This window comes from Nocardioides epinepheli, from assembly GCF_037936805.1.
Lineage (GTDB): Bacteria > Actinomycetota > Actinomycetes > Propionibacteriales > Nocardioidaceae > Nocardioides.
This window is the reverse complement of record NZ_JBBMMC010000012.1, coordinates 1-113,347: the sequence shown is the minus strand read 5'-3', so window position 1 is coordinate 113,347 and position 113,347 is coordinate 1. Positions and strand designations below refer to the sequence as shown.

The following is a 113,347-nucleotide window of genomic DNA, read 5'->3' as shown; positions in this document are numbered from 1 at the left end:
CAATGACCAATGGCGAATCTGTTTCGTGTGGAAGGACGGAGGTGCTGAAGATGTCCAGGTCGTCGACTATCACTGACAAGCTCGAGCCGATCCACCCCGGGGAGGTCCTGATGCAGGACTTCATCGAGGGGTTCGGCATCACTCAGAACAAGCTGGCGGTCTCGATCGGTGTACCGCCGCGGCGCATCAACGAGATCGTCCACGGCAAGCGCGCGATCACGGCCGACACGGCGCTGCGCCTGGGCAAGTACTTCGGCACGTCCGCGCACTTCTGGCTGAACCTGCAGGATCGCTACGACCTTGACGTCCAGATGGACCGGATCGAGGTCGAGCTCGAAGCGATCTCGCCGCTCAAGTCCGCCTGAGCGAGATCTCAAGGCTGCTCGGAACGCTCCGGCGACTCAGCCTGGATCCACCGATTCTCGCCTGCGATGCGCCACCATATGGGCACGCTGGCGGCGTTGCGGCCGCTCGGCGGTCAGAACGCCCTTCGCGACCGCGCCTTGCCATCGCACCCATCTGGTGACGCTCGCCAAGCCGACGATCGGTGGATCCAGCCTCAGGAGAGACCGCGATCCAGCCGTAGGCCGTTCTCCTCGTCGGCGCGGAAGGCTCCGGCGTCCAGCCGTTGCGCGAGCGCGGTGAGCCACGCGCCGAACGACGCGAAGTCCGGAACGGGGGTGGGCCCGTCGATCGGCAACTGGATGACCTGGCCAGCCTCCCCGGCCGGGAGCGGGTCGAGGTCGAGGGCGTAGCCATCGCCCTCGGAGTCGGTGAACTGCAGCCACCCGCGACAGTGGGGGATCGTGCGTACCTTGTCCGGGGTCATCCAGTCGTAGTCGGTGCAGTTCGGATCCGTGCCGAGCGCGCCGGCGCGCATCTCGGCGGCGGCGACCATCGCCTCGGCGCTGAGCAGGGTGTGGTGGTCGAACAGGTCCAGCAGGCGGGTCGGGTTGTCCTGCCCGTCGTGGCGTCGCAGGCTCGCCACGAAGTCCGCGGGTAGGTCGCTCCCCGCGGTCCGGGCCAGCGCGGCGAGGTCGTCGTCGTGTGCTGGACCCCGCAGGGTTGCCGCGACGTCCGGCAGAACGTCTCGCAGGGTGGCTTCGATGATGTCCCAGGCGGCGTCGACGTCCATGACCCGAGTGTCTCGTGTCGAGATTCTGTTGAGCGCATGGATCCACTTCGTCAACCTGACATCTGGCACACGACTACTGTGACGGCTTCTTCTTGAGGAGTGCGTCACGCAGCCCGCAGGGCAGGGCCACGCATCTCCGCCAGGAGTGCTTGCGCTAGAATTCTGTACATGACGACGATGCCCATCGCCGAGGTGCGCGCCAACCTCTCCAAGCTGGTCGAGGAGGCCGAGCGCACTCATCAGCGGGTCGAAGTGACGAGGAATGGCCGACGGGCCGCCGTCATCTTGAGCGTCGACGACTACGACTCGCTCATGGAGACTCTCGACGTCCTGGGTGACGCTGCGGCGATGGCCGACATTCGAGAGGCCGTGTCGCTGAGCGACGATCACTGGATCCCAGGTGACGAGGTCGAGGCCGAGCTCCGCGCGTCCGGCCGACTGCGTTCGTGACCTACGCGATCCTTCTGGCGCCGCGAGCGCGGCGTGCCTTGGATGTCGAACTGCCTGGGGTGGTTGCGGCGGCTTGCGCCGAGTTCATCTTCGGACCGTTGGCTCAGAATCCGCACCGCGTGGGCAAGCCGTTGCGCAACGAGTTGGCGGGCTTGTACTCCGCGCGGCGTGGTGAGTTCCGGGTGATCTACACGATTCACGTGGACCGGGTTGCGGTCCGGGTGATCAGCATCCGTCATCGCCGGGACGCCCACTGGTGAAGGCATGAGCTCGTTCCGGCTCTCGCCGGCCGCCCAGCGTGACCTGTCGCAGATCTGGGATCTCACCGAAGAGCGCTGGGGCGTAGGGCAGGTCGAGGCCGACCTCGAGGACCTGCGCGACGCGATCGAGCGCATCGCTGCAGATCCGACCCGAGGCAGAACCTGCGACGACATCCGCAAGGGCTACCGGTGCTACGGGAGCGGCAGTCACCTCGGGTACTACGTCGACCGGGCGGACGGCATCGGCGGAGTCGATGTGATCCTGATCCTCCATCAGCGGATGGATCCGTTCCGGGATCGATGAGATCGGTCCAGGTCGCATCATGAGCGGGCTCGTCGGATGCGATCGAACGATGGCGCCATTCCGCTCCATGTCCTGCGGAGCGGGCCTATCCTGCGCGACATGCTGAACCGGTCGATCGCCCTGCTCGTGGGCGTGCTCCTTGCTTGCGGCGTCACCACGGCGAATGCCGAGGAGTCGCGGGGCTCGCACGCTGCCCCCACGTATGCCGAGCTTCCGGTCGGCGCCCCGACCACGCTGCCTTGGTGGCAGCGCGGGCGGCTCCACGTCGGTGGCACCGTGATCTCCACCCGCAACAGCGACATCGTCTCGCGGAACGGGACCACCGTGGTCGCCCCGGGCGAGGAGCGCCGCCGGGACCACCGCACGACGTCGTGGTTCCTCGTCGAGGGGAAGCGCCTGGTGCGGCTGCCGGTCCGCGCGCCGAGCGGTCCGCCGTTGCTGTCCGCGAACGGGCGGTGGCTGGCGTGGCTGGAGGTGCGCGCGCGGGAGACCGAGGACTACTGGCGTATCGAGCGGTATCGGACGGTGATCTACGACGTCGAGCGGGGCCGGGTCGCCACCTCCTTCCGAGACCGCCGCCTGGTCGCGTGGGGGGACGGGATCAACGGCATCTGGCTGCGCACCCTGAGCAATCGCGGACGCCTCGTCCTGCTCCAGGGCGACGACGGGGTCAAGGTGCTGTCGCCTCGAGGCCGGCTGGCGCGCTTCGACGGTCCGCGGTCCGGATACACCTCCGTCGACGGATGGCCGCGCGGCACGACGGTGCTCCGATCGGGCGGGGTGAGCGTCTACGGCCTGGTCGGACGTGACGGCGGCTTCTCGCGGTCCGGCCGCTTCGCCGTGTCCTTCGCCGGTCTGTGGTCGGCCGACGGGAGGAACTACGCCTACTCCGACGACTCCTCCGAGGCCCCGACGTACTGGGTCCGGCCGCTCGACGGAAGGCCGGTGCGCCTCGCAACTCCGAGCGACGTGCCGTACCTCGGCGTCGTGGGATGGGAGTCCGCGGACGCGGTGATCCTCTGGCACTTCGACGACTACTCGAACCGGCCTACGTCGCGACTCGTGCGGTGCTCGGCGACGACCGGCGCCTGCGAACGCGTCCCGGGCGGACCCCGGCCCGGGGCCTGGGCCACGATGCCCTCCCGCTACTGACGTTCCGTGCATCGTGCGGCGTGGTCTCTCCGCGGTCTTCTGTATTGAAGTGAATTCAAGTAAGGTCGCGAGCAACCCGTCTTGCCAGGAGGACCAATGACCGAGCACGTCGCCGTCCGGCCGGAAGCCGATCCGTCGATCATGACGCCGTTGGAGGAGCATGAGGAGCTGCGCGGCGTGGTGCGCCACCTCCTGGAGAAGGACGCCGACCACGAGGCGGTGCGTCGTGCGGTCGAGCAGCCCCGTGGCTGGTCCGAGGATCTCTGGCAGCGGTTGAACCGCGAGCTCGACCTCGGGTCGATGATCGTGCCCGAGAGCCTCGGCGGCGCCGGCTTCGGGCTGCGGGATCTCGCGGTGGTCCTGGAGGAGACCGGGGGAGCACTGCTCTCCGAACCGGTCCTCGAGTCCTCGGTGCTCGTGCCGCTGGCGCTGGCCCTCGCCGACGACTCCGACGCCGTCGCCGACCTGCTGGCCGACGTCGCGAGCGGACGCCTCGTGGGAACGGTCGCCTTCGACTCCGCTCTCACCGTCGAGGACGGCCGGGTCCGCGGGAGCGTGCGCCGGGTCGTCGCAGGGGCCGAGAGCGACCTGGTGATCGCCCACTGCGCCGAGGGCATCGTCGCGGTGCGCCTGGGCGGCGAGGAGAACGCCGCCGCGGACGGCGTCTCGATCCGTCCGCTCGAGGTGATCGACCCGACCCGTCGGCAGGCCGACCTCGAGCTGGACGGCGCCGCCGCGACCATCCTCGTCGGGCCCGACCGCGCGGACGCCGTCTGGGCCCAGGTGTCTCGCGCCGCCGCCATCGCCGTCGCGGCCGAGCACGTGGGCATCATCCGGCGCCAGCTCGACGCGACCGTCGAGTACGTGACCCAGCGTGAGCAGTTCGGCCGGCCGATCGGCTCGTTCCAGGCGATCAAGCACCGCCTGGCCGACGTGCTGGTCGATCTCGAGCGGTCCCGCTCGGCGGTCGACTACGCCGCCGCGCTCTTCGACGAGGACCCCGAGGCCGAGCTCGCGGCCGAGGTCGCCGGCGCGGTGGTGACCGACGCCGCGATGCGGACCGTTCACGAGGCGGTCCAGCTGAGCGGGGGGATCGGCTTCACCTGGGAGCACCCCGCGCACTTCTACCTCAAGCGGGTGCTCGGCGACGAGGGCCTCTTCGGCACCGCTCGCGGCCACCGCAACCGCGTCGCCGACCTGATCGGCATCTGAGGCTCCGGAGAGGCGCAGTCTCCGAAGCGCTCTGAACGGACTGGGCCGCCCCGCAGCACGCGGGGCGGCCCGAGTCCGTGTGGGTCACTCGCCGGAGGAAGGGGCCCCGGCGCTCTCGGCGGCCGCCAGCCCGAAGACGATCGCCGCGGCCAGACCGCCGGCGTAGGCGCGGTTCCAGAGGCCGCCGGTGTCGGAGCCGGCCGCGAGCAGGCCGGGGATCGGCCGGCCGTCGGAGTCGAGCACCCGGGCGTGGTCGTCGATGAGGATCCCGGTGAAGGGGAACGTGATCGCGGGGATCGTCTCGATGACGTAGTAGGGCGGCTCGAGAAGGGGCGCGGGGTCGAGTGCGCGGCCGGGCTCGAGCGTCCCGGACGCCGCCGCCTCGTTGTAGCGCTCGATCTCCGCCCGGATCGTGGGGCCGTCGTAGCCCCAGTCCTCGGGCAGGTACTCCAGCTCCTCGAGGGACTCCGCCAGGCCGGTGCGGCCGCCGCGCCGGGAGGCGAGCGCGAACTTGTCCACGCTGACCGCGCCCTCGACGTAGGCCGGGACCATCCAGTCGCGGTAGACCCGGCCGTCGGCGATCAGCAGTCCACGGGCCTCGGGCTGCTCCATGAGGGCGACCGTGGTGAGGTGGTCGCCGAGCGTCTCGTCGACGAAGCGTCGGTTCTCCAGGTTGAACAGCAGGGCGTGCTCGCTGTAGTAGAGCGAGAGGTCGACGAAGTCGCCGGAGTCCTTGAACGGCACCCCGCTGGGCACGAGGTGGCCGTAGAAGCCCGCCTGCTCCGGCCCGACGGCGGCGCCGACGGCGGTGGCCAGGCGCAGCCCGTCACCCTGGCTGTGCGGGTTGGATCGAAGCGGCATCTCGCCCGCGCCGGAGCCGAGATAGGTCTCGCGCAGCTCCGCACTGCCCTGGAACCCGCCGGTGGCCAAGACGGTGTGGCGTGCCGTGATGTCCAGCTCCTCGCCGGAGGAGCGGCGGACCCGGGCGCCGACGACCGCGCCGTCGCTCTCGAGCAGCTCCTCGGTGACGGTGTCGATCAGGACCGACCCGCCGGCCTCGGTGACGAGCCGGCGGCAGGTGTCGACGTAGTGGTTGGTGTCGAACTCGTGCCCGCGCCCGAAGGAGAGGATCCGCTGGGCCGGCTTCGCTTCGACGCCCGTACTGCGGATCCACTCCACGGCTGCGGCGAAGTCGTCGACCAGGCGGCGCTTGAGGGCGGCATCGCCGTTCGGGTTCTGCTGGTCCATGACCTCGTGGTCGGGGGCGGTCCAGATGTAGCCGGCGAACCGGCCCGAGCCCCCGACGTCGGCGCCGACCTCAACCACGACCACCCGCTGCCCGTCGCGGGCGGCGCGGGCGGCGGCGGTGAGCCCGGCCATGCCGCCGCCGATGACGAGCAGGTCGGTCGTGAGATCGGTGGGGCGGTCGGTCGCGTGGTCCATGCGCGCAGTCCTTAGTGAGTGGGGCCGCGGTGAGCGACCCGGGGCATGAGGGCTTCCACGGTAGAATCGAACTCACTTCAATTCAAGTATTGACGGCGACCCTCGGCGGACCCATACTAAAGTGAATCCAGTTCACTTTGACCGCTCAGAAGGGACACCATCATGGTTGTCGACACCGATCACGTCCTCCTCGAGAAGGACGGCGACGTCGCGCGAGTCTGGCTCAACCGGCCGCACAAGAAGAACGCCGTCACCGTCGAGCTGCTGCACCGCCTCGACGAGATCATCAAGGAGGTCGACGAGGACCCGAACCTCAAGGTCCTCGTGCTGCGCGGGGTGGAGAACCAGTTCTGCTCCGGCTTCGACCTCGACGAGCTGCTGTCGGACTTCATCGGCACGACCACCGCGATGGACGTCGCCGTGCTCTCGGCCGAGGTCTGCGACCGCCTGTACTCGATGAAGACCCCCTCGGTCGCCGTGCTCGAGGGCTACGTCACCGCCGGCGGCTTCGAGCTGATGATCTCGTGTGACTTCGCCATCGCCTCCGACGACGCGAAGATCGGCGACTTCCACATCCGCCGCGCCCTGTTCGGCGGCGCCGGCCCGATCTACCGCCTGCCGCGCATGATCGGCCTGCGCAAGACCAAGGAGCTCATGCTCACCGGCAAGCTCATGTCGGGCAAGGAGGCCAAGGACTTCGACCTCATCAACGAGTCGGCCCCGGCCGAGGGGCTCGACAAGGCCGTGGAGGAGTTCATCGCTCCGATCATCGACAAGAGCCCCTACATGATGCGTCTGACCAAGATGGCCATCAACCAGGGTCTCGACGCCGACGTCCGCTCGCTCATGATCATGGAGCACCTCGCGGTCGGCAACGCCCTGCAGTCCGAGGACGGCAAGGAGGGCGTCCAGGCGTTCCTCGAGAAGCGCGAGCCCAAGTGGGTCGGCCGCTGAGGCTGGTCGAGCGATCGAGGACGTCGACGTGACTGAGCTGGGATCCCTCGCGCTCGAGGGGAGCCGATGTGCCGCCTGCGGCAACGTCGCGTTCCCCTCGGCGCGAGGGTGCCAGCGCTGCGGCGGCACGATGGAGCCGGTGACTCTCGGCAGTCGCGGGACCGTCTGGGGCTTCACGATCCAGCGCTTCGCGCCGAAGTCCCCGCCCTACATCCCGCCGGCCGACGGGTTCCGCCCGTTCGCCGTCGGCTATGTCGAGCTTCCCGAAGGCGTGAAGGTCGAGGCGATCCTCGACTGCGACGACTTCGCCCAACTAGAGGATCACGCAAGCGTGGTGCTCGTGGCGACCGAACCCGTCCCACGCTTCGCCGTGGACACCGCCATTGACACTGAGGAGAGCTGATGGCACCGGTCTCGATCATCGGCGCCGGCCTGTCGCCGTTCGGGCGGCAGCCGGGGGTCACGGGACGCGAGATGGCCGTGACCGCGATCCAGACAGCCCTGCGCGATGCGGGGCTGGAGTGGGGCGACGTCCAGGTCGCCTTCGGCGGGAGTGACGGCGCCGGACTGGCCGACACGCTCGTCGCCGAGCTCGGCCTCACCGGGATCCCGTTCACCAATGTGAAGAACGGCTGCGCGACCGGCGGCAGCGCGCTGGTGAGCGCGGTCAACGCGATCCGCTCCGGTCAGGCCGAGATCGCCCTCGCGGTCGGCTTCGACAAGCACCCGCGTGGAGCCTTCGACCCGCGCCCGGAGGACTGGGGTCTCGGCGCCGGCTACGGCGAGGCGGGCCTGATGGTCACCACGCAGTTCTTCGGCATCAAGATCGCCCGCTACATGCGCGAGTACGGCATCAGCGACCAGACGCTGGCCGCGGTGGCCGCCAAGGCCTATCGCAACGGTGTGCTCAACCCGAACGCGTGGCGTCGGGAGGCGATCAGCGAGGAGGACATCCTGTCCGCCGACATGGTCAACGACCCGCTGACCCGCTACATGTTCTGCTCGCCCGGCGAGGGCGGCGCGGCCATCATCGTCGCCAGCGAGTCGGCCGCGCGGCGTAGTGGACTGCGGCCCGTCACGCTCCTCTCGGTGGCCGCCCGCACCCGGCAGTTCGGCTCGTTCGAGGTGTTCAGCCCGGCGATCCAGGGCACCGGAGCGCCCACCAGCGTCAGCGCCGCCGCGGCGGCCGCCGCCTTCGAGATCGCCGGCGTCACGCCCGACCAGATCGACGTCGCCCAGCTCCAGGACACCGAGAGCGGCGCCGAGGTGATGCACCTGGCCGAGGCCGGGTTCTGCAAGGACGGCGAGCAGGAGGACCTGATCGCCTCCGGCGCGACCGAGATCGCCGGCTCCCTGCCGGTCAACACCGACGGCGGCTGCATCGCCAACGGCGAGCCGATCGGCGCCTCGGGTCTGCGGCAGGTCCACGAGATCGTCACCCAGCTGCGCGGGGAGGCCGGAGAGCGTCAGGTTCCCGGGAACCCCCGACTCGGCTTCACCCACGTCTACGGCGCCCCCGGCGTCAGTGCCTGCACCGTCTTGGGAGTCTGAGATGACCACGCCCACTCTGGAAGCCTTCCTCGACGACGCGCGCACCTGGCTGAGCTCGATCGCCTCACCCCGCACCACGCGGGCCTGGGGCGAGGGCTCGGACTCGGTGGCGGTCTTCGAGAACTGGACCGCCGAGCAGGAGCGCGCTGAGACCGACCGGATCCGCGAGTACGAGCAGGCGAAGTTCGACGCCGGCTTCGGTGCGATCACGTGGGGCGAGGAGTACGGCGGCCGCGCCCTGCCGATCGCCTACCTGGTGGCCTTCCGGCGCCTCGAGGACGAGTTCGACGTGCCGCGTCGCACCGAGATGTTCCCGGTCACCCAACAGCTCATCGCACCGGCCATCGCCCAATGGGGGACCCCCGAGCAGCGCGAGCGCTACGTGCGGGCGATGGTCCGCACCGACCTGATCGCCTGCCAGCTGTTCTCCGAGACCGAGGCCGGCTCCGACCTCGCCGCGGTGCGCACCAAGGCGACTCGGCTCGAGGACGGCAGCTGGCGGCTCGACGGGCACAAGGTCTGGACCTCCGGCGCACCCGTCGCCGACTACGGCATCGCCGTCACCCGCACCGACCCGGACGTCGCCAAGCACGCCGGACTCACCGTCTTCATCGTCCCGATGGACGCTCCCGGCGTGGAGATCCGCCCGATCCGGCAGATGACCGGCGGCTCCTCCTTCAACGAGGTCTACCTCGACGGCGTCGTCCTCTCCGACGAGTACCGCCTCGGCCCGGTCGACCAGGGGTGGAAGGTCGCACTGACCGTGCTGGCCTCCGAGCGCCTGGACTCGGGCAACCTCGGTCTCGAGAACGCCGACCAGGCGATCGAGCTGGCCCGCAACCTCGGCCGCGACCTCGACGCGCTCGAGCGGGACCAGGTCGCCGACCTGCTGACCCGCAGCTATGTCCAGCGCCTGACCGGGATGCGCGTGGCGGCCGCCGTCGTCTCCGGACAGGACCCCGGCCCCGAGGCGTCGGTCGGCAAGCTGCTGGCCACCGACACGATGGCCCGCACCTCCGAGGTCGCCCGCGCCCTGCTCGGGCCCGAGGCCAGCGTCGACTCCGGCCGCTGGGGCACCTGGGCGTGGACCGAGCACATCCTCGGTGCGCCCGGCTACCGGATCGCCGGCGGCACCGACGAGATCCAGCACAACATCATCGCCGAGCGGGTTCTCGGACTTCCTCGGGAGCCCCGTCCATGAACGCGGCGACGAACGAGGCGCCGTACGAGGAGATCCTCGGCCCGCGGATCGCGGAGAGGCTGCGCGCCGAGACCGACCTGACCGACATCGGTGAGCTGGCCGTGCTGCCTGGGGGGCATTCCGGACTGACCTACCGACTGCCGGTCGGGTCGGGGCGCGACGTCGTGGTCAAGGCCGTCCCGCGCGGCCAGCGCTCGATCGGACGCCACGACATGCTGAAGCAGGCGCGCATCATGGTCGCGCTCGCGCCGACCGACGTCCCCGTCCCGGCGGTGGTCGCCGTCGACGAGACCGAGCCCGCCTGGTTCGCCGTCGAGTTCGTCCACGGCGAGTCGATCGAGCCAACCCTCGACGACCCGGAGATCGACCCGGCCCGCGCGGCGGCGCGGATGAGCCGCGCGGCGCAGATCCTGCCGCGACTGCACCGGGTGCCGCTGGACCTGCTGCCTCCCGGTGCCGAGACGCTCGCACCGGCCGAGGAGCTGGCCCGGTGGGCCCGGACGATGGGCGCGGTCCCCGAGGAGCTGGTGCCCGGCGCCACCGAACTGCAGGCGAGGTTGGAGGCGGCCGTGCCCAGCGCACTCGAGCCGACCCTCGTCCACGGCGACTATCGCCTGGGCAACATCATCTGCACCGACCTCGAGCCGCGCGCCATCATCGACTGGGAGATCTGGAGCATCGGCGACCCGCGCGTCGAGCTCGGCTGGTTCCTCGTCTTCGCCGACGGCTCGAACTTCCCCGGCGTCGGGCGCGACGTGCCCGGCCTGCCGACCGAGGACGAGCTCCTCGCGGCCTACACCGACGGCGGTCCGGCGCCGGACGCGATGGACTGGTTCAACGCCCTCGGCCGCTACAAGATGGCCGCGATCATGGGCCACAACCTGCGCCGCCATCGCGAGGGTCGGCACGAGGACCCCGACCAGGAACGTCTGCCGGACACCATCGTCCGGCTCATCACCAGCGGACTCGAACGACTCGGCTGAGTCGGCGTCAGGAGGAGAAGCCATGGACTTCGCGTTGTCACCGCGGACCGAGGAGCTGAAGGTCGAGCTCGAGCGGTTCATGCAGGAGCACGTCTACCCGGCCGAGGCCGTCTACGACGCCCAGGTCGCCGCCAACGAGAACCCGCACGAGCAGCCGCAGATCATGCGCGACCTCCAGAAGCTCGCACGCGAGCGCGGGCTGTGGAACCTCTTCATGACCCACGGCGATCGCGGAGCCGGGCTGACCAACTGCGAGTACGCCCCGCTCGCCGAGATCGTCGGTCGCTCCATCATCGGCAACGAGGCCATCAACTGCTCCGCGCCCGACACCGGCAACATGGAGATCCTGGCGATGTACGGCACGCCGGAGCAGCAGGAGCAGTGGCTCGACCCGCTGCTGGCCTGCGAGATCCGCTCGGCGTTCGCGATGACCGAGCCCGCGGTCGCGAGCTCGGACGCCACCAACATCACCTCGACGATCCTGCGTGACGGCGACGAGTACGTCCTCAACGGCCGCAAGTGGTACACCTCCGGCATCTTGGACCCGGACTGCAAGCTGATCATCTTCATGGGCAAGTCCGACCCGGACGGTCCGACCTACCGTCAGCAGAGCATGATCCTGGTGCCCACCGACGCACCCGGGATCGAGGTCGTCCGCGACCTCCCGATGTTCGGCTACCAGGACCGCCTCGGGCACGGCGAGGTGCAGTTCACCGACGTGCGCGTCCCGGCCGCGAACATGCTCGGCGAGGAGGGCGACGGCTTCAAGATCGCCCAGGGCCGGCTCGGCCCGGGTCGGATGCACTACGCGATGCGCGCGATCGGCTTCGCCGAGCGAGCCTTGGACATGATGTGCGAGCGGGCCTTGTCGCGGGTGGCGTTCGGGGAGCCGCTGGCCCAGCGCGGCGTGGTGCGCGAGTGGATCGCGCGCAGCCGCCTGGAGATCGACCAGATCCGGCTGCTGACCTTCCGGGCGGCCTGGCTGATGGACACCCAGGGGAACAAGGCCGCACGCTCCGACGTCGCGGCGATCAAGGTCGCCGCCATGGAGACCGCCCACCGCGTCGTCGACCGGGCCGTGCAGACCTACGGCGCCGCAGGGGTCAGCGACGACACCGTGCTCGGCCGGCTCTTCGCCATCACCCGCGCCCTGCAGATCGCCGACGGCCCCAGCGAGGTCCACCTGCGCACGATGGCCCGCCTGGAGCTGAAGAAGCACCAGCAGCACCAGGAGCAGCGCTCATGAGCGGGGAGCTGACAGGGAAGGTCGCCCTGGTCACCGGAGCCACGCGCGGGCTCGGACAGGCGATCGCCGAGGGGCTGGCCGCCGACGGCGCCGCCGTCGTCGTCTCCAGCCGCAAGGCCGAGGCCTGTGAGTCCGTCGCCTCCGACATCGCCGACAAGTACGGGGTCGAGACGATGCCGCTCGCCCTGCACGTGGGCCAGTGGGAGTCGATCGAGCCGGCCGTGGCCAGCGTCATCGAGCGGTTCGGGCACCTCGACGTCGTCGTGAACAACGCCGGCATCGCCCCGCTCGCCCCCTCTCTGCTGGAGGTGAGCGAGTCGCTGTTCAACAAGACGATGGAGGTCAACCTCAAGGGCCCCTTCCGGCTCATGGCGGTGGCCGGCACGCATATGGCCGAGCGCGGCGCCGGCTCGATCATCAACATCTCCAGCATCGGCGCCGAGCGCCCCAGCCCCGCGGAGGCGATGTACGCCGCGGCGAAGAACGGCCTCAACGCCTTGACCCGGGCCTTCGCCCAGGAGTACGCCCCGCACGTGCGGGTCAACTGCGTGATGCCCGGCGCCTTCGAGACCGACATGTCGGCCGACTGGGACGAGGACTTCCTCGGCCTGGTCACCCGCAACCTGCCGGCCGGGCGACTGGGCCACCCCGCCGAGGTCGCCAGCATGGTGACCCACCTGGCCAGCGATCGCGCCGGATACACCACCGGCGCGCTGATCCCCGTCGACGGCGGCCGTACGGCCGTCTACTGAGCGTTCGCAAGGAAGGCACTGACCCGTGGACCCCTCGAAGATGTTCGACCTCACCGGCCGGGTCGCCATCGTCACCGGAGCGTCGTCCGGGCTCGGCGAGGGCTTCGCGCGCACCCTCGCCGCGGCCGGCGCCACCGTCGTGGCGGCCGCCCGTCGGGTGGACCGGCTGGAGCAGCTGACCGCCGCGGTCCCCGGCATCGTCCCGGTGCGGTGCGACGTCACCGTGGCCGGGGACCGCGACGGCCTGGTCGAGGCCGCCTCGGCGTGCGGGCCGATCGACATCCTGATCAACAACGCCGGGATGCCCGGCGGACCCGACGCGCTGAGCGAGACCGTCGCCGAGTTCGACACCCTGCTCCAGCTCAACGTCGTGGCCGGCTTCGCCCTGTCCGCCGCCGTGGTGCGCTCGCTCCCCGACGAGCACGGTGCCTCGATCATCAACGTCTCCTCGGTGGTCGGGCTCGGCTCGACCGCGCCCATCGGCGGGGCCGGCTATGCGGCCTCGAAGGCCGCGGTCATCGGGATGACCCGCGAGCTGGCCGGCCAGTGGGGTCGCCGTGGTGTCCGGGTCAACGCCGTCGTCCCGGGCTGGTTCGACACCGAGATGACCGACGGGCTGTTCACCAACGAGAAGTCCGCGAACTGGGTGCGCCGCGGGACGATGCTGAACCGCGGCGGACGCGAGGGCGAGGTCGACGGCGCGGTGCTGTTCCTGGCCTCCGACGCCTCTTCCTACGTCACCGGGCACATCCTGTGCGTCGACGGAGGGTGGACGGCGAAGTGACCGACACGATGCTCGCGGTGCGCTTCGAGGCCTGGGGGGAGCCCGCCCGGCTGCGCGAGATCCCGATCCCCGAGCCGCGCGCGGGTGGCGTCCTGCTCGAGGTCACCGCGGCCGGCATGTGCCACTCCGACCTGCACGTCGTCGACTCGCCCGAGGGCCGGCTGCCCTTCGAGCTGCCCTTCACCCTGGGCCACGAGGTCGCCGGCACCGTCATCGGCCTGGGTGACGGCGTCGACGCCGCCTGGCTGGGACGTCAGGTCGTCGTGCACGGCATCTGGGGCTGCGGCACCTGCCGGCGGTGCCGTGCGGGCCGGGAGAACTACTGCCTGGCGCGGCCTCCGGCGATCGGCAACGGCCTCGGCTACGACGGTGGCCTGGCCGAGTACCTCGTCGTCCCCGACACCCGCTATCTCGTCGCTGCCGACGGCCTCGACCCGGTGGCGGCCGCGCCGCTCACCGATGCCGCACTGACGGCATTCCACGCCCTGCGTCCCCAGTGGGACGGCTTCGACGCCGACTCGCGGGTGCTGGTCGTGGGCGCGGGCGGCCTGGGTCACTTCGCGGTCCAGCTCCTCGCGACGACGCCGGCCACCATCGTCGTCGTCGACCCCAAGCCCGCCGCGCGTGAGCTCGCCAGCTCGCTCGGCGCACATGCCGTGCACGAGGATCTCGAGGAGGTCGCCCGAGTCGCCGACTCGCCGATCCGGCGCTTCGACGCCGTCTACGACTTCGTCGCGTCCGAGAGCACGATGGCCGCCTGTGTCGCTCTGCTCGCACCGGGTGGCTCGTCCTCCGTGGTGGGCGGCGCCGGGGGAGTGCTCCCGGTGGGCAAGGACCTCGGTCTCCCTCAGGGGTGGTCGGTGGCGGCACCGTTCTGGGGGCCCAAGCCCGACCTCGAGACGGTCGTCGGGCTCGCCCGGGAGGGCGCGATCAGCGCCCATGTGGAGACCTTCGCGCTCAGTGAGGCGATCGAGGCCTACGAGCGGCTCAGGGCCGGTGAGATACGTGGCCGCGCGGTCGTGGTGCCCGACCGCACCGCCACGGAAACAGACGAATCCAGGAGGATGGACTGATGCGGGTGCTTGCCGAGGAGTTCGCGACGCGGACCGCCGCCGACCCGGACCATGTGGCCGTCATCGACGCCGACGGAGCACACCGCGCCGCCGACGTCTGGTCGGCCGCCGAGGCGCTCTCCGCGACCATCGCGGACGTCGTCGAGGGCGCCCCGACCGTGCTGGTGCAGGCCGACAACTCCTGGCGCACCCTCGTGACGGCGCTGGCGGTCGGCCGGCTCGACGGCTTCCTGGTCGTGTTCAGCGGCCATGCGACCGCCCACGAGTTCGACCTCGCACTCGAGGACGTCGGTCCCGACGTCGTGATCGCCTCCCCGCACTGCCTGGAGACCTGGGACGCGGCGAGCAAGGGTTTCCAGGCCGAGGCGAGCGCGCTGGACGGCTGGACCCTCCGGGCCACCGGCGGGGCCACCCGCGGCACCGAGCGGTGGCGCGGCGGCGCCGCGGTCGCGATGACCTCGGGCTCGACGGGACGTCCCAAGTGCGTCGTGCAGTCCGAGTCCGCCATCCGGTTCGCCGCCGGTGCCACGATCGACGCCGTCGGCCTCGAGCCCGGCGACCGGGTCGGCGCGTTCGTGCCGCTGTCGTCGGTCGCCGCACTGTGCTTCGGGCTCTATCTGCCGGCCATGCTCGGCGGCACCATGGTGTGCCTGCCGAAGTGGAACCCGGCCGACGCGCTCGACCTGATCGGCCGCGAGCAGGTCCGCTGGACCATGCTGGTGCCGACGATGGCGCTGCAGTTCGCCATGGTCGACGGCGCCGAGGGCGGCCTGTCGTCGCTGAAGGCGATGACCGTCGGTGGCGGCCCGATGGACGCCGGCGCGCTCGGTCGCGCCGAGGACCTGCTCGGCACCAGGTTCCTCCGGGTCTTCGGCATGTCGGAGTGCCTCGGGCACACCACGCCCTCACCTTCTGACCCCGCCGAGATCCGGCTCGACCGGGACGGCCGGCCGTTCCCGGGGATCGAGGTCCGCGTCGTCGACGAGCATGATCACCCGCTTCCGACCGGCGCGGTCGGCCGGGCGCAGGTCAAGGGCCCCTCGCTGTTCACCGGCTACGCCCGCGACGGCGCCCCGGTGCCCCCGGAGCTCACTCCCGACGGGTTCTTCTTCACCGGCGACCTCGCGCGGGTCAACGAGGACGGCACGATCAACATCGTCGGCCGGGAGAAGCAGATCATCATCCGCGGTGGCCGCAACATCGACATCAACGAGGTCGAGGCGGCCGTGGCCTCGGTGCCCGACGTCGTCCAGGTCTGTGTGGTCCCGGTGCCCGACGAGATGCTCGGCGAGCGAGCGGCGGCACTGGTGGTCACCCGGAGTCCGAGCCTGGACCTCGAGACGGTCAAGTCCCACCTTGCGGCCAGCGGCGTCCCGAAGCACCACTGGCCCGAGTTCGTCTTCCCGGTGGCCGATCTGCCGCAGAACCGGGTCGGGAAGCTGGCCCGCAACGACGCGGTGAGCCTGGCCGCGCGGCTCGCGAAGTCCGCCGAACGGTCCTGAACTGACGTCAAGTCGCCTAGACTCGTGTGACTGCCCACGAAGAGGAGAAGGCTCATGGCCCGCCAATCGCAAGCGACCGAGGGGCCGCGCTCCAAGCGCGGACTCATCCTGAGCGCCGCGATCGAGAGCTTCGGCGACGACGGCTTCGAGCTCACCAAGTGGGCCTCGGTGGCCGACAAGGTCGGAATCGGCCAGACCGCGCTCTACCACTACTTCGAGTCCAAGGTCCACTGCCTGCTGACGATCATGAGCACCGAGCTCGAGCGCTCCTCGGAGCGCTTCGACCAGGCGGTGGCCGAGGGTGACACTCCCGCCGACCAGCTGCGCGCGGCCGTGCGCGCGGCGTTCGACGTCACGCCGCAGGAGGTCCTGCAGATGCGGATCCTGCAGAGCCACATGGATCTGCTCGCCACGCCCCGGCAGTCCGAGCGGGAGGAGGCCGAGCGCCAGCACGCCCGGGCACTCGTGCGGAAGGTGGAGAAGAACTGGACCGATCTCGTCGAGCGCGGGATGGCCTCGGGCGACTTCGTCGAACGCGACGCCCAGCAGACCAGCCGCGTCCTGCTCGCCCTCGTGGTGAGCGTGTGGCGCTGGTACCGCACCGGCGGGCCCACCAGCCTGGAGGAGATCCGCGACTACATCGGCGACGCCTCCCTGCGACTGGTCGGTCCCTGAGTCTCGCCGCCGAGCACTCGGCGGGGACGCACGCCCCCTGTTCCTAAACCAAATTCAGATCAGGAGATTAGCGATGTACAACCTCATCTTGATGGCCTCCCGCCCCGAGGACTGGACCCACGAGCAGTTCATCGAGTGGTGGCGCGGCGAGCACGCCGAGCACACCTACCCGCTCCCGGGCCTGCGCCGCTGGCTCCACACCGACGTCAAGGAGGCCTTCGAGGAGCGCTCCCAGGGCTGGGACGGCGTCTCGATCCTGAGCTTCGACACCAAGGAGGACCTCGACGCGGCGCTGGCCAGCAAGGAGTGGGCGGCCGCGGTCGCCCACGTCGGCGACATGCGCGGCCACCGCATCGCCGTCACCGGCGAGGAGCGGATCATGGTCGACTGACTCGATCGCCGAGTCGGCCCCGCGCTGACCGCCCGACACGGGACCGAAGGGCCTCCCTGGAGCTGCTGCTGCGGGGAGGTCCTTCGTCGCGTCGTCTGGCCTGCGGTCGCCCGTCGGCGATCAGTCGGTGAACCGCACCTGGGGGGTGCGGCAGATCAGCAGCCGGCGGACCTTGCCGGTCTCGGCGTCGAGCTGGGCACTGGCGTTGAACGAGGCCTCGAACGAGCCGTCGCGGCGGGTCTCGCCCAGCACCAGCTCGGTCTGGTCGACCCGTGCGCCGTCGAGGATGTGGTGGGTGAGCACGCTGACCTCGCGCTGCTCGAGATAGACGACCAGTCCGGCGCGGTCCCCGGTGAACTCGGCGGCCTGGTCGGCCCCCTTGGAGAACAGGATCGAGAGGGCGAAGTCGTCGGTGATCATGTCGAGCACGCGCTCGGGAGTGGTCGAGTCCATGATCTCGAACCAGTCGCGCAGGAGCGGCGTGGCATCGGCGGTGGTCGTCTGGGTCATGGGGCTCTCCTCTGCCTGGCGGTGACGGGGTGTCGGGTGCGGGTCACTCGGGGATGAGGCCGAGCTCGGGGTCGAAGGCGACCTGGTAGGCGCTGATGAGGCCGTCGGAGCCGACCCGGGCCGAGGCCAGGAAGTGCCCGGTCACGGTCTGCTCGTCCTCCACGACCGAGCCGTAGACGAACTCGACGTCCTCGGACACGGCCGAACGCTTCGGAACGTGACGCCGTACGACGTCGCCCCGGCCGGACAGGTAGTCGACCAGGCCCTGGCGGCCCTCGCCGCGCACGGCGCGGGCCGGAAGCAGGATCGCGAAGCGCACGTCCTCGGCGACGAGCGTCATCGCGTCGTCGATCCGGTCGGCGTCCACTGCGGCGTAGTACCGCTCGAGGGTGGTGGGTGAGGCGAGAACGGACATGACCTGAATTTAGTTCAGTTGACCCTGGTTGTCCAGCGTCCGGGTGTGATAGGTATAGGCGACCGAAGTGATTTCAGTTTGCACCCGGAGGCGACATGGCGCCCGCACCGCGCGACGACGGTCCTCGTGCCGCGCTCGCGGTCGGCAGGTTCCGGTTCCTGATCACCATCCAGCTCGTCAACGCCGTCGCCGTATGGGTCCATGTCGTCGCGGTGCAGTGGACCCTGACCGAGCGCGGCGAGTCGGCGACGATCGTCTCGCTGGCCCCTGCCGCCCTGGCACTTCCCTTCCTGGTGCTGGCGCTCCCGGCCGGGGTCGTGGTGGGCTATGCCGCTCGCGAGCGCCTCATGATGTGCGCGGTCTCGGCCTCCGCGCTGGCCGCCGCCACCGCGGTGGTGGTCGTCGGTCCCGGCGACGCGGGCACCTGGCCGCTGCTGGCCACGGTCCTCGTCGTCGGTCTCGCGCTCGTCGTCGTCGGCGTGGCCTGGCAGTCCCTGCTGCCGGAGACCCTGGAGCGCCCCCTCGTGCCGGCGGCCACCGTCGTCGACGGCGCGGTCTACAACATCGCGCGTGCGGTCGGACCCCTCGGTGCCGGGGTGCTCCTGGGCCTCCACGGCCCGGGGCTGGCCTTCTCCACGGTGCTCCTCCTGTTCGCCTCGTGCGCCCTCGCGCTGGCCGTCGTCCAACGGCGCTGGCCGGGCCGGCGCAACCCGCGGCGTCCGATCCTGCCGGCCATCGCCGACTCGCTCCGCTTCGTGCGCCACTCCCCGTGGACCAAGCGCCTCCTGGTCCGGATGACGATGTTCGGTCTTCCGGCCAGCGCGCTGTGGGCCCTGGTCTCCCTCGCCGCCCACGACCGGCTGGGGCTCGGGTCGGCCGGCTTCGGCGTCCTGATGACCCTGCTCGGGATCGGTGCGGTGGCAGCGACCGTGGTGCTGGCGCCGCTGCGCCGACGTCTGAGCGTGCGCGACTTCGCCGCGCTCGGCTCGGTCGGCTACGCCCTCACTCTCATGGTGCTCGGTGTGGCCACCCAGCTGATCGTCGCGGCCCCCTTCCTGGTGATCGGCGGATTGGCCTGGGTGGGCGTGCAGAGCACCTGGATGATGCTTGCCCATCAGGCTCTCCCCGACTGGGTGCGCCCCCGGGTGATCGCCCTGCTGCTCCTGCTCTTCCAGGGCACCCAGGCGATCGGGGCGCTGGCCTGGGGGGTGGTCGCGGACCTCGTCGGCCTCTCTCCGGCACTGCTCCTGGCAGCCGGCCTCATGCTCGTGTCGGTGGCCGTGCTGCTGCACTCCGGGCTCGGGTCGAGTGTGGGCATCGAGCCGTTCCCGGGCGAGCCGGATGCGGCCGCCACGGCCGCGATCGTCGCGGCGACCCACGAGGGTGCGCTCGAGGTCAGCTACACCTACGAGGTCGACGCCGAGCAGGTGCCGCAGTTCCTCGACGCCATGGCCCACCTCCGACGGCAGCGGCTGCGGCTGGGCGCGCGCCATTGGCAGCTCGCCCGTGGGGCGCCCCCGGATCCGATCTCGACCCGGTCCCGCACCGAGTCCTACACCGAGTCCTATGCCGTGACCAGCAGGCACGACCTCCTCGAACAGGAGACCGTGCGCATGACCGTCCCCGAGCAGCGGGTACGCACCGCCGTGACGACCCGGAGCGTCCGGGTCGCCGGACCCCGACTGCAACCGCGCGTCGCCGCGGGAACCGACTCGACGAAGGAGAAGTAGATGAACCAGCAGGAGGCTCCGGCCGGACGCTTCGCAGGCCAGGTCGCGCTCGTGACCGGCGGCGGATCGGGCATCGGCGCCGCCGTCGCCCGCCAGCTCGCGGCCGAAGGCGCGGCGCGGGTCCACGTCGCCGATCTCAACCTGCCCAACGCCACCGCGGTCGCCGATTCGATCGGCGGCCGGGCACACGCCGTCGACGTCGCCGACTCGGCCGCGGTCGACCGGCTGGTGGCAGACGTGCTCGCCGACGGCGACCGGCTCGACGTGGTCGTCCACACCGCCGGCGTCGACGACCCGGACGCCAAGGCGCGCATCCTCGCCGCGCAGGAGTCCGGCGATCCGGTCGATGTGCTGTGCGAGCTCGACGACGAGGCGTGGCGCAGGGTGTGCTCGATCAACCTCGACGGCACCTTCCACGTGCTCCGTGCCGCCGTGCGCGCGATGCGGCCGCGGGGTGGGGGAGCGATCGTCACGGTGGGATCGTCCGCGGGCTTCGACACCCTCGTCGGCTACCCGCACTACGCGGCCTCCAAGGCCGGTGTGCACGCCCTCTCCCAGTCGGTGGCCAAGGAGGTCATCGCCCACGGGATCCGTGTCAACACCGTCGCCCCCGGCCCGGTCGACACCCCGATGGCGGCCCGCACGCCCGAGGCGGTCCGGAAGGCCATGGAGAAGTCGGGAGCCATCGGCTACGCCTCGGCGGAGGACCTCGCAGACACCATCTGCTACCTCGCCTCGCCCACGGCCAAGAACATCGTCGGAGCGGTGTTGTTGAGCAATGGCGGCCGATTCACCGTCTGAGCAGCCCCGACCCAGCGCACGGAAAGTCGCATCATGAGCTCTGAGTTCCCGCACGTGTTCTCGCCCTTCAGCATCGGCGCCATGTCGGTGAAGAATCGGCTAGTGGCCCTGCCGGCCGGCACGAGCATGGCCGAGCGTGGTGTGCCGACCCACGGCGACACGGACCACTTCGAGCGGCTGGCCGCCGGGGGAGTCGGCATGATCATCGGGGGCGCCACGGTGGTGCACCCGACGACGACCCTGCGCTCGCGCAGACTCGTCGAGGCCTACCTCGACGAGTTCGTGCCCGCGGCACGCGCCAAGGCCGAGGCCATCCACCGGCACGGGGCGAAGTTCGTCGGACAGCTCTGCCATCTCGGACGTGAGTTCATCGGCGGCGAGTCCGACTCGCCGCCGGTCGCACCGTCGTCGATCAAGACCGTGCGGGACGCCTACCCGCCCCACGAGCTGACCCACGCCGAGATCGACGACATCGTCGCGGGGTGGCGTCTGTCCACGGAGAACCTGGTCCGCGCCGGTGCGGACGGGGTGGAGATCCATGCCGCCCACGGCTACCTACCGGCCCAGTTCATGTCGCCGCTCACCAACCACCGCTCCGACGACTTCGGCGGGTCGTTCGAGAACCGGATGCGCTTCCTGCACCTGGTCATCGAGGCGATGCGGTCGGTGATCCCCGAGGGCTTCGTGCTCGGCGTCCGGCTCAGCGGCGAGGAGGAGATCCCGGGCGGGATGAACATCGACGACTGCGTGCGGATCGCGGAGGACCTCGCCGGACGCGGTGTCGACTACTTCAGCATCACCCACGGCACCCGCGGCAAGTACGTCAAGGACGCCACCCACCCCGACGCCGTCGCCGTGCCCTCGGCCGCCCGGGTGAAGGCCGCCACCGGGCTCCCGACCCTCGTCGGCCAACGCATCCGCGATGTCGCGACCGCCGAGCACATCGTGAAGACCGGTCGCGCCGACCTGGTGGGGATGGCGCGGGCGCTGATCGCCGACCCCGACCTGCCGGCGAAGTCGGAGTCCGGCCGCCTCGACGAGATCCGCGGCTGCCTCGGCATCAACCAGGACTGCCGCGCCTTCGACCCCCACCTGCACTGCGCCGTGAACGCCGAGATCGGCAGGGGGCGCCATCCCTCGGTCGGCGTGCCCGTCGAGAGGCCGCGAGAGGTCTATGTCATCGGAGGCGGACCAGCGGGACTCGAGGCCGCCCGCGTGGCTGCGGGTCGGGCGCACAGCGTGACGCTGTTCGACGCCGCCCCGCACCTCGGTGGGGCCGCGCGCGTCGCCGCGGCGTCCCCGCACCGGGCTACTTTCATCGACCTGATCGACTACCAGGAGCGTGAGCTCAAGCGCCTCGGAGTCGAGGTGAACCTCGCCGCGCCGATCGACTCCGACGACTTCGAGGAGATCCTCCAGATCGCCGATCACGTGGTGGTCGCCACCGGATCGACGCCCGCACCGCCACCCGCGGAACTGGGCGACCGGCCGTTCGCGACCGTGGACGAGGCCATCCTCGGAGCTCTCGACCACGAGGGTGAGCGGCGGGCTCTGGTCTATGACGAGGGTGACGGCTTCTGGCCGGCCTACAGCGCCGCCGAGGCGCTTGCGCAGTCGGGCTGGCAGGTCACCCTCGCCACGCCGCTGACCGGACTCGCCACGCGGATCCCGGCAGAGAGCGCGGGTCCGCTGTTGACCCGCCTCGGCGTCGCCGGCGTCGACCTGCGGGTGGCCACCCGCCTCGAGGTGCCTGAGGACGCGGCGGCGTCCTTGCGCCTGGAGCCGCTGTTCGGCGGCGACGCCTCGGACCTCGGCCCTGTGCTCACCGTCTGGCACCGTCCCCGGCTGCCGGTGACGCCGTTCGGTCCGCTGGGCCGCGGCTTCGCGGACGGGAAGGTCAGCGTCATCGGCGACTGCGTCACCCCGCGCCGGGTCAGCCACGCGGTCGCCGAGGGTTACCGGCTGGGCGCGGAGATCTGACCTGCGTCAGATCCCTGGCTCAGCGGGCGGTCCAGCCGCCGTCGGCGTAGACCTCGGCTCCGGTCATGAAGCCCGCGTCGTCACTGCCCAGGAAGGCGACGGCGCCGGCGATCTCCGCCGGCTTGCCCAGGCGACCCATGGGGGTGTTGGCCAGCATGCCGCGGTGCCGCTCGCTTCCCTCGAACCGCTCCAGCAGCTGGGCGGTCTCGATGAAGCCCGGGTGCAGGGAGTTGACCCGGACGCCGCGCGAGGCCCAGTGCAGGGCGGCGTTCTTGGTCATCGTGCGCACCGCCCCCTTCGCGGCGTGGTAGGCGATGCTGTTCCCGAAGCCGCCCACGCTGCCCAGGATCGAGGCCACGTTGACGATGGCCCCGCCGCCGGAGCGCTCGATGAGCGGCCCGGTGTGCTTCATGCCCAGCCAGACCCCGGTCTGATCGACCGCGACGACCTGGTCCCACTTCTCGAGCTCCTCGTCCTCGACGGTCGCGATGCTGCCGATCGCGGCGTTGTTCACCACGACGTCGAGGCCACCCCACTCCGACTCCAGGCGGGCGGTGGCCGCTCGCCACTGGTCCTCGTCGGAGACGTCGAGCTCGAGGGTCAGGTGTCCAGCGCCCGGGAGCGACGCGGCGAGCTCGGCGAGGCTCGTCCCGGCGAGGTCGGCGACCGCGACGCGGGCACCCTCCTCGGCCAGACGTCGGGAGATCTCGGCCCCCAGCCCGCCGGTGGCTCCGGTCACCAGCACGCGTCGGTCGGCGTATCGCATCATCTGGATCCTCGTCCTTCGATCGTGGTCGCTCAGCGAACTGAATTGAATTCAATGAAGTTTTTGCTTGTCAGGGGAGTGACGCGCGCCATACAGTCTACCTGAACCAACTTCACTTTAGCGGCCCAGCCGCCATCCCCTGAGGGAGAAAGACCATGAACGCGAAGCGACTGTCGGTGGTGGCGGCCGGAATGTTGGCCCTGGGTGCCTTGAGTGCGTGCGGAGGTGATGACTCCGGGACCGAGCTCGCGGGCAGCTGGGACGAGATCGTCGCGGAGGCGAAGAAGGAGGGCGAGGTCACGATCTACTCGACCCACGCCCCCGACAACCTCGAGGCGCTGAAGAAGGCCTTCGAGAAGAAGTACCCCGAGATCAAGCTGACCTACGTGCGCGGCACCGACGCCGACATCCTGCCCAAGGTCGAGACCGAGAAGCAGACCGGCAAGGGCACCGCGGACGTGCACATGACCACCGACGCGGCGTGGATCCAGAACGCCACCGACCAGGGCTACAACGTCGAGATCGTCGGCCCGGACTTCGACGAGACCGACTACAACCGCGCCGAGAGCGTGCTGGACGACAAGTGGTTCCTGACCAGCGCCACGGTGTTCGGCTTCGGCTGGAACACCAGCAAGGTGCCCGGCGGCCTGCGCACGGTCGAGGACATCCTCGACCCCGAGATGGGTGACGGCCGCCTCGGCATCACCAACCCGGCCGGCATCCCGACCTACGTCGACATGTACCGCCGGATCAACGAGGACTGGGGCGGCAACTTCGTCGAGGATCTCGCCGGGCAGAAGCCGCGCGTCTACGAGAGTGCGGTCGCGATCGGCCAGGCCATCGCCTCCGGTGAGATCTGGGGCTCCCCGACCGCGGCGACCACGCTGCTCACCGAGAAGGAGAACGGCGCTCCGGTCGACTTCGCGGTCCCGGAGAACCCCTTCGGCGTCCCGTGGTACAGCCAGGTGCTCGAGTCCGCGCCCCACGCCAACGCCGCCCAGGTGCTCGCCGACTTCCTGGTGACCCCCGAGGGCCAGGCCGCGATCTCGCACGACTACATCGCCGTCCTTCCCGACATCGAGGGCACCGGTGTCCCGGGTGCCGACGTGCTCGCCCAGGACGTCGAGCTGCCGGACCCGGCCACGCTCGACCAGGACTCGGTCAACGCCTACCAGCAGGAGTGGGAAGCCGAGTTCCAGGGCTGACCGCGGCGGTCGCCGCGGACATCGGTCCGCGGCGACCTCCTTCGACCACGACCACGAGGTGACCCCATGACGACGACCGAGACGAAGCCCGCGACGAAGACCGCGACTCGCGCTCGACCACGGCTGCGCGCCGACTCGGCGACCTGGCGAGGACGACTGGGCTACGCGGCGCTGATCCTTGTGCTGGGGTACCTCATCGTCGTACCGCTCTACAAGCTCCAGTCGCTCGCCTTCTCCGACGGCGCGGCCGGCTACGAGGCCCAGTACGGGCGCCCCGACATCGGGGAGACGCTGCGCACCACGTTCGCCCTGGCGCTCGGCTCGCTGGTGATCGCGATGGTGCTCGGCACCATCCTCGCCTTCGCCACGAGCCGGCTCCCCAGGCGGATGGGCTTCCTGAGGATCGTGCCGCTGCTGCCCATCGTCATGCCGTCGGTGGCCAACATCGTCGGCTGGGCCTTCCTGCTCTCGCCCGGCCCTGGCTACCTCAACGCGCTGCTGCGTCACCTGCCCTGGTGGAGTGGGTCCGACACCGGTCCGATCAACGTCTACAGCACGACCTGGATCATCATCATCACCGGCTTCGGACTGACGTCGTTCGTGTACCTGTTCGTCAGTGCCGGCATGCAGAACATCGGCTCCGAGCACCTCGAGGCCGCCGAGATCAGCGGGTCCTCGACGATCGGCGTGTTCTTCAAGGTGGTCCTGCCGCTGCTGCGGCCCTCGCTCGTCTACGGAGGCGGCGTCGCGCTGCTGCTCGGCCTCGGCCAGTTCACCGGGCCCCTGCTCCTCGGACAGAACGAGGGGGTGAAGGTGCTCACCACCGAGATGTACCGCAGGGTCTCGGAGTCCCCGACCAACTTCGCGGCAGCCGCCGCTGCCGGATCCCCCCTGGTGATCTTCGGGCTACTCGTCATCTTCGCCCAGCGGTACCTGCTCGGTAACCAGACGCGCTTCGTGACCCACGGCGGGAAGTCGTTCGCCCCGACGCACGGCCGCTCGGCATGGGCGGCGGTCGTGGTGGCCGTCTACGGTCTCGTCGCGCTGGTGCTCCCGCTCATCGGGCTGATCATCGTCTCCCTCTCGCCCTACTGGTCCGCCGATCTGTCGTGGGACCTCTTCACACTCGACAACTACCGGGCCCTGTTCGACACGCCGGGCATCGTGGAGTCGGTGGTCACCAGTGTCGTGACGTCGCTCGCGGCGGTGGCGATCTGCGTCCCGTTGGGGCTGGGGGTCGCCCAGCTGATCGTGCGTCGGCGTGACCTGCCGATCCTCCGGCTGCTCGGCGACGTGATCACCGCGCTGCCACTGGGCATCCCCGCCGTCATCTTCGGTGTCGGCTTCCTTCTCACCTACACCCAGGGGCCGTTCATCCTCTACGGGACCAAGACGATCATCGTGCTGGTCTACGTGGTGCTCATGGTCCCGTTCGCCACGCGCATGCAGCTGACCGCCCTGGTGTCGATGGGCAACACCTACCAGGAGGCGTCCGCCGTCAGCGGCGCCGGACCGCTCGAGACCGCGTTCCGCGTCACCCTGCCGATGCTCAAACCGGCGGTGTTGAGCTCGGTCGCGCTGATGTTCATCCTGCTCACCCACGAGTTCGCCGCCTCGATCATGGTGCGCTCGGCCACCACGCAGGTGATGGGAACCCTGCTCTACGACCACTGGACCAACGGCTCCTACCCGCTCGTCGGAGCCATGGCGATCTTGATGTCGGTCGTCACCGGTGCCGGCGTCGTCATCGCCATGATGATCGGCGGCCGCAACGTGCTCGACAACCTTTGAGCTTCGAGCTCAACCAACCAAGGCCAACAGGGGTGGAGGACCCCGGAACAGGAGTGACCCGATGGCCGAGAAGTTCCGAGTCGAAGGACTCAACAAGTCGTACGGATCCAATGTCATCGTCGACGACCTCAACCTCGAGATGGACGAGGGGGAGTTCCTGGTCCTGCTGGGCCCCAGCGGGTGCGGCAAGACCACCACGCTGCGATGCCTCGCCGGACTGGAGACCCCCGAGAGCGGCCTGATCGACTTCAAGGGCCGTGCGGTGTTTCACTCCGACCGCCGGATCAACGTCCCGGCGCACAAGCGCGACATCGGCATGGTCTTCCAGTCCTACGCCCTGTGGCCGAACATGACCGTCCGCAAGAACATCGCCTATCCCCTGAAGGTCAGGAAGATGCGCGATGCGATCGACAAGGGCCGCGTCGAGGAGGCGGCCGAGATGGTGCACTGCGGTCACCTGCTCGATCGCTATCCGGCCCAGCTCAGCGGCGGTCAGCAGCAGCGGATCGCCGTCGCGCGCGGCCTCGCCGCGCGTCCGGACCTGGTGCTCTTCGACGAGCCGCTGAGCAACCTCGATGCCCGGCTGCGTGACCAGGTGCGCACCGAGATCCACCGCCTGCACGAGAGTCTCGGCTTCGGCGCGGTCTTCGTGACCCACGACCAGTCCGAGGCGTTCGCGCTCGGGGATCGTCTGGCGATCATGCGCGCCGGGAAGATGGAGCAGGTCGACACTCCGCAGCGCGTCTTCGACAACCCGGGCACCGAGTACGTCGCCGAGTTCATCGGCATGTCGAACCGGCTCGAGCTGCACCGCTCGGCGCAGGGCTGGCGGACCAAGTCGGGCGTCGACCTCGATCTGCGCCGCGATGTGCCGGACGTCGAGGGCGTCGTGGCCCGCATCTGGCCCGATGACGTCGAGCTCTACCGGGACGCCGACTCGGTCCCCACCGGCATGCTCGCGCTCAAGGCCGAGCTGCTCTCCTCGGAGTTCGGCGGGCGTCACTACGACGTGGTGGTCGCGGCCGGCCCGGAGGAGTTCCGGCTTCGCGCCAACAGCGCCCTGCACGGCGCCTGGCTGCGCCAGGCCGAGGAGGGGGAGCCCGTGGTGATCGCGCTGCGTCCCGAGACCATGCAGATCTACCCGCTCGGTGCGGCCACCCCGGTCGTCGCCGGAGCGGCCTGATCCACGGCGGCGCCGCGGCGGTCGTCCTCCACGCGCCGCGGCGCCGGCGTTCACCCGGCGCCGCCCGCGGGCGGTGGGGATCCGGTCAGGCGCCGGTCGCCACCAGGCGACCGGTGACCTGCCCCGAGCGGAGCCGGTCGATCCCGGTCGGGATCGACTCGAAGTCGAGGGTCTCGATCATCGGCACGATCTGGCCCGCAGCGAGATAGCGGTACACCCGCGCGATGTCGTCCTTGGTGCCGCCCGAGGACCCGCGGATGACCGCGAGCTGGTGGATGACGTCGGCGGTGTTCAAAGTGGTGTCGACCGCTCCCATCCCGACCATCACGATGGTCCCGCCCTTGCGGATGGCATTGACGGCGGCGGCGGTCGTCGTGCCGAAGCCGGCGAAGTCGACCACCGCGTCCAGTCCGCGTCCGATCAGCTCCTCCGCGCTCTGGTACACCGCGGTCACGCCGAGGTCTTCGCCGAGGGCGACGGCGGCCGGACTGGTGTCGGCGGCATGGACCTCCGCTCCCAGCAGCACGGCGATACGCGCGCCGAACTGCCCCAGGCCGCCGAGGCCGATGATCCCGACCCGCATTCCGGGCCGCACTCCGGCCACCTCGGCCACGGCATGGTGCGAGGTCATCCCGGCGTCGGTGCCCGCGGCGGCCAGGTCCCACGCGAGGTCGTCGGGGACCGCGACCAGGTCGCTCGCGGGGGCGACGGTGAATCTCGCGTACCCGCCGTCCCGGCTGTAGCCCGGCACGGTGGCGCCCAGCGGGTGCACGCCCACCCGGTCCCCGGCACTCCAGGAGGTGACCTCGCCGCCGACCTCGACCACCTCGCCGGCGATCTCGTGTCCCAGGGTGATCGGGTTCCGGGTGATGTTCGCAGCCCACGTGGGCTCGTCCAGCTCACCGACGTCGGAGTGGCACATGCCTGCCGCGCGTACCCGGATCAGGACCTCCTGCGGCCCCGGCGTCGGGATCGGTACCTCGTTGCGGACCAGCGGGCGTCCGGTGCCCGTCCATTGCCACGCAGGCATTGTCTGTGTCATAGAACTGAAGTTAGTTCGGTTACCGCACGGTGTCCAGCAGTGGGCCGGCCGATCGAGGGAGATCCGTGAACAGCAGTCAGGTACAGGTCAAGGTTCTGCCCCCCGCCGAGGTGCGGCCCGAACACTTCGAGGTCGTCGACGTCGAGCTTCCCGAGCCGGGTCCGGGGGAGGTGCTGGTCCGCAACACGTGGACCTCGGTCGACCCGGGTCTGCGCCTGCGACTGCGCGCGGACGCCCCCGAGGGCTACTTCGCCGCCTTCCCCGTCGGGCAGGCCATGGACGGCATCTTCACCGTCGGCGTGGTCGAGGCCTCGCAGGCCGACGCCTTCCCCGTGGGCAGCACCGTCTGGCACTCCTACGGGTGGCGCACCCATGCGATCGTCGCCGCCGACGAGGTCGCGATGAACGGCATCGCCAACCTCCGCGTCCTCGACGCCGAACGCGCACCCGCACAGGCCTACCTCGGCCCGCTCGGCGCCATGGGGCTCACCGCCTACGCCGGCCTGCACGTCATCGATGCCCTCGATGCCCGCGGCACCATCTGGGTCTCGGCGGCGGCAGGGGCCGTGGGCAGCCTGGTGTGCCAGATCGCCCGGCTCACCGGTCTGCGGGTCGTCGCCAGCGCCGGGACCGACGAGAAGGTCGCCTGGCTGCGCGACGTCGTCGGCGTCGACGCCGCCTTCAACTGGCGCGAGCGCCCCCTGGGCGAGTCGCTGGGGGAGGTCGCTCCGGAGGGACTCGACTTCTACTTCGACGGCGTCGGCGGCGACCACCTCGAGGCGGCCCTGGGGGCGATGAACAACGGCGGGCGACTGGCCCTGTGCGGGTCGATCTCGGAGTACGAGGGCGAGCCGGTCGGCCCACGCAACCTCTTCCTGGCCACGTCGAAGAACCTCACGCTGCGCGGCTATCGAGGCAGTGCGCACCTCGACCTTCTCGAGGAGATGCAGGACCGGCTCGGCGGGTGGCTCGCCGATGGTCGGCTCACCTATCGCGAGAGCGTCTACGACGGGATCCGGTCGGCTCCGGTGGCGTTGGCCGACATGATGGCCGGGCGCACCACCGGCAAGACGCTGGTGCGGATCTGAATCGGTCAGGCCGCGTCGTCCACGCAGTCGGCCAGGAGGGTGGCGAGATCGGGGGCGAGGACCTCGACCGTGCCGTGGTCGTGGTCGAGCAGCCGGATCTCGCCGTCGGGGGCGATGAGGATCGGATTGCCGGCCTCGTCGGTGGCGATGACCAGCCCGCCGTCCAGGCCGGTGTCGGCGATCGCGCTCAGGCCGGCGAAGGCGCACCGTGCCCACTTGGTGAGGTCGACGCAGGTGTCGAGTCCGAGCAGGTCGGCGTTGTGGAAGGCGCGGATCGACACGCCGCAGAAGCAGCCGCCCCAGCGGGAGACGAACTCGACGTAGTCGTCCGGCGGCCGCACCCCGATCTCGGCGAGCAGCGAGCGTGTCTGGTCGGGCGGGGTGGGGCAGCCTGCGCCGTAGCGTTCCACGGACCGGTCGATGCGAGCGACGAGGGCGGGATCGAGCGCCATGGCCCGAGCCTACGCGGACCCGCGCTGCGCGGCACCCGTGCTGATACCTCTTGATACTTCCTGTCCGACGACGCGGCTACGGTGCGAGACGTGCCCCGACGTACCCGCTCGACCAAGCCGCCCCGCCTGGACGCGATCGTCCATGGCGACCTGGAACCCGGTGGACCCGACGACCTCGAGTCCCGGGCCGACCTGGACGGTCTGGAGTTCCTCGACGTGTCGGTCGCCGAGCTGAGCCTCGACGGTGCCGTGCTGCGCGACTGCCGGCTCAGCGGCCTCGCCGCCCGCGAGGCCGACTGGCGCTCGGTGCGGCTACGCGAGGTCACCGCCGAGCGGCTCGACATCCCGGTTCTGCGGGCCTCCCGGTCGCACTGGCAGGACGTGCGGATCGAAGGGGCCCGGCTGGGCTCGGCGGAGGCCTACGACGCCGAGTGGCGCTCGGTCCACTTCGTCGGCTGCAAGCTCGGCTTCCTCAACCTGCGCGCGGCCGAGCTCCTCGACGTCGCGTTCACCGACTGCGTCATCGAGGAGCTCGACCTGTTGGACGCCACCGCACGCCGGGTCCGATTCACCGGCACGCGGATCGCCAGCCTCGACCTCCAGCGTGGCAGGTTCGAGGACGTCGACCTGCGCGGCGCCGACCTCGACGCGCTGCGCGGCGTCGAGGGCCTGCGCGGCACCACGATCAGCCCCGATCAGCTGACCCTCCTCGCGCCGCTGCTGGCCCACGAGGCCGGGCTGCGGATCGAGGACGCGCCGCGCTGATCTGCGGCGTCAGTGGGCGAGCTTGAGGCCCACGATGCAGGCGACCAGGCCGACCAGCAGCGCGATCCGCAGTGCGCTGATGGGCTCCTCGCCCATGATCATCCCGACCGCGACCGTCAGGCTCGCGCCGATGCCGACCCAGATCGCATAGGCGGTGCCGGTGGGCAGGGTGCGCATCGCGAACGCGAGTCCGGCCATGCTGAAGGCCAGCGAGATGAAGAAGACGATGCTCGGCGTCAGCTTCGTGAAGCCCTCGCTCTTGCCGAGGGCCAACGCCCACACCGACTCGAGAACGCCGGAGAGCACCAACACGATCCAGGCCATGACAACTCCTCCATGGCCGTCTTGTCGCGCTCCGGGTACGGCTCCCTCGTCCGGCGACCGGCTGTCGCGGTCACCTTCGGCAAGTTAGCACGCCCCGCAGCCGGGCTCGATTCGGTTCAGCGTGAATACAGGCTCACGGCCGCAGCGTGAGGATCTGCGCCATCGTCCCGACGGGGCCCGCGACGTCGTGCAGCACGCTGCTGGTGAGCCCGACGCCGTCGGCACCGAAGGTGACCGAGGTGTCGAAGCCCACCCATTCGCCGTGCCAGGGCCTGGTCAGGTGGGCGGTGAGGTCGACGTTCGGGAAGGCGACGACGTTCGGGTCGGCGCGCACGCTCATCCCGTTGGCGATGTCGAACAGGCGGGCCGCCGAGGCGAGCCGGCTCACCGGCTCGTCGGCGAGCAGCGGCACCTCGCTGCGCACCCAGAACGCCGCGCGCCCCGGCTCGATCTCGCGGCGTCGCACCTGCGCAGTGGCGATGAACCCGCCCGGCCACACGGTCGTGGGATCCCAGGCGGCGAGGTCGTCCGGTCCGGGGATCGGCTCCAGCGAGGTCCCGGTGATCGCCTCGGTACCCGCCGGCTGGAGCAGCCAGGCGCGCAGCAGCACCGCGGGGCGCCCCGCATGGCTCAGCGTCGCCTCGACCAGCTCGATGGTGCGCCCCGGGCGGACGACGTCGACGCTGACGTCGACCTCGTCCACCGGGATCGTGCCGAGGATGTCGTAGGAGAGCCGTGAGACCACCACATCCGCCCGGCCTCGACGATCACGATCGGTCTCCACCGCGTGGACCAGCAGTCCGAGAGCAGGTGCGATGTGTTGGGTCGCCTGGTCCCAGGCGCCGCTGAGCGCGTCGGTGGCCAGGAAACGGGTGGGCCCGGTGCGGACGAAGTACGCCATGGCGCCACTGTGGCGCATGGCGCGCGGGTTCACGAACGCATGGTCTCGATCTCGCTGGCGCGGTCCTGGGCGTCGATGTAGGCAGCGTCCATGCCGGGACCGCCGACCAGGATGTCTGCGCCCGCGTCGCCCCACAGGACGTCGTCACCGCTCAGCCCGCCGATGCGGTCATCGCCGGTGCCACCACGGATCTGGTCCTCGTTGTCGCCGCCGACGAGCCGGTCGTTGCCGCCGTCGCCGTAGACCAGGTTCTGGCCGGTCCCGACGCGGATCCAGTCATCGCCGTCGCCGCCCCAGGCGCGGTCGTCCATGAAGGCGGTGTTGATGAAGTCGTTGCCGGCGCCGCCGCGAACGGTGTCGCGCCCGTCGTCGGTGAGGGCCCACAGCTTGAACCGGGAGGAGAGGCCGCGGGCATCGATGGTGTCGTTGCCGAGCCGGGGCCACGTCTCGACGTACATCTGGCCGGGGTGTCGCGACGGGATCGAGCACTGCGCGGCGGCCGCGCGCTTCATCTTGACCTCGACGCAGTTGCGCGGCAGGTGGGTCCAGGTGCGCGCCGCCCGGTCGACGAAGCGCAGACCGCCCTTGGACATGGTGATCTTGAGGTTGTTGTTCGCCATCCCGCCCTGGTAGCGGAAGCCCCACTTGGTGACGCTGAGGTGCACCTCGGTGGCCTTGAGCTTCGGCAGCGGGAACTGGCCGACGAGCTCGGTGACCGGGTAGTTGCCGGGGTTGCGCAGGGCGTCGTCGGACCAGTGCGGGATCGGCGCGCGGGACGCGGAGGCCTCGGTCGGAGCCGAGGCGGGCTTCGAGGTCGCGGTGGCGGCCGACGTCGCGGCCGGTGCGGCGAGGAGGACTGCGGCCGTGGCCGCGGCGCCGAAGGCGGCTGCGCGGCGCCAGCTGCGGCGCGAGGGGCGTGCGGTCGAACGGTTCCGAGGGGTCGAAAAATGCTCGTGCAAGACAATGCTCCTGATCCGAGACGATGCGGTGGGGGGCGGACCGTCCGACGCCGAGGTCGGTGCTGATCCGATGATCGGTCTCCCCGGCCAGTGGCTTGAGCCCCTGCATCGAGCATCGCGCGCCATTGCGCGGAACTCACCGGAGAAAACCCTCACCAGTCTGACCCGACCCGGGGAGTGCGATGTGCCAGAATTTCACTATTCGGAATCCCGATTAAAACGACTGCAGAACTGCATGACATCCCGTGCGGCGGCGCCACTCCGCGCAGATTCGTCGGCGGAGCGCAGGCTGGACTAAGTCAGGTCGTAGGCGATCACCTGAGCGAAGTCGACTCAGGTCCCTTGGGAACAAGGGTTCTCTCGGGCGTCCGTGACTCGGTGAGCCACATGAGAGCACTCTCATCCGCGGCGTTTGGGTACGGCGACGCGGCCCGGCTAACCTCGTCGTCGAGGGGAGTACCTCACAAGCCCTGTCCCGGTCAGTACGGAGTCGCCATCGACTCCCCGGGCAGGGGCCGATCCAGGCTCGATCCGGACTCGGTGAGAGAGACCTCAGGCCGTCTCGCCTGAGGAGAACTCTGTGTCCATCACACCCCCTGTCACGCCACTGGCGATCGACACGATCGGGACCCCGTCGCTGTGGGCGCTCACCATCGGTGCCGTCATCGTCCTGCTGATCGTCGACTTCCTCGCGACCCGCAAGCCGCACGAGGTGTCGATGAAGGAAGCGGCGCTGTGGTCGACCTTCTACGTCGCCCTGCCGCTCGCCTTCGGCGTCTACGTCCTGGCCGCCCACGGCCAGGAGAACGGCGTCAACTACTACACCGGCTACCTGGTGGAGAAGAGCCTGTCGGTCGACAACCTCTTCGTCTTCATGCTGCTGCTGAGCGCGTTCGCGGTGCCCAAGGCGCTCCAGCAGCGCGTGCTGCTGTTCGGGATCATCGGAGCGCTGGTCCTACGCGGCATCTTCATCGCCCTCGGCGCCGCTGCCCTCGCGGCCTTCGACTTCGTCTTCCTCATCTTCGGCGCGATCCTCCTGCTGACCGGCGCCAAGCTCCTCAAGGACGCCATCGGCGGTGTCGAGGAGGACGAGAAGGACCCCAACGACATGCGCGTCGTCAAGTGGCTGCGCCGCCTGTGGCCGGTGACCGACGACTACCACGGCACCAAGATGACGGTCGTCCAGGCCGGCAAGCGCGCCCTGACGCCGCTCGCGCTGGTGACGGTCGCCGTCTTCATGACCGACATCGTGTTCGCCGTCGACTCCGTGCCGGCCGTCTACGGGATCACCGCCGACCCGTACCTGGTCTTCGCCACCAACGCGTTCGCACTGCTCGGCCTGCGCGCCCTGTACTTCGTGATCCAGGGCCTGCTCGCCAAGCTGGTCCACCTCAGCTACGGACTCTCGATCATCCTCGGCTTCATCGGCGTCAAGCTCGTCCTGCACTGGGCGCACCTGCGCTGGGACAGCGTGCCCGAGATCGGCAACCTGACCTCGCTGATCGTCGTCGTCGGCGTGCTGGCGGTCACCACGATCACCAGCCTCATCGCAGTGCGCAAGCGCGAGGCGAGCGCCGCTGCGGCTAGCGGCTCCTGACGCTGCCGACCCGGACGGCCAGGATCGTCTCCTCGTCGGCGAGAGCCTCGTTCCAGTCGATGAAGATCCGGCGCGGGACGCCGTTGCGGTAACGGATGCTCAGGTAGTCGGCATCGGCATAGCCGTCTCGCAGCACCCGGTACAGGTTCTCCATCGGGTATCCCGGCTCGTCGAGCTGCCCTTGCTGCCCGACGTGGGTCACCGAGACCACGCGGCGACCGCGCACGGTGGTCCGCGTCGGCGGCTCCGGGGCACACTCGCAGGACCGCGACACCCGGGTGCGGTAGCCGACGACGTCACGGGACTTCCAGGCACGCCACGCGCGGACCAGGCGCGGATGGTCCGAGGCGCGCAGGCGGAAGCGCTGGACGACGTAGGGCGCGCCGTCGCCGGGCGCGGCGGCGTGAGCGGCCTCTGGCCGCGAGGCGGCCGTCGCGACGGCGGGGGCGGAGGCGAGTGAGAGCACCGTGGCGGCAGCGGCCACGGCGGTCGTGAGAATCCGGGTCAACCGAGGCGATCTGGGCATGCGAGGTACCTCCGAGGCGGGTGTCGTCGTCGCGCGACATCGTGCACCACGACGTCGGGGTTCGACCAGAGCCGCGCCTGCCGCGCACGGTAGCGTCCGCCGGTGTGAGTGTGTTCGACGACGCGACCACGGTGACCCGCGCCGGCGACCTGCGGTGGACGGCGGAGCTGAGCGAGGGGTGGGGGATCGGCTCCGGCCTCAACGGCGGCTACCTGCTTGCGACCATCGCCCGTGCGCTGTCCGAGGCGGTGCCGGGGAAGCCCGACCCGCTGGCGATCAGCGCGCACTACCTCTCCGCGAGTCACGCCGGTCCCGCCGGCATCGACGTCACAGTCCTGCGCGACGGCGGCAGCGTGGCGACCACGCGCGCCGAGCTGCGCCAGGGCGACGACGTCCGGATCGCCGTGCTCGCCACCCTGGGCGACCTGGACCGCCTGCCCGCGGACGACGCCACTACCGCGGCGCCGCCGGATCTCCCGCCGGTCGGGGAGTGCGTGCCGCATCGACCCCCTCCCGGGTTCGAGGCAGGCATCGCGCTGTTGGGCCGGTTCGACCTGCGCCTCCACCCCGATCACGTGGGCTGGACGACCGGACAGCCGGACGGAAGCGGCGTCCTCAGCGGGTGGTTCCGCCTCGAGGACGAGCGAGATCCCGACCCGTTGTCGCTGCTGCTGGTCGTCGACGCCCTGCCGCCGGTGACCTTCACCCACGGCCTCTTCGGCTGGGCGCCGACCCTGGAGCTCACCGCCTACGTACGCGCCCGGCCGGCGCCGGGCTGGCTCCGCGTCACCCACGCGACGCGCAGCATCGCCGGCGGCATGTTCGAGGAGGACTGCGAGGTCTGGGACTCTGCCGGGCGGCTGGTCGCTCAGTCCCGTCAGCTGGCACGCACGCCGCGCCCCCACCGGGGTTGAGCAAGCCGGAGGGCGAGTAGTGGGTTGCCGGGGTTTCGTCGGCGCTCGCTGGCTCAATCTCCAGCGACAGGCGCAGGCCTTCGAGCGCGGTCGTGCTCGAACCACGAACGTCGCATGGTGAAGAGCCAGCGGACGCTGGGGTGCTCGGAGACGGAGTAGAGCAGGTCCTCGTCGGGGGAGTAGGAGATGTCCTCGTTGCCCATCGGCGTCGCGTGGAGGTGCTCGTGCAGGTCGCCGGGGACGCCGGTGAACACCGAGCCGCGGACCAGACGGCCCTGGGAGACCGTGAGGTGCAGCGTTCCTCGCGCATCGACCACGCCCTGCATGCGGCGTGGACCGCTGCCGATCAGCTCGAGGTCGGCGTGCGGTGCGGTGCCGTCGCCGAGGGTGAACCGGGCCAGCCGCCGGGTTCGCTCGGGGTCGTTGGTGTACTCGCCCGCATAGAGCGTGGGCCCGGGCCCGAGCGCCCCCGCGTCGTCGGCCTGGCGATCGAGCGAGGTGAAGGAGTAGCGGAACCGCTCGACGCCCTTGGCCGCGCCGGCCTTGTACTGCCAGCGCACCGGGAGCACGTAGCGGTAGCCGAACGCCGAGGCGCGATCGGGAACGCGCACCAGATCCTCGAGCAGGCAGGTGAACAGCCCACGGGCGGTGCCGGCGACGTGCACCATCGAACCGTGGGTCGCCGAGGTCTGCCACACCAGGCCGCCGGCGTGGATGTGCAGAGGTTCGATCCCCCCGTCGTCGGTGGCTCGGACCAGGAGCACGTGGCGGTAGCGAAGCCGGTCGAGGTCCATCACAGTGAGCCGAACCCCCTGATCGGACTCGTCCCAGGGGAGCTTCTTGGCGTACCAGGTGATCATCGCGAGCCGGCGATGTGGGAGCACTCCGGAGTCGGCGTTCGTCGAGACGCCCTGCGGCCACCAGCGCAGGTCGAGCTGATCACGCCGGTCGTAGCGGAACGCCTCGTGGACCGCCCGGCCGGGCGCCGGCGTGATCCGGAGCCGGCGGGGCAGGTCGCCGAGCAGGCCGTCGAACGGCACCCGGCCGCCGCAGGCGGCGACCAGTCGCTCGACGGCGGCGGAGCGGTCATCGACCCGGTCGAGGGTCAGGCCGCTGGGGTCCACAGGTTGCGGGGTCACAGGGCTAGTGTCGCGCGGGTGGAGAGGCGATGAGGAGGCTGGTGGTCGCGGCCGCGATCATCCGCGAGCAGCGGGTCCTCGCATGCCGGCGTACGGCGCCCCCGGAGGCCGCCGGGCGCTGGGAGCTACCCGGCGGGAAGGTCGAGGACGGCGAGAGCCCGCGGGAGGCGCTGGAACGTGAGATCGCCGAGGAGCTCGGCGTGCGGGTGCGCGTCGAGGGCTGGCTCGACGGCGCGGCCGACATCGGCACGACCCACCGGCTGCGTGCCGCGGCGGTGACCCTCCTCGAGGATCGCGCGCCGCGGCCGGTCGAGCACGACCGCTTGCGGTGGCTCGGCGCGACCGAGCTCGACGACGTCGACTGGCTCGAACCGGACCGTCCCTTCCTCGCCCAGCTGCGGTCGCTGCTCGACGAGGGCACGGACCTGCCGGGCCGGGGCGCATCGGGGACAATCGAACCGTGAGCGGACGCGGCATCTTCTTCGACGAGGACGACGCGCGGGCGGCCGCCGCCCGGCTCGTGGCCGGCGGCTACGACGCGCAGGTGGTCCGCGAGCGCCTCGCCGGCGAGGACGACGACGAGGATCACCCGTGGGCCGTGCTCAGTGACGCGCCCGACGTCGTGGTCGAGCTGTTGGTCGACGAGTTCGACGGCTGGTTCGACGTCGAGCCGGAGGTCGGCCCCGCACTGCCGCCGCTCGACCTGCCGACGGGGCCGCGTCGGCTCAAGCGGCCCTGACGCTCGGCCCACGGGGCGCCTCTCACTACGCTCCCTTCCATGAGCGAGATGCCCGACCAGCGCCTGCTGCTGGTGCACGCCCACCCCGACGACGAGACGATCGGGCAGGGCGCCACGATGGCCAAGTACGCCGCCGAGGGCCGCGGCGTCACCCTGGTCACCTGCACCGCCGGCGAGATGGGGGAGATCCTCGTTCCCGAGCTGGAGCACCTCGCCGCCGATCGCGACGACCGGCTCGGTGAGCACCGCCGCGGCGAGCTCGCCGCGGCGATGGCAGAGCTCGGCGTCACCGACCACCGGTTCCTGGGCGGATTCGGCCGCTACCGCGACTCCGGCATGGCCTGGCACGCGGACGGCTACGCGATCGCCGGCGACGTGATCCACGAGAACGCCTTCTGGCGTGCCGACCTCACCGAGGCCGCCGACCTGCTGGTGGAGATCATCCGCGAGGTCCGCCCGCAGGTGATGGTCACCTACGACCAGTTCGGCGGCTACGGCCACCCCGACCACATCCAGGCCCACCGGGTCGCGATGTATGCCGCCGCGCTCGCCGCGGTGCCCTCCTACCGAGCCGCACCCGTGGCCGACGGAGGCCTCGGCGAGCCATGGGAGATCACCAAGATCTACTGGGGCGCGATGTCGGAGACCCGGATGCGGGAGGGCCTGCGGATGCTGCGCGACGCCGGCGACGCCACCACCTTCGAGGGCATGGACCCCGACGGACCGCTGCCGCCGTTCGTCACCTCCGACGAGGACCTCTCGGCCGCCGTCGACGCCTGCGACCACGTCGAGGCGAAGATGGCCGCGATGGCCGCGCACGCCACGCAGATCACCACCGACGGTCCGTTCTTCGCGCTGTCGAACAACATCGGGGCCACGGCGTGGGGCGTGGAGTTCTACCGGATCGCCAAGGGTGCCCAGGGCCCGGTCGGCGAGGACGGCTTCGAGACAGACCTGTTCGCCGGGATCTGACCTGAGCGCGCTTCGTGCGGTTGCCCTGGCGGCGCTGGGTGCGGTCATCGGGCTCGCCGCCGTCCTCGTGCACGCCCGTCCGCTCGGTCTGGGCCTCGCGGTGGTGGCCAGCGTGGCGACCGCCGTCGCGCTGCCCGGCGGCTGGGACACGCGCCTGGCGTTCGTGCTCGGCTGGGTGCTGATGCTCGGCGTCGCGCTGGTCCCGCGTGGGGGCGGCTACCTGATCGCCTCGGACGCCGCGGGGTACGCGCTGCTGGCGTTGGGACTGGTCCTGCTGCTCTTCGCGATCGTGACCGTGCGGCCGCTGCGGCCGGAGGAGTCAGAGGAGACCGGAGAGGCGGGCCCGGGCGATCGCGCCGCCGCGGAGTGACCAATCACGCCCCGTCGTTGCTTAGGATCCGCGCCCAGCCTCTACCTAGGATGACGGCGTGAAGACACATGACGAGCGCGGGGGAGTCGGCGCCAAGCCGGCGATCGTCGTGGCACTGGTGCTCGCCCTGGTGGTCGTCGGCGGCTACGCCGGAGCCTACGCCGTAGCAGCCGACAAGCTGCCCCGCGACACGGTCGTGTCGGGCATCGACGTCGGCGGCAAGAGCCCCGCGGACGCACGCGCCGCGTTGGTCGACGGCCTCGGCGAGCGCGCGACGTCCCCGATCACGGTGTCCCTGGGCGACCGGACCGAGGAGATCGACCCGGCGGCCGCCGGCCTGACGATCGACTACGACGCCTCGCTCGCCCAGGTCGATGCCGACCGCTCGCTGAGCCCCGGCCGGATCTGGGACTACTTCGCCGGTGGCGAGGACCACGACGCCGTCGTCGCGATCGACGACGCCAAGCTGGACGCCGCGCTCTCCGATCTCGCCGCCGGCCTCGGTGAGGACCCGGTCGATGCGCGCGTGGTGTTCTCCGACGGCGACGCCTCGGTCGAGCCGGGCAAGCCCGGTCGCGGCCTGAACCCCGACGAGACGCGCAAGGCGCTGGCGGACGCGCTGCTCTCCGGCGACGACGTCGACCTGAAGATCACCGAGCTCGAGCCCGAGATCACCGACGCCGAGGCGCAGAAGGCGGCCGACGACTTCGCCAAGCCCGCGCTCTCCGGTCCGGTCCAGCTGCGCTTCGGCAAGGCCAAGGTGCGCCTCGCGCCTGCCGACTACGCCGACGCGCTGTCGCTGGAGCCCGAGGATGGCGTGCTCGTGCCTGCCGTCGATCGCAAGGTGCTCATCCCGCTCGTCGAGGACGCCACCGCAGGCGACGGCGCGCCCGTCGACGCCACGGTGCGCCTGGTGAACGGCAAGCCGAAGGTCATCAAGGCCAAGCCGGGGATCTCCTTCGATCCCGCCGACGTCACCGCGGCCTTCCTCGACGTCGTCACCCGGCCCGCCGGGGAGCGTCAGGTCGAGGTCGAGGGAACCGTCGAGCAGCCCGAGTTCACCACGGCCGATGCGCGTGCGCTCGGCATCAAGGAGCGGGTCTCGCGGCAGGTCACCCACTACCCGCACGCCGACTACCGCAACACCAACATCGGCCGCGCCGCCGAGCTGATCGACGGCACCCTCCTCAAGCCGGGCGAGACGTTCTCCCTCAACGACACCGTCGGGGAGCGCACCGCCGAGAACGGGTTCACCGAGGGCTACATCATCAGCGACGGCATCCTGGTCAAGGACCTCGGCGGCGGCGTCTCCCAGATGGCCACCACGCTCTTCAATGGCATGTTCTTCGCCGGCCTCAAGGACATCGAGCACAAGCCGCACTCCTTCTACATCGACCGCTACCCGGTGGGCCGGGAGGCGACGGTGGCCTGGGGCTCGGTCGACCTGCGCTTCCAGAACGACACCGAGTACGGCGTCCTCATCCACGCCAAGGTGATCCCGAGCGACTACTCGCGTCAGGGCACGGTGGTCGTGGAGATGTACTCCACCAAGGTGTGGGACATCGAGTCGCGCACGTCCGACCGCTACGCCTACGTCTCCCCGGGCACCCGCACCCTCGACACCGCCAACTGCGAGCCCAACACCGGATTCTCCGGCTTCCAGGTCGATGTCACCCGGATCTTCAAGCGCCCCGGCTCCAGCGAGGTGGAGAAGACCGAGAAGTTCCACACCAGCTACACCCCCAGCGACACCGTCATCTGCAAGCCGCCCGGCTCGCTGCCGAACTGACGACGGACGGGAGCGCCGGTCAGGACGCCTGGCCGGTGAGCAGTGCTCCCCGAAGCTGCGTCATCGCGGTCGCGACCTCGGCGAAGCTGGTGCTGAGCGGCGAGAGCCCCGCCCGCAGGCCACGCGGCGGCCGGAAGTCGGGGATCACGCCCTCGCGCCACAGGCCGCGGACGACGGCGTCCATGTCGTCGTGCTCCAGGCACACATGCGCGCCCCTCACCGCGGAGTCGCGTGGTGACCGGACGACGACGCCGAGGGGTGCCAGCCACTCGTCGGCGATCGCGGTGACGAACTGCGTCAGGAGGATCGACTTCTCGCGGATCGCCGCGATGCCGGCTCGTTCGATCAGGTCGAGCATGTCGTGCAGCGGCAGCATCGCGAGGATCGGAGGCGTGCCGCTGAGGAAGCCCCGGATGCCGGATGCCCGCACGTGCTCGGGTCCCATCGCGAACGGATCGGCGTGCCCCATCCAGCCGGTGATCGGCTGGCTCAGCGAGTCTTGCAGCGCCGCGGCGACGTAGGCGAAGGCCGGTGCGCCTGGGCCGCCGTTGAGGTACTTGTAGGTGCAGCCCACGGCGAGGTCGACGCCGGCCGCATCCAGGTGGAGGTCCACGACTCCGGCCGAGTGGCACAGGTCCCACAGCACGAGCGCACCCTGCTCGTGCGCGAGCGCGGTGATCGCGGGCAGGTCGGCGAGATAGGCCGACTTGTAGGACACATGGCTCAGCGCCACGAGCGCGGTGCGTTCGCTCAGGAGCGAGGCCACCTGCTCGGCGGTGACGCCGGCAGCAGGGTCGGGCGCTATCCACCTCACGGTCAGTCCGGCCTGCTCGGCGACCGAGGCCAGGATGAATCGGTCGGTCGGGAAGTTCTCGGTGTCGGCGACGATCTCGGTCCGGCCCGGTCGGGCGCCGACCGCGGCGAAGATCAGCTTGTACAGCAGCACCGTGGTCGAGTCGGCGACGAGGGTCTGACCCGGCGCGGCGCCGAGCGTCGCCGCGGCGAGTCGGTCGCCCGACGCGGTGGGCCGTTCCATCCAGCCCTCGTCCCACGAGCGGATGAGGCGCTCACCCCACTCGGTGTCGACGAACTCCGCCAGGCGCCGCCGAGTGACCTCGAGCGGGCGCCCGAGAGAGTTCCCGTCGAGGTATGCCACGACCGACTCGGGCAGGATGAACTCGGAGCGGAAGCGGGCGATCGGGTCGGCGGCGTCCAGAGCGACGGCCTGGTCGATCATCGCGGTGGACGACGACCGCCGGGGCGGTGAGGCAGCGGGCATGGGTCTTCCTTCGGTGCGTGCTGGCTCCGGTCACAAAGCGAGCGACCGGATCCAGTCGACGGTCATCGGGTTGAACAGCTCCGGCTCCTCCCACATCGGCATGTGGCCGCTGCGCTCGAGGACGACGAAGGTGACGCGGGGGGCGTGGGTGGCGACCCAGGCGCCCGCCGCCACCGGCAGGCACTTCTCGTCGCTTCCCCACACCGCGAGCATCGGGACCGGCAGGGAGGGGATGACCTCGCGGTAGTCGCGTTGGGTCTGGTCGGTGAGGATGCAGCCGGCGGTGTTGGGCAGCACCTTCAACTGCTCCTCGACCATCCACGCCTGGTCCTCGGCCGAGGGCAACTGCTGGGTGAACACGGTGGCCAGGTAGGCACACATGCCGGCGTAGTCGTCCTGGGTCATCGCGATCAGGTCCCGCAGGCCGTGGTGGTCGGTGAATCCGTGTTCCCAGCCGTTCGCGTTGAGGTCGCTGGGTCCTTGGGAGATGCAGACCTGGGCGGCGATCCGGCTGGCTGAGCCGAACTGTTGCAGGTAGTCCCAGATCACGAAGTTGCCCATCGACCAGCCGACGCCGACCACCTCGCTCAGGTCTCGCGCGGCCAGGAAGTGGTCGACGTCGCGCGCGTACTGCGCCACGGTGTTGCCGCCCTGGGAGTCATCGGAGTCCCCATGGCCGCGTAGATCGACGGCGAAGACATGGAAGTGCTCGGCCAGAGCATCGATGTTCCGTTCGTAGAACCGTCGCGACCCCAGCACCCCGTGCAGCAGGATGACCGGCTGGCCCGCGCCGAGCTCGGTATAGGCCAGACGGGTCCCGTCGGGGAGCCGGTGGTACCGGGTGCTCGCCTTCGCAGTCACGAGGTGACCTCCTCCGACGCCGTCACGAACGGGGCGTCGATCGCGTCGACCCGGCGGCGGTTCAGCACCAACAGCACGACGCCGAGGACGATCCAGCCCGCCGCGTAGAGCGGCAGCGTGTCGAGCGGCGCGGGCGGCTTGGGATAGAACTGCCCGACGAGCGGGACGAGGAGCACCAGTGAGCCGAGCGCGGGAACCACGACGTGCTTGAGGACGCTGAACTGCCCGCGGTACTGGCGAAGGTAGAAGCGCCACAGGCAGGTGTTCGCCATGATGAAGACCAGGATCAGCAGAAGGCTGGCCGGCGTCGAGACGTAGGAGTACCCGACCAGTCCGTCGACGCCGTTGGCGGCCAGGAGCCCGGCGGCCAGCGTGCCGGCGACGCCGATCGAGAGCAGTGCCACGTGCGGGGTGCGGAACCGCTGGTTGGTCGCGCCGAACGCGGACGGGATCAGTCCCTCGCGCCCGAGGGCGAAGGCCACGCGAGCGAAGCTGTTGACGATCGCGATCACCGCGCCGAGCAGCGAGTTGATCAGGATCAGGTCCACCAGCGGCCGGATCGGGTTGGCGAACTCCTTGGCGAGGGTGTCGAACGACGAGGCATCGGTGGCCAGTGCCTGCACGTTGTCGGTGCCGTAGCCGATCACGACGCCGTAGCTGCCGACGATGTAGATCAGCCCGATCACCAGCGTGCACCCGAGCACGGCGATCGGCACGCTGCGCAGCGGGTTGCGCGTCTCCTCGGCCAAGGACGCGGAGATCTCGAAGCCGGCGAAGGACAGCACTCCGAACACCATCGCGAGCCGGATGCCCGACAGGCTGCTCTCACCGAGATCGAAGGGCGCGGCGCTGAATCCGTCGGCGCCGCCTTGGAGGAAGATCGCGCCGATCACCACGACGATCGCGACGACCTCGATGCTGAGCATCACGATGCTGAAGCGCTCGGAGAGCTTGATCCCGCGGATCGAGAGCCCGACGGCCACCACGAGCGTGAGCAGCGTCGTCCAGAAGTAGGAGATGGCGATCCCGAAGTGCGCCTCGAGGATCGAGGACAAGAAGGCTCCGGTCACGATGCTGCCGCCCATCGCGGCGCCGAGGTAGGCGCCGAAGGTGCACCAGCCGACCAGGAAGCCCGCACGCGGGCCGGCCGCCTGCCGCACGAAGCCGAAGAACGATCCGGCCGAGGCCACCTTCGCCGAGTACTGCGCCACCGAGTAGGCGGTGAACAGGATTCCGACCATGGAGACGAGGAACACCAGCGGCACCGCCGCCCCGGCGCTGCCGGCCATGACCGGGGCGTTGAAGAACAGCGAGATCGCAGGGCCCATGAGCACCGCGGACATGACGACGATTCCGACGACGCCGAGCGCGCCGCCGGGCAGCTCGTTCCTGTGGTCGGAGGACACTTCGGGGTCAGACATCTGGCCCTGCCTTTCATAGAGGGACAGCGGAATGGTGCGGGGAGGCGTGGATCTCGATCGCGTGGCTTCCGGCCACGCACGGTGCGGGCTAGGTGGCGGTGAAGCCGCCGTCGACGGGCAGGGCGATGCCGGTCACGAAGGAGGCGTCGTCGCTGGCGAGGAAGAGGACGGCGTCGGCGATCTGGTGCGGCTCGGCGAGCCGACCGCCCAGGGGGTGGATGCTGCCGTACTCGGCCAGGGCACGTTCGAGGTCGGGCGTCCCCTCGAGGACCGAGGTGATCATGGGCGTGCGCACCGCGCCGGGGCACACGCAGTTGGACCGAACGTGGGGCGCATAGTCGAGGGCGACGGACTTGGTGAACTGCACTACGCCCGCCTTCGAGGGGCCGTAGGCGCTCTCGTCGGGCCAGCCCACCAGAGCCAGCGCGGAGGCGATGTTGACCACCGCGCCGCGGCGCGCGACCAGCGACGGCAGGCAGTGCTTGACCATCAAGAAGGTGCCGCGAAGGTTGACCTCCTGGGTGCGGTCCCACTCCTCGACCGGTGTGTCTCCGGCAGGGGTCTGCGGCCCGGCGATCCCGGCGACGTTCACGACGACGTCCACGCCGCCGAACACCTCCACCGTCGCCGCGACGCTCCGGGCCACCGCGTCCTCGTCGGAGACGTCGGCGGTGACGCTGAGGCAGTGTGCGGCGTCGGCCGCGCCCCACCTCGCCGCGAGGGACTCGGGGTTGTGGTCGACGCAGACGACGCGGGCGCCCTCGTCGAGGAACAGGTCGACGACGGCGGCGCCTATTCCTTGGGCGGCGCCGGTGACGATCGCGACCCGTCCGGCGAGCCGGGATCCGCGCGGTGCCGCGGCGGCGTCCGGCGTGAGGCTCATCGTGCGGTCACCCCGCCGTCGACGGGCATCGCGACCCCGGTCACGAAGTCGGCCTCTGCGGAGGCCAGGAAGGCGATCGCGGCGGCGATCTCCGAAGGCTCGCCCATGCGCCCCAGCGGCTGCTCGGCGGCCACCTCTCGCCGGGCGGCGTCCGGGTCGGACTGCGCTCGGACCCAGTCCTCCACCAGGGGTGTCCGGGTGAACGCCGGACACACGGCGTTCACCCGGATCCCGTGGGGGGCCCCATCCATCGCCGCGGACCGCGTCAGCCCGATCACGCCGCTCTTGCTCGCGCAGTAGGCGGCTTGGCCCGGCCAACCCACCAGCCCGGCATCGGAGGAGGTGTTGACGATCGCGCCGCGGCCGGCCGCGATCATGGTCGGGAACACGGCACGGATGCCGTGGAACACGCCGGTCAGGTTGACCGCGAGGACCTGCGCCCAGTCGGCCGAGTCGGTCTGCCACACCGGCGCGGCGAGGGTGATCCCGGCGTTGTTCACCAAGACGTCGACGCGGTCGTCGGACTCCAGGACTCGCTCCACCGTGGCGGTGAAGGCCTCTGCGTCGGTGACGTCGAGGGCACGGCCCTCGGCGTTCCCACCCGAGGCGCGGATCTCCGCTGCGGCGCGGAGTGCCTGCTGGCCATCGCGGTCGAGGACCCAGACCCTGGCCCCCTCGTCGGCCAGTCGCTGGGCGACGGCCCGCCCGATGCCGGAGGCCGCTCCGGTCACCAGCGCCGTCTGTGTGTGGAAACGTGGTGTCACGTTGAACACTATGCAAATTGGTTGAGTCAGGGTCAATGCGCTGAAGGCAAAGAATTTGTATGACACTCAATTTTCGGGATAGCGTGCAGCATGCCTGATCGGGATGCACTGGAGCTGGGCCGCCGGATCCGGCGCCTTCGGAAGTCGCACGGGCAGTCCCTGGCCGATGTCGCTCGGGGGACCAGCCTCACCGAGTCCTTCCTGAGCCGGCTGGAGCGAGGTCACACCGGAGTCACCGTCGACACCCTGCGTCGCATCGCCGCGTTCTGGGACGCCGAGATCGTCGACCTCCTCCAGCGCGACGCGGGACCGCAGCCACTCATGGTGCGCGGCGGCGAAGGGCCCGCCCTAGAGGCGGAGGCGACAGGCGCCCTCCGTGCCCGAGCCGAGACGCTGATCCCCCGTTCCGGCACAGCGCTGCAGGCCACCCTGTACCGCACCGAGGCGGGCGGTGGCCGGTTCGAGGCCTTCTCGCACGAGGGTGAGGAGCTGATCTTCGTCGTCTCGGGCCGCGTCACCTACATCGTGGGGGACGAGACCTACGAACTGGAGAGCGGAGATGCCCTGTGGCACTCCAGTGACAGCCCCCACCGTTGGGAGGCGCGCGACGGCGACGCGGTCTCGTTGCACGTCAACACGCCCCCCAAGTGGTGAGGACCCCGGGTCGGCAGGCCCTCAGGCCGGCACGTGGTGGCGCCGTCAGGGCGCCAGGCGGTGCAGGTCGCGGGGAAAGAGGGTGACCTCGCGGATGTTGGGCGCCTCCACCAGGCGGGAGACCCAGCGCTCCAGGCCGATCGCGAAGCCGCCGTGCGGCGGGATGCCGCGTCGGAAGGACTCCACGTAGGAGGCGAACGGGGCGTAGTCGTAGCCACGCTGCTCCAGCACGCGGACGTAGTCGGCGTAGCGGTGCAGACGCTGGGCGCCGCTGACCAGCTCGGTCCCGCGGAAGATCAGGTCGAACGAGCGCGACCAGTGGGGGTCCTCCGGGTCGGGGTGGCTGTAGAACGCCCTGGACGCCGTCGGGTAGCCCTCGACCACCACGAAGTCCGAGCCGTGGGTCTCCATCGCCCACGCTCCCAGCGCGCGTTCGTGCGCAGGCGCCAGGTCGGGCTCGTCGTCAGGAGCGCCGACGAGCCGCAGCGCGTCGCGGAAGTGCAGCACCGGGATCTCCTCCGGCACCGCCGGCACCGTGATGCCGAGCCGTTCGACGGCGGACGCCGCGCGCTCGTGCACCGCCGCGACCATGCCGGCGACGACGTCGCGCAGGCAGGCGATCACCTCGCGGTGCGACTCGATGAAGCCCAGCTCGACGTCGAGGGAGACGTACTGCGCCAGATGGCGCACCGTGTCGTGCGGCTCGGCACGGAACACCGGGCCCACCTCGTAGACCCGCTCGAAGACGCCGACCAGCACCTGCTTGTAGAACTGCGGGCTCTGCGCGAGGTAGGCGGGCCGGCCGAAGTAGTCGACCTCGAACACGTTCGCGCCGGACTCGGTGGCCGACTCGACGAGCTTGGGGGAGTGCACCTCGGTGAAGCCGCCCGCGTCGAGCGTGGCGCGGAAGCCGTGCAGGCTTGCCGCGGCGAGCTCCCACCGGGCGCGCTGGAGCGGATGGCGCCATGTGGTGGCTGCGTGGTCCAGCAGCGTCGGGAGCGCCGCGTTCAGGCCGGGACGCCACAGCTCCACCGGTGGCGTGTCCGCGGGCTCGCCGAGCGCGACGACCGTGGCTGCGGTGAGTTCGATGCCGCCAGGCGCCTGGGCGTTCGCGGTGGCGGTGCCGCTCACCTCGATCGGCGTCTCCTCGGGCGGCACCGCGCCCCAGGCGGGGTCGCCCTCGCGGACGACGACCTGCGCCAGCCCGGTCCGGTCGCGCACGACGAGGAAGATCAGCGCTGCCAGCTCGCGGCGCCGGTGGACCCAGCCTTGAAGTCGCACCGGCTCGCCGGGGACGACGTGGGTCAGGTCAGAACAGTGTGTGCGTTGCAATGCCATCCGATTCACCTCCAGTAGGGAAACCCTGGAGGTGTGGGCGGGGGTCAGGTCGCGGTGCCACCACACCTTCGCCGGGGCCCACGCACTGGTGGGGCCGGCCTCTCGTCGGTGACGTCGGACGCACGGCCCCGGCATGTCACGAGGGTCGTCACGCCTCGCCCGGACGCGACGATGCTACGGCTCGGCCGCGAGATCCGCACGTCGGTTTGCGCGATGACCAATGCGCAACGACCAATGCGCAACGGTCGATGCGCAACGACGTGTGCGCACGTGTGCGTGCGGGTCTCAGGCCGGCGGGGTCAGGTAGCGATAGCGATGGTGGGTGCGAAAGCCCAGTCGTTCGTAGAGCGCCAGCGCGGGTGCGTTGTCGGCGAGGACCTGGAGGTAGGCGGTGAGGGCGCCCTGCTCCGCGCCCCACGTGGTGAGCGCGGACATCACCGCCAGGCCGTGCCCGCGACGTCGATGGGTCGGCTCGACCTGGATCGAACGGAATCCGAGCCAGTCGTCGGCGTACCCGGCCACCCCGGATGCCCGCTGGTCGAGTCGGGCCGTCGCCGTGGCGGATCCCGCTCGTGCGCGGTCCTCCACGACGAGGTCGGCCTCGTCGGCACCCACTCGGCGCAGGGCCCGCGAGAGCTGCGCGACGCCGGTCACCTGGAAGAGGGTGTCGGCGTCGGTCGACTCGGGCACCCAGCCGCGGGCGGTGAACAGCGTCTCCTCCTCCGACCCGGCTCGGACCGCCGCCACTGGCCGCTCGTAGTGAGCGCGGACCGCCGCCACGGCCGCCTCGTCGTCGAGGCCCGAGGGTCCGAACGCGAGCACCGAGTTGGCTCGCCGGGCGGTGGCCGTCGCGGAGTCGCGCAGGATCCAGGCGCCCAGCGGCTCGGTGACCAGGTCGGGGAAGAGGGCGAAGCCGTGGACCTGCGCGTCGCGCGCCGGAACCCGGTCTCGCACCGAGGCGCGCGGCGGCACCGGCTTGCCCGAGACGATGTCGCGCAGGGCGATCCGCACGGGCGCACCGCCCTCGGGCCGGACGACGCAGGCCTCGCCGTCCCAGGCCTCGCAGATGCCGAGCAGGTCGGTCATCGCGGGTCCGCCGCTCGGTCCGGTCTCGCCGCGCAGCACCCGCCGTACGACGATCCGCGACCCGACGACGTGCGGGCCGAGCCCGTGGGCGGGATTCGGCGCGGTGGGCTCGTGATCGGCGGACACGCCCGGGATACTAGGCTGAGAAGTGCGCTCGCACCGGCCGGCACCAGGTCCGGTTCGCCTCGGACCACAGCACCACACCCCTGCACAATTTTGGAGGAACTGATGACCTACGTCATCGCGCAGCCCTGCGTCGACCTGAAGGACCGTGCCTGCGTCGACGAGTGCCCGGTCGACTGCATCTACGAGGGCAAGCGGATGCTCTACATCCAGCCCGACGAGTGCGTCGACTGCGGTGCCTGCGAGCCGGTCTGCCCGGTGGAGGCCATCTTCTACGAGGACGACACCCCGGAGGAGTGGAAGGAGTACTACACCGCGAACGTGGGCTTCTTCGACGAGATCGGCTCTCCGGGTGGCGCCGCGAAGATGGGCGTCATCGACCACGACCACCCGTTCGTCGCGGCGTTGGAGCCGCAAGAGCACGACGAGTGAGGCACCCCCACTAGTGGCCCGAGGACCGGACGCGGTCTCGGCGCGACTCCCCGCCGCCGTTCAGACCGGGCTCGCCGCCGTTCGCGAGCGGGCTGAGCGCTACCCGGGGCCGGTCGTCGATCTCTCGATCGGAGCCCCGACCGACCCGACGCCCGACGTCGTCCGCGACGCCCTGGCCGCGCACGCCGATGCCCCCGGCTACCCGCTCACCGTCGGCCGCCGGGCCCTTCGTGAGGCCGTGGTCGGCTGGCTCGAGCGGGCCCATGGCGTGACCGGGCTCGACGAGTCGCAGGTGCTGCCCACGATCGGCACCAAGGAGCTGATCGGCTCCTTGCCGCTCCACCTCGGCCTCGGCGCCGGTGACGTCGTGGCGCAGCCGACCCCGGCTTACCCGACCTACGCCGTCGGCGCCGCGCTGGTCGGAGCCACCACCGCCTACGCAGACTCCGTGGCCGACCTGGAGGCGCTGCCCGAGGTCCCGAGGCTGGTCTGGGTCAACTCGCCGTCGAACCCGACCGGCCGGGTGCTGGCGCCCGAAGCGCTGCGCGAGCTCGTCGAGTGGTGCCGCGGCCACGACGTCCTCCTCGCCTCCGACGAGTGCTACCTCGACCTGGGTTGGGAGGCGACCCCGGTCAGCGTGCTGCATCCGGACATCTGCGGCGGCAGCCACGAGGGCCTGGTCGCGATGCACTCCCTGAGCAAGCGATCCAATCTCGCCGGCTATCGCATCGGCTTCCTCTCCGGCGACGCCGACGTGGTGGCAGAGCTCGTCTCGATCCGTCGCAACCTCGGCCTCGGGCTCGCGAACCCTCAGCAGGGCGCGGCCGTCGCCGCACTCGACGACGACGCGCACGTCGCCGCACAGCGCGCCCGGTACGCCGCGCGCCGCGACGTGCTGCGCCCGGCGCTGGAGGCGGCCGGCTTCCGCATCGACCACAGCGAGGCCGGGCTCTATCTCTGGGCGACCCGCGGGGAACCGGGCCTCGCCACCGTCGGACGGCTCGCAGATCTCGGCCTGATCGTCGTGGCCGGCATCGAGTACGGCGAGGCCGGTGCCGACCATGTCCGCTTCGCCCTCACCGCCCCCGACGACGCCGTCGCTCTCGCCGCACAACGTCTGACCCAGGAGTTCGACCCATCGTGATCTGTTCCCTCGCCCACCCCAGCATCGATCCACCCACGTTGGTCGAGCGCGCCCGTCGCGCTCTGGAGTGGAATGGCAGCGACTTCCTCGTCGGGCTCCAGGGCTATCCGGAGCTGATGGCGACCCTCGAGGTGGCCTCCGACGTCGAGGGCCTGGTCCGCATCGGCGACCCGACGTCGCCGCCGGTCCGCCTGCTGCGAGCCCTCAACGCCTCGGCAGTGGGTCTGCACATCGGACGCGTCGCCCGGCTCCCGGCGCCGTGGCGCTGGTGCCGGCTGGGCGAGGGCAGCGCCGAGATCGCCGGCGTCGCGCTGCGCCAGCAGACCTACGCGGACGTCGTCGGCGCCCTCGGCCGGGCGGGTGTCTCCTTCCGTGTGCTGCCCGACGACACCGGCACCGAGGAGCTGTTGGCGATCGGCCGTGGGCTCGGCTCGGCGGTCCTCGACGTCGACGAGGTGCCCGACGACGCCACCGACGTCCCGGGCTACCTCGACGACCAGGCCGAGCTGACCTACGGCCTGGTCACCCGCAATCCGGCGCCCACCGGATCGGGGGTGGTCTGGTGGTCGATGAGCCCCGAGCACGAGGCGGCCGGCACCCTCATGGTGGCGCTCGAACGCTTCAGCGCTCTCGGGCTCGACCTCGACTTCCTGCACAGCGACCCGCTCGGTCCGGGACGTCACGACTTCTACCTCGGCTTCCGTACCGGCACCGACCGCGTGGGCGATCTGCGCGAGGCCCTCTCGGAGGTGGGCTTCGCCAGTCGGGTGCTCGCCGCGTTCGAGCTCGACGGAGCAGCCGGGTGAGCCTGGTCTACCTCGGGCCGTCGGGCACCTTCACCCATCAGGCCGCCGCGGTGCTGCGGCCGGCGCTGGCCGGCAGCGCGACGCCGACGGCGTCGGCGGCGGAGGCCCTGGCGGCCGTCGTGGCCGGGACGGCGACGCACGCGGTGGTCCCGATCGACAACTCCGTCAACGGGGTCGTGGTCCCCACCCTCGATGGCCTGCTGGTCCGGCCCGAGCTCACGATCGCCGAGAGCGTGGTGCTCCCGATCTCCTTCGACGCCTTCTCCCGCGACCCCGGTGTGGAGGCACACGTCGCGGTGAGCCACCCGCACGCGCTCGCCCAGTGCCGCGAGTGGATCGCGTCGCGCGGACTCGCCACTCGAGAGGCGTCCTCGACCGCCGCGGCCTGCCGCGACCTCGGACCCGGCGAGATCGGGATCGGCGCCCGCATCTGCGGCACCCTCTACGACCTGCACACCGTCGCCGAGGCGATCGAGGACAACGCCGCCGCGTACACCCAGTTCGCGCTCGTGTCCGCCGGCGACCTGCCGGCCCACGGAGGCGGCGGGTCGGGCGACGAGGGTCTGCTGGTCAGCCTCGACCCCGAGACCAACGTCCCCGGCCTGCTCCGGCGACTGCTCGGCGTCCTGGAGGACCGAGGCGTCAACATGACCAACCTGGTGACCCGGCCGGTCCCTGCCCGACCCGGCATCTTCGTGTTCCTGCTCTTCCTCGCCGGCAGCTTCACGCCCGAGGACTTCGAGGAGATGCGCGCCGAGTGGGCTCACCTGGGCGCCACCGCTCGTGCTCTCGGCCGGATCTCGCCGCTCGCCGAGCTGGCCGGGCGATGAGCTCGCGCCACCCCTTCGCCAAGGTCGCGGTGGTCGGTGCCGGACTGATCGGTGGCTCGGTCGCGCGGCGGCTGCACGGCGCCGGACTCGACGTCGTGGTCGTCGACCCCGACCCGCAGACGCGCGCCGGGGCCGCGGCGGCCGGCCTCGCCGTCGCCGCGTCGCTGGGCGAGGTGGGAGCAGACCGCGACCTGGTGGTCGTCGCGACCCCGCTCGACGCGCTGCCCGCCGTCCTCGCCGAGTGCGCCCTCGCGGCGCCGGGGGCGGTCGTCGTCGACGTCGGCAGTGTGAAGGTGGCCGCAGCGCGCGCCGCCGACGCGGCCGGGCTGGCGGGCCGCTACGTCGGCGCGCATCCGATGGCCGGGACCGAGCAGTCCGGCTTCGCCCACTCCTTCGCCGACCTGCTGGTCGGGGTGCGTTGGGCCGTCGTGCGTGGCGACGGCCCGGTCGCCGACGTGGTCCGGTTCGTCGTGGACGCGTTCGCGGCCACCGCCGTGGTGCTCGACGCCGCCGAGCACGACCGCGCCGTCGCCCTGGTCAGCCATGCGCCCCACGTGCTCGCCAACGCTCTCCTGGAGCTCACCGGTCGCGGCGGAGAGCCGAGCGCGGCCCACCTCGCGGCGGGCAGCTTCGGCGACGGCACCCGCGTGGCCGGCCGCAACGCCGAACGGACCCGCAACATGCTCGCCGACAACGCCGAGGCCCTCGCCGGGGTCCTCGAGGACCTGGGAGAGCTGATCGCCGCCTACCGGGCCGAGCTCGGTGACCCGGCAGTACTGGGTGCTCGACTGCAGTCGGTGGTCGACGGTGCCGCGGCGGTCCGTCGTCCGTCGGCGGACTGGCGCCCGTGCGACGATCTCGACGACGTCCTCGCCTCGACCGGCCCCGTGCTGATCCGGCGGGTCGAGGACCGCCTGGAGTGGGCGCCGGTAGACCGGTGACCGGGACGGCTCACTCGAAGACGTCGACGTGCACGTGGTCGCGGTGCTCGAGGATGGCCTGGGTGCGCGGGTCGGCGTTCGTGGGCGCGCGGTAGTCGCGCCAGGAGTCGTCCTTGCCGGCCACCCAGATCCGGTCGTCGAAGATCACGGTGTGGACCTGGAGGCGCGCGGCGTGCGCGACCAGGTACTGCGCCAACGCCCACCCCCGGGTCTTGTTCGCCTCGTTCACGGGGCGGAAGAACAGGTCGATGGCTCGGCCGTCGTAGTGGGCCGAGCCCTCCATGTGCCCGCTGCTCACCCCGCCGGGCTCGAAGCCGCCCATCTGGATGTCGCCGAAGACCGTGCGCACGTCGGCGCGCACGACGTCGGCGCGCTCGGTGAGACCGCGAGCGTTGAGCTCGGCCGAGGACCTCTCGGCGTCGCCGTCGATGCGGCAGGCGAAGGACGCCCTGCTCTGCCCGGTCAGTGCCGAGGCGAGCACCCTCGCGTCGCCCTCATGGTCGGCGTAGGCGTCCGGATAGCCCGAGCGCTGCACGGTCTGGGCCGCGACGGTGATCTCGAGGTCGCGGTAGCCGTCGATGCCGACGAGGGCGTCGTAGAAGGCGTTGGTCGCGTATACCGGGTCGAGGATCTGGGCCCGGCTGCCCCAGCCCTGTGACGGACGCTGCTGGAAGAGCCCGAGCGAGTCCCGGTCGCCGTAGTCGATGTTGTGGAGGTCGGACTCCTGGTAGGCGGTGGCCAACGCGATCGACGCCGCCCGGGCGGGGAGCCCCCGCTGCACCGAGATCGCGGCGATCAGCGAGGCGTTCTCGGCCTGTTCGAGGCTGAGCTCGACGCTGCGACCGTCGACGGTGGCCGTGCAGCCCTCGGGCCCGCCGAGGAACGGCAGGTCGCCGTCGATCAGGGCGTTGATGCTCAGCGCCGTCACCGCGAACAGGGCGCCTATCCCGACCAGCGCGGGCAGGACGCCTCGTCGTCTCGCCCCCTCCGCCATGCGCCCAGTGTGGGGGAGAGGTGGTTGTCCGTCTCGGCGCGATCACGCCCGAACCGGGAGATCGACGGGCGTGCGGCCGTGGGTCAGTTGGCGTGGAGCGCGTCGTTCAGGGCGATGCCGTCGCCCTTCCACGGGACGGCCTCGACGGTGCCGGTGACCGAGTTGCGGCGGAAGAGCACGTTGTCGCGTCCGGACAGCTCGGCCGCCTTGACGACGCCCTGCGGCTTGCCGGCGCCGTCCACGACGGTGACCTTGGTGCCCGCGGTGACGTAGCAGCCCGCCTCGACGACGCAGTCGTCGCCCAACGAGATGCCGACCCCGGCGTTCGCGCCGAGCAGGCAGCGTTCGCCGATCGAGATGACGGCCGTACCGCCACCGGAGAGGGTGCCCATGATCGAGGCGCCGCCGCCGATGTCGGAGCCGTCGCCCACGACGACACCGGCCGAGATCCGGCCCTCGACCATGGAGGCGCCGAGGGTGCCGGCGTTGAAGTTCACGAAGCCCTCGTGCATCACCGTGGTGCCCTCGGCGAGGTAGGCGCCGAGGCGGACCCGGTCGGCGTCGGCGATCCGGACGCCGGAGGGGACGACGTAGTCGGTCATCCGCGGGAACTTGTCGATGCCGTACACGCTCACGTGCTCGCCGGCGGCCTTCAGCCGGGCCCGGGTGAGCTCGAAGCCGGCCACGGCACACGGTCCGGCCGAGGTCCACACGACGTTCGTGAGGAGGCCGAAGGCGCCCTCCATCGAGCAGCCGTGCGGTCGGACGAGGCGGTGCGAGAGCAGGTGGAGCCGCAGCCAGACGTCCTCGGCCGACGTCGGCGCGGCGGCCAGGTCGGCGATCTCGACCTTGCGCACCTCGCGGGTCACCCCGCGCACGGCGTCGGTGCCGCCCATCCCCTCCAGCGGCCCCGGCTCGGCCGGCAGGGCGCCGAGCACCGGGTGCGGGAACCAGGCGTCGAGGACGGCGCCCTCGGCGTCGAGGGTGACCAGGGACCAGCCGGCTGCGGACTCGCTCATGGGTTGAACCCTAGAAGAGGGCTGCCCCTCGGTCGTCGGCGCGCCCAGAGGCCGGGCGTGCGCGCCGACGACGTCGGACGGTTGTCGTCGGGGGCGTTGGCAGGGACGGTTGCCGGGGTTTCGTCAGCGCTCGCTGGCGCTCGCTTGCTCAACCTCCGGCGGGGTGGGCTGGCCTCGGAGGTTGAGCAAGCGGGACGCGTGAGGGACGAGCGCGGTCCGCGCCGACGAAACCTCGTAAGCCCTCCTCGGGACGTCGGCAGGGAGGGGGTTGCCGCGCTCGCTCGCTGGACCTGCGGCGGTCGGCGTCAGGAGCCGATGCCGGTGCGGCCGTCGATCCGTTCGCGGAGGAGGTCGGCGTGGCCGCAGTGCCGGGCGTACTCCTCCACCAGGTGCACCAAGACGTCGCGCAGCTCGATGTCGATGCGCCCGTCGGGGGTGTCGAGCTCGCCCGTGACGTCGAAGGACGGCGCCGCGTCGACCCACTGCTCGGCGAACTCGACCTCCGCGCGCCAGGCCGCCCACGCCTCGGCGACGACGTCGGGGTCGGCCACGGCGCCGTCGAAGTCGGCGTCGCGGTGCTCGTCCTTGCCCCACATCTTCGGGCGGTCGAGCCGCCGCTCCATGACGCGGCGGAACCAGGAGTACTCCACGGCCGCCAGATGACGCAGCAGCCCGAGCAGGGACATCGACGACGGCGGCACCGACCGGGTGGCCAGCTGGTCGTCGTCGAGCCCCTCGCACAGCGCCTCGAACGTCGAGCGGAAGTGGGCCAGGTAGTTGAGCACCACCGCCCGCTCGCCGCGCAACGGCTCTGCCATCGGCTGCTACTTCGTCGCGGTGCTCGGTGCGTTGAGCACGACGCTGGACTCAGCGGTGAAGGCCATGAACGTGAGGCTCTCCTGGAGGTAGAGCTCGATGGTGTCGTCGGTGTGGGAGAGGTAGCCGATCGAGAGGTCCTGGCCGAGCTGGAGCTCGTAGTCGCCGCCGCGGGTCGAGACGAGGAGTCCGCCCTGGATGGCCGGGGCCCAGATCACCTCGCCGCCGTCGCCCAGCATGCGGGAGACGTGCTCGCGCACCGGGTAGCCGTGGTCGGTGGTCTCGGCGACCTCGGTGTAGGCCTCGGCCGACAGCAGCAGCGAGTACGGGCCGTCGACGCCGGCGAGCCGCAGTGCGCTGAGTGCCTTGGCCACGGTGTCGGTGATCTCGACCGCGTTGCCCGGCAGGGTCAGCGCCGGGTTGGAGCTGCCGGGCGCGATCCCGCCGATGTCGGCAGAGGAGAGACCGTCGACGATGGCTCGGTCCTCGGCGAAGGCGATCTTCTTGGCGGCGTCCTTGACCGGCTGCCAGTCGGAGTCCTGCGCGCCGCGCTCGACGTCGTCGACGGCCGCGCGGGTGACGGTGAACGGCGCGCGGAGCTCGATGAGCGGCTGGACCTGGCGGGCCATGACGCGCACACCCTCGGTGTGGGTGTCGAGCGGGTGGATGTGACCGGTGCCGACCGCGGACAGCGCGGGGCCGTCGGGGCCGGCGACGTCGACGACGCGGCGACCGGCGATGTTGCGCTTGAAGGTGCGCCGCGCCTCGTCCTCGATCTGGGCCCACGCCGCCTCGGTGACTGGGGCCAGATTCCGATGGAGATTGCTCATGAGTCGCCCTTTCGCATGCTTCCGATTCCGAGTGAGCCGTCCGAGTCGGCCGCGGGTGCGGCCTCGGAGGGGGATGACGGGGCTGAGTCCTCAGCAGGGTCCTGCGTACCGGCAGCCGACGTGGCGGACGCGGCGGGACCCGGTGGGGGATCGTCGAGGAAGTCCGCGGTGGGGACGTAGAACAGGCACCCGGTGACCGCGGTGGAGAAGTCGAGCAGTCCGTCGTGGTTGCCCGGGGGCACCCCGATGAACATCCGCTCGAGCATGGTCTCGGTGACGGTGACGTCGGCGGCGTAGCCGATGAAGAACGTGCCGAACTCGGCGCTGCCGACGCGGCCGAAGGGCATGTTGTCGCGCACGATGTCGTGCTCCACGCCGTTCTCGTCGACGATCGTGTTCAGCACGACGTGGGAGTTGGAGGCCTTCTCGTCGTCGGGGATCTCGACGTCGCTGAGCTTGTGGCGGCCGACGCGGGCCTCCTGGTTCTCCACCGTCAGCGCGTTCCAGCCGGCGAGGTCGTGCAGGTACTTCTGGATGATCACGTAGCTGCCGCCCTGGTGCTCGGCGTCCTCCTCGCCGATGAAGACCGAGGCCTCCGCAGCCACGCCGGTGGGGTTCTCGGCGCCGTCGACGAAGCCGAGCAGGTCGCGCTCGTCGAAGTAGCGGAAGCCGTGGACCTCGTCGACGACTCGCGACACGCCCTTGAGGCGCTCCATGAAGTGGTGGGCGAGCTCGAAGCACAGGTCGAGACGCTCAGCCCGGATGTGGAAGAGCAGGTCGCCCGGCGTCGACGGCGCGGTGTGCGTCTCGCCGACCACCGTCTTGAACGGGTGCAGCTTGGCCGGCTTGGGCGCATCGAACATCCGGTCCCACAGGCGCGAGCCGATGCCGACGATGCAGTTGAGGTCATCGACCGGGGAGCGGAACCCCGTGGCGCGCAGCAGGTTCGACACGTCCGAGAGCAGGTCGCGAACGGTGTCCTCGCCACCTTGGTCGATCTCGAGGACCAGGAAGATCGTGGCCGCAGGCGGGCGCCTCAGGATCTCTTGCGGCCGGGGGGACGTCGTCATGCGCTCCTCCTTCGGGTGGCAACCCGCTGCCATCCCTGGTCGTGGACCGGACTCCCGCGAGCATAGTGGTCGCCGGTGACAAGGGCGTCAGTCGCGGGTCTCGACCTCGACGACCTCGCCCGTGACGGCGTCGAGCTTCAAGGCTCGTGCCGGGGCGGTGAAGTCGAACTCGACCTCCCACAGGGCGCGGTCGAGCTCGTCGAGCTCGATCGAGTCGATCGGGCCCGTCGGCACCTCGGCACGGGCCGCGGCCAGTGCCGCGGCCAGGTCGATCGTGCCGGCCTCGCGCAGCCGGTTGTTCTCGGCCAGGTCGTCGGTGGAGGTGCTCTCCGCGGTCGGGCCGCTGACGACCTCGGCCCCGTCGACGCTGACCACGACGTCGCTGCGACGGCCGGTCGGGCCGACCACCTCGACCTCCCAGCCGTCGTCCTCGCGCTCGATGGCGAAGGCGATGCCCTCGTCGACGGCGCCGGCGGCCGTGGCCGCCACCGTCTCGATGACCTCGTCGTCGGTGCCCTCGGCGCCGCCCGCGCCGTTGGCGTCCGATCCGGTGCCGTCCCCCTGCGGTGCGCTCGAGGACGAGTCGGCGGAGTCGTTCGCGCCGTCGGTGTCGTCGGTGTCGTCGTCGCCGCATGCGCCCATGGCCAACATCAGCGGGACGGCAGCCAGCAGAGCGAGGCGGCGCGGGGGGAGGGAGGGGGCGAGGTGCATGGCGATCCTTGTCGGGCCTTGTCGGGACGACGGTCTGTGCCCTCACCCTTCCCCATCCGGCGCCGATCGATCCGGGCGGGGCAATCGATTGGCCTGGCCGTTGCTCGCGCCCTACCCTGGGAGGCACCGACGTTCGAGCCGTCATCAGCGGCGAGTCTCCGGAAGAACGGCCCCACCAGCCAGGCGGGTCCCAGTAGAACCGGACGGGTGGGCCCGTCACAGCCGCAACGAAGCGGTCCGTCCCTGCAGGAGGCGGGCAAGCGAGGTGGTACCGCGGCATCCGTCGTCCTCGTGGCACAGCATCCACACAGCCAGCCCGAGAACGCACCGCAGGAGCACCCGATGCCGTACCCCAAGAAGGGTTCCGACGACGTCACGTCGAGCCCCCTTCCGTCCAACCCGAGCTGGCCCGCGCTCGAGGAGCGGGTGCTGGAGTTCTGGGAGGCCGACGGCACGTTCCAGGCGAGCATCGACCAGCGCGACCCGGGCGTCGACGGCGACAACGAGTTCGTGTTCTACGACGGCCCGCCGTTCGCCAACGGTCTGCCGCACTACGGGCATCTGCTCACCGGCTACGTCAAGGACCTCATCCCGCGGTTCCAGACCATGCGCGGGCGCCGGGTCGAGCGCCGGTTCGGGTGGGACACCCACGGCCTGCCCGCAGAGCTCGAGGCCATGCGGCTGAACGGGATCAAGACCACCGACGAGATCCTCGAGCTCGGCATCGAGAAGTTCAACGACGCCTGCCGCGAGTCGGTGATGAAGTACACCGGCGAGTGGCGTGACTACGTGACGCGCCAGGCGCGCTGGGTCGACTTCGAGAACGACTACCGCACCATGAATCCCGACTACATGGAGTCGGTGATCTGGGCGTTCAAGCAGTTCTACGACAAGGGCTGGATCTACGAGGGCTTCCGGGTGCTGCCCTACTGCTGGAACGACGAGACCCCGCTGTCGAACCACGAGCTGCGGATGGACGACGACGTCTATCAGATGCGCCAGGACCCCGCCGTCACCGTGGGCCTGCGCCTGACCAGTGGGCCCGCCGAGGGCGCCCTCGCGCTGGTGTGGACGACGACGCCGTGGACCCTGCCGTCCAACCTGGCGATCATGGTGGGCTCCGACATCGACTACGTCGTCGTCGAGGCGCCGGTGCCGGGCACCGACGAGACCGCGCGCTACCTGCTCGCCGAGGCCCGGCTCCCGGCCTATGCCCGCGAGCTCGGCGAGGAGCCGAAGATCCTCTCGCGGCACAAGGGCGCCGACCTGGTGGAGAGCACCTACGTGCCGCCGTTCGGCTACTACCTCGGCCGGGAGAACGCCTTCCGGATCGTGGCGGCCGACGACGCCGTCACCACCACCGACGGTGTCGGGCTGGTGCACACCGCCGGCGCGTTCGGTGAGGTCGACAAGGAGATCACCGACCGCGAGGGCATCGAGGCCGTCATGCCGGTGGGCAAGGACGGGAAGTTCACCCACCCGGTCGACGACTACGCCGGCCTGCTCGTCTTCGACGCCAACCTGCAGATCATCGACGACCTCAAGGCCGCCACCCGTGGCGAGACGGCCGGCTCGGTGACCCCGGGCACGGTGCTGCTGCGCCGCGAGACCTACGACCACTCCTACCCGCACTGCTGGCGCTGCCGGGAGCCCCTGATCTACAAGGGGGTCTCGTCCTGGTTCGTCGAGGTGACGGCGTTCAAGGACCAGATGCTGAAGACCAACCAGCAGATCAACTGGGTGCCCGAGCACATCAAGGACGGCCAGTTCGGCAAGTGGCTGGAGAACGCCCGCGACTGGTCGATCACCCGCAACCGGTTCTGGGGGAGCCCGGTGCCGGTGTGGATCAGCGACGACGCCGCCTACCCGCGCGTCGACGTCTACGGCTCCTTCGCCGAGCTCGAGCGCGACTTCGGCCGGCTGCCCACCAACGCCGCCGGCGAGCCCGACCTGCACCGGCCCTTCATCGACGAGCTCACCCGGCCCAACCCCGACGACCCGCGCCCGGAGGGGGAGCGGAGCACGATGCGGCGGGTGCCCGACGTCCTCGACGTGTGGTTCGACTCCGGGTCGATGAGCTACGCCCAGGTGCACTACCCCTTCGAGAACCAGAACTGGTTCGAGCACCACTTCCCGGCCGACTTCATCGTCGAGTACATCGGGCAGACCCGCGGCTGGTTCTACACCCTGCACATCCTGGCCACCGGGATCTTCGGCAGGCCCGCCTTCGAGAACTGCATCAGCCACGGCATCGTGCTCGGCTCCGACGGCAACAAGATGTCTAAGTCGCTGCGCAACTATCCCGACGTCCGCGAGGTCTTCGACCGCGACGGTGCCGACGCCATGCGCTGGTTCCTCATGTCCAGCCCGATCCTGCGCGGCGGCAACCTGATCGTCACCGAGCAGGGCATCCGCGACTCGGTGCGCCAGGTGCTGATCCCGCTGTGGAACAGCTGGTACTTCTTCCAGCTCTATGCCAACGCGGCCGGCTACGAGGCGTCCTCCTCGACGACGTCGACCGATCCGCTCGACCGCTACCTGCTGGCCAAGGCCCGCGCGTACGTCGAGGACATGACCACCGCGCTCGACGACTACGCCGTCGCCGAGGCGTGCGACGCCACGCGGTCGTTCCTCGACGTGCTCACCAACTGGTACATCCGGCGCTCGCGGGACCGGTTCTTCGACGAGGAGCCGCAGGCCTTCGACACCCTGGGCACCGTGCTCGAGATCGTGTGCCGGGCCACCGCACCGCTGCTGCCGCTGACCAGCGAGGCGATCTGGAAGGGCCTGACCGGCGAGCGGTCGGTGCACCTGACCGACTGGCCGCTCGCCGACGAGCTGCCCGCAGACGCCGGCCTGGTCGCGGCGATGGACCAGGTGCGCGAGATCTGCTCGGCCACCTCGGCGCTGCGTAAGGCCGCGCACCTGCGCAACCGGCTGCCGCTGGCGCGGCTCACCGTGGTGGTGGCCGACCCGGCCGCGATCGAGCCGCTCGCCGCGCTCGTCGCCGACGAGGTGAACGTCAAGGAGGTCCGGCTGCTCGACGTCGACAGCGACGAGGCGGCCGCCTACGGCGTCGAGCAGAAGCTCACGGTCAACGCCCGCGCCGCCGGGCCGCGGCTGGGCCGCGACGTCCAGCAGGCGATCAAGGGCTCGAAGTCCGGCGACTGGTCGGTGGCCGAGGATGGCACGGTCACCGCAGGTGGGTTGGCGCTGCGCGAGGGCGAGTACACCCTGGAGACCGTCGCCGGCAGCTCCGACGCCGACGCCGCCACCGGCGTCCTGCCCGGCGGCGGGTTCGTCGTCCTCGACACCGCGGTGACGCCCGACCTGGCCTCCGAGGGCCTGGCGCGCGACCTGGTCCGCGCGGTGCAGCAGGCGCGCCGCGACGCCGGCCTCGACGTCTCCGACCGGATCGCGCTCGTGCTGCGCGGCGGGCCGGCGGTCGCCCACGCCGTCCGCGACCACGAGGCGCTGATCACCGGCGAGACCCTCGCCACCTCCTACGAGATGGTCGTCGCCGAGGACCTCACCGACCCCGCCGCCGCGACCGTCGGCGACGGCGAGCGGGTCCTGGTCGACGTCCGCCGCGTCTGACTCACCCATTTTGCGCTGACCCGTCCGCTATGGCTGACGGGTCAGCGTCGAATTCGCGCTGACCCGTCCGCTATAGCTGACGGGTCAGCGACAGGTGGGGGAGCCGCATGGCACAGTCGGGGGATGACGGCGACCTGGATGGAGCTCTGCCTGGACGTGCACGACCCCGGGGCGGCGGATCCGGAGCGGGCGGACCGGTTCGCGGCGATGGCGTCGTTCTGGGCGCGGGCGACCGGGCTGCGGCTCGACGCCGGCAACGGGCCCGACGACCCGGGCGACCTGGGTGGCCTGGACGGCGAGCCGGGCGCCGACATCGCATTGTGTCCGGTGCCCGAGCCGAAGACCGTCAAGCACCGGGTCCACCTCGACGTACGGACCGCCGACGTCGACGACCTGGTCGCCGCCGGCGGCACGGTGCTCGAGAGGCTCCCGGGCTGGACGGTGCTCGCCGATCCCGACGGCGGCGAGCTGTGCGCCTTCGTGCGCGACCGCGCCGACCTGCCCGACTACCGCGTCTACGAGGTGGTCGTCGACTCCACCGACCCGGCGATGATCGCGCGGTGGTGGGCCGACCGGTTCGGTGCGAAGGCCGACACCGACGAGAACCCCTGGTGGTGGGTCGAAGGCGTGCCGGGCATGCCCTTCGACTGCCTGGTCTTCACCCCCGTGCCCGAGCCGAAGACCGTGAAGAACCGGCTGCACTGGGATGTGCGCGGCGACGTCGAGGAGTTCCTCGCCGCCGGGGCCACGCGGCTGTGGGAGATGCCGCGCTGGACCGTCCTGGCCGACCCGGAGGGCAACGAGTTCTGCGTCTTCCCCGCCGTGGGCTGAGATCGCTCAGCGTGGATCCGGGCTCAGCCCAGGTAGCGGCTGAGCAGCAGTGCCAGGCCGGTGCGATCGCGCTGGTCGAGCTTGCGCAGCAACGCCGACACGTGGTTCTTCACCGTGCCCTCGGCCAACACCAGCGAGGCGGCGATCTCGGCATTGGTGGCGCCGGTGGCAACGAGCGCGGCGACGTCGCGTTCGGCGCGGGTGAGGACGGCGAACGGCGAGTCCGCATCCGGGCCGGGGCTGCCGGACTCGTCGGGACCAGCGGGGGCCATCATGGCCGTCCGCGCGACGCGTGGGTCGATCACCAGGCCGCCGCCGATCACCGCGTGCATGGCGTTGACCACCTCCTCGGGCGAGGCGTCCTTGAGCAGGAACCCGGCGGCACCGGCGTCGAGGGCGCTGCGGACCAGGTGCTCGTCGTCGAACGTCGTCAGCACGATCGCCGGGGGCGCATCGCTCTGCGTGCGCAGGGCCGTGATCAGCCCGACGCCGTCGAGCCCGGGCATCCGCGCGTCGGTGAGCACCACGTCCGGGCTCAGCTGCCGGACGACGGCGAGTCCCTCCTGACCGTCGGCGGCCTCGCCGACCACCTCGACGCCGTCGGTGGTCTCGAGCAGCAGGCGCATGCCGCGCCGGATCAGCTCCTGGTCGTCGACCAGCACCACCCTCATGCCGGGCTCGCCGCGAGCGTCGAGCCGGCGGTCGTCGAGCCGGCGGGCGTCGACAGCGGTGTCAGAGGCAGGGTCGCAGTGAGCTCGAAGCCGCCGGCGGCCGAGGAGCCCGACGTCACCTGCCCACCGAGCGCCTGTGCTCGCGCACGCAGGCTGTGCAGCCCGAAGCCCTGCGCCGTAGCCGGTGCCCCGGCGCCGTCGTCGGCGATGCTGATCCGCAGCTGGTGCGGACTGCGCTGGATGTGGACCTCGGCGAGCGTGGCACCCGAGTGCTTGAGCACGTTGGTCAATCCCTCCTGGACGAAGCGGGTCGTGAACAGTCTGGCATCGTGGTCGCCCCCGATCCCGGCGCCTGCGCGGACACCTTGGCGATGCACGGTGACCCCCAGCCCCGCGGCCCGGAACGAGGCCGCGATGCTCTCGACGTCGGTGCCGGGCTCCTCGCTCTCGGTGGGCTCGTCGCGTCCCAGGGCGGCCGACCAACGCCGTACGTCGTCGCGGGCGGTTCGCGCGATCTCGGCGGCGTGGGCGACCTCCTCCCACGCGCGGTCCGGGTCGGTGGCGCCGGCGCGCTCAGCGAACTGGAGCGCCATCGAGACCAGGGTGAGGCTGTGCCCGAGGCCGTCATGGAGCTGGCGTGCGGAGCGGCCGCGCTCCTCCAGGAGCACCAGCTCACGCTCCTGGATCAGGGTGTGCTGGAGCCGCCGGTGCGCCAGCTCCAGCTCGGCTCGGCGCCGCCCGGCCTCCAGGGCCGCCTGCTCGGTCGAGCGAAGCAGCCGCCCGCACAGTGCCGCGAGCAGCAGAATCGCGGCCACGACGAGGGTCCCGGAGCGATCGGGCCAGGCCAGTGCGGCCAGGCCGGTCCCGACCACGCCGACCAGGATCGCGAAGACGACGGCCTCGCGCAGCCTCCGGTCCAGCGCGAGCACGGTCGCGGCCAACAAGGCCCAGAGGATTCCGGCCTCGCCCGCGGTGGGGAAGACGACCAGCACGCCCGCCGGCACTGCGAGGAGGAGCGGCCACCACCGCGCTCCGTGACGCGACCAGCGGCGTCCGCACCATGCCAGGACGCACAGGAGGACGAGGGGGGCCGCCAGCGCCGCCTCCCGGGTCCCGTAGTCCTGGGCGACCGCGCGGACGATGAGCACGCTGAACAGCAGCCCGATCACCGCGAGGACGTCGAGTGCCCGCTCGACCTGGGCGCGGCGCAGCCGGCGGGGGCCTGGCGGGACGTGCTCCCCGGGAGACGGCGCGGCCTGTGCCGTGGCGCTCTCCGTGCGGTCCGGCGGCGCGTCCACGCTCGGCGTGGTCTGGGTCGGCCCGGCGGTCGGGAGGACGGCCTCCACGACGAACGCGTCAGGCCGGCTGTCGGTGGTGAGGGTCCCCCCGAGCAGGACGGCGTGCTCGTGCAGGGCGCTCAAGCCCCCGCCCAGCTGCACCGCGGGCGCGTCGACCGCCTGATCCGCCGTCCGGACGTCGTTGGTCAGGCGGAGGCGGACCGCGTCGTGAAGCTGCTCGACGACCAGGTCGACGCGGCCGGGGCCGGCGTGCCGCAGGACGTTGGTCAGCCCCTCCTGGACGAACCGCGTGGCGAACAGCGCGACCGGGTCGCCGGGCACGGACTCCGCGCCGAGGCGCTCTACGTGCACCTCCAGCCCGGAGCCACGGAAGGCCTTGGCGATGGCGTCCAGGGACCCCGGCTGCGTGGGGTCCTCGGCCCCCGGCGGGTCCAGCGCGCGGACCCAGAGCCGCATCTGGGCCAGTGCCTCGCGGTTGGCCGCCTCGGCCCGCGCCAGCCCGGCCCGAGCGGCGTCCGGGTCGCCGGCCCGGTCCCGCTGGGCCTGCTCGAGGTCGGTGGCCACGGCCGCGAGGGATCGGCCCAGGCTCCGGTACAGCCCGCCGGCCGAGCGGGACCGCTCCCGGGCCACGGCGAGGGTGCGCTCCTCGGCCGAGGCCGAGCGGAGCCGGGCCGCCGCTCGAGCCAGCGCGGTCGAGTCGGCGAGGGCGGCCTCGCGGTCGCGCTCCCAGGCGCGCAGCAGCAGGCCGACGCCGACGACCGGAAGGCACAGGATCAGCTGACCGAGCGTGGGGAGCAGCACCGTGCGCCAGGTGTCGTCGGCGTAGTAGGTCAGCGTCGCGATCGGGTAGCAAGCCGCGACCGCCACGGCGTACCCGATCCCGGGCAGGGCGCCCACGTCGAAACCGAGCACCAGGCACATCACTAGCACGTAGAGGAACGACAGCGGCGCATCGGGGAGGAGCAGGGTGACGATCGCGGGGATCGTCAGGACGAGGTCGCACGCGGCGACGGCCCGACGTCCGCTGCCGTCGGCGGTGCCGCGTCGCCGTGCCGCGCGGCGCACCAGCCCCACAGCGACGACGGTGGCCACGACGCCGATCTGGACCCAGGTCTGCGCACCCCCGACGGTACGGGCCATCCGCACCGCGTCCAGGGCCGCAGCCAGGGCACCCACCAGGAGCGCGAGATCGAGCCAGCGATCCGTCACCGTGCACGAGGCGCGGACGTCGCCACGGACACTGCTCATCGCCGCAGGGTAGGTGGGATCCAGCCGAGGATCGGGACACCTGACCCGCGCGCCCGCGATGTGGACGAAGTCGTGACCGTGGTCATGGGTCGCCCGATCGGGTCATGACCCGGGTGCGATGTACCAGGTGCCGCAATCGGAGACGGTCGTGTCATGACGATCCTTCAGCCCGGCCGCACCCGGCCCACCAACCCCGTCCAGCCCATACAGGCGACGCCCGGAGCCACCGGCCCACAACAGGCCATGCTGAGCGCCCGCGACGTCACCAAGACCTACCAGGCCGGCAGCCGCGACATCGAGATCCTGCACGGCATCAGCCTCGAGGTCCGCGCCGGCGAGATGTGCGCGGTCATGGGGCCCTCGGGTTCCGGCAAGTCGACCCTCCTCTACGTGCTGGCCGGGCTCGAGGAGCCCACCACCGGAGAGGTCGAGCTGCTCGGCCGCTCGACCGGCCGGATGTCGCGCTCGCAGCTGGCCAAGCTGCGGCGCACCGAGGTCGGGTTCGTCTTCCAGGCCTACAACCTGGTGCCCTCGCTCACGGCGTTCGAGAACGTCGCGCTGCCGATGCGACTGCGCGGCGAGAAGCCCGACCGGCACCGGATCGTGGAGGCCCTGGCCACCGTCGGCCTCGCCGACCACGTCGAGTCGCGACCCGCGGTGATGTCGGGCGGTGAGCAGCAGCGCGTCGCTCTGGCGCGCGTGCTGGCCCAGCAGCCCCGCATGATCTTCGCCGACGAGCCCACCGGTGCACTCGACTCGACCAGCGGCGACGTCGTCCTGGAGGAACTGCGGACCATCGCCCACCGTCCTGGACAGAGCGTGCTGTGCGTGACCCACGACCCCCAGGTCGCCGCCCGCAGCGACCGGGTGCTGTTCCTGCGCGACGGCTACCTGGTGCGCGAGCTGATCGCCCCGAGCGCCGAGCAGGTGTCCGACACCCTGGCCGAGATCACCGAGGCCCAGACCGCTGGAGGCCGGTCATGACCGCGACCCGCATCGCCCTCGCCGACCTGCGTGACTCCTGGACCGCCTGGCTCTCGGTGAGCCTCACGTTCCTGGTCACCAGCACCTGCACCGCGCTGGGCGCCCTGTGCCTGGTCTCGAGCCTGGCGGCCCGGGACACGATCGGGAAGATGAACGGGACGTCGCTGGCCGCCCTGGCGGGCATGAACACCATCGTCTGCAGCCTGGTCGCGCTCGCCGTCGTCGGATCCTCCACCGGCCTGGTCGTCACCGCACGCCGCGGCGCGGTCGCCCGGCTCCTGCTCGCGGGCGCCTCGCCCGGGCAGGTGGTCCGCGTGCTGATGGTGCAGCTGGCCGCCGTCACGTTGACCTGCACGGTCGTGGGAGCAGCGCTCGCGGTGGCTCTCCAGCCCACGATCCTGCGCGTCGTCGCCGAGGACCGCGACATGCCCGTGCCCGCGGCGACCGTCCCTGTCGCCGTCCTGGCGGGCGCCACGCTGTACTGCCTCGCGGTCGCACTTCTCGGTGGACTTCGTCAGGCGCGCCGGGCGACCCGGACCCCGGCCGTCGACGCTCTGCGCGACGCATCCGACGGCGTCGTCCGCCGCACGTCGGGCTGGAGCCGCGCGGGCCGCTGGGCGGGATTCGTCGCCTGCTTCGCGGTGATCGGTTTCATGCTCGCCGGATTCGCCGCGGGCGTCTCGGACATGTCCGACAGCGACGCCTTCACCAACATCGGGCAGAGCTCCGCCTTCGCCATCCCGATCGCCGGCCTCGCCTTCGCCCTGGTCGCGCCCAGCATCGCCGGACCGCTCACCCGCGCCTGGAGCCGGCTGATCCCCGCCCCGGGACGCACCTGGAAGCCGGTCTGGCACCTGGCCCGCAGCGTCGTCGGCGCCCGCACCGACCGCCTCGCCAAGTCGGTGGTCCCGCTGATGTTCGCCATCGGCATGCTGGTCGGGATGACCGCCTTCAGCGACTCGCTCGTGGCCACCTTCGAGCGCCTGGGCCGCACCGACCTCGAGGGCACCTCGGCGATCTCGACCTTCTCGATCCTCGGCCTGCCGCTGGCGATCGCCGTCGCCGGCTCGGTCGGCAACCTGGTGATGATGTCGCGGCAGCGCGACGCCGAGCTCGCCCTCGACGGCATCATCGGGGCGACCCCGGCCCAGCAGCGCCTGCTCCCCGTCGTCGAGGCCACCCTCATCGTCGGCACCGCCGCGATCCTCGGCGTGATCATCGCGCTGATCGGCAACGCCGCCCTCGTGTGGGGCCTGGGCCAGTTCATCGACGACGTCGCCTTCTCGGTACCCCTGGGCATGCTGGCCGCCATCCTGGCCTCCTGCTGGGTGGTCACCGTGGCCGCCACCGTCCTGCCGAGCCTGCCGTCCCTGCGCCGCCCCGCGCCTAAGGTGATCGCCCGCCTGGTCGCCAGCTGACCGGCCCTCGCCGGAGGTTGAGCAAGCGAGCGTCAGCGAGCGCCCGTTGATTGATCGAACCCCGGCCACCGTCGCTGCCAACGTTGGCGAGGTCGGCTGCGAGGTTTCGTCGGCACTCGATCGTCAGGCGAGTTCGTTCCTCACTCGTCGGCTTGCTCAACCTCCGGGTCGGGGGCAGCCCGGACGGCGATGTCTGGGCGGCTGGTTGACTACGACCCGTGGATCCCGTGCAGCTCGACCTCACCGCAGACGCCGTCACCCTCACCCGGGCATTGGTCGACATCGAGTCGGTCAGCCTCAACGAGCAGGCCATCGCCGACGCCGTCGAGGCGGCGCTCACCTCGTTGCCGCACCTGAGGGTGCAGCGCCGCGGCAACACCGTCATCGCCCGCACCGATCTGGGCCGCCCCGAACGCGTGGTGATCGCCGGGCACATCGACACCGTGCCGCTCAACGACAACCTGCCCAGCCGGCTCGACGAGGAGGCCGGGCTGCTCCACGGTCTCGGCACCTGCGACATGAAGGGTGGTGACGCCGTCATCCTGCGACTGGCCGCCACCGTGCCCGAGCCGGTCCGCGACGTCACCTACATCCTCTATGAGGCCGAGGAGATCGACTCGGAGTTCAACGGCCTCAACAAGCTCTCCCAATCCGACCCCGACCTGATGCGCGCCGACTTCGCGATCTTGATGGAGCCCTCCAACGCGGTCGTCGAGGCCGGCTGCCAGGGCACCTTGCGCGCGGAGGTCCGCACCAAGGGCGAGCGCGCCCACTCGGCCCGCTCGTGGAAGGGCGTCAACGCGATCCACGGTGCCGCCGAGATCCTCAACCGGCTCAACGACTACGAGGCCCGCACGCCGGTGATCGACGGGCTGGAGTACCACGAGGGGCTCAACGCGGTGTTCATCCGCGGTGGCGTCGCCGGCAACGTGATCCCCGACGAGTGCGTGGTCGAGGTCAACTTCCGCTTCGCCCCCGACCGCAGCGAGGCCGAGGCCGAGGCTTTCGTCCGCGAGTTCTTCTCCGGCTTCGACGTCGAGATCACCGACTCCGCGCCGGGGGCGCTGCCCGGGCTGGACCGACCGGCGGCGCGCGAGTTCATCGACGCCGTCGCCACCGGAGCCGAGGTCGCGGTCAACCCCAAGTTCGGGTGGACCGACGTCGCCCGGTTCACCGTGCTCGGCGTGCCGGCGGTCAACTACGGCCCCGGGGACCCGATGCTGGCCCACAAGCAGGAGGAGTTCGTGCCCACCGAGCACATCACCCGCTGCGAGGAACGGCTCCGGTCCTGGCTCACCACCGGCCTCGACACCGACGGATCCGTCGCATGAGGGCGAAGTACAAGGGCCCGGTCATCCAGCGCCGCGACCAGGTGGACGAGGGCACCACCGACCAGCGGCTGCTCGACTCCCGCGGTCCCACCGACTGGGTGCACACCGACCCGTGGCGCGTGCTGCGGATCCAGGCCGAGTTCGTCGAGGGCTTCGGGGCGCTGGCCGACCTCGGTCCGGCGGTGTGCGTGTTCGGGTCGGCGCGCACCGCACCCGACCAGCCGTCGTACGCCCAGGGCGTCGAGATCGGTCGCCGCCTGGTGGAGTCCGGGTTCGCCGTGATCACCGGCGGTGGACCCGGCGCGATGGAGGCGGCCAACAAGGGAGCCAGCCAGGCCGGCGGCCTCAGCGTCGGCCTCGGGATCGAGTTGCCCTTCGAGTCCGGCCTGAACGAGTGGGTCGACATCGGCATCAACTTCCGCTACTTCTTCGTGCGCAAGACGATGTTCGTCAAGTACAGCCAGGGCTTCATCGTGCTGCCCGGCGGCCTCGGCACCCTCGACGAGATGTTCGAGGCGCTCACCCTCGCGCAGACCGAGAAGGTCACCGCCTTCCCGGTCGTGTTGATCGGCACCGAGTACTGGTCCGGGCTGATCGCCTGGCTGCGCAGCACCGTCCTGGCCGACAGAAAGATCAGCGAGGGCGACCTCGACCGCCTCGTGGTGACCGACGATCTCGACGAGGCGGTCGCCCTGATGGTGGCCAGCCGGGAGGCTCTGTGATCTGGGTCTTCGTCATCTTGATCGTGCTGGCCATGGGCGGCATCGGCCTGGTCGCCGCCGGGCGTGGCGCGCCGATGGTCGAGGAGTACGACGACCGGCCCGACCTCTTCCTGCCTGAGTCCGGTGCCCTGACCGGGAGCGATCTGCGGCGGGTGCGGTTCCCGATCGGGTGGCGCGGCTACCGGATGGCCGAGGTCGACGCCCTGTTGTCGCGGCTGGCCGCGCAGCTGGAGGCTGAGCAAGCGAGCGCCACGAGATCTCCGGAGGCCGAGCAAGCGAGCGCCACGGGAACGTCGGAGGTTGAGCAAGCGAGCGCCACGAGAACGTCGGAGGTTGAGCAAGCGAGCGCCAGCGAGCGCCGACGAAACCCCGACCCCGACGACGACCGCGACTGGCGACCCAGTCCCGTCACCGACCCGCCGCGCAGCGACTCGCCGGACCAGGACGCACCGCACAAGCCGGATTCCGAACCCACCGAGTGACACACTGCACCCGTGGCTCTGGCCGTCTACGTCCTCACCGCTCTGGCTGCGGTCGTCGTCGTGCTGACCCGTCTCCGGCTGCGCCGCGAGCACGCCGCCGGACGCGTCGACGTCGCCCGTGCCCCGCTCGCGGTCCACACGATCTTCGGGGTGCTCGCCCTGGTCCTCTGGACCGTCTTCCTGTTCGGTGACGGCTCGCTCGGCAAGGACGCCGCCACGCTGCTGGGCCTGGTGGCGCTGGTGTGCTGGTGGGTCGTCGCCCTCGCGGGCCTGTTGATCCTGGCTCGCTGGCTGCCGGCGCGCGGGCGCCACGCCGCGAGCGGCCAGGAGGACTCCTGGTCGCGCGGGCCGTGGCTCTCCCTGCTCGCCCACGTCGGCATGGTCGCCGGCGTCCTCGTGTTCACCTACGCCTATCTGATCAAGGCGGTGTGAGCCTCGTCGGTCAGCGACCCTCGAAGACCGGGCGCTGCTTCTCGACGAACGCGGCCACGGCGGCCGCGTGGTCGGCGGTGCTTCCGGTGCGCGTCATCATGGCGCTCTCGAACTTCAGTGCATCCTCGAGGCTGTGTCCGGCGGAGTAGGCCACCGAGGCACGCATCGCACCGAAGGCGACGGTCGGGCCGGCCGCCAGCTTGGCCGCGAGCTTCCCGACCTCGGCGTCGAGCTGGTCGGCAGGCACCACAGTGGTCGCCAGCCCGAGCTCGAGTCCCTCCTGGGCGTCGACCGTGCGCGGGAAGTACAGCAGCTCCATCGCCTTGGCCCGGCCCACCAGGAGGGGCAGGTGGTAGGAGGCGCCGGTGTCGCACGAGAGACCGACGCCGGCGAAGGCGAGGTTGAAACCGGCGGTGTCGGCGACGATCCGCAGGTCGCAGGCGAAGGCCAGGGACGCGCCGGCGCCGGCAGCGACGCCGTTGACCGCCGCGATGACCGGCTTCTCCATCGAGGCCACGGCGGTGACGATCGGGTTGTAGTGGGCATCGACGGTGTTGAAAAGCTGCGTGTCGGCGCCGGACCGGAGCAGCTGGATGTGCTCCTTGAGGTCCTGGCCGGTGCAGAACGCGCGTCCGGTGCCGGTCAGGACGACGCAGCGCGCGGCCGGATCGGCGGCCACCGACGTGAGCGTCTCCAGCAAGAGCTCCTTGGTCGCCAGGTCGAGGCTGTTCATCGCCTCGGGCCGGTTGATGGTGATGGTGGCGACCCCGTCGGCGAGGTCGAGGAGCACGGGCGCGTCGGTCATGTGCCAGAGTCTGCCACCGCCGATCCCTCGGTCGGGCTCGGCCCATCCAGGTCCGGGCTGTGTGGCTCACCCCTCATGGGGGATAATGGATGCGCTCGTGAGCGGCAGTGTCGGACTGCGCTCGTAGTTCGACAGGAATGAGGTGCCGCATGGCGGCGATGAAGCCCCGCACCGGTGACGGTCCGCTCGAGGTCACCAAGGAGGGTCGTGGCATCGTGATGCGCGTGCCTCTCGAAGGCGGTGGACGCCTGGTGGTCGAGCTCAACGCCGACGAGGCAGGCGCCCTCGGAGACGCCCTCAAGAACGTCGTCGGGTGACCAAGGCGTCTCGGGGTTCGCAGCGCGCGACGGGGGCGAGCCTGCCGAGTCAGGTCTCGCCGCCGGAGTTCGCACTCACCGCGGTGCCGGCGCACGCGCTGATCGGCGTCGACGTCGTCGCGCTGCCGGTGCTGCCCGGCGAGGACGGCCAGCCCCTCCTCGGACCCGGCTCTGCCGAGCTCGGTGAGGATCTCGACCTCGACCTGGTGGCGCTGGCCGAGGCCGGCGGTCTCACCGGGGCGGTGGGGGAGTCGCTGCTGGTGCCTGTGCCCTTCGGTGCCCCCGAGAACGCCGACCTGCGCGCAGTCGTCCTGGTGGGCGTCGGGGCGCAGACCGCCACCGACCTGCGCCGCGCCGCAGCCACCTTGGCCCGCACGGTCCGCGATCGCGACGCCGTCGCCACCACCCTCGCTGCGCTCGACCCCGACGGCGTCGAGGCCGTGGTCGTGGGACTCATGCTCGGCTCCTTCGCCTTCCACTGGCGCTCGGGCGCTCCCGAGCACCTGCCGGTGCGCCGCGTCGTCCTGGCCGGTCTCCCCGACGACACTGCCGCTCTGGCGCGTGCCGTCGCCATCGGCGGAGCGGCCTGGCGGGCTCGGATGCTCGCGACCGTCCCGTCGAACCTGAAGAACCCCGAGTGGCTCGCCGCGCGCGCCGAGGAGATGGTCGCCGCGGACCCCTCGGCCCGGCTCACCTACCGGCTCTGGGACGTCGACCAGCTGCGCGCCGAGGGCTTCGGCGGGATCATCGGCGTCGGGCAGGGCTCGGCCACCCCGCCGGTCATGATCCGCGTCGACTACGAGCCCGAGAAGTCCGGCAAGCGCACCCCGACCGTCGTCCTGGTCGGCAAGGGCATCACCTTCGACTCCGGTGGTCTCTCGATCAAGCCGGGGCCGAGCATGGTCTCGATGAAGCGGGACATGACCGGTGGCGCGGTCGTCCTCTCCACGATGGCCGCGCTTGCGGCGATGGACTGCCCCGTGCGCGTCATCGGCCTGGTGCCCGCCGCCGAGAACGCCGTCTCCGGCAGCGCGATGCGCCCCGGCGACGTGCTGCGCCACTACGGCGGACGCACCACCGAGGTCACCAACACCGACGCCGAGGGCCGCCTGGTCCTGGCCGATGCGATGGCCTACGCCGTCGACCAGCTCGACCCCGCGGTCCTGGTCGACGTCGCCACCCTCACCGGCAGCGTGAAGGTCGCCCTGGGCCAGCAGGTCGGCGGACTGTTCGCCAACGACGAGGCGCTGGCCGAGCATCTGCTCGCCGCGGGCCTGGAGTCGGGGGAGCCGCTGTGGCGGCTGCCGCTCTACGCCGGCTACGAGGAGAAGATCGCCTCGAAGGTCGCCGACGCCGACAACGGCGCGAGCGGCGCGCTGGCGATCCTGGCGGCGCTGTTCCTCCAGCACTTCGCCGCCGACGTCCCGTGGGCGCACCTCGACATCGCCTCGGTGGGCGACGTCCCCGACGACTACTACGAGTGGACCGAGGGCCCCTCGGGCTTCGGCGCCAGGATCCTGCTCACCTGGCTCGGCAGCCGTGACCCGCTCGCCGGCATCGGCTCCTGACGCGGGTCGTCTCCTCCGCTCGGGCCACTGTGGGGCGCTCGACGTGCGCGCCCCGGCCTGCGGGGGCGTTGGTGGGCCGGCTCGGGCGGCCGCATGTTACTGACCGTTGTGAGTACTGACCTGCTCTTGTAAGCGCAGGTCAGTACTCACAACGGTCAGTAACAACTCAGAACGGTCGGTAACAAGAGCCCGACCCGGACCCCCGAGACCTACCCCCGCTCGTCCCGCTCCGGCGCCCACTCCTTCTTGGCCAGCAGCAGGCCGTCACCGACCGGGAGCAGGAGCGGCACCAGGCTGTCGTGCTCGGCGATCGTGCGCGCCAGGTCGCGGATCGCGACGGTGTCCTCGTCGCGTTGCGCGGGGTCGGCGACGCGGTCGTGCCACAGCGCGTTGTCGAAGATCACCACGCCGCCGGGGCGCAGAAGGCGCAGCGCCTCGGTGAGGTAGGCGCCGTACTCGGACTTGTCGCCGTCGGCGAAGACGATGTCGTAGTGGCCGTCGGTGAGCCGGGGCAGGACGTCGAGGGCGGCGCCGGGGATGGTGCGCACCCGCTGGCTGGCGATCCCGGCCTCGGTGAAGGTCTCGCGGGCCAGGCGCTGGTGCTCGGCCTCGAGGTCGACGGTGGTGAGGACGCCGTCGGGGCGCATCCCGCGCAGCAGCCACAGCCCCGAGACGCCGGTGCCGGTCCCGATCTCGACGACGGCGCGCGCCTCGAGCACCGAGGCGAGGAAACGCAGTGTGGCGCCGCCGCCGGTCCCGATCGGCACGACGCCGACCTCGGCGGCTCGTTCGCGCGCGGCTGCCATCACGGGGTCCTCGGCCACGTAGTCCTCGGCGAAGGTCCAGCTCGCGGTCGTGAGTGGTGCGGTGCTCGGCATGCGCACCACGCTATCGCCACCGCCCCCGACCGACGGTCACAGACACAGGGACAGTCGCCCCGAACGTGCGGGAACACCGGGCCCTCCTCGCCCGTTGGCTCTCACAGGGAACGTTCAGCAGGGACGTCTAGCGTGAGAGGCCAGATGACACCGAAGCGAAAGTCGTCACGGGCGACGCAGGAGAGGGGCGCGGCGATGACCCAGATGATCGAGCCGCAGGCCGACCACGACATTCCCACGTGGGACGAGATCGTCGAGCGCCACTCCGACCGCGTCTACCGCCTCGCCTACCGGCTCACCGGCAACCGCCCCGACGCCGAGGACCTCACCCAGGAGGTCTTCGTCCGGGTCTTCCGCTCCCTGTCCACCTACTCGCCGGGCACCTTCGAGGGCTGGCTGCACCGCATCACCACGAACCTCTTCCTCGACCAGGCCCGTCGCAAGCAGCGCATCCGCTTCGACGCGCTCTCCGACGAGCGGGCCGACCGGCTCACCAGCGCCTCGCCCGCCCCTGACACCGCCTACGCCGACCGCACCTTCGACGACGACGTCGAGCGCGCGCTGGCCACCCTGCCGCCCGACTTCCGCGTCGCCGTCGTGCTCTGCGACGTCGAGGGACTCACCTACGAGGAGATCGCGGAGATCCTCGGCGCCAAGCTCGGCACCGTCCGCTCCCGCATCCACCGCGGTCGCGCCATGCTGCGCAAGTCGCTCGCGCACCGCGCCCCCTCGGCCGGCCGCGCCCGCTACTCCGGACCCGCGGCGTCCCCCGTCCCGGCAGGAGGTCCGTCATGAGCACCCATCTCGGGCGCCGGGTGACCGCTCTGCTCGACGGCCGGCTCTCGCCCGCCGAGACCGAGGCCGCGTGGGAGCACGTCCACGGCTGCCACTCCTGTCGCGACGACGTCGAGCGCGAGGGTTGGGTGAAGACCCGGCTCTCCACGCTGTCCTACGGCGGCGGCTGCGCTCCCGACCACCTCAAGGGCGCCCTGCTCGGGATGCCGCCCGGTGACTGCTACCTGCGTCCCGGCGGGCCCTCGGGCGCGCTCGGGCTGGACTCCGGTCACGACTTCGACAACCGCTCGCGTGGCCGCCGCGCAGGCATCGCCGCACTCGGCGGCAGTGCGGTGGGCGCGGCCGTCGTCGGCGTGCTCGCGCTCGGCACCGCCCCGGCCGACGCGCCGTCCTTCGACCGGCGGATGCAGCCGACGCCGCAGGTGCAGGTCACCCAGAATCCCGCGACCCGGGTGCCGGTGCGGCTCCCGCGCTGACCCGGCCCGCTGCCCGTCCCAGACCGGCTCAGGTTTCGTCGCAGCGACCACCGACAGGGGATGATGATGCGGTGAACGACGACCGCGGCCTGCCTGAGGACGACGGACTCCCGCCCCAGGAGCCGGAGTTCGCCGGGTCGTCGGAGTCGCCGGAGCCTGCGAGCCCCGTCGACCCGTCCGACCCGTTGGGACTCGACGACGACCCCGAACCCGAGCCGAGGGGCGACGCCGAGCCCGGATCCGAGCGCTCGTCCGCCCAGGAGCCGAGCACCCCGGCCGACGGCGACGCCGACGCCGACGCCGAGACGACGCTCCCCCTCGCCGGCCTGGAGGAGGGCCGACACCTCGCGCCGCCCGAGAGCGGCGCGGCATCCGAGACCGACTCCTCCACCGCCGTCCTCCCTGACCTGCCGATGCCCAGGTGGGCGCCTCCCTCGGGTCCGGCGCCCACACCTGCCGTGCCGCCGGTGCTGCCGCCGGGCGTGCCTCCTGCCGCGATCCTCGCCTCCGGGCCGCTGCCGGCTCGACCGTCCGGCCCGTGGGACGACTACGGCCGCTCGGTTCACCCGTTCGGCGGCCAGCACTCCATGGGCGGACCGATCCCGGCTCGCCCCGCCGGGCCGGCTAAGGGGCTGTGGATCGGCGTCGCGCTGATCGCACTCGTCGTCGGCCTGCTCGGCGGCGTCGGCGGATCCGCGCTCTGGGACGCCGGTCACGACGACGGCAACGGTGGCGACAACGGCCAGGCGAGCGCCTACGAGGGCCTGTCGGACGACTCGATCGTCGAGGTGCCGCCGGTCGAGCCCGGGGAGGGCGTCGCCGCGGTCGCCGCCGCCGTCCTGCCCAGCACCGTGCAGATCATCGCCGAGTACCAGGGCGACCCCCAGGGCGCCACGGGGTCGGGGTTCGTCATCGACGTCGACGGCCACATCGTCACCAACAACCACGTCGTCCAGTCGGCGGCGGAGAACGACGGCCCGGTCCAGGTCATCGACCAGGAGGGCAACGCCTTCGACGCCGAGATCGTGGGTCGCAGCCCGGTCTACGACCTCGCCGTCCTCGCGGTCCCCGAGTCGGCCGGGCTCGAGCCGGCGGCGCTCGGTGCGAGCAGGTCGCTGCGTGTGGGTGACGGCGTCGTGGCGATCGGCTCGCCCCTCGGCCTCACCGCCACCGTCACCTCCGGGATCGTCAGTGCCCTGAACCGTCCCGTCACCACGGGTGGGCAGCCCGGCGACGAGTCGTCCTACATCAACGCCGTCCAGACCGATGCCGCGATCAACCCCGGCAACTCGGGCGGACCGCTGGTCAACATGCGCGGCCAGGTGATCGGGGTCAACAGCGCGATCGCCACCGCGGGTGGGGTCACCAACGGCGAGGCCGGAAACATCGGCGTCGGCTTCGCGATCCCGGTCGAGCAGGTACGGATCACCGCCGACCAGATCCTGAAGACCGGTGAGGCCCGCTACCCCGTGATCGGCGCGGAGGTGGGACCCAACGGCTCCGGCCCCGCCGGCGCACGCATCAGCAGGGTGAACACCGGGACCCCCGCCGAGCAGGCCGGGCTCCAGGCGGGCGACGTCGTCACCGAGGTCGACGGCCAGCGCGTGGTCGACGGGATCTCGCTCATCGTCAGCATCCGCGCCCACCAGCCCGGCGAGACCGTCGACTTCACCTATGTGCGCGGCGGTCAGGAGAAGCAGGCTTCGATCACCCTCGACTCCGAGGTCGGCTGAGCAGCTGCCGGGGGCTCAGACGTTCTGGTCCTCGTCGGCCTCGACGAAGGGGTGCTCGGCTACGAACGTGGCGGTCTCGGTGTAGGCGCGCGCGATGTACTCCTCGAGCTTGGAGGCCTCCACCCGCCACTGACCGCGGCCGCCGATCTTGATCGCCTCGAGCTCGCCGCGGCGCACCATCGCGTAGACCTGGGCGCTGGAGGTGCTCAAGACCTCGGCTACGTCGGCGAGGGTGAGAAAACGCGGGGAACCGGCCATGGCCACATCGTCGCATCCCGGCGGTCACCGCGGCGGGCACCATGGGCGCCGCCTGTGGATGAACGGGGTGACCGATCGCCGCGATGGCCCCACAATGGGCGCGTGTCCAGGAATCTCGGGAAACCTGAGGACGCCGGCACGCCCCGTGGCTCTGTGCCACCGGCCGTGCGGACCTCCTCACCAGGCTGGCGCGACCCACGACTGTGGATCGGCGTCGTGATCCTCGCCGGGTCGGTCGTGCTCGGTTCGCGCGTGCTCGCCGCGGCCGACGACACCGTCCAGGTCTGGGCAGTCGCCGACGACGCCGTGGCCGGCGAGCAACTCGACCCCGATGCCCTCGTCGCCCAGCGGGTGCGCTTCGCCGACGAGGAGGACCTCGAGCGCTACCTCGCGGTCGACGACCCGCTCCCCGACGACCTCACCCTGCTGCGCGGTCTCGGAGCCGGTGAGCTCGTGCCGCGGGCCGCGATCGGCGCGGCCGACGACGCCGGCACGGTCACCATCTCCCTCGCGGTCGCCCCACAGCTGGTGCCCAGCGCGGTCGGGCCGGGGGCGGTGGTCGACGTCTACGTCACCGGCGAGGCGCTGCTGGGTCCCACGGGACCGAACGCTCAGGGGACCGGGGCCTCCGGTGCGGCCCGCGATCCCGGCGAGCCGGTCCTCGACGACGTCGCGGTCGTGGCGGCTGCGGCGGTCGACGACGGCTTCGGTCCCAGCGGTGAGCGCCAGGTCGAGCTCGCGGTGCCGAGCGATCAGGTGGGTGAGTTCTACGGCCTGCTGGGCACCCTCACCACGCCGGTGATCTCCTTGGCACAGGTCCGTTGAGGGGCCGGCGATGATCGTCGTCCTCGTCGTGGCGGCCGGTGCCGCCTGGGAGTCGGCGGCTCTTGCGGCGCTCGGTGCCCACACGGGCACGGTCGTGCTCAAGCGCTGTGTCGACGTCGACGACCTGCTTGCGACCGCCGCCTCCGGGCAGGCCCAGGTGGCGGTGGTCGGCGTCGACGCCCGGGGGCTGGACGCCACCGCCGTCGCCCGGCTCGACGACCATGGCGTCCGCGTGGTCGCCGTCCTCGCCGACGAGCAGCGCGAGGGCGGGCAGGTGCGTGCCTCGCGGATCGGGATCGCGCACGTGATCCCCGAGTCCGCGGCCAGAGCGCTGCCCGACGTCGTCCTGGAGGCTGCTGCTGACTCGGCGCCGCTCGCGTCGCCCCTCACGTCGCCGCCGGGACCGGATCAACAGCCACCCGGGGCGATGCCGCCGATGCCGCCGCCGAGCCCTCCGAACCAGCCGACCCACCAGCCGGGCCGGGTCGTGGTCGTGTGGGGCCCGGCCGGGGGACCCGGGCGGAGCACGGTGTCGGCCGCCGTCGCCGCCGAGCTGGCTCGCCGCGGACGCCGCACGATGCTGGTCGACGCCGACCCCTATGGCGGCAGCATCGCCCAGCAGCTCGGGATCATGGACGAGGTCTCGGGCCTGCTCTCGGTGGGCCGGCTCGCGACGTCCGGGCAGCTGGAGGAGCGTTTCAACACCGTCCAGCGCGGCCTCGACAGCCGGTTGTCCGTCGTCACCGGGCTGCCCCGCCCCGACCGGTGGGCCGAGATCCGGCCCGGTGCCATCGAGCACCTGCTCGAGCTCGGACGACGTCAGGGCGACGTCGTCGTCGACACCGGCTTCAGCCTCGAGTCCGACCCGAACGACCTCGGCGGCCGGCCCGCACGCAACCAGCTCACCCTCGGCGCCCTCGAGGTCGCCGACGAGGTGCTCGTCGTCGGCGCGGCCGATCCGGTCGGGCTGTCTCGGCTGGCCCGCGGCCTCGTCGACCTCCGCGCGATCCTCGATGCCGCCAGCCAGGCGCCGGTGCGCGTCGTCGTCAACCGGATGCGACCCACCCTAGGCTGGTCGGAGAAGGACATCGGCTCCATGGTCGCCGGCTTCGCCCGCGTCGTGGGCCTGCACTTCCTCCCCGACGACCGCCCCAGCGTCGACCGCGCCCTCGTCTCCGGCCGCACCCTGCTGGAGTCCGGCGACACCCAACTCACCCGCGCCGTCGCCGGCCTCGTCGACGCCGTCGGGCCGCCTCGCGCCTCGCGCCGATAGGGGCCAGAGTTCTGAGTTGGGCACGCAGGTGACGCCATCCCTCCCAATCGATCGGGGCTCTCTCTACCTGAGGCGGGGCTGTGAGTCCGCCGTCGATGAGCAGCTTGCGTAGCCGGTAGTGCTCACCGTTGCGGAATCTGCCGGCGACACGGCGGTGGAGCTCGATGAGGCCGTTGATGGCCTAGGGGCGCCGCTGGAGGCGCGACCGGTGTCGAAGTACGCGAAGGGACGCCTGGCACCACCGTCTTAGAGCCCTATACAGCCGCTTGATCTCCGTGCTCGCGCTGGTCGGCAACGAGGCGAGGGCTTTCTCCGCGATCCGCCTGCCGCCGACATGGCTGGTGGCCTTGTATGCTGACCAGAGTTGCTGGGCGCACAGCCAGGCGATGAGGACGTCGTCGTGGCGTTTATCGGCAGCGATTCGCACGATCGAGCCCGGCTCGTTGCCTGTCGGTGAGCTTCCCCTGACTGAAGCGCAGGATCGTTCGGATGCCGTAGAGCGGGTCGCTCTTGCGGCACCCGCGGCGACCGTGGATATCTGTTGCACTCGACGCAGGACCTCGTCGACTGCCTGGGTGCCGAGCTTGACGACTTGGAACGCGTCGAGCACGTCGGTGGCGTCATCAAGCCGTGGGTGATCCGAACTAGGTACCGACCGCCGGTCCCCGCCCGATGTTCGCCTCCACTGGCGCGCCGCCTATCCGTCTGCGACGTCGAGAAGAGTCAAGAACCAAGCAGGATGGGCGACGCCGTGCTTCTCCGCGCCGATCAGACCGTGGCTCGCTACACGACCCGCGCTTGTTTCAATTTCGACTTCAACTACTCACGCGGACTATTTGTGGTCTTCCGGTTGACGATGCTTGCTGGAAGTCCTACTGTCCCATCAGCATAGAAGATTGACGCAGATCAGATATTTAGCCCGGATCGGTGATCGAATGAATTTCCTACCGAAGGTCTCAGTCGTTGGATTTGGATTCGCCATGATTCTGATGCCGGCGGCACATGCGGCGCCCGCAACCAACAACCTTTATCCGACTATTGGTGGCCCCCGTGGGGAGCTTGAGCCCCGATGTACCGATGACCCGGAGGGCGGTGACGGAAGAGTAACTTGTATAACTGATGACGCGACCGTCTATTGGTACATGGACTCCGGTGGACCTGACGAACTTGAACGCCCCGATCGTATTGCCGTTCGAGCGGCGATTAACAATGAGTTTGAGCCAACTCATCTCGATATGGTCTATGATTCGACGCCTGTCTTTAGTGGCGAGGGCGAAACGGATATCTATTATCAGGAAAGTTCTAGTCATATCGACGCTGGAGCCGACGCCGTAACTTGGTGTGACGACGCGCAGGATCACACTAGGTTCAAATGTGACCAACAGTACGTTCGCATGAGGCCAGGATCGATCACGCAGGGCCTAGCCTGTCATGAGACTGGTCATGCGATCGGGCTCGTTCATGGCCGGCAAGCCACTCCGCCGCTTGATAACAATGACCTCCGCCTCGGTTGTCTGACGACGCCAGTGCGAACCTCGGACCTCGGTTCGACGAACACTCAGAACATCAACAATCACTGGGATGCGCCGTGATCAATCGATATTGGCGAGCAGTAATCGAGACGATGGTCGGGTTTCTTTTGGCACTTATGGTCGCAACCGTCGTCTCTCGAGGAGGTGGAGAGGCTGGTAGCGGGGGAGATGCACCACGCCTGCGCGTTTCTGGCGGTGCAGTGCTCCTGGAGCAAGCGAGCAACATGGTTTTTGCTGCCGGGTCGGATAGATTGCCCAACCTTACTGCAGAGGATTGGGTATCCTATTCGGACTACGTAGTTCTCGTGACCGCAGTCTCGGAGAAGGCGCTCCCCCCGACTCTGGATGATCGGAGTCGCGGCGAAGGTATGATGGTTCGGGGAGTTCGACTGAAGGTCGAAGATGTCCTCTGGTCGAGTAGCAACCCGGATCATTTGCCGCCGACGGAATGGACGCGCCCGTCGATGGGGTGGACGTACAAGGGGGGATCTGCTGATCGCCCGATGGCCCTAGTTGATACGTCCCGGGTCGAGGTAGGGCATGCCTACATCATGGCGATCGACTGGGTGGAGGGCTCCTGCAACACGGGCCGGGGTGAGTGGCTCGGGCTAGGAGCAGGCGCGGTCGTGCCCGCCGATGGCGGAGTCGTCGGGGCTGGCGAGTATGAGGGGGCCGTTTACGGCACGCCGGATACGGGGACCTCGATGGCTGATGCGTTGGCGACGGAGACAAGCCTCCGTCGTGACCAATGGGGCAACAGCATCGGCGCGCTTACCGATGTCCTGTCGTCGACGACGCCACTGCCTCGAGACCGGCCCCGTGCTGCCGTTGGCTCGACCTGTGTCCCCGACTGATCAATGAGTTTTTGATGCGCGTGAACGCTTTTGAGCGCTCACCCGTCTATATCAACAAGGTCGACGAAGAGCTAGGGGTGCGAGATGACACCGTCCGGAGCGTTCCAGACGGCCGACACCGTGCTCACCGAGCCGGGGGAGGTGCGCCGGGTGCGAGGCATTCTGGCGCTGCGGGGCATGCCGCCGGACGCCTTGGACGACGGGGTGCAGACGGTCAGGATGAAGCTGATCGAGCAGCGGGTGAGAGGCGGACCCGAGGCGGTGCGCCGCCCACGGGCCTGGATCGCGGTGACCGCGTCACGGGTGGCCGCGGACTGGCACCGCGATCGGGCTCGGCAGCGCGACCTGAGCCTCCGGCTGGTGGAGCGCGGCGCCGGCGCCGAGGCGAGCGGAGACGTGGTCTCCGAAGAAGTGGTGGCCACCATGCAACTGGCCGGAGCGCTGGAACTGCTTAGCGAGGACCACTTGGAGGCCGTGGTGTTGCGCTACTACGCCGACCTGACGGTCCGAGACATCGCCAGCACCATGCAGGTACCGATCGGAACGGTGAAGAGCCGACTGCACTCGGCCTTGGCGCAACTACGGATCGCGTTGAGCAGAGAGGACGGGGTCGATGACACGACTCACTGAGCGAGACCTGCGGCGGCGGCTGGATCGGATCGCTGCGGCACTCTCAGACGACGAGCCCGATCCCGCCCCGGAGAAGGAGACGACCGGGTCGAGGCGTGGGTGGCTGCCTGGCCGCGCTCGTACCCGCATCGCGGTCGCGGCTGTCGTCGCGGTAGCGGTGGCCGCGGTCGCCGTCACCGCGGCCCTTCGCGCCGATCGGGAGCCCGACGCCGGACCAGAAGCTGCGCAGGCGCTGACCGACGCCGAGACGGTTGCCTGCTCGGACGGGATCGCCCTGGGCCGGGTGGTCTCCACGGCCCCCGAGGTGTCCGGTGCGCCTGAGGCCGACGAGCAGATCCGGTTGCGGCTCGACGTCACCGAGTGGCTCAAGAGACCGCCGGGGAACGCCCCCGCCAGGCTCGACATCGCGGTGATGTCGCCGCAGTTCAGCGGCACCGCGCGGTTCGGCGCCGACGAGGCCGTGTTGGTGATCCTGCAGAGCGCGGTCTCGGCCCACCAGGTCTTCCGCGCCGATCCGGCGGGCAGTACCGACCCCGCCTCGCTTGAGGGGATGACCGCGACCGTGCGGCGGATCCTTCGCGCCGGCGATCTCCCGCGCTGCCCGGACTTCTGGGGCACCGACGACGTGAGCATTCGCGGGGACAGCTGACCGGGCACGCGCCCGCCGCGAACCCGCCAGGGTCGGCGCGTCAGCTCGAGAACAGCAGGAACAGGCCGCCGCTGGTGAGGCCGACCATCGCGAAGAGCACGGGGAGCTGGCCGGTGAGCTGGTAGCGCGGAGGGAGGAGTCGCAGGGCGCGGTCGTGCGCGACGATCGCGCCGATCACGTGGCCGACGATGACCGCGCCCACCTTGATATTGGCCAGCAGCGTCGGGTGGTAGCTCAGCCAGGCGACCGGCTCCCAGTTGCCGGTGCCGAGGATGTTGGCGCCATTGCTCAAGGGGTCGCTGGCGAGGATGAGGTACTGCGAGCCGACCCCGACGAAGTAGGTCAGGTAGTGCGCGACGACGTAGCCGACGACGATCGGGATCAGTGAGTTGGCGTAGGCGTTCGGTAGGTCCGAGCGGCGTTGGTCGGTGTGGACTCCGGTGAGCATGCAGGCGCCGGCGAAGATGCCCATCGCGCCGAGACAGAAGGTCAGCAGGGCGAGGTTGTCGAGTAGATAGCCGTTGACCTGGGTGCCCTGGAGGAAACGCATCCAGGTGGGAGACTCGCCGAAGGAGTCGAAGCCCGTGCTGCCGATCAGGACGCCGACGACGCCGATCAGTCCGGGAGCGATCCGCACGGTGTCGATGTTGGCCAGTGGGCTGCGGATCAGCAGGACGCCGTCGCGCTCACCCCAGATCGACAGCTTGCCGACCAGCGTGGAGTAGACCTCGAACGGGTCGGCGTTCTCGTAGAACCGGTTGCCGAACAGCGCGCCGCCCAGGAGCATCACGGCGACGTAGACCGCACACCACAACCGCACCGGGCCGACCTCGGCCATATAGGGGTAGACGAGCTCGAACCACACGAACGCGTAGAGGCCGACCGCGGCCGGCCAGTAGCCCAGCCGCTCCGGATAGCGGTACAGGCCCTCGTCGGGGTCGCTGCCCACCAGCCGGGCGAAGACGAGGTTGATGGTGCGGACCGGGCTGATCGCCTTCCAGAACGACCCGAACAGCAACGACATCGGCACGATGCCGACCCACAGCCACACGAAGAAGATGCCGAAGATCGGGTTGATCGTCTTGTCGACCCCGAAGACCGCCACGAACGCGGTGTAGAGGAAGAGCACCATCCCGAAGGTGCGCGCCACGATCGTCAGCCACGGGCCGGCGACCAGCCGCTGGAAGAAGCGCGGCGCGGGGCGGCCGCTCGTCTCGGCGTCGTAGCGCGGCTTGCGCCACGCCACCGCGAGGATCGTGAAGGAGATGACCAGGGCGGCGACGGCACCGGAGATCGCCAGGCCCAGCGAGATGGGGAGGTCCTGCTGTCCGCCGATGCCGTGCGCGGACAGGTCGCCCGCGAGGCTCACGAGACCTGGAACTCAGCGACCGGCGAGGCCGGCTCGTGCAGCTCGAGCTCGATGATGCCGGGGCGATCGAACTGCAGCTTGATCGGGTCGTTCTCACCGGCCTCGAAGGGCAGCGTCTGCTCGGGCGAGGAGTGCAGGTGCAGCTCGCCGGCGACGTCGGAGGTGACGACGAGGTCGACCGGCTGGTTCACCCCGACCTCGATCCGTCCGCCGTCCGGGGTCACGACGCCGTCCTTCAGCGTGATGTCGACGACCTTGGTCTCGGTGTCTGCGCCCTCCTTGCCGTCGTCGCCACCGCACGCGGCGAGCGAGAGCACCAGGGCCAGCAGAGCGACCACGAGAGCGGAGCGGGATGCGACGCGGCGCGGTCCGCGCGCGCCGGTGATGCCGGACAAGAGAGCCTCCTGAGGGCGCAGGAACGGTGGGATGCGCCGCGATGCGGGCACCTCTGCCACAATCCCACGAAGCACAAGCCCCGGCGGCATCGGGGCGGGGGAGAGGATCGGCATGGGAGCGCGCATGGAGGATCGGGCATGACCGAACGCCTGCGCGCCCGCGACCTGGCCTTCCTGACCGACGAGACCCTCGTCACTCCGCGGCACAACGCCACGGTCGAGATCTTCGAGCCCGGGGAGTCAGGATTCGACTACGCCCGGCTGCTCGAGCTCGTCGGCGACCGGCTCGCGTTCGTGCCCCGCTACCGGCAGCGTCTGGTCGAGGTGCCGGGCAACCTCGCGACGCCGACCTGGGTCGACGACGTCAACTTCGACCTCGGCTACCACGTGCGGCGCTCGGCACTGCCGCGCCCGGGCACCGAGGAGCAGCTGCGCGAGCTCGTGGCCCGGATCATCTCCCGCCGCCTCGACCGCAGTCGGCCGCTGTGGGAGATCTACGTCATCGAGGGGCTGGCCGGCGGCCGGTTCGCCCTGCTCTCCAAGTCCCACCAGGCGCTTGTCGACGGCGTCCACACCGTCGACGTCGGGCAGCTCCTGCTCGACACCGAGCCCGAGCCGAAGCCGCTGGTGCCCGACGGCTGGACCCCGCGACCCGCACCCTCGGCGGTCGGGCTCGTGGCCGAGGCCGTCCGCGACGCGATCACCGAGCCCGTGACAGTGGTCGACGCCGTCACCGTCACCGCCGAGGCCGCGCGCCGCACCGTCGCCCGGGCCTCCGCGCGGACCCGCCAGGTCGCCGACGCGCTGACCGGTCGGCGTCCCAGCCTGCGCCCCATGCTCGGCCCGCTCTCGCAGCAGCGGCGGTTCGTCATGGTCGAGACCCGGCTGCGCGACTACCGCCGGATCAGCGAGGCGCACGGCGGCACGGTGAACGAGGTCATCCTGGCCACGGTCGCCGGAGCCCTCCGAGCCTGGCTGATGACCCGCGTCGCGTCGCTCGGCGGCACCCGCCAGATGCGGGCACTGGTGCCGGTGTCGGTGATCGATCGCGAACTCGAGGCCACCTCGCTCGGCAGCCAGATCGCCCCGCACTACGTCGACCTGCCCATCGGCGAGCCGAGTCCGCTGGTGCGGCTGCACCAGGTCTCCTACTCCTTCCAGGCACACGCCGAGACGGGGCGAGGGGTGGCGGCCAACCGGATCGCGAGCATCGCCGGGTTCGCGCCGGCGACGTTCCACGCGATCGGCGCCCGGGTCGCCGCGGCCGAGGTGCGCCGCGGCTACCAGATCAGCGTCACCAACGTGCCCGGCCCGCAGACGCCGCTGTATCTCGCGGGTGCGCAGATGACCGCGAGCTACCCCGTGCCGCCCCTGCACGACGGCCACCCCCTCGCCATCGGCGTCACCTCCTATGACGGCAAGGTCTTCTACGGCATCAACGCCGACCGCGACCAGGTCCCCGACGCCGACCTGCTCGGCACCTGCGTGACCGAGGCGCTCGAGGAGCTGCTGGCCACCACCACCGCCACCCGGGCGCCGCGCGGTCGCAAGAAGCCGGCGAGCGCGGCGAAGTCCGCATCCGCCCGAGCCGCATCGGCCCGCACCGGCGCGTCGAAGAAGGTCGCCACGAAGAAGTCGGCCACGGCGAAGAAGTTGGCGGGGAAGCCGGCGAAGAGCACCGAGGCCCGCAAGCGATGACCCGCTACTACCTCCCGCTCACCCTCGCCTCCTTGCGGGGGATCTGGGAGGCCGGGCGGATCGACGCCGGGACGCTCGACGACGCGGTGATCGCCGAGGGCGACGACGAGGAGTCGGAGTACGCCGCGCTGATGAGCGCCGCGGACCTCTCCGCCGACCTCCGCGACGGCGCCGGCCGTCGCGTCGTCGTGGTGGCCGAGGCGAGTGGGCCCGTGGACTCGGGGCTGCCGCTGCGCCGGGTGGTCGCCGTCCACGCCGATCCGGTGGCACGGGCAACCGACGCCGACCCCGACGACGACCTGGCCTGGTACGCCACCCAGGAGGTGCCCGACCTGTTCGGGTGAGTCACGCGCGAGGCTGCGCATCGCCGCCTGGACGCCGCTCGACTCGTGAGTGCGTCCGGGGAGCCAGGCTCAGTACAGTCGCGGTCATGGATGCGATCACCACTCCTCCGGCTCCCACCAACGAGCCGAACCTGACCTACGCGCCCGGCAGCCCCGAACGGGCCGCGCTGCGCGTCGAGCTCGACCGACTCGAACGCCGTCCGCAGAGCTTCAAGGCGCACATCAACGGGCGCCGTCGCAACGGGGGCGGCGCGGAGATCAAGGTGGTCCAGCCCCACGACCACCAGCACGTGCTGGGGACCCTGCGAAACTCGACGGTCAAGGACGCCGAGGCGGCGGTGAAGGCGGCCACCGCGGCGGCCCCAGCCTGGCAGCGGATGCCATTCGACGAGCGCGCGGCGATCATCCTCAAGGCGGCCGACCTGCTGGCCGGACCGTGGCGGCAGCGGCTCAACGCAGCCACCATGCTCGGGCAGTCGAAGACGGCGTTCCAGGCCGAGATCGACGCCGCGTGCGAGCTCATCGACTTCTGGCGCTTCAACGTGCACTTCGCCCGGCAGATCCTCGCCGAGCAGCCGATCGCCAACAGTGCCGGGGTGTGGAACCGCACCGACCACCGGCCGCTGGAGGGCTTCGTCTACGCCATCACGCCGTTCAACTTCACCGCGATCGCGGGCAACCTGCCCACCGCGCCGGCGTTGATGGGCAACACCGTGATCTGGAAGCCGTCGCCCACCCAGCAGCTGGCCGCCTCGATGACGATGGAGCTCCTCGAGGAGGCCGGGATGCCGCCCGGCGTCATCAACATGCTGCCCGGTGACGGTCTCGACGTCTCCAAGGTCGCGCTCGCGCACCCCGACCTGGCCGGCGTCCACTTCACCGGCTCGACGCCGACCTTCCAGCACCTGTGGCGCACCATCGGGGAGAACATCTCCGGCTACCGCTCCTACCCGCGGATCGTCGGCGAGACCGGCGGCAAGGACTTCGTGCTGGCCCACCCCAGCGCCGACCCCGACGTGCTCCGGGTCGCGATGCTGCGAGGGGCCTTCGAGTTCCAGGGCCAGAAGTGCTCGGCGGCCTCGCGGGCCTACGTGCCGCGCTCGCTGTGGGACAAGATGGGCGAGGACTTCCTGCACGAGGTCGAGAACATCACCATGGGCGACGTCACCGACTTCACCAACTTCATGGGCGCGGTCATCGACGAGCGGTCCTTCGCCAAGAACAAGTCCGCCATCGCCCGGGTGCCGCGCAACCGCCACCTCACCCTGCTCGCCGGCGGCCAGACCGACGACTCCGTCGGCTACTTCGTCCGGCCCACCGTCATCGCCTCCACCGACCCCACCGACCAGATGTTCACCACCGAGTACTTCGGGCCGGTGCTGGCCGTCCACGTCTTCGAGGACCGCAACTACGACAAGATCCTGACCCAGATGGAGGGCATCGCGCCCTACGCCCTCACCGGCGCGATCATCTCCCAGGACCGCCAGGCGATCACCGACGCCGTCGACGACCTGCGCTTCGCGGCCGGCAACTTCTACATCAACGACAAGCCCACCGGCGCCGTCGTCGGCCAGCAGCCCTTCGGCGGCGGCCGTGCCTCGGGCACCAACGACAAGGCCGGCGCCGCCAGCAACCTGCTGCGCTGGACCTCGCCCCGCTCCATCAAGGAGACCTTCGTCCCGCCCACGGACTACCGCTACCCGTACATGGCCCCCGACGCCGACTAGCGGAGGGCCTCGACGCCAGAGGTCGAGCAGGCGAGCGCCGGCGAGCGCGCGTTGACTGCCCCCGCCGGAGGTTGAGCAAGCGAGCGCCAGCGAGCGCCGACGAAACCCCGGCAACCGTTCCTGCATGCGTTGGTGGGTCGGTTGCGAGGTTTCGTCGGCGGCCGACTGTTAGGCGGGCTCGTTCCTCGCCCTCCCGGCTTGCTCAACCTCCTCGGCGGCAATCGTCCTTGCCAGCGTTCTGCAGTCGGGCGCGCTCGACCCCGAGACCCGGCCCGCTGCGCCGCCGGAACGACGCGGGGGCACAATCGGAGGCGATGACTCCGTTGCACCTGGGTGCCCTGCACCCCATCGAGCAGGTCCTGACGCTGATCTTGGCGTTCGGGCCGTTCGTCGTGCTCGGGATCGTGATCTGGTGGCGACGCCGGACCGAGGACGCCGCACAGCAGCCGGCCGATCAGCCCGAGCAGCCCGACCAGGCCGCCGACGACGTCGGCGCGGAGCCTCAGCGCGAGAGGTAGTCGATACCTGTGCGGTGCTCGACCTGCATCGCCTTGGTGATCAGGTCGGCGATCAGATCCTCGAGCTTGCCGCCCACGAGGGGCACGCCCACCTTGACCGTGAGGTCGACGGTCTTTACCGCGCCATCCCCGGACGGGGTGAGCTTCAAGGTTCCGTGGATCTCGCCCGGCTTGCCGGGGATCTCGTAGGTGAGATCGGCCTCCGTCGGCGAGGTCCAGGTCTCGGTGACGACCAGATTGGTCTCCTCGCCCACGATCTTGCGGGCGAACGACGGCACGCCCGCGGTCGGCAGCCACTGGTCGATCCGCACGTCGTCGCCGTCGATCCGGACGTCGTGCCGCACCGCGCGCTGGGCGCGGCAGACCTCCTCCCGGAAGGCCGGGTCATCGAGCATCGAGGCGACCTCCTCGACCGAGGCGTCATAGGGCATCTGGTGTCGGATCGACTTCGCCATGAGGGCCATCATGCCGGTCCTCACGTGGTTGAGTGGAAGGGTGAGCGACACCCACCGCAACCCGGTCACCGACGAGCAGTTCGTCTCCTTCGGCGAGCAGGGCGCCCAGCTGACCTACGGCAGCTACCTGCGGTTGCCGACCCTGCTCGACGCCCAGCACCTCGAGTCGGATCCCCCGGCGCACGACGAGCTGCTGTTCATCACCATCCACCAGGTCTACGAGCTGTGGTTCAAGCAGCTCCTGCACGAGGTCACCGCGGCACGCGACACGATGCTGCGCGCAGGCCAGCCGGGCGCGGGCGGCGACCTGTGGCGGGCCCAGCACCTGTTGTCGCGCGTGCACGTGATCGAGCGCGTGCTGGTCCAGCAGGTCGACGTGCTGGAGACCATGACCCCGCAGGACTTCCTCGAGTTCCGTCAGCGTCTCGCCCCGGCCAGCGGCTTCCAGAGCGTGCAGTTCCGCGAGCTGGAGTTCCTCTCCGGCGCCAAGGACCCCGGCTACCTGAGCCGGTTCAAGGGGCTCACCGAGGCCGAACAGGATCGACTTCGGGCCCGGCTCGACGAGCCGACGCTGTGGGATGCGTTCCTGGCCGTCCTGCGCGCCCACGACCTGCCCGCCGACGACGACGAGCAGGTCGCCGACTCGGTGCGCACCGTCGCCCACGACCGCGATCGGTACGGCGCGGTGTGGGCACTGGCCGAGGCGCTGCTCCAACACGACGAGCTCGCCGCCAGCTGGCGCGCGCGACACGTCGTCATGGTCGAGAGGATGATCGGGGCGAAGTCCGGAACCGGCGGTTCGAGCGGCTCTGCCTACCTTCGCGGGCGCCTCCCACTCCAGTACTACCCGGTGCTCTGGGACGTGCGCAGCCGACTCTGACCCGGCCGCTTCAGCGTGCTCCGGCGGGCCCGGTTGTCGGCCTCGTCGGCGGGCCCTAACGTGGACCGCGTGTCAACGACGACGCAGGAATCCGACAAGACCGAGCTTCTCTCCAAGGCCGCCGAGGTGGCCCGGCACGGAAAGGGCAGCGGCGGCCCACCGCGTGACGACGTCGAGGGCCTGATCCGCGCCTACTACCGGCACGTCGCGCCCGAGGACCTCCTCGACCGGTCCGACGCCGATGTGTACGGCGGGCTCGCCTCGCACTACAAGCTCGCCTCGAACCGCCCGCAGGGCACCGCGCAGGTGCGGGTGGTCACGCCCGCGCCGGGCGAGCACGGGTGGAGCGCCGGCGGGCACACCGTCGTCGAGGTCGTCGTCGACGACATGCCCTTCCTCGTCGACTCCCTCACGATGGAGCTGAGCCGCCAGCTGCGCGACGTGCACCTCGTCGTGCACCCGCAGTTCGACGTCGAGCGCACGATCACCGGCGACCTCGTGTCCGTCGCTCCGGTCGCCGACGGCGCCTCCGAGCCCGAGGACGGGCGCATCCGCGAGTCGTGGATGCACGTCGAGATCGACCGGATCCGTGAGGGCGACGACCCCGCCGCCGTCGTCGACGACGTCCAGCGAGTGCTGCGCGACGTCCGCGAGTCGGTCGAGGACTGGTCGAAGATGAACGACCGGATCACCGAGATCGTCACCGAGCTCGACGAGGACCCGCCGCCGCTGGACGCCGACGAGCTGCGCCAGGCGAGCGAGCTGCTCACCTGGCTCGCCGACGGTCACTTCACCTTCCTCGGCTACCGCGAGTACACCCTCGACCGGGTCGAGATCGACGGCGAGGACGAGGACGTCCTGCGCGCCGTCCCCGGCACCGGACTGGGCATCCTGCGCTCCGACCAGGTGCTCTCGGAGTCCTTCGGCCGGCTCCCCGACCCGGTGAAGGCGAAGGCGCGCGAGAAGACGCTGCTGGTCCTCGCGAAGGCCAACTCGCGGGCCACCGTGCACCGCCCCGCCTACCTCGACTACGTCGGCGTCAAGACCTTCGACGCCGACGGCGAGGTCAACGGCGAGCGGCGCTTCCTCGGGCTGTTCTCCAGCGCCGCCTACACCGAGTCGCTGCTGCGGATCCCGCTGGTGCGCGAGAAGGTGCAGGCCGTCCTCCAGGGAAGCGGCTTCGACCCCCAGAGCCACGCCGGCAAGGCCCTCCTCGACACGCTGGAGACCTACCCGCGCGACGACCTGTTCCACACCCCCGTCGAGGAGCTCGGCCCGCTGGCCGAGGCGGCGATGCAGGCGCGCGAGCGCCGCGCCGTGCGGATGTTCATCCGCAAGGACACCTACGGCCGCTACGTCTCGGTGCTGGTCTACCTGCCCCGCGACCGCTACAACACCGGGGTCCGGGAGAAGTTCGTGCAGATCCTCAAGGATCGGCTCGGTGCCGACGACGTCGAGTTCAACGTGCGGATCAACGAGTCGACCACCGCCCGCGTCCACTTCGTCGTGCACCGCAAGCCCGGCGAGTCGCTGCCCGACATCGACACCGGCGACCTCGAACGGCGTCTCTCGGAGGCCTCGCGCTCCTGGCGCGACGACTTCATCGCCGCGGTCATCGCCGAGTACGGCGAGGAGGTCGGCTCGATCCTCGGGCGCCGCTACCTCGACTCCTTCCCCGAGGCCTACAAGGAGGACTTCGCTCCGCGCACGGCGTCGGTCGACCTCGGTCGGCTCGAGGCGATCCCCGGCGACGAGGGCCTGGACCACTCGCTCTACCAAGACGTCGACGCCGGCACCGGCGAGGCCCGCCTGAAGCTCTACCGGATCGGCTCGCCCCTGTCGCTGAGCGAGATCCTCCCGATGCTCAGCTCGATGGGCGTCGAGGTCGTCGACGAACGGCCCTACACCCTCGTCGGGCTCGAGCGGCCCTCCCACATCTACGAGTTCGGCCTGCGCTATCCCGGCAAGCTGCCCGAGGACAGCCGTGCCCCGTTCGAGGAGGCGATCTGGGCCGTCGAGCAGGGCCTCACCGAGATCGACGGCTTCAACGCCCTGGTGCTCGGGGCGCAGATCAGCTGGCGCGACGCCGTCGTGCTGCGTGCCTACGCCAAGTACATGAAGCAGTGCGGCTCGCCCTTCGCCCTGGACTACATCGAGGACGCGCTGCTGTCGAACGTCGCGATCACGCAGATGCTGATCGACCTGTTCGGCGCCCGCTTCGACCCCGACCGCTCCCGCGACGAGGAGGACGACGTCGCGCGCCGGATCGAGGCCGCTCTCGACGACGTCGCGAGCCTCGACCACGACCGCATCCTGCGCTCGTACCTGGACCACATCCAAGGGACCCTGCGCACCAACTACTACCAGTACACGACCGCGCCCACCGGCGACGCTCCTCCGGGGCAGCCGCACTCCTACATCTCCCTCAAGCTCGACCCGTCGGCCATCCCCGACATGCCCGAGCCGCGTCCGGCCTACGAGATCTTCGTGTACTCGCCCAAGGTCGAGGGCGTCCACCTGCGCTTCGGCCTGGTCGCGCGAGGCGGGCTGCGGTGGAGCGACCGCCGTGACGACTTCCGCACCGAGGTGCTCGGCCTGGTCAAGGCCCAGATGGTGAAGAACACCGTGATCGTGCCGGTGGGTGCCAAGGGTGGGTTCTTCGCCAAGGCACTGCCCGACCCGGCGGTCGACCGCGACGCCTGGCTCGCCGAGGGGATCGCCTGCTACAAGACCTTCATCTCCGGGCTGCTCGACGTCACCGACAACCTGGTCGACGGCAAGACGGTGCCACCGGACCGGGTGGTGCGTCACGACGGCGACGACTCCTACCTGGTGGTCGCCGCCGACAAGGGCACCGCCAGCTTCAGCGACATCGCCAACGGTGTGGCCGAGGCCTACGACTTCTGGCTCGGCGACGCGTTCGCGAGCGGGGGCTCGGTCGGCTACGACCACAAGTCGATGGGCATCACCGCGCGGGGCGCGTGGGTCTCGGTGCAGCGACACTTCCGCGAGATGGGTGTCGACTGCCAGACCGAGGAGTTCACCTGCGTCGGCATCGGCGACATGTCCGGAGACGTGTTCGGCAACGGCATGCTGTGCTCGAAGACCACCCGCCTGGTGGCGGCCTTCGACCATCGCGACATCTTCATCGACCCCGACCCGGACGCCGCCACCTCCTACGACGAGCGCAAGCGGCTCTTCGAGCTGCCCCGGTCCAGCTGGGAGGACTACGACTCGTCCCTGATCTCCAAGGGCGGCGGCGTCTTCTCGCGCTCGGCCAAGTCGGTCAAGCTGAACCCCGAGATCCGTGCGGCGCTCGGGATCGCCGGCAACGTGGAGAAGCTGACTCCGAACGAGCTGATCCGCGCCATCCTCCTCGCGCCGGCCGACCTGCTCTGGAACGGCGGTATCGGCACCTACGTCAAGGCCGAGGACGAGACCAACGCGGAGGTCGGCGACAAGGCCAACGACGCGATCCGCGTCGACGGCGGCGAGCTGCGAGTGCGGTGCGTGGGGGAGGGCGGCAACCTCGGCCTCACCCAGCGCGGCCGGATCGAGTACGCCATCGCCGGAGGCCGGGTCAACACCGACTTCATCGACAACTCCGCCGGCGTCGACACCTCCGACCACGAGGTCAACCTCAAGATCCTGCTCGACCGCGTCGTCAAGGCCGGCGACATGACCCACAAGCAGCGCAACACCCTGCTGGCCGAGATGACCGACGAGGTCGCGAGCCTGGTGCTGGCCGACAACTACGACCAGAACATCGCCCTGGCGAACGCCGCCTACAACGCCGCGCCGCTGCTGCACGTGCAGGAGTCGTGGATCAAGAAGCTCGAGCGCGACGGCGTCATCAGCCGCGAGCGCGAGGCCCTGCCGACGCCGCGTCAGGTGCAGCAGCGCATCGAGCGGGGGGTCGGGCTGACCGTCCCCGAGCTCGCGGTCGTGCTCGCCTGGACCAAGATCGTGCTGGCCAACGAGCTCATCGAGACCGACCTGCCCGACGACCCCTACCTGAACACCGACCTCACGACGTACTTCCCCGAGGCGATCCAGGAGCGTTTCCCCGAACGGATCGCCGAGCATCCGCTGCGCCGCGAGATCATCGTGACCCGCGTCGTCAACGACCTCATCAACGGCGCCGGGATGACCTACTGGCCCCGGCTGGCCGGCGAGACCGGCGCCAGCGCCGCCGAGCTGACCCGCGCCAACTTCGTGGCACGCGAGATCTTCGGCTCGCTGCCGCTGCGCAAGGAGCTGGAGACCTACGACAACACGCTCCCGGCGTCCGTGCTCACCCAGATGCGCATCGAGATGCGCACCCTGGTCGAGCGCGGCTCGCGATGGTTGGTCACCAACCGCCGTCCGCCCCTGGACAGCCAGGGCCTGGTCGACCAGTTCACCGGGCCGATGCAGGCGACGATCGCCGAGCTTCCCGACCTGATGTTGGGTCGCGAGCTCGACGGCTTCGAGAAGCGCAAGGCGGCGCTGGTGAAGAAGGACGTGCCGGAGGATCTGGCCACCAAGGTCGCCACCCTCCCGACGGCCTACCAGCTGCTCAACGTCATCGAGATCGCCGGCCGCGAGAAGATGGAGCCCGCCGAGGTGGCCCGCATCTACTTCGCCATCGGCGAGCGGCTCGGCCTGCCGGTTCTGGTCGAGCAGATCCTGAGCCTGCCGCGCGACGACCAGTGGCAGACCATGGCCCGCGCCACCCTGCGCGACGACCTCTACGCCGTCCACGCCCAGCTGACCTCGCAGGTGATCTCCGAGACCTCCTCCGACCAGTCGGCCGCCGAGCGGCTCGAGGCCTGGGTGAAGGACGACGACGTCCGCATCAACCGCGCCGCCACCACCCTCGCCCAGATCTGCAGCGACGGCGACGTCGACCTCGCCCGGATGTCGGTGGGGCTGCGGGTGGTGCGCCGGCTGCTGGGCTGACCCTCCGGCGTGGCTCTGCTGGGGCGGGATTTCCCCGGTCGACCGGGGAAGTATGAACTTGGGGGCCGGGATCCCGGCCTCCAAGTTCAGGTTTTGGCCGCCCAGTGCGTGCCGGGTCGTCGTCCTGGGACGACGAACGCCGCCCCGTCAGGAGGCACGAGTCGGAGGCGTCGCCTGCGCCCGGCCCATTGGCATTCGCCCCTGTTCTGCTCCGACTGGACGGCCGAACCCTGAACTGGGGGGGCCGATATTTCGCCCGCTAAGTTCAGGGATCCCCGGTCGACCGGGGAAATCCCGGAGCGCCGGCGGTCCGGTGGAGGCGCATCGACGTCGGGCGCAGTCAGAACGCCGCCAGTGCAGCGTGAGGCGGAGGCCAGGGCCGGACCGGTCTGAGGTACCTCAGCGGTTCGCGGGGTGTCGGTGGGGGCGCCTATGGTCGTTGCCGATGGCAACGATCCTCCCTGACGCCGACCTCGAGCCCGACCCTGACCAGCCGCCGCCGGCCAGTGTCCGCTCGCTGTGGCGCCTGCGCGGCTACCTGCGCCCGCACCTGTGGTCGGTCGCGCTGATGCTGCTCACCTCGCTGGCCGTCGTCGGCACCTCCATCGGGATCCCGCTGGTCACCCAGGCGATCATCGACGGGCCGATCGCCGACCACCGCCTCGGCCCGATCCTTCCCCTGGGGCTGCTCGCCCTCGCGCTCGGCGTCGTCGAGGCCGCGCTGATCTGGCTGCGCCGGTGGGTGCAGAGCACCGCGGTGTTGGCGATGGAGACCACGATGCGGCACGACCTGTACCGCCAGCTCCAGGCGCTGCCGATGTCGTTCCACAGCCGGTGGCCGGCCGGCCAGCTGCTCTCGCGCGCGATCCAGGATCTCAGCGCCATCCGTCGGTTCAGCGGCTTCGGGCTGATCTTCCTGGTGGTCAACATCGTGCAGGTGCTGGCCGTGACCATCATCCTGCTCGGGATGTACTGGCCGCTCGGCCTCATCGTCGGCGGCTCCGCGATCCCCATCGTGTGGCTCTCCATGCGCTTCGAGAAGCGCTACGTCGTGCTCTCGCGACGCGTGCAGGATCAGCAGGGCGACCTGGCCACCCTCGCCGAGGAGGGGGCGGTCGGGTTCCGGGTCATCAAGGCCTTCGGGCGCAGCGAGCACGTCGCCGCCGAGTACGAGCGCCAGGCGCAGAAGCTGCACGCCCAGAGCATGGACAAGGTCCGGCTCTCGGCGCGCTTTTGGACCTTCCTCGAGGTCATCCCCAACCTCGCGGTCTGCGTCGTCCTGGTCGTCGGCGCCATCGGCGCCGGCCAGGGGGCGCTCACCACCGGTGAGCTGGTCGCGTTCATCACGCTGCTGCTCTCGCTGGTGTGGCCGGTCTCCTCCCTCGGCGTCATCCTCGCCATGGCCCAGGAGGCGATGACGGCTGCGGCGCGGCTCCTGGAGATCCTCGACATCGAGCCGGCCATCGTCAGCGGCACCGAGGTCATCGCCGAGCCGCGCGGGCACCTGCGCTTCGAGCACGTCGACTTCGCCTTCCCCGACGCGCCCGACGAGATCGTCCTGCGCGACGTGTGCCTCGACGTCGCGCCCGGCGAGACCGTCGCGTTGGTGGGCGGCACCGGCTCCGGAAAGACGGCGTTCACCGCGCTGGTGCCACGCCTGCACGACGTCACCGGCGGCCGAGTCACCATCGACGGCGTCGACGTCCGCGACCTCGAGCTCGACCACCTGCGCAGCCTGGTCGCCACCGCCTTCGAGGACCCCACGCTGTTCTCGATGAGCGCTCGGGAGAACCTCACCCTCGGCCGGTCTCCCGAGACCGACCCGGCCACCGACGCCGAGGTCGAGGAGGCCATCGACGTCGCACAGGCGGGCTTCGTGCGCGACCTGCCGTGGGGCCTCGACACCCGTATCGGTGAGCAGGGCATGGCGCTGTCCGGTGGCCAGCGTCAGCGCCTCGCGCTGGCCCGCGCCGTCATCGCCAAGCCGCGCATCCTGGTGCTCGACGACACCCTGTCCGCCCTCGACGTGCACACCGAGAAGCTCGTGGAGGAGGCCCTGCAGCGCGTGCTCGGCACGACCACGGCCATCGTGGTCGCCCACCGCGCCTCCACGGTGCTCCTCGCCGACCGGGTCGCCCTGCTCCAGGACGGCACCATCACCCACGTCGGCCAGCACCGCACGCTGCTGGCCACCGTCCCTGCCTACCGCGACCTGCTCAGCGCCGATCCCGACGGTGCCGAGGACGACGACCTCGACTCCGGGGTCGAACTCGACTCTCTCGAGGCCCACGTATGAGCACCAGCACCCGCACCACCGAGTCCAACGACGCCTCGCAGCGGCTGCGTGACTGGCGCGGCATCGCCCCCGGCGACGACGACCCCGCCGACGTCATCTCCACCGCCGACCGGATCCGCTTCACCGGCGGCTCCTTCGAGCTCCTCCGCGAGCTGCTGCGCCCCTACAAGCGGGCGATCTGGGTACTGATCGGCGTCGTCGTCATCGAGAACGCCGCGCGCCTGGCCATCCCGTACCTCGTCAAGGTCGGCATCGACAACGGCATCCCGCCGATCCGCGAACGCGACGACCTGCGCCCCCTGCTCGTCGTCGCCGGGCTCGTGCTCGGCGCGACGTTGATCCAGGCGGTCACCCGGCAGCTGTTCCTGGTCCACTCCGGGCGCATCGGGCAGGACCTGCTCTACCAGCTGCGCCGGCGCGTCTTCCGCCACTTCCAGCGGCTGAGCCCGTCCTTCCACGACGACTACACCTCCGGCCGTGTGATCTCGCGGCAGACCTCCGACATCGATGCCATCTACGAGATGCTCGAGACCGGCTTCGACGGGCTGGTCACCGCCTTCCTCACCCTGGTGGGCACCGCGGTCATCTTGATGTTCCTCGACGTCAAGCTGGGCCTAGTGGCGCTGCTGTGCGGTCCGTTCCTGTTCTGGATCACCGCCTGGTTCCGGCGCGAGTCGGCGCGCAGCTACCGGGTCGCGCGGGAGAAGATCGCGCTGCTGATCGTCCACTTCGTGGAGTCGATGGGCGGCATCCGCGCGGTACAGGCCTTCCGCCGGGAGAAGCGCGACCTGGAGATCCTCGACGCGCTCAACGACGACAACCGCGCCGCCAACCTGGTGGCCTTCCGGCTGGTCGCCTGGTTCATGCCCGGCGTCAAGCTGATCGGCAACATCACCATCGCGGTGGTGCTGGTCTACGGCGGCTACCTCGCCTACCACGACCAGATCACCGTCGGCGTGCTCGCCGCCTTCCTGCTCTACCTGCGCCGGTTCTTCGAGCCGATGATGGAGATCTCGCAGTTCTTCAACACCTTCCAGTCCGCCTCCGCGGCGCTGGAGAAGCTCGCGGGAGTGCTTCGCGAGGAGCCGGCCGTGCCCGAGCCCGTCACGCCGGTGCCGCTGGCCGAGCCCGCCGGCGACACCGGCGAGGTGCGCTTCGACGGCGTCCGCTTCTCCTACGTCGAGGGCCGCGACGTCCTGCCCGGTCTCGACCTCACCATCGAAGGCGGTCAGACCGTTGCCCTGGTCGGCACCACCGGCGCCGGGAAGACCACCCTGGCCAAGCTCGCCACCCGCTTCTACGACCCCACTGAGGGGCGCGTCCTGCTCGACGGCGTCGACCTGCGCGACCTCGCCTCCGACGACCTGCGCTCCTCGGTGGTGATGGTCACCCAGGAGAACTACCTGTTCAGCGGCTCGATCGCCGACAACATCCGGTTCGGGCGTCCCGAGGCGAGCCAGTCCGAGATCGAGGCCGCCGCGCGGGCGCTGGGTGCCCACGACCTCATCATGGCGCTGCCCGAGGGCTACGACACCCACGTCGCCAACCGCGGCGGACGGCTCAGCGCCGGCCAACGGCAGCTGGTCGCGTTCGCGCGCGCCTTCCTGGCCGACCCCGACGTCCTGATCCTCGACGAGGCGACCTCGTCGCTCGACGTGCCCTCCGAGCGCCTGGTGCAGAAGGCGCTGCGCACCGTGCTCGCGGGCCGCACCGCGGTGATCATCGCCCACCGGCTCTCGACGGTCGAGATCGCCGACCGGGTGCTGGTGATGGCCCACGGCGAGATCGTCGAGGACGGCTCGCCGAGCGATCTCGTCGCCGCCGGCGCCGGACACTTCTCCGACCTGCACCGCGCCTGGCTGGAGTCGCTCGCCTGAGCCGCGGCCCGGCCTCCACTCGGATGCGCCACGCCGACCGGTGAGACCTCGCCCGGATGGAGGAGGGGCGGGCACGTAGGGTGCCGGGCATGGCGGCGATCGAAGCGGTCGACCTCACCAAGCGGTACGGGGACCTGCGGGCGGTCGATGGCGTGAGCCTCGACGTCGCGGAGGGCGAGTTCGTCGGGATCCTCGGGCCGAATGGCGCAGGCAAGACCACCACACTGGAGATGATCGAGGGGCTCCGCGAGCCCGACGAGGGCAGCGTGCGCCTGCTCGGCGAGGCCGTCTGGCCCCGCAACCAGGCGTTGCTGCCGCGGATCGGGGTGCAGCTCCAGGCCTCGGCCTTCTTCGAGCGGCTCACCGCACGCGAGCAGCTTCGGACCTTCGCGGCGCTGTACTCGGTGCCGAAGGCGAACGCCGTCGCCGATGAGTGGCTCGAGCGGGTCGGTCTGGCCGACAAGGCCGACACGCGCGTCGAGGACCTCTCCGGCGGGCAGGCTCAGCGCCTCTCGATCGCCTGCGCCCTCGTGCACGATCCGGAGGTCCTGTTCCTCGACGAGCCGACCGCGGCGCTCGACCCCCAAGCCCGGCGCAACCTGTGGGACCTGCTGTCCGGCCTCAACGACTCCGGGCGGACGGTCGTCCTCACCACCCACTACATGGACGAGGCCGAGATCCTCTGCGACCGGGTCGCGATCATCGACGCCGGTCGCATCCTCCAGGTCGACACCCCGGCCGCGCTGATCCGGAATCTCGACGCGCCGGCCAGGGTGATCGTCGGGCCCGGTCAGCTCACGCTGGAGGAGGCGCAGGCCTTCGAGCACGTCCAGGAGGTCGCCGAGTCGCCCGACGGCATCGTGCTGACGACGCGCGCGCCCGCCCCGGTCATCGGCCGACTCGCCGAGGGCGGTCACCTCGACGGCGTCCAGGTGAAGACCGGAACGCTCGAGGACGTCTTCCTCGACCTCACCGGACGGGAGTACCGGGCCTGATGACGACCTTCACAGCCCTCTCCCGGGCGATCATCAAGGGCTTCCTGCGCGACAAGGCCTCGGTGTTCTTCGCGATCATCTTCCCGCTCATGTTCCTCGTGCTGTTCGGGGGGATCTTCTCCGACCAGGGCCAGTCGAAGCCCGACCTGATCCAGGTCGGCGACATCTCGTTGCTCGATCAGGCTCCCGAGCAGGCGCGTGAGGCCTTCGAGGACACCTTCAAGGTCACCAAGTCAGACGACATCGAGGCGGCGATCGAGAAGGTCCGCAAGGGTGACGCCGACGTGGCGATCGAGATGAAGGGCGACACCCTCGTCGCCCACTACACCCAGACCGACCAGGTCGGCGCCGCCATCGTCCAAGGCACCCTGCGTGCCTTCGTCGACGGCGCCAACGTCGCGGTCACCGGTCAGCCACCGATGTTCACCCTCGACTCCCAGCGGGTCGAGGACGACTCGCTCACCACGATCCAGTTCGTCACCCCCGGCCTGCTCGGCTGGGCGGTCGCGATGAGCGCGGCCTTCGGCGCGGCGGCCACGATCCAGGGCTGGCGGCAGAGCAAGATGCTGCGCCGCCTCCAGCTCGCTCCGATCTCGACCCGCACGATCGTGGCGGCCCGGGTGGCGGTCGCCATCGGCATCGCGCTGGTGCAGATGGCGATCTTCCTCGGCCTCGGCTCGGCCCTGTTCGGCCTGACCCTCACCGGATCGTGGTGGATGGCGATCCCGCTGATCGTCGTCGGCACCTTGTGCTTCATGGCCGTCGGCCTGCTCGCCGGGGCGGTCACCAAGACCACCGAGGGCGCGGTGAACGCCGCCAACATCATGGTGCTGCCGATGGCCTTCTTGAGCGGCTCCTTCTTCCCCCTCGACGCGGCGCCCAAGTGGCTGCAGACCATCTCGAACCTGCTCCCGCTCAAGCACCTCAACGAGGGCATGCTCGACGTGATGGTCCGCGGCCAGGGCCCCGGCTCCGCCCTCCTGCCGATGGCGATCCTGGCCGCCTTCGCGATCGTGGTCACCCTCATCGCCGCCAAGCTGTTCCGCTGGGAGACCACCTGACCCACCCCAACTCGCCCATCACGCTGACCCGTCCGCTATAGCTGACGGGTCAGCGTGAGATCGACGCCGACCCGTCCGCTATGGCTGACGGGTCAGCGCATTGGCGATGATGGCCGGCTACTAGATTGTCGAGCCGTTGGATGGGCATGAGGGTCACGGGCCTCGACGACCGTTCGACGGCCTCGACCCGCCTTGACGGCTGCCCGAATGTGAGGATGCGCGCACGTGACCGTTCTACTCGCCGGTGGTGGTGCCGGGCTCGTGCCGGCCGCGTTCGACATCACCGCGATCCTGCTCCAGCTCGCGCTGATCATCGTGGTGGCCCGCCTCGCCGGGTACGCGGTGTCCAAGGTCGGCATCCCCCCGGTGGTCGGCGAGATCGCCGCAGGTGTGCTGCTCGGGCCCTCCCTGCTCGGGATGGAGCTCAGCGGCGAGATCTTCCCGATCGACACCCGCCCCTACCTCACGCTGCTGGCCAACATCGGCCTGGTGCTGTTCATGTTCGTCGTCGGGCTCGAGCTCGACGTGTCGCTGGTGAAGGGACGCGGCAAGGTCGCAGCGTCGGTGTCGCTCACCTCGATCGCGCTTCCGTTCGCACTCGGCATCGGCCTGGCGACCTTCCTCGACGACCTGCGACCCGACGACGCGGACTTCCTGCCCTTCGCGCTGTTCCTCGGGGCGTCGATGTCGATCACCGCCTTCCCGGTGCTTGCCCGGATCCTCACCGACCGGCGGATGCATCGCACCCAGACCGGCGGCATCGCCCTGGCCTGCGCCGCCACCGACGACGTCCTGGCCTGGACCCTGCTCGCGGTGGTCATCGGCATCGCCGGCGGCGACGAAGGCAACGGCTGGGTGGTGTTCCTGGCGATCCCGTTCGCGCTGTTCGCGATTTTCGTGGTCCGCCCGGCGCTCACCTGGCTCACCCGCGCCTACCACCGCGCCGGCGAGCTGACGCCGACGATCATGTCGGTGGTGCTGGTCGGGCTGCTGCTCTTCTCGGCCGCCACCGAGTACCTGCACGTCCACTTCATCTTCGGCGCGTTCCTGTTCGGCGCGATCATGCCGCACGAGCAGGCCGCAGCCCTGCGTCACGAGATCCTCGTCCGGCTCGAGCAGATCTCGGTGCTGCTGCTGCTCCCGGTCTTCTTCCTGGTCTCCGGCCTCAAGGTCGACATCCGCGGCCTCGAGCTCTCACACCTGGTGCCGCTGGCCGCCATCCTCGCGGTGGCCATCGTCGGCAAGTACGTCGGCGCCTACGTCGGCGCCCGGCTGGCCGGCGTGCCGAGCTGGCAGTCCAACGCGCTCGGCATCTTGATGAACACCCGCGGCCTGACCGAGCTGATCATCCTCAACGTCGGCCTCGAGCTCGGCCTGCTGAGCCCGCAGCTGTTCACCCTGATGGTGATCATGGCGCTGGTCACCACCGTGATGACCGGGCCGCTGCTGAGATTCGCCTACCCCGAGCGACGGGTGGCGCGCGACATCGCCGAGGCCGAGCGCGCCGCCCTCGGGGAGGAGATGCGCGACCGCGCCCTGGTGATCGTCGCGCCCGGCAAGGACGCCATCGCGTTGGTGGACGCCGCCGTCGGACTCCTGCGCACCGGCAGCAACCCGGAGATCGTCATCGCCGCGCTCGAGGCGCAGACCCGGCGCCTGGAGGTCGGCAGCGGCCTGAGCGGCGAGCTAGCCGAGATGGCCGCCACCATGGAGCTCCAGCAGGCGCTGGTGCGCCGGGGCGAGGAACGTGGCGTGCCGGTGCGCATCATCGCCCACCCCAGCGCCGACGCCGCCGACGACCTGCACGAGCTGCGCACCGCGATCGATCCGCAGTACGTCGTCGCGCGCACCGGCGATCGTCTGGGTCGCGAGGTGGCCGAGGCCGCCGAGTGTCCGGTCGAGCTGATCGCCGACGACGTCGAGGAGATCGCCGAGGGCACCGCCGTGGTCGTGCACTGGACCGCCGACGCCGACGGCGACGCCGCCGTGGTGTACGGAGCGCGCCTGGCCGCCTCGCTCGGCTCGATGCTGGAGGTGCGGGGGAGCGGGCGCCGCTTCGAATCGATGCGGAGCGCGCTGGCCGCGCGCGGCGTCGTGATGGGGGAGGCGTCGGAGTCGCTGAGGGTCCCGCTGGTGATCACGGTGGCCGGACTTCGCGGTGACGCCGACGTCCGGGTCCGCCCCGAGCTGGACCCGACCCCGGTCGACTTCGCGAGCGCGGACCTGGGCCTCGAGCCGGCCGAACTCGGAGGTTGAGCAAGCCCGTCGGGCGAGGGACCAGCCCGGCCGGCGCTGACGAAACCCGGTGGGCGTGCTCGCGGACGTTGGCAGGGAGGGTTGCCGGGGTTTCGTCGGCGCTCGCTTGCGCTCGCTTGCTCAACCTCCGGCGGCGGGCCGGAAGCTACTGCCCGGCGTGTGAGTTGTAGGCCAGGGTGCGGTGGCCGATGCGTACCCGGGTGCCCTGGACCAGGACGTGCGAGCCGCCGGACTGCATCCGCTGCCAGCCCGGCGACTGGGGCAGGTTGAGGTAGGTGCCGTTGGTCGAGGCGTTGTCGATGAGGACGACGTCCCAGCCGCGCAGCTCCAGGCGGGCGTGCACCCGGGAGATCTGGTTGGAGGTGTCCTGGATCGGTACGCCGCGCACCTCTCCGCTGCGGACCCGTTCGTCGGAGCCGGGGTCGCGGCCGAGCAGATAGTCGCTGTCGAGCTGGAAGACCGCGCCGTCGTCGAGGACGATGACGCCCAGCGGCGGCCGCACTCCGTCGACGAGCACGGGGGTCTGCTGGACCATGTTGATGCCGCAGATGCCGCAGAAGAGCTGCCGTGGATCGTTGAAGTGCCGGTTCTTGCAGTAGACGCCGCGCACGTGCTCGGGGTGCTCGCCGTGCTCCTCCGACGGCGCGACGTCGCGCTCGTCGCCGATGATCGGCAGGGGAGTCGGGGCCTCGTCCTCGAGGTCGCGCAGCAGCACCGAGTCGAAGCCGCCGATGTGGTCCTCGAGCGGGGCGGGGGCGGGGCGGTCGACGGCGGGCTTGGCGAGCACCGGTGCGGCCGCCGCGGGCGCCGGCTCGGCGACGGGTGCTGCAGCCGGCGGCGCGGGCGCGACGGGCGCGGGCGCGGGCTCGGCGACCGCCTTGGCGAGCACGGGCGCGGGTGCCGGCTCGGGGGCCGGTGCGGGAGCGGGGTCGGCCGGCGCCACCGGGGCGGGAACCTCCAGGGCGCGGGGCACCTCGAGACCTTCCTCCGACGGCGCGCGGACGCCCAGGGTGAAGCCGCCGGCCGCGATCACGCCGGCGCCGAGGCGCAGGTGGGCCGAGGGCACCGCGGCGCCGTCGACCTTCGCCTCCAGCGAGGTGATCGGCCAAGGGACCAGCTTCTCGACCCAGGCGAGCGACTCGCGGCCGGAGTACTCGGTGCCGTTGACGGTGACGGTGGCATCGCCCTGGACGATCAGCGCCAGACCGGTGTCGTGCGGCGCGAGGGCGACGAAGTCGGGTGTGTCGACCGTCGTGGTGCCGAGCAGCAGCGCATACCCGCGGGCCAGCTGGCGGCCCTGCCCGCCGTTCGCGGCGACCAGCTCGGCCTGGCCGAGCAGGGGCGCCACCGCCGCCGGATCGCTGGACCCCACCAGCAGCATCACCCGCCCGACCCTGGCCAGGGTGCCGGATCCGGAGCTGGGTCGGCACTCGACGTCGTCCCACGCCTCGGCGGAGGCGAGGTCCACTCCGGCTGGGCTGCTCACGTCGCTCCCGTCGTCGATGTTCTGCTCCACGTCACACGATCCTGCCACCGAAGAAGCGCCAGTGGACGTTGAAGATCCGCATCGGCCCGTTCGTCCAGACCCAGATCGACATCCAGATCACCAGGAAGAGGATGACGAACGCCCAGATGTCGACGTCGGAGCCGTCGACCCCGAGGAAGGGCACCAGGTCGAGCCTGAGCAGGAGGATGATCAGCGCACCCTCGTTGATGCAGGTTATGAATCCGAAGAACGTGGGCCAGTCCTTCTCCCACCGGAACTGCATCAGGGCGTGGTAGATCAGCTCCCAGATCACCCCGAGGACGGCCACGACCCCGAGGAGCACGAAGGTGATCCGGTAGTCGGGGTCGCCCGGCAGGATCGGGGTCAGCACGAGCGTCCAGAAGACGCCCCAGGTGGCGAGCATGAAGAGCCGGGTCTGGATCCGGCCGTTGAGCGTGGGCAGCATCGGTTCTCCTACGTTCCCTGGCCGCGATCAGATGGTCGTGCCATTGGCCCACTTGAGCCACTGGGAGAGTGAGCGACGCGGGCCGATCCGCTTGCCGAAGCCCCGCTTGGCCAGGTCGTCGGCGATCTCCTGGGCGGCCACCTGGAGCCCGAGGAAGGTGTCGACGCCGGGGAAGTAGCCCCCGAGCGTGATCGAACCGGAGGCGTACATAACGCCATTGCCCGAGCGGGTGCCGCGCAGCTCGAAGGTGCGGTCGACGTCGAGGCGCCCGACCGGGTTGCGGCCGGCGCCGCCGTGCTCGAGCAGGTCCTTGAGGAGGCGGTGCTCGGCGACGTCGGCCTCCAGGCCGGTGCAGTCGATGACGAAGTCGGCCTCGATCGGGATCATCCCCTGCGGGGTGCGCACATGGCTGACGATCCGCTCGCCATTGGGCGTCATCTGCTCGACGGTGCCGACGGCGAGCTGGTACCACCCCTCGCGGCGCCCCTGCGCCATCTGCTTCTGCCAGTACCTGCGGTAGGGCGTGTTCGTACCGCCCATGGTCTTGTAGAGACGTGCGCGATCCTCGCCCTCCAGCTTGCGCATCTGCCGCTTGAGCTGGCCGCCCCACACCGACTTGGGGTAGTTGAAGCCCTGGTAGGCCCACCCGTCGGCACCCTTGCGGCGCATGAACGGGCTGGTCTTGGTCGGGTTGTTGCCGGTGTTGCCGTCGTTGGGTCCGTTGATGAAGGTCCGGAACAGGTGCACGATCGTGGTGTTCGCGCCGTTGATCAGCCGGTCGTCCATGAGTCGTTGGAGCACGCGGGAGGCCACGATCCCGCCGCCGCGCACCAGCACCGTGGAGGGGTACTGCATGAGCCGCTCGTAGACGTGCTCGTGGGACTCGTAGGCGTTGACGATGTGCCGGTAGTCGTTCTGCTCGGTGCGATAGGCCTGGAGCTCGGGGAGGTACTTCAGGCCGGGGTAGCCGACGGCGACGTGCACGAACTGCGAGCGGAAGGCGACCCGCTTGGTGCCGGTGACGCCGTCGGGTGGGGTGAGGATCGAGAAGTAGCCGCCGCCGTACCGGCGCCGGACGATGCGGACCAGCCCCTTGACGAGCATCTCGTCGTAGCGGATGCGGCGGCGCTCGCGCTCCATCGACTCGAAGACCATGCCGGCCTTGGGCGTATAGAAGTCGGCCCACATGGGCTCGACGAAGACCTGCCACAGCGTCTTGGGGTTCTTGTTCTTCAGCGCCTCGCTGAGCGCGTAGGACGGGAAGCCCCAGATGTTGTCGGGGCGCGAGGCGGAGTCGGAGCGGATCCGCTCCTTGCGCGGGATCTGCGAGACGCGGGTGAGGTACTCATAGGTCTGCCACGGGAAGTCGATCGCCGACAGCACCCGGATCTGGTCGGTCGGCACCCCGGCGATGCGCAGGTAGTCGACGGTGACGAAGCTGCCGATGCCGCCGCCGATGGTGACGAACGGGACGTCGACGATCGGGATGCCCGCCGCCGCCACCATCTCGTCGGTCCAGAAGTCGCTGTTCAGCAGCTGGTCGTTCAGGTCACCGGCTGCCGGCATCGCGGGCGCGTAGTTCCCCATGTCCGTGGTGGGGAACACGCTCGGTGCGTTGGGATCCATCGCTGCTTCGCCTTCGCTGGGGAGCCGGTTGGTGGAGGTGACACTGGACAGGCCGGTGCCGCGGCAACTTAACACCGCGTCCATCGGCGTTCCCCGAACACCTGCGGTCGAATCCCGAGAAACGGGGTAGTTCTGAGGTGGGTTCCAGGTGTGGCCTGGCTGCGTCGTGGCATGATCCGATCGGGCGCTCATGCACCCCGACCACCTGAGTCGACATCAGTGCAGGCAGCCCTGCTCGGGCATGGCGGAAAGGCAGAGCGGTGCAAGGGATCGCTGACTACGAGTTCGTCGGTCGTCTCGGCGAGGCCAACTACGGCACGAACTACCTGGCGGCCGCGCCCGCCCGGCTCGGCATCCCCGAGGAGCAGGTCGTCGTCAAGGTGATCGTGGGACCCACCTCCGACGATGCCTTCCGGCGCGCGACCCGTGAGCTCAAGCACTTCAGCGTGGCCGACTCCGACCGGCTGGTCCGCGTCTACGACGCCGGTCGCCACGGCGGCGCCTTCTACTACGCGATGGAGTACCTGCCGCTGGGCTCGCTGGAGCAGCCGACCGGGCACCTGGACCAGGCGCACGCGATCGCCGCGGTGCGCGACGCCGCGCTGGCAGCTCATGCGCTGCACGAGCGCGGGATCGTCCACCGCGACATCAAGCCCGCCAACATCCTGCTCGCCGAGGACGGCGGGCGACTCTCGGACCTCGGCCTCTCGCAGGTGCTCAGTCCCGGCATGATGGTCACCGGACTCGGCCAGATCGGCCTGGAGTTCACCGACCCCGGGATGATGCTCGGTGCGAACGCCTCCCGGGCCAGCGACATCTGGTCGCTGGGTGCGAGCCTGCACTACGCGATGACCGGCACCGGAGTGCACGGCGACCTCTCCACCGACGAGCCGTTGCTGCTGATGCGCTCCATCCTCGCCTCCACCCCGAGCGTCAGCCCCGGTCTCCCCGCCGAGCCCGCCGCGCTCATCTCGGCCTGCATCGCCAAGGACCTCCGCGAGCGGCCGAAGACCGCCGCGGAGGTGGCCGAGCGCATCTCGGGACTGCTGGTCACCAGCACCTGAGGAACCGACGCGGCACGTCCCGCGTCACAGACTCATCTTCCAGATCCTCCCCGCCAGATCCTCCTGAGAGGCACCGATGGAGCTCCACGACCACCTGTACGCGCTCGGCCTGCGCATGGGCCGCGAGGTCTTCGACGACGCCGACGGCTTCCGCGGCGCGCTCGACGACTTCCTCGACGAGGACGCCGCCACCACCGGCGACATCAACCTGCTGGTCGACGCGGTCCGCCTCGGCGCCTTCCGCTCCATGACCACCCTGCTCGACGGCGGCGCCGACGTCCGCGCCGCGATCGAGGAGGCCGGCGGCCGTCTGGCCCGCGACCGCGGCAGCGTCGACGTCGCGGGGGCCCAGTGGGCTTGCGCCGTCCTCGGCTTCGCGGTGGGCCGGGTCGCCGACCCGGACGTGCGTCGCTACCGCTCCCAGCACCCGGTGGACCCGGGCATGGCCGCCACCATCCTTCCCTCCACGCCGCAGCCGCCGGCCCAACCGCCGGTGCCGCCGCAGCAGCCGGGGGCACCCGGCGGACCTGGCGGCCCCGGGGGGTTCGGTCCGCCGCCGAGCTCGCCGTTCACCGCACAGCCCGGTCAGCCCGGCCAGCCGGGTCAGCCCGGCCAGCCGCCCGCCGCCCAGCCGTACTCCGCCCCGCAGCAGCAGTTCCAGTCCTCCTCGTTCCCAGCGCCCGGCGCCCCGGGCGGTCTCGGCGGCCAGCAGTCGTGGCCGGCGGCCCAGCCGCCGAAGAAGAAGCGCTGGCCGATCGTCGTCGCGATCGTCGCGGTCCTCGCGCTGGTCGGGGGCGGCATCGGCTACGTCGTGGCGAACTCCGGCGACGACGACAAGAAGAAGCAGACGGCCGGTGAGACCGACGGCCCGACCACGGATGGACCGACCACCGACGACCCCGTCACCAGCGACCCGCCGACGCCGGATCCCGACGGAACCGACTTCGCCGCGGTCAACACCCGTTACTCCGGACTCGGGGCCATGGTCACCACCGGCGTCGACTCCTGCGCCGCCTCGGGCTCCCAGTCGGGCGTGTCCGAGCGCTTGGAATGCACGTTCGCCAACGGTGTCTTGGAGCTGGTCACCTACGACACCCCCTCGGAGCTCACCGCCGCGCGCAAGCGCGCCATCAACCGCAAGTCCGGCGGGGTCTATGAGAAGTCGGCGTCGGGGATCCTGATGGGCTTCGAGGACAAGGACTCCGACGGCAACGCCAAGTCGGCCTACCTCTACTGGGACAACAACGCCTCCAGTCAGTCGGCCAAGTACGTCGGCGATCCCGCGGTCGACCTGGACGACCTGGTCAGCGTCTTCAACTCCACCGATCCCTCGATCGCCTACCCGACCGGACCGTCGAGCCCCGAGCTCCTCGCCTTCGCCGGCGACTGGTTCAAGACCCCCAAGTGCCGACGCATCGAGACCCTGGTCAACGGTGAGCTCGAGGAGAACTACTGCGACGTCAACGGTCCGATCGAGGTGTACCTCGGTCAGTTCGAGACGCGCAAGGACTTCAACTCCTACCGCCGGCTGACCCGTCAGAACGCGCTGGCCGACGGCCGCAAGGACCCGAAGACCTGGAGCTACACCGGCGGGGACGTGGAGGGAACGCTCTCGGAGTACACCACCGACAGCGGCAGTGCGGTGCGTTACTGGGACCAGCCCGACTGCCTGTGCTACGCCGAGGCCTACGACCGCAGCGGCAACTTCACCCGGCTGAAGAACTGGTGGGCGCGCTGAGGTCGTAGACCTAGCGCGGCTAGGAGTACGGGACGTCGAGGGTATCCGTGCTCGGGGTGCGTGACCCGGGTGCGGAGACCCTTGGCGAACAGATGACCACTAGCGAGCGCTGACGAAACCCCGGCGACCGACTGCGCGACTGTGGTCGTTGGGTCGGCGCGCATGTGTGCCGACTCGTCCGGGTGGTGGGGTGGCCGCGCGCGTAGTCGACCGACACCCGCCGTCAAGGATCGCCTTCGGCGCCCGCTTCGCGGCGGACTACGTCGGTCCTTGACTGCGGGTCCCGGTCGGTCGACTCATCCGGCGCGCCGCGCGGCCACCCTTGCTCGCTCCGGGTCCGCCTACTCGCCCGCACCCGAGTCGCCCGGCTCGCGTTCCCGAGGACGGTGGCGAGGTTTCGTCGGCGCGGTCCGCGTTCGTTCCTCACGCGCACCGCTTGCTCAACCTCCGAGAAACGGCCCACCCGCCGGAGGTTGAGCAAGCGTGCGCCAGCGAGCGCCGACGAAACCCCGGCAACGGCCTGCGAGATTGTGGTCGGTGGGTCGGCGCGCATGTGTGCCGACTCGTCCGGGTGGTGGGGTGGCCGCGCGCGTAGCCGATCGAGTCTCGCCGTCAAGGACGCTCGCTGCGCTCGCGCCACTGCGTGGCGGACTTCGTCCGTCCTTGACTGCGAGCCTCGCTCGATCGGCTGGTCGGCGCGCTCAACGGCACGGGCTCCGCCCGCGCCGCCGCCTGCGCGGCCACCGCTGCTCGCTCCGAGTACGCCGACTGGCGCCGATCCGAGAACCACCCTCCGCCGGAGGTTGAGCAAGCGAGCGCCAGCGAGCGCCGACGAATCCCCGGCACCTCAAACTAGAACACACTAGCGAATACACGCGATGCGAGGTAGAATCGAGCATGGCCGCCACCACCGACACCGGAACCGGGCACCCGCTCGCCGTGTTGGTCGCACGGTTCAAGAGAGACCTCGCCGGCCACGTCGACACCCCGCTGTGGAGCCTGGACGCCGACGACACCGCTGCCTTGTTGGTCGACCTGGCCGAAGTCATCGCCAGCCTCGCCGAGCTCGAGGCCCGAGCGGTGACCCAGGCCGAAGCGTTGGACCTGCCCGGCTCGATCGGCGCCCGGTCGGTCAGTGCGTGGCTGCGGCGGCTGGTCCCGATCACCCCCGGCCAGGCGCACCGCACCACCCGCTTCGCCCACGAGCTGGCCACCCACGACCAGACCCGGGTCGCTGCGGCGGAGGGAAGGGTGCTGCCGGACCAAGCTGCGGTGATCGTTGCGGCGGTCGACGAGCTCGACCCCGTACATCGGGATCTGGCCGAGAAGCACCTCATCGCAGAAGCGGCCCATCACGACGCGAAAGCGTTGAAGCTCCTCGGCCGCCGCATCCTCGAGGTCATCGACCCCGCAAGGGCCGACGCACACGAAGCCCGCCTGCTCGAGGCCGAGGAAGCACAGGCGCGGAAGAAGACCAGGTTCTCCCTCCACGACGACGACCAGGGCATGACCCACGGCAG

The 113,347-nt window shown here is 70.8% G+C and carries 108 protein-coding genes, 1 pseudogene and 1 riboswitch (1 of these 110 cut by a window edge); of the genes and pseudogenes, 72 read left to right on the top strand and 37 right to left on the bottom strand.

Features of this window, described 5'->3' with window-relative positions:
* Positions 1-76, top strand: the final stretch of a protein-coding gene (locus WMR31_RS16400; RefSeq protein ID WP_340539948.1) for a type II toxin-antitoxin system RelE/ParE family toxin. The gene continues 206 nt to the left of window position 1, outside the view; only the last 76 of its 282 coding nucleotides appear in the window; its start codon lies off the left edge, out of view; its stop codon occupies positions 74-76.
* Complete coding sequence (locus tag WMR31_RS16395; RefSeq protein ID WP_340539947.1) at positions 51-365, top strand: HigA family addiction module antitoxin; 315 nt, start codon at positions 51-53, stop codon at positions 363-365. The genes WMR31_RS16400 and WMR31_RS16395 overlap by 26 nt, the downstream gene beginning before the upstream one ends.
* 194 nt (positions 366-559) lie before the next feature.
* On the opposite strand, the gene WMR31_RS16390 is transcribed toward WMR31_RS16395, so the two are convergent.
* Positions 560-1,135, bottom strand: a complete 576-nt coding sequence (locus WMR31_RS16390; RefSeq protein ID WP_340539946.1) for an SMI1/KNR4 family protein — start codon at positions 1,133-1,135, stop codon at positions 560-562.
* 168 nt (positions 1,136-1,303) lie between these two features.
* On the opposite strand from WMR31_RS16390, the gene WMR31_RS16385 reads away from it, so the two are divergent.
* The 5 genes from WMR31_RS16385 (at position 1,304) to WMR31_RS16365 (ending at position 4,513) form a co-directional block, all read left to right on the top strand.
* Complete coding sequence (locus WMR31_RS16385; RefSeq protein WP_340539945.1) at positions 1,304-1,585, top strand: type II toxin-antitoxin system Phd/YefM family antitoxin; 282 nt, start codon at positions 1,304-1,306, stop codon at positions 1,583-1,585.
* On the top strand, positions 1,582-1,845 hold the full coding sequence (locus tag WMR31_RS16380) for a type II toxin-antitoxin system RelE family toxin (RefSeq protein WP_340539944.1): 264 nt from the start codon (positions 1,582-1,584) through the stop codon (positions 1,843-1,845). Before WMR31_RS16385 ends, WMR31_RS16380 begins: the two co-directional genes overlap by 4 nt.
* Positions 1,846-1,849: 4 nt before the next feature.
* A complete protein-coding gene (locus tag WMR31_RS16375) occupies positions 1,850-2,149 on the top strand; it encodes a type II toxin-antitoxin system RelE/ParE family toxin (protein ID WP_340539943.1) in 300 nt (99 codons plus the stop codon).
* A 99-nt stretch (positions 2,150-2,248) separates the two neighbouring features.
* A complete protein-coding gene (locus WMR31_RS16370; RefSeq protein WP_340539942.1) occupies positions 2,249-3,301 on the top strand; it encodes a hypothetical protein in 1,053 nt (350 codons plus the stop codon).
* A gap of 96 nt (positions 3,302-3,397) precedes the next feature.
* Positions 3,398-4,513, top strand: coding sequence for an acyl-CoA dehydrogenase family protein (locus WMR31_RS16365; protein ID WP_340539941.1), 1,116 nt, complete (start codon positions 3,398-3,400; stop codon positions 4,511-4,513).
* A gap of 84 nt (positions 4,514-4,597) precedes the next feature.
* Here the strand turns inward: WMR31_RS16365 and WMR31_RS16360 are convergent, their stop codons facing one another.
* Positions 4,598-5,956 carry an FAD-dependent oxidoreductase gene (locus tag WMR31_RS16360; protein WP_340539940.1) on the bottom strand — a complete coding sequence of 453 codons (1,359 nt, stop codon included), beginning with the start codon at positions 5,954-5,956 and terminating at the stop codon, positions 4,598-4,600.
* A 162-nt stretch (positions 5,957-6,118) separates the two neighbouring features.
* Here WMR31_RS16360 and WMR31_RS16355 point away from each other — a divergent pair, with 162 nt between their 5' ends.
* The 12 genes from WMR31_RS16355 to WMR31_RS16300 all read left to right on the top strand — a co-directional run bounded on the left by WMR31_RS16355 (position 6,119) and on the right by WMR31_RS16300 (position 17,068).
* On the top strand, positions 6,119-6,910 hold the full coding sequence (locus WMR31_RS16355) for an enoyl-CoA hydratase/isomerase family protein (protein ID WP_340539939.1): 792 nt from the start codon (positions 6,119-6,121) through the stop codon (positions 6,908-6,910).
* A 28-nt stretch (positions 6,911-6,938) separates the two neighbouring features.
* The gene (locus WMR31_RS16350; RefSeq protein ID WP_340539938.1) at positions 6,939-7,313 is read left to right on the top strand and encodes a Zn-ribbon domain-containing OB-fold protein; all 375 of its coding nucleotides are present in this window, start codon (positions 6,939-6,941) and stop codon (positions 7,311-7,313) included.
* Positions 7,313-8,461, top strand: coding sequence for a thiolase family protein (locus tag WMR31_RS16345; protein WP_340539937.1), 1,149 nt, complete (start codon positions 7,313-7,315; stop codon positions 8,459-8,461). Before WMR31_RS16350 ends, WMR31_RS16345 begins: the two co-directional genes overlap by 1 nt.
* Position 8,462: 1 nt before the next feature.
* Positions 8,463-9,662 carry an acyl-CoA dehydrogenase family protein gene (locus WMR31_RS16340; RefSeq protein ID WP_340539936.1) on the top strand — a complete coding sequence of 400 codons (1,200 nt, stop codon included), beginning with the start codon at positions 8,463-8,465 and terminating at the stop codon, positions 9,660-9,662.
* Positions 9,659-10,645, top strand: coding sequence for a phosphotransferase family protein (locus WMR31_RS16335; protein WP_340539935.1), 987 nt, complete (start codon positions 9,659-9,661; stop codon positions 10,643-10,645). Before WMR31_RS16340 ends, WMR31_RS16335 begins: the two co-directional genes overlap by 4 nt.
* A gap of 22 nt (positions 10,646-10,667) precedes the next feature.
* Positions 10,668-11,891: an acyl-CoA dehydrogenase family protein gene (locus tag WMR31_RS16330; protein WP_340539934.1), complete on the top strand. Its 1,224-nt coding sequence runs from the start codon at positions 10,668-10,670 to the stop codon at positions 11,889-11,891.
* A complete protein-coding gene (locus WMR31_RS16325; protein WP_340539933.1) occupies positions 11,888-12,643 on the top strand; it encodes an SDR family NAD(P)-dependent oxidoreductase in 756 nt (251 codons plus the stop codon). The genes WMR31_RS16330 and WMR31_RS16325 overlap by 4 nt, the downstream gene beginning before the upstream one ends.
* Positions 12,644-12,668: 25 nt before the next feature.
* Positions 12,669-13,427, top strand: coding sequence for an SDR family NAD(P)-dependent oxidoreductase (locus WMR31_RS16320; RefSeq protein WP_340539932.1), 759 nt, complete (start codon positions 12,669-12,671; stop codon positions 13,425-13,427).
* Positions 13,424-14,500, top strand: a complete 1,077-nt coding sequence (locus WMR31_RS16315) for an NAD(P)-dependent alcohol dehydrogenase (RefSeq protein ID WP_340539931.1) — start codon at positions 13,424-13,426, stop codon at positions 14,498-14,500. The genes WMR31_RS16320 and WMR31_RS16315 overlap by 4 nt, the downstream gene beginning before the upstream one ends.
* Positions 14,500-16,002 (top strand): class I adenylate-forming enzyme family protein, encoded by a 1,503-nt coding sequence (locus WMR31_RS16310; RefSeq protein WP_340539930.1) that lies wholly within the window; start codon positions 14,500-14,502, stop codon positions 16,000-16,002. Before WMR31_RS16315 ends, WMR31_RS16310 begins: the two co-directional genes overlap by 1 nt.
* A 54-nt stretch (positions 16,003-16,056) precedes the next feature.
* On the top strand, positions 16,057-16,677 hold the full coding sequence (locus tag WMR31_RS16305) for a TetR/AcrR family transcriptional regulator (protein WP_340539929.1): 621 nt from the start codon (positions 16,057-16,059) through the stop codon (positions 16,675-16,677).
* 73 nt (positions 16,678-16,750) lie between these two features.
* Positions 16,751-17,068 carry an EthD family reductase gene (locus tag WMR31_RS16300; RefSeq protein ID WP_340539928.1) on the top strand — a complete coding sequence of 106 codons (318 nt, stop codon included), beginning with the start codon at positions 16,751-16,753 and terminating at the stop codon, positions 17,066-17,068.
* A gap of 120 nt (positions 17,069-17,188) precedes the next feature.
* Here WMR31_RS16300 and WMR31_RS16295 read toward each other — a convergent pair whose 3' ends face one another.
* Both WMR31_RS16295 and WMR31_RS16290 read right to left on the bottom strand, forming a co-directional pair.
* Complete coding sequence (locus tag WMR31_RS16295) at positions 17,189-17,578, bottom strand: hypothetical protein (RefSeq protein WP_340539927.1); 390 nt, start codon at positions 17,576-17,578, stop codon at positions 17,189-17,191.
* A 43-nt stretch (positions 17,579-17,621) separates the two neighbouring features.
* Positions 17,622-17,993: a nuclear transport factor 2 family protein gene (locus WMR31_RS16290; RefSeq protein ID WP_340539926.1), complete on the bottom strand. Its 372-nt coding sequence runs from the start codon at positions 17,991-17,993 to the stop codon at positions 17,622-17,624.
* 95 nt (positions 17,994-18,088) lie between these two features.
* Here WMR31_RS16290 and WMR31_RS16285 point away from each other — a divergent pair, with 95 nt between their 5' ends.
* From WMR31_RS16285 to WMR31_RS16275, 3 genes are read left to right on the top strand one after another with little or no spacing between them, the layout of a single operon-like run.
* Entirely contained in the window at positions 18,089-19,723 is a 1,635-nt protein-coding gene (locus WMR31_RS16285) for an MFS transporter (RefSeq protein ID WP_340539925.1), read from the top strand.
* Entirely contained in the window at positions 19,724-20,524 is an 801-nt protein-coding gene (locus tag WMR31_RS16280; RefSeq protein WP_340539924.1) for an SDR family NAD(P)-dependent oxidoreductase, read from the top strand.
* 33 nt (positions 20,525-20,557) lie between these two features.
* Complete coding sequence (locus tag WMR31_RS16275) at positions 20,558-22,504, top strand: oxidoreductase (protein ID WP_340539923.1); 1,947 nt, start codon at positions 20,558-20,560, stop codon at positions 22,502-22,504.
* Between the two features lie 19 nt (positions 22,505-22,523).
* Here WMR31_RS16275 and WMR31_RS16270 read toward each other — a convergent pair whose 3' ends face one another.
* Positions 22,524-23,273, bottom strand: a complete 750-nt coding sequence (locus tag WMR31_RS16270) for an SDR family NAD(P)-dependent oxidoreductase (protein WP_340539922.1) — start codon at positions 23,271-23,273, stop codon at positions 22,524-22,526.
* A 152-nt stretch (positions 23,274-23,425) separates the two neighbouring features.
* On the opposite strand from WMR31_RS16270, the gene WMR31_RS16265 reads away from it, so the two are divergent.
* The 3 genes from WMR31_RS16265 (at position 23,426) to WMR31_RS16255 (ending at position 27,449) form a co-directional block, all read left to right on the top strand.
* The gene (locus tag WMR31_RS16265; RefSeq protein ID WP_340539921.1) at positions 23,426-24,475 is read left to right on the top strand and encodes an extracellular solute-binding protein; all 1,050 of its coding nucleotides are present in this window, start codon (positions 23,426-23,428) and stop codon (positions 24,473-24,475) included.
* A 66-nt stretch (positions 24,476-24,541) separates the two neighbouring features.
* On the top strand, positions 24,542-26,266 hold the full coding sequence (locus WMR31_RS16260) for an ABC transporter permease (protein WP_340539920.1): 1,725 nt from the start codon (positions 24,542-24,544) through the stop codon (positions 26,264-26,266).
* 61 nt (positions 26,267-26,327) lie between these two features.
* The gene (locus tag WMR31_RS16255; protein WP_340539919.1) at positions 26,328-27,449 is read left to right on the top strand and encodes an ABC transporter ATP-binding protein; all 1,122 of its coding nucleotides are present in this window, start codon (positions 26,328-26,330) and stop codon (positions 27,447-27,449) included.
* A gap of 85 nt (positions 27,450-27,534) precedes the next feature.
* On the opposite strand, the gene WMR31_RS16250 is transcribed toward WMR31_RS16255, so the two are convergent.
* Complete coding sequence (locus WMR31_RS16250) at positions 27,535-28,491, bottom strand: zinc-binding dehydrogenase (protein ID WP_340539918.1); 957 nt, start codon at positions 28,489-28,491, stop codon at positions 27,535-27,537.
* A 65-nt stretch (positions 28,492-28,556) separates the two neighbouring features.
* Here WMR31_RS16250 and WMR31_RS16245 point away from each other — a divergent pair, with 65 nt between their 5' ends.
* Positions 28,557-29,579: an NADP-dependent oxidoreductase gene (locus WMR31_RS16245; RefSeq protein ID WP_340539917.1), complete on the top strand. Its 1,023-nt coding sequence runs from the start codon at positions 28,557-28,559 to the stop codon at positions 29,577-29,579.
* A gap of 5 nt (positions 29,580-29,584) precedes the next feature.
* Here WMR31_RS16245 and WMR31_RS16240 read toward each other — a convergent pair whose 3' ends face one another.
* Positions 29,585-30,031, bottom strand: coding sequence for an SMI1/KNR4 family protein (locus WMR31_RS16240; protein ID WP_340539916.1), 447 nt, complete (start codon positions 30,029-30,031; stop codon positions 29,585-29,587).
* Between the two features lie 90 nt (positions 30,032-30,121).
* Between WMR31_RS16240 and WMR31_RS16235 the strand changes: the two genes are divergently transcribed.
* On the top strand, positions 30,122-30,796 hold the full coding sequence (locus WMR31_RS16235; RefSeq protein WP_340539915.1) for a pentapeptide repeat-containing protein: 675 nt from the start codon (positions 30,122-30,124) through the stop codon (positions 30,794-30,796).
* Positions 30,797-30,805: 9 nt separating this feature from the next.
* Here the strand turns inward: WMR31_RS16235 and WMR31_RS16230 are convergent, their stop codons facing one another.
* The 3 genes from WMR31_RS16230 to WMR31_RS16220 all read right to left on the bottom strand — a co-directional run bounded on the left by WMR31_RS16230 (position 30,806) and on the right by WMR31_RS16220 (position 32,980).
* Complete coding sequence (locus WMR31_RS16230; RefSeq protein WP_340539914.1) at positions 30,806-31,120, bottom strand: DMT family transporter; 315 nt, start codon at positions 31,118-31,120, stop codon at positions 30,806-30,808.
* Positions 31,121-31,131: 11 nt separating this feature from the next.
* A riboswitch (guanidine-III (ykkC-III) riboswitch) is annotated at positions 31,132-31,197 on the bottom strand.
* A gap of 56 nt (positions 31,198-31,253) precedes the next feature.
* Entirely contained in the window at positions 31,254-32,021 is a 768-nt protein-coding gene (locus WMR31_RS16225; RefSeq protein WP_340539913.1) for a thioesterase family protein, read from the bottom strand.
* A gap of 29 nt (positions 32,022-32,050) precedes the next feature.
* Positions 32,051-32,980 (bottom strand): calcium-binding protein, encoded by a 930-nt coding sequence (locus tag WMR31_RS16220; protein WP_340539912.1) that lies wholly within the window; start codon positions 32,978-32,980, stop codon positions 32,051-32,053.
* Positions 32,981-33,560: 580 nt separating this feature from the next.
* Between WMR31_RS16220 and WMR31_RS16215 the strand changes: the two genes are divergently transcribed.
* Positions 33,561-34,577, top strand: a complete 1,017-nt coding sequence (locus WMR31_RS16215) for a TerC/Alx family metal homeostasis membrane protein (RefSeq protein ID WP_340539911.1) — start codon at positions 33,561-33,563, stop codon at positions 34,575-34,577.
* On the opposite strand, the gene WMR31_RS16210 is transcribed toward WMR31_RS16215, so the two are convergent.
* Positions 34,564-35,103, bottom strand: coding sequence for a DUF6174 domain-containing protein (locus WMR31_RS16210; protein WP_340539910.1), 540 nt, complete (start codon positions 35,101-35,103; stop codon positions 34,564-34,566). The genes WMR31_RS16215 and WMR31_RS16210 overlap by 14 nt on opposite strands.
* 104 nt (positions 35,104-35,207) lie before the next feature.
* Between WMR31_RS16210 and WMR31_RS16205 the strand changes: the two genes are divergently transcribed.
* Complete coding sequence (locus tag WMR31_RS16205; RefSeq protein WP_340539909.1) at positions 35,208-36,017, top strand: thioesterase family protein; 810 nt, start codon at positions 35,208-35,210, stop codon at positions 36,015-36,017.
* A 53-nt stretch (positions 36,018-36,070) separates the two neighbouring features.
* Here the strand turns inward: WMR31_RS16205 and WMR31_RS16200 are convergent, their stop codons facing one another.
* Positions 36,071-37,156 carry a hypothetical protein gene (locus WMR31_RS16200; RefSeq protein ID WP_340539908.1) on the bottom strand — a complete coding sequence of 362 codons (1,086 nt, stop codon included), beginning with the start codon at positions 37,154-37,156 and terminating at the stop codon, positions 36,071-36,073.
* A 29-nt stretch (positions 37,157-37,185) separates the two neighbouring features.
* On the opposite strand from WMR31_RS16200, the gene WMR31_RS16195 reads away from it, so the two are divergent.
* From WMR31_RS16195 to WMR31_RS16175, 5 genes are all read left to right on the top strand, one after another.
* On the top strand, positions 37,186-37,620 hold the full coding sequence (locus tag WMR31_RS16195; protein WP_340539907.1) for a (deoxy)nucleoside triphosphate pyrophosphohydrolase: 435 nt from the start codon (positions 37,186-37,188) through the stop codon (positions 37,618-37,620).
* Positions 37,617-37,895 (top strand): hypothetical protein, encoded by a 279-nt coding sequence (locus WMR31_RS16190; RefSeq protein WP_340539906.1) that lies wholly within the window; start codon positions 37,617-37,619, stop codon positions 37,893-37,895. Before WMR31_RS16195 ends, WMR31_RS16190 begins: the two co-directional genes overlap by 4 nt.
* Before the next feature lie 39 nt (positions 37,896-37,934).
* Positions 37,935-38,867, top strand: a complete 933-nt coding sequence (gene mshB, locus WMR31_RS16185; RefSeq protein ID WP_340539905.1) for an N-acetyl-1-D-myo-inositol-2-amino-2-deoxy-alpha-D-glucopyranoside deacetylase — start codon at positions 37,935-37,937, stop codon at positions 38,865-38,867.
* Positions 38,868-38,934: 67 nt separating this feature from the next.
* Positions 38,935-39,237: a hypothetical protein gene (locus WMR31_RS16180; protein ID WP_340539904.1), complete on the top strand. Its 303-nt coding sequence runs from the start codon at positions 38,935-38,937 to the stop codon at positions 39,235-39,237.
* A gap of 58 nt (positions 39,238-39,295) precedes the next feature.
* A complete protein-coding gene (locus WMR31_RS16175; RefSeq protein WP_340539903.1) occupies positions 39,296-41,026 on the top strand; it encodes a VanW family protein in 1,731 nt (576 codons plus the stop codon).
* Between the two features lie 19 nt (positions 41,027-41,045).
* Here WMR31_RS16175 and WMR31_RS16170 read toward each other — a convergent pair whose 3' ends face one another.
* The 5 genes from WMR31_RS16170 to WMR31_RS16150 all read right to left on the bottom strand — a co-directional run bounded on the left by WMR31_RS16170 (position 41,046) and on the right by WMR31_RS16150 (position 46,234).
* Entirely contained in the window at positions 41,046-42,305 is a 1,260-nt protein-coding gene (locus WMR31_RS16170) for a kynureninase (RefSeq protein ID WP_340539902.1), read from the bottom strand.
* A 30-nt stretch (positions 42,306-42,335) separates the two neighbouring features.
* The gene (locus WMR31_RS16165) at positions 42,336-43,166 is read right to left on the bottom strand and encodes an alpha/beta fold hydrolase (protein WP_340539901.1); all 831 of its coding nucleotides are present in this window, start codon (positions 43,164-43,166) and stop codon (positions 42,336-42,338) included.
* The gene (locus tag WMR31_RS16160; protein ID WP_340539900.1) at positions 43,163-44,587 is read right to left on the bottom strand and encodes an APC family permease; all 1,425 of its coding nucleotides are present in this window, start codon (positions 44,585-44,587) and stop codon (positions 43,163-43,165) included. Before WMR31_RS16160 ends, WMR31_RS16165 begins: the two co-directional genes overlap by 4 nt.
* An 88-nt stretch (positions 44,588-44,675) precedes the next feature.
* Entirely contained in the window at positions 44,676-45,470 is a 795-nt protein-coding gene (locus tag WMR31_RS16155) for an SDR family NAD(P)-dependent oxidoreductase (protein WP_340539899.1), read from the bottom strand.
* A complete protein-coding gene (locus tag WMR31_RS16150; RefSeq protein WP_340539898.1) occupies positions 45,467-46,234 on the bottom strand; it encodes an SDR family NAD(P)-dependent oxidoreductase in 768 nt (255 codons plus the stop codon). The genes WMR31_RS16155 and WMR31_RS16150 overlap by 4 nt, the downstream gene beginning before the upstream one ends.
* A gap of 90 nt (positions 46,235-46,324) precedes the next feature.
* On the opposite strand from WMR31_RS16150, the gene WMR31_RS16145 reads away from it, so the two are divergent.
* The gene (locus WMR31_RS16145; protein ID WP_340539897.1) at positions 46,325-46,888 is read left to right on the top strand and encodes a helix-turn-helix domain-containing protein; all 564 of its coding nucleotides are present in this window, start codon (positions 46,325-46,327) and stop codon (positions 46,886-46,888) included.
* A 45-nt stretch (positions 46,889-46,933) separates the two neighbouring features.
* Here WMR31_RS16145 and aspS read toward each other — a convergent pair whose 3' ends face one another.
* Together aspS and WMR31_RS16135 are read right to left on the bottom strand one after the other, a co-directional pair.
* Positions 46,934-48,226: an aspartate--tRNA(Asn) ligase gene (gene aspS, locus WMR31_RS16140; protein WP_340539896.1), complete on the bottom strand. Its 1,293-nt coding sequence runs from the start codon at positions 48,224-48,226 to the stop codon at positions 46,934-46,936.
* Positions 48,227-48,511: 285 nt separating this feature from the next.
* Positions 48,512-49,438, bottom strand: coding sequence for a GNAT family N-acetyltransferase (locus WMR31_RS16135; RefSeq protein ID WP_340539895.1), 927 nt, complete (start codon positions 49,436-49,438; stop codon positions 48,512-48,514).
* A 102-nt stretch (positions 49,439-49,540) separates the two neighbouring features.
* Here WMR31_RS16135 and fdxA point away from each other — a divergent pair, with 102 nt between their 5' ends.
* Genes fdxA through WMR31_RS16110 form a run of 5 tightly spaced genes read left to right on the top strand, consistent with a single transcriptional unit; the run spans position 49,541 to position 53,588 of the window.
* Positions 49,541-49,867 carry a ferredoxin gene (gene fdxA, locus WMR31_RS16130; RefSeq protein ID WP_340539894.1) on the top strand — a complete coding sequence of 109 codons (327 nt, stop codon included), beginning with the start codon at positions 49,541-49,543 and terminating at the stop codon, positions 49,865-49,867.
* 13 nt (positions 49,868-49,880) lie between these two features.
* Positions 49,881-51,011 carry a succinyldiaminopimelate transaminase gene (dapC, locus tag WMR31_RS16125; RefSeq protein WP_340539893.1) on the top strand — a complete coding sequence of 377 codons (1,131 nt, stop codon included), beginning with the start codon at positions 49,881-49,883 and terminating at the stop codon, positions 51,009-51,011.
* Complete coding sequence (locus WMR31_RS16120; RefSeq protein WP_340539892.1) at positions 51,008-51,817, top strand: hypothetical protein; 810 nt, start codon at positions 51,008-51,010, stop codon at positions 51,815-51,817. Before dapC ends, WMR31_RS16120 begins: the two co-directional genes overlap by 4 nt.
* A complete protein-coding gene (locus tag WMR31_RS16115) occupies positions 51,814-52,647 on the top strand; it encodes a prephenate dehydratase (RefSeq protein WP_340539891.1) in 834 nt (277 codons plus the stop codon). The genes WMR31_RS16120 and WMR31_RS16115 overlap by 4 nt, the downstream gene beginning before the upstream one ends.
* Positions 52,644-53,588, top strand: coding sequence for a prephenate dehydrogenase (locus WMR31_RS16110; RefSeq protein ID WP_340539890.1), 945 nt, complete (start codon positions 52,644-52,646; stop codon positions 53,586-53,588). Before WMR31_RS16115 ends, WMR31_RS16110 begins: the two co-directional genes overlap by 4 nt.
* A gap of 10 nt (positions 53,589-53,598) precedes the next feature.
* On the opposite strand, the gene WMR31_RS16105 is transcribed toward WMR31_RS16110, so the two are convergent.
* The 6 genes from WMR31_RS16105 to WMR31_RS16080 all read right to left on the bottom strand — a co-directional run bounded on the left by WMR31_RS16105 (position 53,599) and on the right by WMR31_RS16080 (position 59,028).
* The gene (locus WMR31_RS16105) at positions 53,599-54,582 is read right to left on the bottom strand and encodes a VldE C-terminal domain-containing protein (protein WP_340539889.1); all 984 of its coding nucleotides are present in this window, start codon (positions 54,580-54,582) and stop codon (positions 53,599-53,601) included.
* A gap of 83 nt (positions 54,583-54,665) precedes the next feature.
* Positions 54,666-55,601: a 2,3,4,5-tetrahydropyridine-2,6-dicarboxylate N-succinyltransferase gene (gene dapD / locus WMR31_RS16100; RefSeq protein ID WP_340539888.1), complete on the bottom strand. Its 936-nt coding sequence runs from the start codon at positions 55,599-55,601 to the stop codon at positions 54,666-54,668.
* Positions 55,602-55,906: 305 nt separating this feature from the next.
* Positions 55,907-56,419 (bottom strand): DinB family protein, encoded by a 513-nt coding sequence (locus tag WMR31_RS16095; RefSeq protein WP_340539887.1) that lies wholly within the window; start codon positions 56,417-56,419, stop codon positions 55,907-55,909.
* Between the two features lie 6 nt (positions 56,420-56,425).
* Positions 56,426-57,247 carry a family 1 encapsulin nanocompartment shell protein gene (locus tag WMR31_RS16090; protein ID WP_340539886.1) on the bottom strand — a complete coding sequence of 274 codons (822 nt, stop codon included), beginning with the start codon at positions 57,245-57,247 and terminating at the stop codon, positions 56,426-56,428.
* Positions 57,244-58,317, bottom strand: a complete 1,074-nt coding sequence (locus WMR31_RS16085) for a Dyp-type peroxidase (protein ID WP_340539885.1) — start codon at positions 58,315-58,317, stop codon at positions 57,244-57,246. Before WMR31_RS16085 ends, WMR31_RS16090 begins: the two co-directional genes overlap by 4 nt.
* An 87-nt stretch (positions 58,318-58,404) precedes the next feature.
* The gene (locus WMR31_RS16080) at positions 58,405-59,028 is read right to left on the bottom strand and encodes a PepSY domain-containing protein (protein ID WP_340539884.1); all 624 of its coding nucleotides are present in this window, start codon (positions 59,026-59,028) and stop codon (positions 58,405-58,407) included.
* Between the two features lie 342 nt (positions 59,029-59,370).
* Between WMR31_RS16080 and ileS the strand changes: the two genes are divergently transcribed.
* Complete coding sequence (gene ileS / locus WMR31_RS16075) at positions 59,371-62,625, top strand: isoleucine--tRNA ligase (protein WP_340539883.1); 3,255 nt, start codon at positions 59,371-59,373, stop codon at positions 62,623-62,625.
* Positions 62,626-62,748: 123 nt separating this feature from the next.
* Positions 62,749-63,456 carry a VOC family protein gene (locus WMR31_RS16070; RefSeq protein ID WP_340539882.1) on the top strand — a complete coding sequence of 236 codons (708 nt, stop codon included), beginning with the start codon at positions 62,749-62,751 and terminating at the stop codon, positions 63,454-63,456.
* A 23-nt stretch (positions 63,457-63,479) separates the two neighbouring features.
* Here WMR31_RS16070 and WMR31_RS16065 read toward each other — a convergent pair whose 3' ends face one another.
* Both WMR31_RS16065 and WMR31_RS16060 read right to left on the bottom strand, forming a co-directional pair.
* On the bottom strand, positions 63,480-64,127 hold the full coding sequence (locus WMR31_RS16065; protein WP_340539881.1) for a response regulator: 648 nt from the start codon (positions 64,125-64,127) through the stop codon (positions 63,480-63,482).
* Complete coding sequence (locus tag WMR31_RS16060) at positions 64,124-66,673, bottom strand: sensor histidine kinase (RefSeq protein WP_340539880.1); 2,550 nt, start codon at positions 66,671-66,673, stop codon at positions 64,124-64,126. Before WMR31_RS16060 ends, WMR31_RS16065 begins: the two co-directional genes overlap by 4 nt.
* 153 nt (positions 66,674-66,826) lie before the next feature.
* Between WMR31_RS16060 and WMR31_RS16055 the strand changes: the two genes are divergently transcribed.
* The 6 genes from WMR31_RS16055 (at position 66,827) to WMR31_RS16030 (ending at position 72,042) form a co-directional block, all read left to right on the top strand.
* Positions 66,827-67,657: an ABC transporter ATP-binding protein gene (locus WMR31_RS16055; RefSeq protein ID WP_340539879.1), complete on the top strand. Its 831-nt coding sequence runs from the start codon at positions 66,827-66,829 to the stop codon at positions 67,655-67,657.
* Positions 67,654-69,075 (top strand): FtsX-like permease family protein, encoded by a 1,422-nt coding sequence (locus WMR31_RS16050; RefSeq protein WP_340539878.1) that lies wholly within the window; start codon positions 67,654-67,656, stop codon positions 69,073-69,075. Before WMR31_RS16055 ends, WMR31_RS16050 begins: the two co-directional genes overlap by 4 nt.
* A 227-nt stretch (positions 69,076-69,302) precedes the next feature.
* Complete coding sequence (dapE, locus tag WMR31_RS16045; RefSeq protein WP_445321639.1) at positions 69,303-70,406, top strand: succinyl-diaminopimelate desuccinylase; 1,104 nt, start codon at positions 69,303-69,305, stop codon at positions 70,404-70,406.
* Positions 70,403-71,128 (top strand): LOG family protein, encoded by a 726-nt coding sequence (locus WMR31_RS16040; RefSeq protein ID WP_340539876.1) that lies wholly within the window; start codon positions 70,403-70,405, stop codon positions 71,126-71,128. The genes dapE and WMR31_RS16040 overlap by 4 nt, the downstream gene beginning before the upstream one ends.
* Positions 71,125-71,610 (top strand): DivIVA domain-containing protein, encoded by a 486-nt coding sequence (locus tag WMR31_RS16035; protein ID WP_340539874.1) that lies wholly within the window; start codon positions 71,125-71,127, stop codon positions 71,608-71,610. Before WMR31_RS16040 ends, WMR31_RS16035 begins: the two co-directional genes overlap by 4 nt.
* 12 nt (positions 71,611-71,622) lie before the next feature.
* A complete protein-coding gene (locus WMR31_RS16030; protein ID WP_340539873.1) occupies positions 71,623-72,042 on the top strand; it encodes a hypothetical protein in 420 nt (139 codons plus the stop codon).
* A 10-nt stretch (positions 72,043-72,052) separates the two neighbouring features.
* Here WMR31_RS16030 and WMR31_RS16025 read toward each other — a convergent pair whose 3' ends face one another.
* On the bottom strand, positions 72,053-72,847 hold the full coding sequence (locus WMR31_RS16025) for an enoyl-CoA hydratase/isomerase family protein (protein ID WP_340539871.1): 795 nt from the start codon (positions 72,845-72,847) through the stop codon (positions 72,053-72,055).
* Between the two features lie 149 nt (positions 72,848-72,996).
* Between WMR31_RS16025 and WMR31_RS16020 the strand changes: the two genes are divergently transcribed.
* Positions 72,997-73,164 carry a DUF3117 domain-containing protein gene (locus tag WMR31_RS16020; protein ID WP_340539870.1) on the top strand — a complete coding sequence of 56 codons (168 nt, stop codon included), beginning with the start codon at positions 72,997-72,999 and terminating at the stop codon, positions 73,162-73,164.
* A complete protein-coding gene (locus WMR31_RS16015; RefSeq protein WP_340539869.1) occupies positions 73,161-74,732 on the top strand; it encodes a leucyl aminopeptidase family protein in 1,572 nt (523 codons plus the stop codon). The genes WMR31_RS16020 and WMR31_RS16015 overlap by 4 nt, the downstream gene beginning before the upstream one ends.
* A 209-nt stretch (positions 74,733-74,941) precedes the next feature.
* Here WMR31_RS16015 and WMR31_RS16010 read toward each other — a convergent pair whose 3' ends face one another.
* Entirely contained in the window at positions 74,942-75,610 is a 669-nt protein-coding gene (locus WMR31_RS16010) for an O-methyltransferase (protein WP_340539868.1), read from the bottom strand.
* A 195-nt stretch (positions 75,611-75,805) separates the two neighbouring features.
* On the opposite strand from WMR31_RS16010, the gene sigE reads away from it, so the two are divergent.
* The 3 genes from sigE to WMR31_RS15995 all read left to right on the top strand — a co-directional run bounded on the left by sigE (position 75,806) and on the right by WMR31_RS15995 (position 78,614).
* Positions 75,806-76,405, top strand: coding sequence for an RNA polymerase sigma factor SigE (sigE, locus tag WMR31_RS16005; protein ID WP_445321638.1), 600 nt, complete (start codon positions 75,806-75,808; stop codon positions 76,403-76,405).
* Positions 76,402-76,881, top strand: coding sequence for an anti-sigma factor (locus WMR31_RS16000; protein ID WP_340539866.1), 480 nt, complete (start codon positions 76,402-76,404; stop codon positions 76,879-76,881). Before sigE ends, WMR31_RS16000 begins: the two co-directional genes overlap by 4 nt.
* A 71-nt stretch (positions 76,882-76,952) precedes the next feature.
* Positions 76,953-78,614, top strand: coding sequence for a S1C family serine protease (locus WMR31_RS15995; RefSeq protein WP_340539865.1), 1,662 nt, complete (start codon positions 76,953-76,955; stop codon positions 78,612-78,614).
* 15 nt (positions 78,615-78,629) lie between these two features.
* Here WMR31_RS15995 and WMR31_RS15990 read toward each other — a convergent pair whose 3' ends face one another.
* Entirely contained in the window at positions 78,630-78,872 is a 243-nt protein-coding gene (locus WMR31_RS15990; protein WP_340539864.1) for a helix-turn-helix domain-containing protein, read from the bottom strand.
* 102 nt (positions 78,873-78,974) lie between these two features.
* On the opposite strand from WMR31_RS15990, the gene WMR31_RS15985 reads away from it, so the two are divergent.
* The gene (locus WMR31_RS15985) at positions 78,975-79,697 is read left to right on the top strand and encodes a hypothetical protein (RefSeq protein ID WP_340539863.1); all 723 of its coding nucleotides are present in this window, start codon (positions 78,975-78,977) and stop codon (positions 79,695-79,697) included.
* Between the two features lie 10 nt (positions 79,698-79,707).
* The gene (locus WMR31_RS15980) at positions 79,708-80,970 is read left to right on the top strand and encodes a CpaE/TadZ family protein (protein WP_340539862.1); all 1,263 of its coding nucleotides are present in this window, start codon (positions 79,708-79,710) and stop codon (positions 80,968-80,970) included.
* 181 nt (positions 80,971-81,151) lie between these two features.
* Here the strand turns inward: WMR31_RS15980 and WMR31_RS22155 are convergent.
* Positions 81,152-81,586 (bottom strand): annotated as a pseudogene (locus WMR31_RS22155) (transposase); the annotation flags it as partial.
* A 364-nt stretch (positions 81,587-81,950) separates the two neighbouring features.
* Here WMR31_RS22155 and WMR31_RS15975 point away from each other — a divergent pair.
* From WMR31_RS15975 to WMR31_RS15965, 3 genes are all read left to right on the top strand, one after another.
* Positions 81,951-82,562, top strand: a complete 612-nt coding sequence (locus WMR31_RS15975; protein ID WP_340539861.1) for a hypothetical protein — start codon at positions 81,951-81,953, stop codon at positions 82,560-82,562.
* A gap of 878 nt (positions 82,563-83,440) precedes the next feature.
* Positions 83,441-83,986, top strand: coding sequence for an RNA polymerase sigma factor (locus WMR31_RS15970; RefSeq protein WP_340539860.1), 546 nt, complete (start codon positions 83,441-83,443; stop codon positions 83,984-83,986).
* Positions 83,970-84,635 carry a hypothetical protein gene (locus tag WMR31_RS15965; RefSeq protein WP_340539859.1) on the top strand — a complete coding sequence of 222 codons (666 nt, stop codon included), beginning with the start codon at positions 83,970-83,972 and terminating at the stop codon, positions 84,633-84,635. The genes WMR31_RS15970 and WMR31_RS15965 overlap by 17 nt, the downstream gene beginning before the upstream one ends.
* A 40-nt stretch (positions 84,636-84,675) precedes the next feature.
* Here WMR31_RS15965 and WMR31_RS15960 read toward each other — a convergent pair whose 3' ends face one another.
* Positions 84,676-86,004, bottom strand: coding sequence for a hypothetical protein (locus WMR31_RS15960; protein ID WP_340539858.1), 1,329 nt, complete (start codon positions 86,002-86,004; stop codon positions 84,676-84,678).
* Positions 86,001-86,399 (bottom strand): hypothetical protein, encoded by a 399-nt coding sequence (locus WMR31_RS15955; RefSeq protein WP_340539857.1) that lies wholly within the window; start codon positions 86,397-86,399, stop codon positions 86,001-86,003. The genes WMR31_RS15960 and WMR31_RS15955 overlap by 4 nt, the downstream gene beginning before the upstream one ends.
* Positions 86,400-86,537: 138 nt before the next feature.
* On the opposite strand from WMR31_RS15955, the gene WMR31_RS15950 reads away from it, so the two are divergent.
* The 4 genes from WMR31_RS15950 to WMR31_RS15935 all read left to right on the top strand — a co-directional run bounded on the left by WMR31_RS15950 (position 86,538) and on the right by WMR31_RS15935 (position 90,686).
* Positions 86,538-88,097 carry a WS/DGAT/MGAT family O-acyltransferase gene (locus WMR31_RS15950; protein WP_340539856.1) on the top strand — a complete coding sequence of 520 codons (1,560 nt, stop codon included), beginning with the start codon at positions 86,538-86,540 and terminating at the stop codon, positions 88,095-88,097.
* Positions 88,094-88,441 carry a DUF6912 family protein gene (locus WMR31_RS15945; RefSeq protein ID WP_340539855.1) on the top strand — a complete coding sequence of 116 codons (348 nt, stop codon included), beginning with the start codon at positions 88,094-88,096 and terminating at the stop codon, positions 88,439-88,441. Before WMR31_RS15950 ends, WMR31_RS15945 begins: the two co-directional genes overlap by 4 nt.
* An 86-nt stretch (positions 88,442-88,527) precedes the next feature.
* A complete protein-coding gene (pruA, locus tag WMR31_RS15940) occupies positions 88,528-90,168 on the top strand; it encodes an L-glutamate gamma-semialdehyde dehydrogenase (RefSeq protein WP_340539854.1) in 1,641 nt (546 codons plus the stop codon).
* A gap of 314 nt (positions 90,169-90,482) precedes the next feature.
* Positions 90,483-90,686 carry a hypothetical protein gene (locus WMR31_RS15935; RefSeq protein ID WP_340539853.1) on the top strand — a complete coding sequence of 68 codons (204 nt, stop codon included), beginning with the start codon at positions 90,483-90,485 and terminating at the stop codon, positions 90,684-90,686.
* On the opposite strand, the gene WMR31_RS15930 is transcribed toward WMR31_RS15935, so the two are convergent.
* Entirely contained in the window at positions 90,671-91,165 is a 495-nt protein-coding gene (locus WMR31_RS15930) for a DUF2505 domain-containing protein (RefSeq protein WP_340539852.1), read from the bottom strand. The two genes, WMR31_RS15935 and WMR31_RS15930, sit on opposite strands and share 16 nt — an antisense overlap.
* 16 nt (positions 91,166-91,181) lie before the next feature.
* On the opposite strand from WMR31_RS15930, the gene WMR31_RS15925 reads away from it, so the two are divergent.
* From WMR31_RS15925 to WMR31_RS15895, 7 genes are all read left to right on the top strand, one after another.
* Positions 91,182-92,021 (top strand): tryptophan 2,3-dioxygenase, encoded by an 840-nt coding sequence (locus tag WMR31_RS15925; RefSeq protein WP_340539851.1) that lies wholly within the window; start codon positions 91,182-91,184, stop codon positions 92,019-92,021.
* 69 nt (positions 92,022-92,090) lie between these two features.
* Positions 92,091-96,962 (top strand): NAD-glutamate dehydrogenase, encoded by a 4,872-nt coding sequence (locus WMR31_RS15920; protein WP_340539850.1) that lies wholly within the window; start codon positions 92,091-92,093, stop codon positions 96,960-96,962.
* A 445-nt stretch (positions 96,963-97,407) separates the two neighbouring features.
* Positions 97,408-99,258, top strand: coding sequence for an ABC transporter ATP-binding protein (locus WMR31_RS15915; RefSeq protein WP_340539849.1), 1,851 nt, complete (start codon positions 97,408-97,410; stop codon positions 99,256-99,258).
* Positions 99,255-101,135 (top strand): ABC transporter ATP-binding protein, encoded by a 1,881-nt coding sequence (locus tag WMR31_RS15910; protein ID WP_340539848.1) that lies wholly within the window; start codon positions 99,255-99,257, stop codon positions 101,133-101,135. Before WMR31_RS15915 ends, WMR31_RS15910 begins: the two co-directional genes overlap by 4 nt.
* Positions 101,136-101,224: 89 nt before the next feature.
* Positions 101,225-102,130, top strand: coding sequence for an ABC transporter ATP-binding protein (locus WMR31_RS15905; protein WP_340539847.1), 906 nt, complete (start codon positions 101,225-101,227; stop codon positions 102,128-102,130).
* The gene (locus tag WMR31_RS15900; RefSeq protein WP_340539846.1) at positions 102,130-103,191 is read left to right on the top strand and encodes an ABC transporter permease; all 1,062 of its coding nucleotides are present in this window, start codon (positions 102,130-102,132) and stop codon (positions 103,189-103,191) included. Before WMR31_RS15905 ends, WMR31_RS15900 begins: the two co-directional genes overlap by 1 nt.
* Before the next feature lie 225 nt (positions 103,192-103,416).
* The gene (locus WMR31_RS15895; RefSeq protein ID WP_340539845.1) at positions 103,417-105,447 is read left to right on the top strand and encodes a cation:proton antiporter; all 2,031 of its coding nucleotides are present in this window, start codon (positions 103,417-103,419) and stop codon (positions 105,445-105,447) included.
* Positions 105,448-105,592: 145 nt separating this feature from the next.
* On the opposite strand, the gene WMR31_RS15890 is transcribed toward WMR31_RS15895, so the two are convergent.
* Genes WMR31_RS15890 through WMR31_RS15880 form a run of 3 tightly spaced genes read right to left on the bottom strand, consistent with a single transcriptional unit; the run spans position 105,593 to position 109,025 of the window.
* Entirely contained in the window at positions 105,593-106,963 is a 1,371-nt protein-coding gene (locus tag WMR31_RS15890; RefSeq protein WP_340539844.1) for an FHA domain-containing protein, read from the bottom strand.
* 1 nt (position 106,964) lies between these two features.
* Positions 106,965-107,399, bottom strand: a complete 435-nt coding sequence (locus WMR31_RS15885) for a hypothetical protein (protein WP_340539843.1) — start codon at positions 107,397-107,399, stop codon at positions 106,965-106,967.
* 27 nt (positions 107,400-107,426) lie between these two features.
* Complete coding sequence (locus WMR31_RS15880; protein ID WP_340539842.1) at positions 107,427-109,025, bottom strand: FAD/NAD(P)-binding protein; 1,599 nt, start codon at positions 109,023-109,025, stop codon at positions 107,427-107,429.
* Between the two features lie 260 nt (positions 109,026-109,285).
* Here WMR31_RS15880 and WMR31_RS15875 point away from each other — a divergent pair, with 260 nt between their 5' ends.
* The 3 genes from WMR31_RS15875 to WMR31_RS15865 form a co-directional block, all read left to right on the top strand.
* Positions 109,286-110,089 (top strand): protein kinase domain-containing protein, encoded by an 804-nt coding sequence (locus tag WMR31_RS15875; RefSeq protein WP_340539841.1) that lies wholly within the window; start codon positions 109,286-109,288, stop codon positions 110,087-110,089.
* Positions 110,090-110,165: 76 nt separating this feature from the next.
* Positions 110,166-111,827: a flagellar basal body-associated FliL family protein gene (locus WMR31_RS15870; RefSeq protein WP_340539840.1), complete on the top strand. Its 1,662-nt coding sequence runs from the start codon at positions 110,166-110,168 to the stop codon at positions 111,825-111,827.
* Positions 111,828-112,724: 897 nt separating this feature from the next.
* Positions 112,725-113,347: DUF222 domain-containing protein (locus WMR31_RS15865; protein WP_340539839.1), on the top strand; the 623-nt coding region annotated here is incomplete at its 3' end.

Bases quoted from the DNA above. Each gene is read 5' to 3' on its own strand.
- WMR31_RS16395 (WP_340539947.1), top strand. From the start codon at position 51: ATGTCCAGGTCGTCGACTATCACTGACAAGCTCGAGCCGATCCACCCC.
- WMR31_RS16390 (WP_340539946.1), bottom strand. From the start codon at position 1,135: ATGGACGTCGACGCCGCCTGGGACATCATCGAAGCCACCCTGCGAGAC.
- WMR31_RS16385 (WP_340539945.1), top strand. From the start codon at position 1,304: ATGACGACGATGCCCATCGCCGAGGTGCGCGCCAACCTCTCCAAGCTG.
- WMR31_RS16375 (WP_340539943.1), top strand. From the start codon at position 1,850: ATGAGCTCGTTCCGGCTCTCGCCGGCCGCCCAGCGTGACCTGTCGCAG.
- WMR31_RS16370 (WP_340539942.1), top strand. From the start codon at position 2,249: ATGCTGAACCGGTCGATCGCCCTGCTCGTGGGCGTGCTCCTTGCTTGC.
- WMR31_RS16365 (WP_340539941.1), top strand. From the start codon at position 3,398: ATGACCGAGCACGTCGCCGTCCGGCCGGAAGCCGATCCGTCGATCATG.
- WMR31_RS16360 (WP_340539940.1), bottom strand. From the start codon at position 5,956: ATGGACCACGCGACCGACCGCCCCACCGATCTCACGACCGACCTGCTC.
- WMR31_RS16355 (WP_340539939.1), top strand. From the start codon at position 6,119: ATGGTTGTCGACACCGATCACGTCCTCCTCGAGAAGGACGGCGACGTC.
- WMR31_RS16345 (WP_340539937.1), top strand. From the start codon at position 7,313: ATGGCACCGGTCTCGATCATCGGCGCCGGCCTGTCGCCGTTCGGGCGG.
- WMR31_RS16340 (WP_340539936.1), top strand. From the start codon at position 8,463: ATGACCACGCCCACTCTGGAAGCCTTCCTCGACGACGCGCGCACCTGG.
- WMR31_RS16335 (WP_340539935.1), top strand. From the start codon at position 9,659: ATGAACGCGGCGACGAACGAGGCGCCGTACGAGGAGATCCTCGGCCCG.
- WMR31_RS16330 (WP_340539934.1), top strand. From the start codon at position 10,668: ATGGACTTCGCGTTGTCACCGCGGACCGAGGAGCTGAAGGTCGAGCTC.
- WMR31_RS16325 (WP_340539933.1), top strand. From the start codon at position 11,888: ATGAGCGGGGAGCTGACAGGGAAGGTCGCCCTGGTCACCGGAGCCACG.
- WMR31_RS16310 (WP_340539930.1), top strand. From the start codon at position 14,500: ATGCGGGTGCTTGCCGAGGAGTTCGCGACGCGGACCGCCGCCGACCCG.
- WMR31_RS16305 (WP_340539929.1), top strand. From the start codon at position 16,057: ATGGCCCGCCAATCGCAAGCGACCGAGGGGCCGCGCTCCAAGCGCGGA.
- WMR31_RS16300 (WP_340539928.1), top strand. From the start codon at position 16,751: ATGTACAACCTCATCTTGATGGCCTCCCGCCCCGAGGACTGGACCCAC.
- WMR31_RS16295 (WP_340539927.1), bottom strand. From the start codon at position 17,578: ATGACCCAGACGACCACCGCCGATGCCACGCCGCTCCTGCGCGACTGG.
- WMR31_RS16290 (WP_340539926.1), bottom strand. From the start codon at position 17,993: ATGTCCGTTCTCGCCTCACCCACCACCCTCGAGCGGTACTACGCCGCA.
- WMR31_RS16285 (WP_340539925.1), top strand. From the start codon at position 18,089: ATGGCGCCCGCACCGCGCGACGACGGTCCTCGTGCCGCGCTCGCGGTC.
- WMR31_RS16280 (WP_340539924.1), top strand. From the start codon at position 19,724: ATGAACCAGCAGGAGGCTCCGGCCGGACGCTTCGCAGGCCAGGTCGCG.
- WMR31_RS16275 (WP_340539923.1), top strand. From the start codon at position 20,558: ATGAGCTCTGAGTTCCCGCACGTGTTCTCGCCCTTCAGCATCGGCGCC.
- WMR31_RS16270 (WP_340539922.1), bottom strand. From the start codon at position 23,273: ATGATGCGATACGCCGACCGACGCGTGCTGGTGACCGGAGCCACCGGC.
- WMR31_RS16265 (WP_340539921.1), top strand. From the start codon at position 23,426: ATGAACGCGAAGCGACTGTCGGTGGTGGCGGCCGGAATGTTGGCCCTG.
- WMR31_RS16260 (WP_340539920.1), top strand. From the start codon at position 24,542: ATGACGACGACCGAGACGAAGCCCGCGACGAAGACCGCGACTCGCGCT.
- WMR31_RS16255 (WP_340539919.1), top strand. From the start codon at position 26,328: ATGGCCGAGAAGTTCCGAGTCGAAGGACTCAACAAGTCGTACGGATCC.
- WMR31_RS16250 (WP_340539918.1), bottom strand. From the start codon at position 28,491: ATGACACAGACAATGCCTGCGTGGCAATGGACGGGCACCGGACGCCCG.
- WMR31_RS16240 (WP_340539916.1), bottom strand. From the start codon at position 30,031: ATGGCGCTCGATCCCGCCCTCGTCGCTCGCATCGACCGGTCCGTGGAA.
- WMR31_RS16230 (WP_340539914.1), bottom strand. From the start codon at position 31,120: ATGGCCTGGATCGTGTTGGTGCTCTCCGGCGTTCTCGAGTCGGTGTGG.
- WMR31_RS16225 (WP_340539913.1), bottom strand. From the start codon at position 32,021: ATGGCGTACTTCGTCCGCACCGGGCCCACCCGTTTCCTGGCCACCGAC.
- WMR31_RS16210 (WP_340539910.1), bottom strand. From the start codon at position 35,103: ATGCCCAGATCGCCTCGGTTGACCCGGATTCTCACGACCGCCGTGGCC.
- WMR31_RS16195 (WP_340539907.1), top strand. From the start codon at position 37,186: ATGAGGAGGCTGGTGGTCGCGGCCGCGATCATCCGCGAGCAGCGGGTC.
- mshB (WP_340539905.1), top strand. From the start codon at position 37,935: ATGAGCGAGATGCCCGACCAGCGCCTGCTGCTGGTGCACGCCCACCCC.
- WMR31_RS16170 (WP_340539902.1), bottom strand. From the start codon at position 42,305: ATGCCCGCTGCCTCACCGCCCCGGCGGTCGTCGTCCACCGCGATGATC.
- WMR31_RS16160 (WP_340539900.1), bottom strand. From the start codon at position 44,587: ATGTCTGACCCCGAAGTGTCCTCCGACCACAGGAACGAGCTGCCCGGC.
- WMR31_RS16155 (WP_340539899.1), bottom strand. From the start codon at position 45,470: ATGAGCCTCACGCCGGACGCCGCCGCGGCACCGCGCGGATCCCGGCTC.
- WMR31_RS16145 (WP_340539897.1), top strand. From the start codon at position 46,325: ATGCCTGATCGGGATGCACTGGAGCTGGGCCGCCGGATCCGGCGCCTT.
- aspS (WP_340539896.1), bottom strand. From the start codon at position 48,226: ATGGCATTGCAACGCACACACTGTTCTGACCTGACCCACGTCGTCCCC.
- fdxA (WP_340539894.1), top strand. From the start codon at position 49,541: ATGACCTACGTCATCGCGCAGCCCTGCGTCGACCTGAAGGACCGTGCC.
- WMR31_RS16110 (WP_340539890.1), top strand. From the start codon at position 52,644: ATGAGCTCGCGCCACCCCTTCGCCAAGGTCGCGGTGGTCGGTGCCGGA.
- WMR31_RS16105 (WP_340539889.1), bottom strand. From the start codon at position 54,582: ATGGCGGAGGGGGCGAGACGACGAGGCGTCCTGCCCGCGCTGGTCGGG.
- dapD (WP_340539888.1), bottom strand. From the start codon at position 55,601: ATGAGCGAGTCCGCAGCCGGCTGGTCCCTGGTCACCCTCGACGCCGAG.
- WMR31_RS16095 (WP_340539887.1), bottom strand. From the start codon at position 56,419: ATGGCAGAGCCGTTGCGCGGCGAGCGGGCGGTGGTGCTCAACTACCTG.
- WMR31_RS16090 (WP_340539886.1), bottom strand. From the start codon at position 57,247: ATGAGCAATCTCCATCGGAATCTGGCCCCAGTCACCGAGGCGGCGTGG.
- WMR31_RS16085 (WP_340539885.1), bottom strand. From the start codon at position 58,317: ATGACGACGTCCCCCCGGCCGCAAGAGATCCTGAGGCGCCCGCCTGCG.
- WMR31_RS16080 (WP_340539884.1), bottom strand. From the start codon at position 59,028: ATGCACCTCGCCCCCTCCCTCCCCCCGCGCCGCCTCGCTCTGCTGGCT.
- ileS (WP_340539883.1), top strand. From the start codon at position 59,371: ATGCCGTACCCCAAGAAGGGTTCCGACGACGTCACGTCGAGCCCCCTT.
- WMR31_RS16070 (WP_340539882.1), top strand. From the start codon at position 62,749: ATGACGGCGACCTGGATGGAGCTCTGCCTGGACGTGCACGACCCCGGG.
- WMR31_RS16065 (WP_340539881.1), bottom strand. From the start codon at position 64,127: ATGAGGGTGGTGCTGGTCGACGACCAGGAGCTGATCCGGCGCGGCATG.
- WMR31_RS16060 (WP_340539880.1), bottom strand. From the start codon at position 66,673: ATGAGCAGTGTCCGTGGCGACGTCCGCGCCTCGTGCACGGTGACGGAT.
- WMR31_RS16055 (WP_340539879.1), top strand. From the start codon at position 66,827: ATGACGATCCTTCAGCCCGGCCGCACCCGGCCCACCAACCCCGTCCAG.
- WMR31_RS16050 (WP_340539878.1), top strand. From the start codon at position 67,654: ATGACCGCGACCCGCATCGCCCTCGCCGACCTGCGTGACTCCTGGACC.
- WMR31_RS16040 (WP_340539876.1), top strand. From the start codon at position 70,403: ATGAGGGCGAAGTACAAGGGCCCGGTCATCCAGCGCCGCGACCAGGTG.
- WMR31_RS16025 (WP_340539871.1), bottom strand. From the start codon at position 72,847: ATGACCGACGCGCCCGTGCTCCTCGACCTCGCCGACGGGGTCGCCACC.
- WMR31_RS16020 (WP_340539870.1), top strand. From the start codon at position 72,997: ATGGCGGCGATGAAGCCCCGCACCGGTGACGGTCCGCTCGAGGTCACC.
- WMR31_RS16010 (WP_340539868.1), bottom strand. From the start codon at position 75,610: ATGCCGAGCACCGCACCACTCACGACCGCGAGCTGGACCTTCGCCGAG.
- sigE (WP_445321638.1), top strand. From the start codon at position 75,806: ATGACCCAGATGATCGAGCCGCAGGCCGACCACGACATTCCCACGTGG.
- WMR31_RS16000 (WP_340539866.1), top strand. From the start codon at position 76,402: ATGAGCACCCATCTCGGGCGCCGGGTGACCGCTCTGCTCGACGGCCGG.
- WMR31_RS15990 (WP_340539864.1), bottom strand. From the start codon at position 78,872: ATGGCCGGTTCCCCGCGTTTTCTCACCCTCGCCGACGTAGCCGAGGTC.
- WMR31_RS15980 (WP_340539862.1), top strand. From the start codon at position 79,708: ATGATCGTCGTCCTCGTCGTGGCGGCCGGTGCCGCCTGGGAGTCGGCG.
- WMR31_RS15975 (WP_340539861.1), top strand. From the start codon at position 81,951: ATGATTCTGATGCCGGCGGCACATGCGGCGCCCGCAACCAACAACCTT.
- WMR31_RS15970 (WP_340539860.1), top strand. From the start codon at position 83,441: ATGACACCGTCCGGAGCGTTCCAGACGGCCGACACCGTGCTCACCGAG.
- WMR31_RS15965 (WP_340539859.1), top strand. From the start codon at position 83,970: ATGACACGACTCACTGAGCGAGACCTGCGGCGGCGGCTGGATCGGATC.
- WMR31_RS15950 (WP_340539856.1), top strand. From the start codon at position 86,538: ATGACCGAACGCCTGCGCGCCCGCGACCTGGCCTTCCTGACCGACGAG.
- WMR31_RS15945 (WP_340539855.1), top strand. From the start codon at position 88,094: ATGACCCGCTACTACCTCCCGCTCACCCTCGCCTCCTTGCGGGGGATC.
- pruA (WP_340539854.1), top strand. From the start codon at position 88,528: ATGGATGCGATCACCACTCCTCCGGCTCCCACCAACGAGCCGAACCTG.
- WMR31_RS15935 (WP_340539853.1), top strand. From the start codon at position 90,483: ATGACTCCGTTGCACCTGGGTGCCCTGCACCCCATCGAGCAGGTCCTG.
- WMR31_RS15915 (WP_340539849.1), top strand. From the start codon at position 97,408: ATGGCAACGATCCTCCCTGACGCCGACCTCGAGCCCGACCCTGACCAG.
- WMR31_RS15910 (WP_340539848.1), top strand. From the start codon at position 99,255: ATGAGCACCAGCACCCGCACCACCGAGTCCAACGACGCCTCGCAGCGG.
- WMR31_RS15905 (WP_340539847.1), top strand. From the start codon at position 101,225: ATGGCGGCGATCGAAGCGGTCGACCTCACCAAGCGGTACGGGGACCTG.
- WMR31_RS15900 (WP_340539846.1), top strand. From the start codon at position 102,130: ATGACGACCTTCACAGCCCTCTCCCGGGCGATCATCAAGGGCTTCCTG.
- WMR31_RS15885 (WP_340539843.1), bottom strand. From the start codon at position 107,399: ATGCTGCCCACGCTCAACGGCCGGATCCAGACCCGGCTCTTCATGCTC.
- WMR31_RS15880 (WP_340539842.1), bottom strand. From the start codon at position 109,025: ATGGATCCCAACGCACCGAGCGTGTTCCCCACCACGGACATGGGGAAC.
- WMR31_RS15870 (WP_340539840.1), top strand. From the start codon at position 110,166: ATGGAGCTCCACGACCACCTGTACGCGCTCGGCCTGCGCATGGGCCGC.